Origin of the sequence: Flavobacterium noncentrifugens, from assembly GCF_900100375.1 — a bacterium.
Lineage (GTDB): Bacteria > Bacteroidota > Bacteroidia > Flavobacteriales > Flavobacteriaceae > Flavobacterium > Flavobacterium noncentrifugens.
In genome coordinates this window covers 1-115,343 of sequence record NZ_FNEZ01000002.1, presented here as the reverse complement: position 1 = coordinate 115,343, position 115,343 = coordinate 1, and the positions used below count along the sequence as shown (strand labels likewise).

At 40.5% G+C, this 115,343-nt stretch carries 91 protein-coding genes, 1 tRNA gene and 1 rRNA gene (1 of these 93 running past the window's edge); 60 read left to right on the top strand and 33 right to left on the bottom strand.

Annotated elements, in window-relative coordinates:
- The 4 genes from BLS32_RS05175 to BLS32_RS05160 all read left to right on the top strand — a co-directional run.
- Nucleotides 1-1,219 carry the 3' portion of a M3 family metallopeptidase gene (locus BLS32_RS05175; protein ID WP_091392628.1) on the top strand. 809 nt of this gene lie to the left of the window's left edge, so the window shows 1,219 of its 2,028 coding nt (coding positions 810-2,028); the start codon falls outside the window, past its left edge; it ends in the stop codon at nt 1,217-1,219.
- 385 nt (nt 1,220-1,604) lie between these two features.
- Nucleotides 1,605-2,108 (top strand): GbsR/MarR family transcriptional regulator, encoded by a 504-nt coding sequence (locus tag BLS32_RS05170; protein ID WP_091392626.1) that lies wholly within the window; start codon nt 1,605-1,607, stop codon nt 2,106-2,108.
- 51 nt (nt 2,109-2,159) lie between these two features.
- Nucleotides 2,160-2,489, top strand: a complete 330-nt coding sequence (locus tag BLS32_RS05165) for a hypothetical protein (RefSeq protein WP_091392624.1) — start codon at nt 2,160-2,162, stop codon at nt 2,487-2,489.
- Nucleotides 2,476-3,294, top strand: coding sequence for a thiol-disulfide oxidoreductase DCC family protein (locus tag BLS32_RS05160; protein ID WP_091392622.1), 819 nt, complete (start codon nt 2,476-2,478; stop codon nt 3,292-3,294). Before BLS32_RS05165 ends, BLS32_RS05160 begins: the two co-directional genes overlap by 14 nt.
- Here the strand turns inward: BLS32_RS05160 and BLS32_RS05155 are convergent.
- Entirely contained in the window at nt 3,291-4,118 is an 828-nt protein-coding gene (locus tag BLS32_RS05155; protein WP_091392620.1) for a UbiA prenyltransferase family protein, read from the bottom strand. The two genes, BLS32_RS05160 and BLS32_RS05155, sit on opposite strands and share 4 nt — an antisense overlap.
- A 137-nt stretch (nt 4,119-4,255) precedes the next feature.
- Here BLS32_RS05155 and gcvP point away from each other — a divergent pair, with 137 nt between their 5' ends.
- From gcvP to BLS32_RS05120, 7 genes are all read left to right on the top strand, one after another.
- The gene (gene gcvP, locus BLS32_RS05150; RefSeq protein WP_091392618.1) at nt 4,256-7,105 is read left to right on the top strand and encodes an aminomethyl-transferring glycine dehydrogenase; all 2,850 of its coding nucleotides are present in this window, start codon (nt 4,256-4,258) and stop codon (nt 7,103-7,105) included.
- Between the two features lie 38 nt (nt 7,106-7,143).
- Nucleotides 7,144-7,509 (top strand): group III truncated hemoglobin, encoded by a 366-nt coding sequence (locus BLS32_RS05145; RefSeq protein WP_091392616.1) that lies wholly within the window; start codon nt 7,144-7,146, stop codon nt 7,507-7,509.
- 136 nt (nt 7,510-7,645) lie between these two features.
- Entirely contained in the window at nt 7,646-8,704 is a 1,059-nt protein-coding gene (locus BLS32_RS05140) for a 3-oxoacyl-ACP synthase III family protein (RefSeq protein WP_091392615.1), read from the top strand.
- A 154-nt stretch (nt 8,705-8,858) separates the two neighbouring features.
- Nucleotides 8,859-9,383, top strand: a complete 525-nt coding sequence (locus BLS32_RS05135; RefSeq protein ID WP_091394586.1) for a methyltransferase — start codon at nt 8,859-8,861, stop codon at nt 9,381-9,383.
- Nucleotides 9,383-10,234 carry a glycosyltransferase family 2 protein gene (locus BLS32_RS05130; protein ID WP_091392613.1) on the top strand — a complete coding sequence of 284 codons (852 nt, stop codon included), beginning with the start codon at nt 9,383-9,385 and terminating at the stop codon, nt 10,232-10,234. Before BLS32_RS05135 ends, BLS32_RS05130 begins: the two co-directional genes overlap by 1 nt.
- 226 nt (nt 10,235-10,460) lie before the next feature.
- Complete coding sequence (locus BLS32_RS05125) at nt 10,461-11,210, top strand: MlaE family ABC transporter permease (RefSeq protein ID WP_091392611.1); 750 nt, start codon at nt 10,461-10,463, stop codon at nt 11,208-11,210.
- On the top strand, nt 11,207-11,968 hold the full coding sequence (locus BLS32_RS05120) for an ABC transporter ATP-binding protein (protein ID WP_091392609.1): 762 nt from the start codon (nt 11,207-11,209) through the stop codon (nt 11,966-11,968). The genes BLS32_RS05125 and BLS32_RS05120 overlap by 4 nt, the downstream gene beginning before the upstream one ends.
- Before the next feature lie 67 nt (nt 11,969-12,035).
- Here the strand turns inward: BLS32_RS05120 and BLS32_RS05115 are convergent, their stop codons facing one another.
- The 4 genes from BLS32_RS05115 to BLS32_RS05100 form a co-directional block, all read right to left on the bottom strand.
- Entirely contained in the window at nt 12,036-13,097 is a 1,062-nt protein-coding gene (locus tag BLS32_RS05115) for a mannose-1-phosphate guanylyltransferase (RefSeq protein WP_091392607.1), read from the bottom strand.
- Between the two features lie 8 nt (nt 13,098-13,105).
- Entirely contained in the window at nt 13,106-13,705 is a 600-nt protein-coding gene (locus BLS32_RS05110; RefSeq protein ID WP_091392606.1) for a SprT-like domain-containing protein, read from the bottom strand.
- A 34-nt stretch (nt 13,706-13,739) separates the two neighbouring features.
- Nucleotides 13,740-14,420, bottom strand: coding sequence for an SDR family NAD(P)-dependent oxidoreductase (locus BLS32_RS05105; protein ID WP_091392604.1), 681 nt, complete (start codon nt 14,418-14,420; stop codon nt 13,740-13,742).
- Nucleotides 14,421-14,819: 399 nt separating this feature from the next.
- Nucleotides 14,820-15,467 carry a hypothetical protein gene (locus BLS32_RS05100; protein ID WP_091392602.1) on the bottom strand — a complete coding sequence of 216 codons (648 nt, stop codon included), beginning with the start codon at nt 15,465-15,467 and terminating at the stop codon, nt 14,820-14,822.
- 439 nt (nt 15,468-15,906) lie between these two features.
- Here BLS32_RS05100 and BLS32_RS05095 point away from each other — a divergent pair, with 439 nt between their 5' ends.
- Nucleotides 15,907-17,259, top strand: coding sequence for a sigma-54-dependent transcriptional regulator (locus BLS32_RS05095; RefSeq protein ID WP_091392599.1), 1,353 nt, complete (start codon nt 15,907-15,909; stop codon nt 17,257-17,259).
- A 13-nt stretch (nt 17,260-17,272) separates the two neighbouring features.
- On the opposite strand, the gene BLS32_RS05090 is transcribed toward BLS32_RS05095, so the two are convergent.
- Together BLS32_RS05090 and BLS32_RS05085 are read right to left on the bottom strand one after the other, a co-directional pair.
- Nucleotides 17,273-19,684, bottom strand: coding sequence for an ATP-binding protein (locus BLS32_RS05090; protein ID WP_091392597.1), 2,412 nt, complete (start codon nt 19,682-19,684; stop codon nt 17,273-17,275).
- 118 nt (nt 19,685-19,802) lie between these two features.
- Nucleotides 19,803-20,942: an acyl-CoA dehydrogenase gene (locus BLS32_RS05085; protein ID WP_091392595.1), complete on the bottom strand. Its 1,140-nt coding sequence runs from the start codon at nt 20,940-20,942 to the stop codon at nt 19,803-19,805.
- Between the two features lie 97 nt (nt 20,943-21,039).
- On the opposite strand from BLS32_RS05085, the gene BLS32_RS05080 reads away from it, so the two are divergent.
- From BLS32_RS05080 to BLS32_RS05045, 8 genes are all read left to right on the top strand, one after another.
- Nucleotides 21,040-22,104, top strand: a complete 1,065-nt coding sequence (locus BLS32_RS05080) for an anhydro-N-acetylmuramic acid kinase (protein WP_091392594.1) — start codon at nt 21,040-21,042, stop codon at nt 22,102-22,104.
- Nucleotides 22,105-22,190: 86 nt separating this feature from the next.
- Nucleotides 22,191-23,417: a Glu/Leu/Phe/Val dehydrogenase dimerization domain-containing protein gene (locus tag BLS32_RS05075; RefSeq protein WP_091392592.1), complete on the top strand. Its 1,227-nt coding sequence runs from the start codon at nt 22,191-22,193 to the stop codon at nt 23,415-23,417.
- 48 nt (nt 23,418-23,465) lie between these two features.
- Entirely contained in the window at nt 23,466-24,353 is an 888-nt protein-coding gene (locus BLS32_RS05070) for an energy transducer TonB (protein ID WP_091392591.1), read from the top strand.
- A gap of 10 nt (nt 24,354-24,363) precedes the next feature.
- Entirely contained in the window at nt 24,364-25,584 is a 1,221-nt protein-coding gene (locus tag BLS32_RS05065) for a bifunctional folylpolyglutamate synthase/dihydrofolate synthase (RefSeq protein ID WP_091392589.1), read from the top strand.
- A 56-nt stretch (nt 25,585-25,640) separates the two neighbouring features.
- Nucleotides 25,641-25,715: transfer RNA gene (locus BLS32_RS05060), tRNA-Val, on the top strand.
- A 274-nt stretch (nt 25,716-25,989) separates the two neighbouring features.
- Nucleotides 25,990-27,231, top strand: a complete 1,242-nt coding sequence (locus tag BLS32_RS05055) for a site-specific integrase (protein WP_091392588.1) — start codon at nt 25,990-25,992, stop codon at nt 27,229-27,231.
- 301 nt (nt 27,232-27,532) lie between these two features.
- Entirely contained in the window at nt 27,533-30,706 is a 3,174-nt protein-coding gene (locus BLS32_RS05050) for a chemotaxis protein CheB (RefSeq protein WP_091392586.1), read from the top strand.
- A 52-nt stretch (nt 30,707-30,758) separates the two neighbouring features.
- Entirely contained in the window at nt 30,759-32,789 is a 2,031-nt protein-coding gene (locus BLS32_RS05045) for a PAS domain-containing sensor histidine kinase (RefSeq protein ID WP_245699337.1), read from the top strand.
- A 62-nt stretch (nt 32,790-32,851) separates the two neighbouring features.
- Here the strand turns inward: BLS32_RS05045 and BLS32_RS18840 are convergent, their stop codons facing one another.
- Nucleotides 32,852-32,938, bottom strand: a complete 87-nt coding sequence (locus tag BLS32_RS18840) for a hypothetical protein (RefSeq protein ID WP_091392584.1) — start codon at nt 32,936-32,938, stop codon at nt 32,852-32,854.
- 230 nt (nt 32,939-33,168) lie between these two features.
- Here BLS32_RS18840 and BLS32_RS05035 point away from each other — a divergent pair, with 230 nt between their 5' ends.
- The 9 genes from BLS32_RS05035 to BLS32_RS05000 all read left to right on the top strand — a co-directional run bounded on the left by BLS32_RS05035 (nt 33,169) and on the right by BLS32_RS05000 (nt 46,085).
- Nucleotides 33,169-34,248 carry a site-specific integrase gene (locus tag BLS32_RS05035; RefSeq protein WP_170227623.1) on the top strand — a complete coding sequence of 360 codons (1,080 nt, stop codon included), beginning with the start codon at nt 33,169-33,171 and terminating at the stop codon, nt 34,246-34,248.
- Nucleotides 34,249-34,730: 482 nt separating this feature from the next.
- A complete protein-coding gene (locus tag BLS32_RS05030; RefSeq protein WP_091392582.1) occupies nt 34,731-36,692 on the top strand; it encodes a TonB-dependent receptor plug domain-containing protein in 1,962 nt (653 codons plus the stop codon).
- Nucleotides 36,693-36,718: 26 nt separating this feature from the next.
- A complete protein-coding gene (locus BLS32_RS05025; RefSeq protein ID WP_091392580.1) occupies nt 36,719-38,656 on the top strand; it encodes a heavy metal translocating P-type ATPase in 1,938 nt (645 codons plus the stop codon).
- Between the two features lie 84 nt (nt 38,657-38,740).
- On the top strand, nt 38,741-39,100 hold the full coding sequence (locus BLS32_RS18260; RefSeq protein WP_139171693.1) for a hypothetical protein: 360 nt from the start codon (nt 38,741-38,743) through the stop codon (nt 39,098-39,100).
- A 122-nt stretch (nt 39,101-39,222) separates the two neighbouring features.
- A complete protein-coding gene (locus tag BLS32_RS05020) occupies nt 39,223-39,735 on the top strand; it encodes a DUF3347 domain-containing protein (RefSeq protein WP_091392578.1) in 513 nt (170 codons plus the stop codon).
- 100 nt (nt 39,736-39,835) lie between these two features.
- Entirely contained in the window at nt 39,836-40,063 is a 228-nt protein-coding gene (locus tag BLS32_RS18420; RefSeq protein ID WP_170227622.1) for a heavy metal-binding domain-containing protein, read from the top strand.
- A 6-nt stretch (nt 40,064-40,069) separates the two neighbouring features.
- Entirely contained in the window at nt 40,070-40,630 is a 561-nt protein-coding gene (locus tag BLS32_RS05010; RefSeq protein WP_091392575.1) for a helix-turn-helix domain-containing protein, read from the top strand.
- 86 nt (nt 40,631-40,716) lie between these two features.
- A complete protein-coding gene (locus tag BLS32_RS05005; protein WP_091392573.1) occupies nt 40,717-43,242 on the top strand; it encodes a heavy metal translocating P-type ATPase in 2,526 nt (841 codons plus the stop codon).
- A 2-nt stretch (nt 43,243-43,244) separates the two neighbouring features.
- The gene (locus BLS32_RS05000; protein ID WP_443093390.1) at nt 43,245-46,085 is read left to right on the top strand and encodes a heavy metal-binding domain-containing protein; all 2,841 of its coding nucleotides are present in this window, start codon (nt 43,245-43,247) and stop codon (nt 46,083-46,085) included.
- Between the two features lie 72 nt (nt 46,086-46,157).
- Here BLS32_RS05000 and BLS32_RS04995 read toward each other — a convergent pair whose 3' ends face one another.
- The gene (locus BLS32_RS04995) at nt 46,158-46,991 is read right to left on the bottom strand and encodes an RteC domain-containing protein (protein WP_091392571.1); all 834 of its coding nucleotides are present in this window, start codon (nt 46,989-46,991) and stop codon (nt 46,158-46,160) included.
- Between the two features lie 300 nt (nt 46,992-47,291).
- Here BLS32_RS04995 and BLS32_RS04990 point away from each other — a divergent pair, with 300 nt between their 5' ends.
- The 9 genes from BLS32_RS04990 to BLS32_RS04950 all read left to right on the top strand — a co-directional run bounded on the left by BLS32_RS04990 (nt 47,292) and on the right by BLS32_RS04950 (nt 56,688).
- Nucleotides 47,292-48,989, top strand: coding sequence for an AraC family transcriptional regulator (locus BLS32_RS04990; RefSeq protein WP_091392569.1), 1,698 nt, complete (start codon nt 47,292-47,294; stop codon nt 48,987-48,989).
- Between the two features lie 99 nt (nt 48,990-49,088).
- Nucleotides 49,089-49,382, top strand: coding sequence for a helix-turn-helix domain-containing protein (locus BLS32_RS04985; RefSeq protein WP_091392567.1), 294 nt, complete (start codon nt 49,089-49,091; stop codon nt 49,380-49,382).
- 7 nt (nt 49,383-49,389) lie between these two features.
- On the top strand, nt 49,390-50,328 hold the full coding sequence (locus tag BLS32_RS04980) for a transcriptional regulator (RefSeq protein WP_091392565.1): 939 nt from the start codon (nt 49,390-49,392) through the stop codon (nt 50,326-50,328).
- Nucleotides 50,261-50,923 (top strand): P-loop NTPase family protein, encoded by a 663-nt coding sequence (locus BLS32_RS04975; RefSeq protein ID WP_091392564.1) that lies wholly within the window; start codon nt 50,261-50,263, stop codon nt 50,921-50,923. Before BLS32_RS04980 ends, BLS32_RS04975 begins: the two co-directional genes overlap by 68 nt.
- Before the next feature lie 12 nt (nt 50,924-50,935).
- Nucleotides 50,936-51,577, top strand: coding sequence for a hypothetical protein (locus BLS32_RS04970; protein WP_139171692.1), 642 nt, complete (start codon nt 50,936-50,938; stop codon nt 51,575-51,577).
- Nucleotides 51,578-51,721: 144 nt separating this feature from the next.
- Nucleotides 51,722-53,254 (top strand): SAVED domain-containing protein, encoded by a 1,533-nt coding sequence (locus BLS32_RS04965; RefSeq protein WP_091392561.1) that lies wholly within the window; start codon nt 51,722-51,724, stop codon nt 53,252-53,254.
- 13 nt (nt 53,255-53,267) lie between these two features.
- The gene (locus BLS32_RS04960) at nt 53,268-54,428 is read left to right on the top strand and encodes an SMODS domain-containing nucleotidyltransferase (protein ID WP_091392559.1); all 1,161 of its coding nucleotides are present in this window, start codon (nt 53,268-53,270) and stop codon (nt 54,426-54,428) included.
- A 2-nt stretch (nt 54,429-54,430) separates the two neighbouring features.
- Nucleotides 54,431-56,206, top strand: a complete 1,776-nt coding sequence (locus BLS32_RS04955) for a ThiF family adenylyltransferase (RefSeq protein ID WP_091392558.1) — start codon at nt 54,431-54,433, stop codon at nt 56,204-56,206.
- Nucleotides 56,203-56,688, top strand: coding sequence for a Mov34/MPN/PAD-1 family protein (locus BLS32_RS04950; RefSeq protein ID WP_091392556.1), 486 nt, complete (start codon nt 56,203-56,205; stop codon nt 56,686-56,688). The genes BLS32_RS04955 and BLS32_RS04950 overlap by 4 nt, the downstream gene beginning before the upstream one ends.
- 857 nt (nt 56,689-57,545) lie before the next feature.
- On the opposite strand, the gene BLS32_RS04935 is transcribed toward BLS32_RS04950, so the two are convergent.
- On the bottom strand, nt 57,546-58,790 hold the full coding sequence (locus tag BLS32_RS04935) for a hypothetical protein (protein ID WP_091392552.1): 1,245 nt from the start codon (nt 58,788-58,790) through the stop codon (nt 57,546-57,548).
- A gap of 3 nt (nt 58,791-58,793) precedes the next feature.
- Nucleotides 58,794-60,512, bottom strand: a complete 1,719-nt coding sequence (locus BLS32_RS04930) for a hypothetical protein (RefSeq protein ID WP_091392550.1) — start codon at nt 60,510-60,512, stop codon at nt 58,794-58,796.
- 166 nt (nt 60,513-60,678) lie between these two features.
- Here BLS32_RS04930 and BLS32_RS04925 point away from each other — a divergent pair, with 166 nt between their 5' ends.
- The 4 genes from BLS32_RS04925 to BLS32_RS04910 all read left to right on the top strand — a co-directional run bounded on the left by BLS32_RS04925 (nt 60,679) and on the right by BLS32_RS04910 (nt 66,201).
- The gene (locus BLS32_RS04925; RefSeq protein WP_091392549.1) at nt 60,679-61,056 is read left to right on the top strand and encodes a helix-turn-helix domain-containing protein; all 378 of its coding nucleotides are present in this window, start codon (nt 60,679-60,681) and stop codon (nt 61,054-61,056) included.
- Nucleotides 61,057-61,192: 136 nt separating this feature from the next.
- Nucleotides 61,193-62,551 (top strand): hypothetical protein, encoded by a 1,359-nt coding sequence (locus BLS32_RS04920; RefSeq protein WP_091392547.1) that lies wholly within the window; start codon nt 61,193-61,195, stop codon nt 62,549-62,551.
- 176 nt (nt 62,552-62,727) lie between these two features.
- Complete coding sequence (locus BLS32_RS04915) at nt 62,728-64,296, top strand: hypothetical protein (RefSeq protein WP_091392546.1); 1,569 nt, start codon at nt 62,728-62,730, stop codon at nt 64,294-64,296.
- A 180-nt stretch (nt 64,297-64,476) separates the two neighbouring features.
- Nucleotides 64,477-66,201 carry a DUF262 domain-containing protein gene (locus BLS32_RS04910; RefSeq protein ID WP_091392544.1) on the top strand — a complete coding sequence of 575 codons (1,725 nt, stop codon included), beginning with the start codon at nt 64,477-64,479 and terminating at the stop codon, nt 66,199-66,201.
- A 1,082-nt stretch (nt 66,202-67,283) separates the two neighbouring features.
- Here the strand turns inward: BLS32_RS04910 and BLS32_RS18415 are convergent.
- Genes BLS32_RS18415 through BLS32_RS04880 form a run of 4 tightly spaced genes read right to left on the bottom strand, consistent with a single transcriptional unit; the run spans nt 67,284 to nt 68,867 of the window.
- Nucleotides 67,284-67,460, bottom strand: coding sequence for a hypothetical protein (locus tag BLS32_RS18415; RefSeq protein ID WP_091392538.1), 177 nt, complete (start codon nt 67,458-67,460; stop codon nt 67,284-67,286).
- Nucleotides 67,450-67,701 carry a hypothetical protein gene (locus BLS32_RS04890; RefSeq protein ID WP_091392537.1) on the bottom strand — a complete coding sequence of 84 codons (252 nt, stop codon included), beginning with the start codon at nt 67,699-67,701 and terminating at the stop codon, nt 67,450-67,452. The genes BLS32_RS18415 and BLS32_RS04890 overlap by 11 nt, the downstream gene beginning before the upstream one ends.
- A 10-nt stretch (nt 67,702-67,711) precedes the next feature.
- On the bottom strand, nt 67,712-68,107 hold the full coding sequence (locus tag BLS32_RS04885) for a DUF5675 family protein (RefSeq protein WP_091392534.1): 396 nt from the start codon (nt 68,105-68,107) through the stop codon (nt 67,712-67,714).
- Between the two features lies 1 nt (nt 68,108).
- A complete protein-coding gene (locus tag BLS32_RS04880; protein WP_091392532.1) occupies nt 68,109-68,867 on the bottom strand; it encodes a hypothetical protein in 759 nt (252 codons plus the stop codon).
- 334 nt (nt 68,868-69,201) lie between these two features.
- Here BLS32_RS04880 and BLS32_RS04875 point away from each other — a divergent pair, with 334 nt between their 5' ends.
- Nucleotides 69,202-72,462: a CheR family methyltransferase gene (locus BLS32_RS04875; RefSeq protein ID WP_170227615.1), complete on the top strand. Its 3,261-nt coding sequence runs from the start codon at nt 69,202-69,204 to the stop codon at nt 72,460-72,462.
- 6 nt (nt 72,463-72,468) lie between these two features.
- Here BLS32_RS04875 and BLS32_RS04870 read toward each other — a convergent pair whose 3' ends face one another.
- The gene (locus BLS32_RS04870) at nt 72,469-73,467 is read right to left on the bottom strand and encodes a chemotaxis protein CheB (RefSeq protein WP_091392528.1); all 999 of its coding nucleotides are present in this window, start codon (nt 73,465-73,467) and stop codon (nt 72,469-72,471) included.
- A gap of 286 nt (nt 73,468-73,753) precedes the next feature.
- Between BLS32_RS04870 and BLS32_RS04865 the strand changes: the two genes are divergently transcribed.
- Complete coding sequence (locus tag BLS32_RS04865; RefSeq protein ID WP_091392526.1) at nt 73,754-74,140, top strand: response regulator; 387 nt, start codon at nt 73,754-73,756, stop codon at nt 74,138-74,140.
- A gap of 1,058 nt (nt 74,141-75,198) precedes the next feature.
- Here the strand turns inward: BLS32_RS04865 and BLS32_RS04850 are convergent.
- The 8 genes from BLS32_RS04850 to BLS32_RS04810 form a co-directional block, all read right to left on the bottom strand.
- Nucleotides 75,199-76,752 (bottom strand): MFS transporter, encoded by a 1,554-nt coding sequence (locus BLS32_RS04850; protein WP_091392522.1) that lies wholly within the window; start codon nt 76,750-76,752, stop codon nt 75,199-75,201.
- Nucleotides 76,752-78,317 (bottom strand): ABC transporter permease/substrate-binding protein, encoded by a 1,566-nt coding sequence (locus BLS32_RS04845; RefSeq protein ID WP_091392521.1) that lies wholly within the window; start codon nt 78,315-78,317, stop codon nt 76,752-76,754. Before BLS32_RS04845 ends, BLS32_RS04850 begins: the two co-directional genes overlap by 1 nt.
- A complete protein-coding gene (locus BLS32_RS04840; RefSeq protein WP_091392519.1) occupies nt 78,304-79,278 on the bottom strand; it encodes an ABC transporter ATP-binding protein in 975 nt (324 codons plus the stop codon). The genes BLS32_RS04845 and BLS32_RS04840 overlap by 14 nt, the downstream gene beginning before the upstream one ends.
- Nucleotides 79,275-80,642, bottom strand: coding sequence for a mercuric reductase (locus BLS32_RS04835; RefSeq protein WP_091392517.1), 1,368 nt, complete (start codon nt 80,640-80,642; stop codon nt 79,275-79,277). The genes BLS32_RS04840 and BLS32_RS04835 overlap by 4 nt, the downstream gene beginning before the upstream one ends.
- Before the next feature lie 6 nt (nt 80,643-80,648).
- Nucleotides 80,649-81,797, bottom strand: coding sequence for an ergothioneine biosynthesis protein EgtB (gene egtB / locus BLS32_RS04830; RefSeq protein ID WP_091392516.1), 1,149 nt, complete (start codon nt 81,795-81,797; stop codon nt 80,649-80,651).
- A 21-nt stretch (nt 81,798-81,818) separates the two neighbouring features.
- Nucleotides 81,819-82,202 carry a VOC family protein gene (locus BLS32_RS04825; RefSeq protein ID WP_091392514.1) on the bottom strand — a complete coding sequence of 128 codons (384 nt, stop codon included), beginning with the start codon at nt 82,200-82,202 and terminating at the stop codon, nt 81,819-81,821.
- Between the two features lie 26 nt (nt 82,203-82,228).
- A complete protein-coding gene (locus BLS32_RS04820; RefSeq protein WP_091392513.1) occupies nt 82,229-83,191 on the bottom strand; it encodes an L-histidine N(alpha)-methyltransferase in 963 nt (320 codons plus the stop codon).
- Nucleotides 83,192-83,613: 422 nt separating this feature from the next.
- Nucleotides 83,614-83,973 carry a winged helix-turn-helix transcriptional regulator gene (locus tag BLS32_RS04810; RefSeq protein WP_091392509.1) on the bottom strand — a complete coding sequence of 120 codons (360 nt, stop codon included), beginning with the start codon at nt 83,971-83,973 and terminating at the stop codon, nt 83,614-83,616.
- A 98-nt stretch (nt 83,974-84,071) separates the two neighbouring features.
- Here BLS32_RS04810 and BLS32_RS04805 point away from each other — a divergent pair, with 98 nt between their 5' ends.
- The 5 genes from BLS32_RS04805 to BLS32_RS04775 all read left to right on the top strand — a co-directional run bounded on the left by BLS32_RS04805 (nt 84,072) and on the right by BLS32_RS04775 (nt 91,325).
- Entirely contained in the window at nt 84,072-84,698 is a 627-nt protein-coding gene (locus BLS32_RS04805; RefSeq protein WP_091392507.1) for an NAD(P)H-dependent oxidoreductase, read from the top strand.
- 649 nt (nt 84,699-85,347) lie between these two features.
- Nucleotides 85,348-86,880, top strand: coding sequence for a T9SS type A sorting domain-containing protein (locus tag BLS32_RS04800; RefSeq protein WP_139171691.1), 1,533 nt, complete (start codon nt 85,348-85,350; stop codon nt 86,878-86,880).
- An 807-nt stretch (nt 86,881-87,687) separates the two neighbouring features.
- Complete coding sequence (locus BLS32_RS04785; RefSeq protein WP_091392499.1) at nt 87,688-90,108, top strand: choice-of-anchor tandem repeat GloVer-containing protein; 2,421 nt, start codon at nt 87,688-87,690, stop codon at nt 90,106-90,108.
- On the top strand, nt 90,072-90,794 hold the full coding sequence (locus tag BLS32_RS04780) for a T9SS type A sorting domain-containing protein (RefSeq protein WP_139171690.1): 723 nt from the start codon (nt 90,072-90,074) through the stop codon (nt 90,792-90,794). The genes BLS32_RS04785 and BLS32_RS04780 overlap by 37 nt, the downstream gene beginning before the upstream one ends.
- A 183-nt stretch (nt 90,795-90,977) precedes the next feature.
- Nucleotides 90,978-91,325 (top strand): MmcQ/YjbR family DNA-binding protein, encoded by a 348-nt coding sequence (locus BLS32_RS04775; protein ID WP_091392493.1) that lies wholly within the window; start codon nt 90,978-90,980, stop codon nt 91,323-91,325.
- A gap of 288 nt (nt 91,326-91,613) precedes the next feature.
- On the opposite strand, the gene BLS32_RS04770 is transcribed toward BLS32_RS04775, so the two are convergent.
- Both BLS32_RS04770 and BLS32_RS04765 read right to left on the bottom strand, forming a co-directional pair.
- A complete protein-coding gene (locus BLS32_RS04770; protein WP_091392491.1) occupies nt 91,614-92,705 on the bottom strand; it encodes an SDR family oxidoreductase in 1,092 nt (363 codons plus the stop codon).
- A 95-nt stretch (nt 92,706-92,800) separates the two neighbouring features.
- Nucleotides 92,801-93,373 (bottom strand): Crp/Fnr family transcriptional regulator, encoded by a 573-nt coding sequence (locus BLS32_RS04765; protein ID WP_091392489.1) that lies wholly within the window; start codon nt 93,371-93,373, stop codon nt 92,801-92,803.
- A 225-nt stretch (nt 93,374-93,598) separates the two neighbouring features.
- On the opposite strand from BLS32_RS04765, the gene BLS32_RS04760 reads away from it, so the two are divergent.
- The 4 genes from BLS32_RS04760 to BLS32_RS04745 all read left to right on the top strand — a co-directional run bounded on the left by BLS32_RS04760 (nt 93,599) and on the right by BLS32_RS04745 (nt 96,961).
- The gene (locus tag BLS32_RS04760) at nt 93,599-93,976 is read left to right on the top strand and encodes a hypothetical protein (protein WP_245699334.1); all 378 of its coding nucleotides are present in this window, start codon (nt 93,599-93,601) and stop codon (nt 93,974-93,976) included.
- A gap of 97 nt (nt 93,977-94,073) precedes the next feature.
- Entirely contained in the window at nt 94,074-94,877 is an 804-nt protein-coding gene (locus BLS32_RS04755; protein ID WP_091394575.1) for an MbnP family protein, read from the top strand.
- A 57-nt stretch (nt 94,878-94,934) separates the two neighbouring features.
- On the top strand, nt 94,935-95,987 hold the full coding sequence (locus BLS32_RS04750) for a cytochrome-c peroxidase (protein WP_091392487.1): 1,053 nt from the start codon (nt 94,935-94,937) through the stop codon (nt 95,985-95,987).
- Nucleotides 95,988-95,989: 2 nt separating this feature from the next.
- Complete coding sequence (locus BLS32_RS04745; RefSeq protein WP_091392485.1) at nt 95,990-96,961, top strand: transporter family protein; 972 nt, start codon at nt 95,990-95,992, stop codon at nt 96,959-96,961.
- A 185-nt stretch (nt 96,962-97,146) separates the two neighbouring features.
- Here the strand turns inward: BLS32_RS04745 and BLS32_RS04740 are convergent, their stop codons facing one another.
- Both BLS32_RS04740 and gldJ read right to left on the bottom strand, forming a co-directional pair.
- Nucleotides 97,147-98,430 carry a UDP-N-acetylmuramoyl-tripeptide--D-alanyl-D-alanine ligase gene (locus BLS32_RS04740; RefSeq protein ID WP_091392483.1) on the bottom strand — a complete coding sequence of 428 codons (1,284 nt, stop codon included), beginning with the start codon at nt 98,428-98,430 and terminating at the stop codon, nt 97,147-97,149.
- 63 nt (nt 98,431-98,493) lie between these two features.
- Complete coding sequence (gene gldJ / locus BLS32_RS04735) at nt 98,494-100,203, bottom strand: gliding motility lipoprotein GldJ (RefSeq protein ID WP_091392481.1); 1,710 nt, start codon at nt 100,201-100,203, stop codon at nt 98,494-98,496.
- A gap of 210 nt (nt 100,204-100,413) precedes the next feature.
- Between gldJ and porU the strand changes: the two genes are divergently transcribed.
- The 7 genes from porU (at nt 100,414) to BLS32_RS04700 (ending at nt 111,550) form a co-directional block, all read left to right on the top strand.
- On the top strand, nt 100,414-104,238 hold the full coding sequence (gene porU, locus BLS32_RS04730) for a type IX secretion system sortase PorU (protein WP_091392479.1): 3,825 nt from the start codon (nt 100,414-100,416) through the stop codon (nt 104,236-104,238).
- A 38-nt stretch (nt 104,239-104,276) separates the two neighbouring features.
- Nucleotides 104,277-105,449 (top strand): type IX secretion system outer membrane channel protein PorV, encoded by a 1,173-nt coding sequence (gene porV / locus BLS32_RS04725; protein ID WP_091392477.1) that lies wholly within the window; start codon nt 104,277-104,279, stop codon nt 105,447-105,449.
- A 73-nt stretch (nt 105,450-105,522) separates the two neighbouring features.
- Nucleotides 105,523-106,005, top strand: a complete 483-nt coding sequence (cdd, locus tag BLS32_RS04720) for a cytidine deaminase (protein WP_091392475.1) — start codon at nt 105,523-105,525, stop codon at nt 106,003-106,005.
- A gap of 139 nt (nt 106,006-106,144) precedes the next feature.
- A complete protein-coding gene (gene pdhA / locus BLS32_RS04715) occupies nt 106,145-107,143 on the top strand; it encodes a pyruvate dehydrogenase (acetyl-transferring) E1 component subunit alpha (RefSeq protein WP_091392473.1) in 999 nt (332 codons plus the stop codon).
- Between the two features lie 6 nt (nt 107,144-107,149).
- A complete protein-coding gene (locus tag BLS32_RS04710; protein ID WP_091392472.1) occupies nt 107,150-108,865 on the top strand; it encodes a pyruvate dehydrogenase complex dihydrolipoamide acetyltransferase in 1,716 nt (571 codons plus the stop codon).
- A gap of 420 nt (nt 108,866-109,285) precedes the next feature.
- Nucleotides 109,286-109,489: a hypothetical protein gene (locus BLS32_RS04705; protein WP_091392470.1), complete on the top strand. Its 204-nt coding sequence runs from the start codon at nt 109,286-109,288 to the stop codon at nt 109,487-109,489.
- Between the two features lie 210 nt (nt 109,490-109,699).
- On the top strand, nt 109,700-111,550 hold the full coding sequence (locus tag BLS32_RS04700) for a M1 family aminopeptidase/hydrolase (protein ID WP_091392468.1): 1,851 nt from the start codon (nt 109,700-109,702) through the stop codon (nt 111,548-111,550).
- A gap of 45 nt (nt 111,551-111,595) precedes the next feature.
- On the opposite strand, the gene BLS32_RS04695 is transcribed toward BLS32_RS04700, so the two are convergent.
- The 5 genes from BLS32_RS04695 to rrf all read right to left on the bottom strand — a co-directional run bounded on the left by BLS32_RS04695 (nt 111,596) and on the right by rrf (nt 115,193).
- Complete coding sequence (locus tag BLS32_RS04695; protein ID WP_091392466.1) at nt 111,596-112,159, bottom strand: DUF4256 domain-containing protein; 564 nt, start codon at nt 112,157-112,159, stop codon at nt 111,596-111,598.
- 42 nt (nt 112,160-112,201) lie between these two features.
- Nucleotides 112,202-113,185, bottom strand: a complete 984-nt coding sequence (locus BLS32_RS04690) for a phosphotransferase (RefSeq protein WP_091392464.1) — start codon at nt 113,183-113,185, stop codon at nt 112,202-112,204.
- A gap of 181 nt (nt 113,186-113,366) precedes the next feature.
- Nucleotides 113,367-114,104 carry an SDR family NAD(P)-dependent oxidoreductase gene (locus BLS32_RS04685; RefSeq protein WP_091394572.1) on the bottom strand — a complete coding sequence of 246 codons (738 nt, stop codon included), beginning with the start codon at nt 114,102-114,104 and terminating at the stop codon, nt 113,367-113,369.
- Between the two features lie 77 nt (nt 114,105-114,181).
- Entirely contained in the window at nt 114,182-114,751 is a 570-nt protein-coding gene (locus BLS32_RS04680) for a Crp/Fnr family transcriptional regulator (protein ID WP_091394570.1), read from the bottom strand.
- Between the two features lie 333 nt (nt 114,752-115,084).
- Nucleotides 115,085-115,193: ribosomal RNA gene (gene rrf, locus BLS32_RS04675) — 5S ribosomal RNA — on the bottom strand.
- Nucleotides 115,194-115,343: the final 150 nt, after the last annotated feature.

The following is a 115,343-nucleotide window of genomic DNA, read 5'->3' as shown; positions in this document are numbered from 1 at the left end:
AGTATTGGGTTATGCCACGCATGCGCATTTCGTGCTTGAAGAACGAATGGCCGAAAGCCCGGAGAAAGTCAAAGCTTTTCTTCAGGATTTATTAACGAAAGCAAAACCTGCTGCGGAGAAAGAATTTGCCGAGTTGTCCAAATTTGCAAAGGAATTAGACGGAATTGAAACGCTTGAAAAATGGGATGGTGCTTATTACTCGGAAAAATTAAAACAGCAATTGTTCAATCTCGATGATGAAAAATTAAAACCGTATTTCAAACTCGAAAATGTACTGAAAGGTGCGTTTACAGTAGCAAATAAATTATTCGGGTTGACCTTTGTCGAAATCAACGACATTGATAAATACCACGAAGATGTGATGACTTATGAAGTCAAAGATGTAACCGGCAATTTAGTGTCAATTTTTTACGCCGATTTTTTTCCGAGAAAAGGAAAACGCAACGGCGCATGGATGACTTCTTATAAATCGCAATATATTTTGGGCGGCATCAATGAACGTCCGCATGTTTCGATCGTTTGCAACTTTACAAAGCCAACGGCAACCAAACCTTCGCTATTGACATTTAATGAAGTGACGACATTATTCCATGAATTTGGGCACGCTTTGCACGGCATGTTGGCCAACACGACTTATCCGAATTTATCAGGAACCAGCGTGTATTGGGATTTTGTAGAATTGCCAAGCCAGATCTTTGAAAACTGGTGTTACGAGCCCGAAGCTTTGGCTTTGTTTGCACACCATTACCAAACCGGCGAAGTGATTCCGACCGAATACATCCAAAAGATTAAAGAAAGTGCGAGTTTTCAGGAAGGTATGGCGACTTTGCGACAGTTGAGTTTCGGACTGCTTGATATGGGTTGGCACGGACAGGATCCGAGCGGCATTACGAATTTAAAAGATTTTGAAACCGAGCAGTTCGCTGCCACGAATTTATATCCTGATGTGAAGGAAAACGCGATGAGTACGGCATTTTCACATATTTTCCAGGGCGGTTATTCATCTGGCTATTACAGTTACAAATGGGCAGAAGTTTTAGATGCCGATGCATTTGAATATTTTCAGGAACAGGGTATTTTTAATGCAGAAGTCGCGCAGAAATTTAAAGACAACATTTTATCGAAAGGCGGAACCGAACATCCGATGGTGTTGTACAAACGCTTTCGCGGAAAAGAGCCGAAGCCGGATGCTTTGCTGAAACGTGCGGGATTGTTGTAATTCGTGAATGAGCGCAATTTACAATTTAAAATATTTTTACAAACAGCTGTCTTTTTGATGGCTGTTTTTATTTGAACCATTAAGGGCATTTAGAAAATTAAGGTATTGTGCTTAATGAACTTAATGCCTTAATGGTTTTAAATTTCAAGTTTTCTTTCTTCTTTCTGCGCAGCGGTCTTCCGCGTTAGGGATGGAAGCGGCATCCTTTTGTATTTGAAATTAAAAGGAAAACAGCCAGTGGCTGTTAGGTATTTGCTTTAGCAAAACATCCATTAACAAAACAAAAGATACAGCGGACAGCCCGGAGTGCAAGGCAACAACATAAAAATCTAAAATATCTTTCATTTATTTTTGAAAGTTTAAAAACATGTGTTACATTTGAACTATGGAATTCAACGAGGCAAAAAATAAATTCATACAAACCTGGGGCGCGTTGGGCTCGCAATGGGGCATTAACAAAACGATGGCGCAGATTCACGCGTTGTTGATGGTGTCGCCCGAAGCGGTTTCGATGGAAGATATTATGGAGTCGCTACAGATTTCGAGAGGAAATGCGAGTATGAATTTGCGCGCTTTGATGGATTGGGGCATCGTATATAAAGAATATAAAAGTGGCGAACGCCGCGAATTTTTTACCGCTGAAAAAGATTTGGATGAATTGGCCGTAAAAATTGCCCGCGAACGCAGCAAACGCGAAATTAAACCGGCATTGAAAGTGTTGAAAGAAGTTTCCATGATCGAAGCCGATACATCGTTAGAAGAAAAACATTTTGTAGCACAAACCTCCAAATTGTACGATTTTGTGCTTCGCGCAGATAATATGCTTGACAAAGCCACTGAAATGAATGACAACTGGCTGGGACGTTTGTTCTTAAAAATCATGAAATAAAAAAATTTGAAATAATGTTTCATTTTTTTCTGAAAGTTTAAAAATATAGCTATGAAAGATTTAAAAAAGCTCAATACAATAGCATTGCTCATGCCGGTTTCTACTTTGCTTTTTTATCCATGGATGAAAGACGGCATATTTATTTTTGCCCTGCTTCTTACGATGGTTACCGGATTTTTACAAGCAATTGCCGGCTTAAGCTTTTGGTGGCGCTTCCCTAAAAACAATTATATAAGGGTTTATTTATTGTCTGTAATCATTTTTTTTCCTTTGAAATATTTCACTGATCAAGACTGGCTTTGGGGGATTCCTCTGGTCTTATGCCTTTACCTTTCAATTCTTATTTACAATTCAAAAAATACCGATCATGAAAACACTTGAAAATCAAACGTTGTTGTATGATGACGATTGTCCTTTGTGCCAAGTTTACACGGCTGGATTCATAAATACCGGAATGCTGGATGCAAATGGCAGAAAACCGTTTGCGAAATTGACTGAAATCGAGTACGGCTTCGTTGATATTAAAAGGGCCGCAAACGAAATTGCGCTCGTAGATCGTAAAAATAACACGGTTATTTATGGCATCGACAGTTTGTTAAAAATCATCGGAAATTCTTTTCCGTGGATTGAAAAATTGGGTCATTTAAAAGTTTTTAATTACTTCTTGAGGAAATTATATTCGTTTGTTTCTTACAATCGAAAAGTAATCATTCCTAACAAAACCGATGAAAAAACCCTACAATGCATTCCTGATTTCAGTTATAAATACCGGCTGCTGTATGTGATTTTTGCAGCAAATTTTACAGCAATCATTTTGTTTTATTATTCTGAAATGATCGGCGTTTTGCCAAAAGGAAATTTTATCCGCGAATGGGTTCTCGCATTTGGCCAAATCCTTTTTCAAATTGCATTTCTTGTAAGACATAGCCGAAAAACGGTTCTGAATTATGTCGGACATCTCCTAACCGTTTCCTTGTTGGGTTCTTTATTGCTACTTGCAATTATACTCTGCAATCAACTCGAATCATTGCCACAATTTGTAATTTTGGGTTGGTTTGGATGTTGCATTTTGCTAATGTTTGCCGAACATTACCGACGGATACAATTGCTTAAATTGCCCTTTTATTTGTGTTACACCTGGATTTTATATAGCGTGATTGCTATACTATTTATCTTAACATTTTAATTCAAAGCCTTTCCGAAAGCCAACAGTAAAATCCACCACAGAACAGGAATGCTTTCTGTCCAGAAAGCGGTATAATATTTCGACCTTCTTTCATTCGCAAAAATTAGAAACAAAGAAGTAATTGCAATCAGGCCGCTGTTGATGATAAAACGTGGCCAACTTTCATCCATCTGGAACAATTCCAAAATTAAAAAAACCAGCAAAAGCGCGACACCCAATTGCTTCGTACGCTTTACGCCAATTTGCTGCGGAACGGTTTGCAAATGCGGATCGTCCCAAGCCAGATCAATGATTTCAAATACGAAAAGCAATACCACAATCAATATAAAACGTTTGACACAGATGATAAAAAAATCGGTTTCCATTGGGATGCCGGCATTCAAAACAGGCAAAATGAAAGTCACGCCAACCCAGCACAAGGCGACGATGTAAATTTTGAGTCCGGCCCAACTTCTGGCATTTTTATGGTTCGGAAAAAATGGTAATGTATACAAAGTCGTGATCAAAAGGAAAACAGCAGAAACAATTTGTGTGGTCAGCTGAAGATGAAAAAAGCAAAAAGCCGTTCCGATAAATGCAGCAAAACTCAAAGCAATAAACCATTTTAGCTTCACCAGCAATTCGGGTTTTCCGGATCGCGCAATGGAATCGTATTTTACAAAATTATAGCCGACGATTGTTCCGAAAAAACCAAATCCTGACATGTAATTATCGGGCGTTAAATGCAGCAAAATAAACGTTACATGGATCAAAGCATAAACCGACAATGCCACGTGAATACTGCCTTGCAGGTAAAAGTCGAAAATGCGCTTCAAAAAGTTCATTCCGCAAAATTAATCAAACTGTTAACAAGAAGCCATTTCGGTTGAAAAATTCGTAAAAAAATGCTGTTAAAAAAGGATTTAATTTTGTGATTAATACCTAATTTTACGCCACTTTTAAAAACACAACTACATTTTAAATGAAAACAGACGCTTTTGCTTTAAGACACATTGGCCCAAATGAAAATGACGTGCAGCACATGCTGAAAACGATCGGAACGGAAACAATGGACCAATTGATTTTTGAAACTTTGCCAGATGACATCCGACTCAAATCGCCTTTGGATTTAGAGCCTGCGATGACTGAATATGAATATACGCAGCACATTGCGCAGCTTGGAAACAAGAACAAAGTATTTCAAACCTACATTGGTTTGGGTTACCACGCAGCGATCGTTCCGGCGGTAATTCAGAGAAATGTATTTGAAAATCCGGGTTGGTACACGGCTTATACGCCCTATCAGGCCGAAATCGCTCAAGGCAGATTAGAAGCCATCCTGAATTTCCAGACCACAGTTATCGAACTGACCGGAATGGAAATCGCCAATGCTTCTTTGCTTGACGAAGGAACCGCTGCCGCAGAGGCGATGGCATTGCTTTTTGATGTCAGAAACCGCGACCAGAAGAAAAACAACGTCAATAAATTCTTCGTTTCAGAAGAAATCCTACCACAGACTTTATCGATTTTACAAACACGCTCTACGCCAATCGGTGTGGAACTTGTTGTTGGAAACCACGAAACTTTCGATTTCTCGAATGAATTTTTTGGTTCAATTTTACAATATCCGGGCAAATTCGGGCAGGTTTATGACTATGCCGGATTCATTGCTAAAGCAAAAGCAAACGACATCAAAACGGCTGTTGCTGCAGATATTTTAAGCTTAGCCAAATTGGTTTCTCCTGGGGAAATGGGTGCTGATGTGGTTGTTGGAACAACGCAGCGTTTCGGAATTCCGCTAGGTTATGGCGGCCCACATGCCGCTTACTTTGCGACAAAAGACGAATACAAACGCAGCATGCCGGGAAGAATTATCGGTGTGACTGTCGATACAAACGGAAACCGTGCTTTGCGTATGGCGTTGCAAACACGAGAGCAGCACATCAAACGCGACAAAGCGACTTCAAACATTTGTACGGCCCAGGTTTTACTGGCGGTTATGGCCGGAATGTATGCCGTTTACCACGGACCGAAAGGGTTGCAATACATCGCAGGAAAAGTTCATGCTTCGGCTGCGACATTGACCAATGAATTGGAAAAACTCGGCTTATACCAAACAAATACTGCTTATTTTGACACGATTGCAATCAAAGCCGATGCGCAGAAAGTAAAAGCAATCGCGGAACAAAACGAAGTCAACTTTTATTATATCGACGAACAAACGATCTCGATCGCTTTGAACGAAACGACTTCGATCACCGATTTGAATAAAATCATTTCGATCTTTGCGGAAGCGACCGGAAAACCGGCTTCAAAAATCGAATTTTTATGTGAAAAAAAACATTATCCTGAAAACCTCAACAGGACATCGTCATTTTTAAAACACGACGTTTTCAACAAATACCATTCTGAAACCGCTTTGATGCGTTACATCAAAATGCTCGAAAGAAAAGATCTCGCGCTGAACCATTCGATGATTTCACTGGGTTCCTGTACGATGAAACTCAATGCTGCCGCGGAAATGCTGCCTTTAAGCATGGGCAACTGGAACAACATTCACCCATTTGCACCGTTAAACCAGGCCGAAGGCTACCAAACGATGCTCAAAAAACTAGAGCACCAACTGAATATCATCACCGGTTTTGCAGGAACGACTTTGCAACCCAATTCTGGCGCTCAGGGCGAATATGCCGGATTAATGGTGATTCGCGCATACCATCAATCGCGAGGTGATTTTCACAGGAATATCGCATTGATTCCGGCTTCGGCACACGGTACAAACCCGGCTTCGGCTGCAATGGCCGGAATGCAGGTTGTTGTCACCAAAACATTAGAAAACGGAAATATAGACGTGGAAGATTTGCGCGAAAAAGCAATCCTGCACAAAGACAATTTATCGTGTTTGATGGTCACTTATCCATCGACTCATGGCGTTTACGAAGCATCGATCATTGAAGTCACCAAACTGATCCATGAAAATGGAGGACAGGTTTATATGGACGGTGCGAATATGAACGCCCAGGTTGGCCTGACCAATCCGGCAACCATTGGCGCAGATGTTTGCCATTTAAACCTACACAAAACCTTTGCGATTCCGCATGGCGGCGGCGGTCCTGGTGTTGGCCCGATTTGCGTAGCCCAACATTTGGTTCCGTTCTTGCCTACAAACCCGGTGATTGAAACCGGCGGGGAAACGGCCATAACCGCGATTTCTGCTGCGCCTTGGGGTTCGGCTTTGGTTTGCCTGATTTCTTACGGATACATTACGATGCTTGGCGCTGAAGGTTTGACCAATGCAACCAAAACCGCAATCCTGAATGCAAATTACATCAAAGAAAGACTCAGCGGCCATTACGACACTTTATACACTGGTGAAATGGGACGCGCGGCACATGAAATGATCTTGGAATGTCGTCCGTTTAAGCAAAAAGGAATCGAAGTAACCGACATTGCAAAACGTTTGATGGATTACGGATTCCACGCGCCAACAGTTTCTTTTCCGGTGGCTGGAACTTTAATGATCGAGCCGACGGAAAGCGAAAACCTCGAAGAACTCGATCGTTTTTGCGATGCGATGATCTCGATCAGAAAAGAAATTGAAACGGCAAATGCCGACGATAAAAACAATGTCTTGAAAAATTCTCCACATACTTTAGCGATGCTGACTTCCGATTCCTGGGATTTTCCATACACCCGGGAACAGGCGGCATTTCCTTTGGAATACATTGCTGAAAATAAATTTTGGCCTACGGTCAGGCGTGCCGATGATGCCTACGGCGACAGAAACCTGATCTGTTCCTGCGCACCGATCGAAGCCTACATGGAAAACTAAAAACCAAATGTCCCGCTCAAAACGGGACATTTTTTTATATGAAAGACATTCAGAACCGAAATGACATTGATTTGCTGATGCGTGATTTTTACGGCAGATTGCTAAATGATCCTGCAATCAGTTACGTATTTACTGATGTTGCTAAAATCGATCTTGAACATCATTTACCAACCATCGGCGATTTCTGGGAACAAAATTTACTGCACACCGGAAACTACAAAAACAATGTCCTGCAAATTCACCAACAACTGCATCAGAAAGAAAAATTGTCGCCTGAATTATTCGAGATTTGGCTCGATCATTTCTATATTGCGATTGATGCAAATTTTGGCGGTAAAAATTCCGAAAAAGCCAAAACACGCGCGCTGTCCATAGCTACAATTATGAAAATTAAAATGCAGTAAATTTGAAAAACTGTTGCACAATTATTATTTTTAAATCATATTTACGAGAATTTAATAATTATATGCATGCATAGTAATTTTTAATCTTTTAATCCACATTAAATTTCTACATTAGCCCGATTTTATACTTAATAAGATGACTGTAAAAATAACAGGAATAGGCAGCTATATTCCGGAAGTTAAGGTTTCCAATACCGATTTTTTTAAACACGTTTTTCTGAACGATGACGGAACACCTTTTGAATATTCGAATGACGTGGTGATCGGAAAATTCAAGAATATTACCGGAATCGAAGAAAGACGCTACGTAAACGAAAATCTCGTCACTTCAGACATCGCTTTTCTCGCCGCCGAAAGAGCGATTGCAAATGCCGGAATCGATGCAGAAAAAATCGATTACATCATTTTTGCACACAATTTTGGAGACGTTCCACAAGGCACGAATCAGTCGGATTTTTTACCGAGTCTTGCCACACGCGTTAAAAACAGATTGAGGATCAAAAACCCTAAATGTGTCGCGTATGACCTCATTTTTGGCTGCCCCGGCTGGATTGAAGGCGTGCTTCAGGCCAATGCTTTTATCAAATCCGGCATGGCAAAATGCTGCCTGGTCATTGGCGCAGAAACACTTTCCAGAGTGGTTGACATCCACGACCGTGACAGCATGATTTATTCTGACGGTGCTGGCGCTTCTATTATTGAGGCTTCTGAAGATGGCGACGGAATTCTTTCCCACTCAAGCGCGACTTATTCGTATGACGAAGCGAATTACCTGTTTTTTGGGAAATCATTCAACACTGAAAAAGATCCCGATACACGCTATATCAAAATGCAGGGCCGCAAAATCTATGAATTTGCCCTTGTAAATGTGCCACAGGCGATGAAAGACTGCCTCGATGAAAGCGGTATTGCGATCGACGACGTCAAAAAAATCCTGATCCACCAGGCAAATGAAAAAATGGACGAAGCGATTGTCGCACGTTTCTATAAATTATACGGCAAAACCGCACCCGAAAACATTATGCCAATGAGCATCAATTTCCTCGGAAACAGTAGTGTTGCCACGGTTCCTACATTGTTCGACCTCATTATCAACGGGCAAATTGAAAACCACGAATTGCATAAAGGCGATGTCATCATTTTTGCATCGGTTGGTGCCGGGATGAACGTAAATGCAATCGTTTATAGGTATTAATTATTTTCAGGAGCTTTTCCCGCTGTACGCTACAATCTTTTTCGGTAAAAAACCTCAAAAGGATTTCCGTTTCCATCGGGGCTAGGGCTTTCGTTTTTTATTGAATATCTTGTTATATTTGTGGCTTCGCGCCTATTTGGCAAAAAACAAACACATGTACGAAAAGACATTCCCAAATAAAAGATTCAAGCACACTTTAGAATTTCTCAGAAAACACATTTCCACTTCAGAAACGATACTCGATCTCGGCGTTGAAAACCCGTTTTCAGTCATCATGAAAGAACAAGGTTTTTCGGTTACAAATACCAGCGGCGAAGACCTTGACGAAAATCAGGAAGCGCTTAAAAATGCTACTGCAACTGTTACGACAGCGTTCGAAATCTTCGAACATTTGCTGAATCCATATACGATTTTAAAAGAAATCAAATCGGAGAAATTGTTTATCTCCATTCCGATGCGCCTTTGGTTTACTCCTGCTTACCGCAGCAAAACAGATATGTGGGACAGGCATTACCACGAGTTTGAAGACTGGCAACTCGACTGGCTTTTAGAAAAAACCGGCTGGAAAATCATCGACAGGCAAAAATGGACGAATCCTGTGAAGCAAATCGGCATTCGGCCTTTGCTTCGAAAATTTACCAATCGGTACTACATTGTTTACGCTGAAAAAGTAAAGTAATGGAGTATTACATTGTCATTCCCGCACACAACGAAGAAGCATTCATTCAACTGACTTTGGATTCACTGGCTTCACAGACCATTTTACCAAAAAAAGTGGTGGTTGTCAATGACAATTCTACCGACAGAACCGCTGAAATCGTTACTGAATTTGCAACTAAAAATTCGTGGATTTCGCTAGTTAATAAAACTTCTGAAGCGATTCATTTGCCGGGAAGTAAAGTAATCCAGGCATTCCACAAGGGTTTTGAGACGCTGGATCATAATTACGATATCATTGTTAAGCTTGATGCCGATTTGATCCTGCCCGCCAATTATTTTGAAACCATTTTAAATATTTTTAAAGCAGATCCGAAAGTCGGAATGGCCGGCGGATTTGCCTATATCGAAAAAAACGGCGAATGGATCTTGGAGAACCTGACCGATAAAGACCACATTCGAGGTGCATTTAAAGCCTACAGAAAAGAATGTTTTTTACAAATCGGAAACCTGAAACCGGCGATGGGATGGGATACTGTTGACGAATTGCTGTCGAAATTCTACGGTTGGAAAGTGGTCACTGATGCTTCCTTAAAAGTCAAACACTTGAAGCCAACCGGCGCAAACTACAACAAAGCCGCACGTTACAAACAAGGTGAGGCATTTTATACTTTGGGCTATGGATTTTTAATTACGTCCATTGCCTCAGCTAAACTCGCGATGATGAAGAAAAAACCGTTGCTTTTTGTCGATTACATCCGTGGATTCTGGAAAGCCAGATCGGATAAAAAACAGTTGCTGGTTACGAATGAACAAGCGCGGTTTATTCGGTCGTACCGGCTGCAAAAAATGAAAGCGAAGATTTTCCGTTAGTGCGGGGCGCGTGAGGGATTGCAGCGGCATCCTTTTTTGTGAGGTACGAACAAAAAAGATTACCTCACAAAATAATAATTTTGGTTTTGTGTTCGGTCGATTCGCTTCGCTCGGGTGTAGCGGAAAGCCCGACCCGCAGGGACACGCCCAAAAAACATCATAAATTACGACAACCGATGCCGTCAAAGTCGGAACTTCTTCCTATTTTAGCGTATATTTAAAATGTATGATGCTCGTTCGCTATTTATCGCAAATTGGGAGGTATTTCCTGATGTGGAAAGAAATTTTCAACAAACCCACGAAATGGTCGGTCATGAAAGGCCTGATCTTAAAAGAAATTGACGATTTAATCATCGGATCTCTTGGCATTGTGGCTTTTATAACCTTTTTCGTGGGCGGAGTCGTTGCTATTCAAACTGCATTAAATCTTACCAATCCGTTAATTCCAAAATACCTGATCGGATTTGCAACCAGGCAATCTGTAATTCTTGAGTTTGCACCAACGTTTGTTTCCATTGTAATGGCGGGAAAAATGGGTTCATTTATTACTTCAAGCATAGGAACCATGCGTGTGACCGAGCAAATTGACGCCCTTGAAGTGATGGGTGTTAATTCGTTAAATTATCTCGTTTTTCCAAAATTAATGGCGTTGCTGCTCTACCCTTTCCTTATCGGAATTGGAATGTTTCTTGGAATATTAGGTGGATGGATGGCTGCAGTATATGGCGGATTTGGTACAAGTGACGAATTTATCGGCGGGATACAACAGGATTTTATTCCGTTTCACATTGTTTACGCATTTATAAAAACATTCCTTTTTGGATTGTTGCTGGCTACGATTCCGTCATTTCACGGGTATTACATGAAAGGCGGCGCATTGGAAGTGGGAAAAGCCAGTACGGTTTCTTTCGTATGGACGTCGGTGACGATCATTTTGCTGAATTACATATTAACACAATTGCTCTTAAGCTCATGATAGAAGTAAAAAATTTAGAGAAATCTTTTGGCGACAGCAAAGTCCTTAAAGGCATTTCGACGGTTTTTGAAACCGGGAAAACCAATTTGATCATTGGGCAGAGCGGATCCGGAAAGACGGTTTTGCTAAAGACTTTGCTAGGAATACACAAACCCGATTCAGGAACAATCTCCTATGACGGCCGTTTTTACTGGGAAATGAGCGAAGATGAAAAGCGCGAACTGCGTACGGAAATCGGGATGGTTTTTCAAGGAAGCGCGTTGTTTGATTCGATGACCGTGGCGCAGAATGTGGCGTTTCCATTGAAAATGTTTACCAAGCAGTCGAAATCTGAAAACCAGGACCGTGTTGACTTTGTTCTAAAAAGAGTGAATCTGACTGAAGCGCACAACAAATTGCCCTCTGAAATTTCTGGCGGAATGCAGAAACGTGTCGCCATTGCGCGAGCCATTGTAAACAATCCGAAATATTTGTTTTGTGATGAGCCAAATTCCGGGCTTGACCCGAATACTTCGATCCTGATTGACAACCTTATCAAGGAAATCACTGAAGAATACAACATCACAACGGTAATCAATACGCACGACATGAACTCGGTGATGGAAATTGGCGAGAACATCGTTTTCCTTAAAAACGGGCTCAAAGAATGGCAGGGTTCGAAAGAGGAAATCTTTAAAACCGACAATCAGGCAGTAGTCGATTTTGTATATTCTTCAAATTTATTTAAGAAAGTAAGGGAAGCGTATCTGAAAGGATAAATTCCTATCACATAAAAAAACCTGCAACGAAAATTGCAGGTTTTTTATTTTATAATCTATCTGTGCTTTACAATTCTGCAGCCAATCCGGTAATTCTTTTAATGTCCTGCTCTTTTGACTTGGGATAAATCAATAAGATATTGTCTTTGTCGACGATAATAAAATCATCAAGGCCATCAATGATAATGATTTTTTTAGAATCGGTCCGGATGATATTGTTTGATGCATTTTCAAGAATTACCCTGGCGTTTACAACCGCATTGTTGTTTTCATCCTTACCGAGTTTTTCATGCAGCGAACCCCAGGTTCCAAGGTCGTTCCAGTCAAAAGTTGCAGGGAGGACATACACGTTTTCTGCATTTTCCATGACTGCATAATCAATCGAAATATTTTCTGCCGCTGCATAATTTTCATTGATGAAACGAACTTCATCAGCTGTATTGTAGCTCTCTATCCCTTTCTGGAACAAAGCATTCATCTGCGGCTGAAATTTTTCAAAAGCAGCCGTAATCGTTTTGGCGCTCCAGATAAAAATGCCGCCATTCCATAGAAAATTCCCTTTTTCCAGAAATGATTTTGCCGTTTCATAATCGGGTTTTTCCCTGAAATGACTTACTTTCTTTATTGGTTTTTCATCAGATTTGTCGTATTCGATGTAACCAAAACCTGTATTTGGAAAAGTAGGCTGAATGCCTAAAGTCATCAAGGCGGTTTCTTGTGTACAAAAATCGAAACAGGCCTGAAGATCGGCAACAAAAGCATTTTCATCTTCAATCCAATGGTCGCTTGGCGCAACAACCATGACGGCATCCGGGTTTTGTTTCTGGATTTTTAAAGAAGCATATAAGATACAAGGTGCCGTATTTCGCATGGCAGGTTCCAGCAAAACCTGCTCAGGCTTCACCATTGGAAGTTGCTCTAAAACAATGTCATTGTATCTTTCATTGGTCAGGATCAGGATATTCTCTGCCGGAATGAGTTTTGACAGCCTGCTGAACGTTTTCTGGATCAATGTCGAACCAGAACCAAGCATGTCGTGAAACTGCTTTGGAAATTCGGCAGTACTTACCGGCCAGAACCTCGATCCTACCCCGCCGGCCATCAATATCGCGTAATAATTTTTGTTCATTATTGCTTTTAATTTGGTAATAATTCCACTTCTGCATTGGGGTTGAACAGGTACATGCGACCTGAACTCACTTCAACGCATTCATATCTTTTGGTTCGCAATGCGCCCTTTTTAAAAATTTTCCCGTTGTGGATCCTAAAGTTGCTGCCGTACGGAATTTCAAAGATATAATTTTTATCATTCTCCTTGTCGAACTGTTTGAGTGCCAATGCCAATGTTGCGTCGGTATCGCTGCTTGCCGCCGGATTCTTGAAATGCCTGGCGAGCAACGGCAGCAAATGTGCCGGAAAAATCTCGGGCCTGATAAATGGAACCATTAGCCGCTGAAAGGTATATTTCCATTCGCCTCCATGGGGCTTGATGTTTCTTCCAAACTTTTCAAACGCGACCAAATGCGAAATTTCATGCACCAGCGTGATCAGGAATTTATATTTATTGAGGCTCGAATTGACCGTGATTTCATGCTTTCCACCCAATGCTTTGCGATAATCGCCATGCCGCGTCATGCGTTCATTTACGATCTTCAGGTGCACTTCATTGGCAACGATGAGTTCGAAAACCGGCTTCACGGCATGTTCGGGCAAATATCTGGCTAAAGTCTCGTTCAAAAGTTATACGTTATGGATTTAGATTTGTACCTTTTTAAGGTGTTGTTGCTGAAACCTGGAGCACTTTCCCATTGAAATATTTATTGCCGTTGAGCGTAAAATCAAAAATATAACTGGCCATTTCAGCTGCGGATAACGGCGCCTGATAACCCGGAAAAGCTTCGGCGAGCATTTCTGTTTGCACCGATCCCAATGCGAGAACATTGAAGGCAATGCCGCGTTCCCGATATTCTTCAGCCAGCAATTCAGACAAAGTGATGACAGCACCTTTGCTCGAACTGTATGCCGACAACCCTGCAAATTTCACACTGCCCTGGATGCCGCCCATGCTGCTGATGGAAACCACATGGCTGCCTTTCTGCAAATACGGCAACGCAATCCTTGTTAACGCTGCTACGGCAAAAACATTGACTTTATATATATTTTCAAATTCGGATGTGGTGATTTCTGCGAATGGCTTTAGGATCAAGCTTCCGGCGTTGTGGATGATTGCATCTGCTTTTTTCCACGTCGATGAAAGGAAATCTTCTACTTTTTGCAGGTCGCTTTCTTCAGATAAATCTACTGAAAGGCAGCTGATGTTTTGGTGTGCCAGCAAATCCTGCGGTATTTTGCGGGAAAGCGCAAGCACCTGATGACCGGCATTAGCAAACTGCAAAGCGAGCTGGTGACCGATGCCACGGCTGGTGCCGGTGATGATGATGTTTTTACTCATTGGATTGTATTCAAGCGTAAAAATAATAATAAATGTGTGTAGTGTTGGAATCAGAATAGACAATTTATCGTTTGTTTTTAAACCATTAAGAAAATAAGGTCAATTAAGCTGAACGATCGCGTAGGATTGTACCGTGCCAACAAAGAAAAGCAGCAAGTTAAATATGATATTGTAGGCACGGATTGGGAATTCGCACCATCTTGATAAAAACCATAAGAGCATTAAGAAAACAAGAAATTACACTTAATGTACTTAATGGTTTTTTATTTAGGATACTTTTTTGCGTGAAGGATGGAAGTGGAAATCCTTTTTAAATCGCAGCAAAGCGGAGATTAAAAAGATTGCAGCGGACAGCCTGACAGCGGCGCAGCGCAGCGGAGCCGGTGGCACGCCCAAAAATCACTTCTTCTTTGCAATGTGTTTGGTGTAAAAACGATAGGCCTGGAAAACGGCCAGCGTGACAAACAATAGCGGAATGATATGCGACATCAGGTATTTTGAAAAAAAACTGCTGGCGTTGCTGACATAATTGAGGAACAATGAAATGGTCATGATGCCGAAAAATGATCCGGCGAGGGTTCCGCTAACGTACCAGAACCTGAATTTTAAATCGGCTGAAATGAACTTGTTGCTGAGTAAATATAAATTCCAAGCTACCCAGAACGGCACTTGCACAAAATTAATAGCGCTTAATATCACGCCAATGATGTAAGGCGAAAAAGACGCATATTCCTGCCAGTAACTGCCTTCGGCGGCAGTTGTTTTAGAATGGGAATAAAAAATATAAGCCAATAGGAGCAGGAAAAAAATGTATAGAAAATCAATGATCCTAATGAGTTTTTTATTTCTCGCAAGCTTATCTGCGAAAATCAGCGTGAAATAAATCACGAATACTTCAATACTAATGACACCAAAAAGATACGAAACCAGCGCAGGCATCCCTAATTTATCATACAATTCGAAGCCAACGATGGTGAGGTAACCCATGGGAAGCGAACCCATAAAACTGATCAGGAAACCAATAACTACATTTTTGAGAACCTTCATTAAAATTTATTTTGCGCCAGTAAGTTACATTTTTGTGTGGCATTTTCCACACTTCCAAATTATTTTCTACACATTTCCACGAAACGTTTTTTAGCTTGAGTGAGATTCCCACCTGTGTGAAGTAGCGTTATCAAAGATATTTAAGCGAATTTAATTGAGCTTATACGATTTGGCATCATTCTTTCAATAACCCTATCAAATCGAAACGACGATCAACACAAAATATAAAGGTTTCGGTTCCGAAACCAACAAAGTCGCTCATCAAAGCAGCTTTCTACAAGAAGCATAGTTAAGTTAAATTGGGTAATGGAGAGCAATCTTCGCACAAAAGGAGTCAGCAATGACTCCTTTTGTGTTTTTGGATTATAACAGATATTAACACGCAGAAATGATTATAAAATTTTAAATTTGTAAACCAACGCCCAATTCTAAGCAACTCATGAGTTCAAAAATCCTGGTCATTGATGACGACACTGCCTTCTGCATGATGCTGAAAACTTTTTTACAAAAAAAAGGCTATGAAGTGATGAATGCATTTAACGCGAACGAAGCCGAAGCATGCATCAAAAGCCAGAAATTTGATGTGGTTTTAACCGATATCAGGTTGCCGGACAGTGATGGATTAGCGATCTTAAAACTTGCCAAGGAAATTTCATTTGAAACCCAGGTCATTTTAATGACGGGTTATACCGATATTAAAACGGCGGTCAATGCGATGAAAATTGGCGCATACGATTATGTCGGAAAGCCGATCAATCCTGATGAGATCCTGCATACGATAGAACAGGCGCTTAAAAAGAAAAACGAAAAATCCGAACCAGTTTCCCTTCAGAAAGAAAAAACTTCCCCGAAAAAATCCAACAATAATACGCCTTCATTTGTAACAGGGATCAGCTCGCATTCTGATCAGTTGCACGAATACATTTCCCTGGTGGCACCAACAAACATGTCGGTTTTGATCATCGGCGACAGCGGAACAGGAAAAGAATACATCGCGCATTCGATTCACATGCAAAGCAAACGCGCCAACAAGCCTTTTATCGCAGTCGATTGTGGCGCGATCCCAAAAGAGCTGGCATCGAGCGAATTTTTCGGCCATCTTAAAGGTTCGTTTACCGGCGCAGTAACTGATAAAACCGGGCATTTTGAGGCGGCAAACGGCGGAACGATCTTCCTGGATGAAGTTGGCAATTTGTCATATGAAGTCCAAATCCAGTTGCTTCGCGCACTTCAGGAACGCAAAGTCAAACCGATTGGAAGCAACAATGAGATCAAAGTCGACATTCGCGTGATTGCAGCGACCAACGAAGATTTGTCTGAGGCCGTAAAAAAAAGCGATTTCCGTGAAGATTTATACCACAGGCTCAATGAATTCAGCATTCAGGCACCCAAATTGTCCGAGCGAAAACACGACATCATGATTTTCGCAAACCATTTTCTGGCTGCAGCCAATGAAGATCTGGAGAAAGATATTTTGGGGTTTGACAAAGAAGTTTCCGATTTATTTATGAACTATGACTGGCCGGGAAATTTGCGTGAAATGAAAAACACGATCAAGCGTTCGGTACTTTTGACAAAATCGGATGTCATTTCAATTGCGGTTTTACCGCAGGAAATGTTAAACGCAAATACAACGGAAGAAGTTCCGGCTTATTCAAAACTCAATGAAGAATCGGCAATTCGATCGGCTTTGGAACGCGCAAATTTCAATAAATCAAAAGCGGCAAAATTGCTGGATATCGACCGAAAAACGTTGTATAATAAACTGAAGCTGTACAATATTGATTTGTAAATTGTCATTCAACCTAAAGCACCTCGATCTTCAACCGGATTACCAGTTCCTCTATTTTCTGACAGCTATTTGCAACATAATCTTTCATTCCATTTACTTCCAGATTTAATTTCTGATCTTCCAGTGGTTCGAGTAAAACAACAACCGAATGTACTTCCATTTGCCTGAACATCGGAATCATTTTATGAGCAGTTTCAGATAGTTTTTCCAAATCATTTTCGGCTGCAGCCCATTTTAAAACGCTGCAATTTTCCTGCGTACTTTCAATAAAATTTTCAACAATCATTTTGAGCGCGTGCGGATCATTTTGTGTAAACTGGTTTAAAGTTTTAAGGTCGAACAACTTTCCGGTATTTTCGCTTTTGCGGATTTTTGTATTGGTAAACTTTTCGTTTTTAAAAATTGCTTTGATCAGCAGCAGTAATTCGTCAAGCTGCAATGGTTTTGGATGAAAAGCCGTAAATCCTTTGCTCGTAAAATCTTCGGGATTCAGATCCCTTTTTCCCGAAAGTGCGACTACCGGAATGGTGGCAATTTCAGGATTGTTGTTGTTTCTGATGATTCGAACCAATTCAAATCCGTCGATCTGCGGCATTTGGATGTCGCTTAAAATCAAGTCGAACTTTTCGTTTTCGAGCATTGCTTTGACATTCGAAGCATCGGTGATCGTTGTAATTTGAACCGGATAATTGCTGAAAATTTCTTTCATCAGCGACAACTGCATCGCATCATCATCGACAATTAAAATTTTTCTGTTCTCCAAAAAGTCAAATGCCCCTGAAGGCTGCAATTTATTGGATTCATACTTTTTAATTTCTGATGCAATGGCCGGAATTTCGATCGTGAAAATCGAGCCTTGTCCTTCGATACTTTCGAGTTCTATCGTTCCGTCGAGCATTTCAAGCAATCTTTTGGCAATCGTCAAACCCAAACCGGTGCCGCCAAATTTCTTTTCGATCCCGGCATGCGCTTGGGTAAATTCTTTAAAAACAGCTTCTTGTTCGTCTTTCGCAATCCCGATTCCGGTGTCGATCACGGCGACGATTATTTTGTGGTTTTCGAGTTTGGCGCTAACTTCAACCGAACCGCGCTGCGTAAATTTAATCGCATTCGAAATTAAATTCGTCAAAATCTGCTTTAAGCGATACGGATCGGAAATGAAATTCTGGTCAAGCGCATCGTCAACATCAAAACGCAATTCGATGTTTTTGTTCGTCGCATTTGGTTCTAATGGTTTGCACGTACTTTCGATCAGTTCCTTGAAATTGAAACTGACTTTTTCAATGTTGATCTTATTGTTTTCAAGCTTCGAAAAATCGAGCAAATCATTCACCAACTTAATAATGTATTGCGCCGAATGTTTGATATTGTCGAGATATTGCTTTTGTTTCGGCGTGGTTTCGGTATTTTTCAGCAAATCAGAAAACCCAATTACGCTTCCAAGCGGCGTTTGAATGTCGTGCGTGACCGTTGCCATTAACATTGTTTTACTTCGCAGCAGGTTTTCCTTGTCGTCGTTGAGTTCCTCAAGCTGTTTCCTGTAATTCTGGCTGATGGTTAAATCCCGGATGATGATTCCGGCAAACAGAATCAACAGGCAAAAAGTGATCGCGCCAATCCAGGCGATGGTTTCGATCGTGTTGTTGATCGCCGATTTGGATTTGTTGATCTTCAGATACGATTTTTGTAAAATTTCTTTTTCCAACGACGAAAGTACAATCCGAAGCTGATCCGAAATGATGCGGTTTTCGTCCTGCAGACTTTGCTCTTTCCGAAACAACTGGTATTTCATCTTGTTATCTTTGATCACAACCTGTGTCAGCATTTTCTCGATTTCGGAAGTCAACTTTTCATTCGAAACCGGCAATTTACTCAGCGAATCCATTTGCTTTTTCGTCAGTACATTGTTCAGGAATTCGCGCATTTGCGAGTTGTCCCGAAACTGGATTGGTTTTACGCTTCGGTTTAAAGAATCCTTGACTTTGTAAATTTTGCCGACGGCGCGGTCGAAAGTGTTTTGCTGGTTGTAGAAATTCCGGAACTGGATAATGCCGTTGATGCTGTTTTTTTTCTTTTTGAGCAGGTTTTGAATCGTGTCGAGTTTGCCGAGTTGCGCCGGATCGCTGTCGGTTTTGATTTGTTCGATCTGGTTGTTGACGCTGTCGAGCAGTTTTTGATATTCTTTAAAATCTTTGGAAGAACCCGTTAGAATGGAATTACGCCCCGCAGCTTCAGACGCATATAAGTTGGCAATCGCATTGCTGATCTGGATGATTTTTTTGTTTTCCGAATTGACGTCTTTGTCGGGAATCGCGATTTTAAGGATTTCGTTGTAGATGAACCAGACCGAAACCACGGCAATGGCGAATATCAGTAAATATCCGAGGATGACTTTGCCTTTAGTTGACGATTGTTTTTGGCTCATGTCATAAAGGTAGGTTTAATTTTGATTTTTTGAAAATGCAGGATTTTAAAAAATGAAGATTTTAAAATAAAAACAGCCATCAAAATGACAGCTGTTCGTAAATCTTATCTCTAAAATCTTAACTTAAAATACTCCGCGAAATCACGATTTTCTGAATCTCAGAAGTGCCTTCGTAAATTTGTGTGATTTTCGCATCGCGCATCATTCTTTCGACATGATATTCAGACACATAACCGTTTCCTCCGTGAATTTGAACGGCTTCTATCGTCGTGTCCATTGCAACTTGCGACGCGTATAATTTGGCCATGGCACCCGATTCTGAAATGTCTTTTCCGGCATCTTTTTCGGTTGCGGCTTTAAAGCACAGCAATCTGGCAGCGGTAATCTGTACCGCCATATCTGCCAATTTAAAAGCGATCGCCTGGTGTTTTGAAATCTCTTTTCCGAAAGCTTTGCGTTGTTTTGAATAATTTAATGCCAGCTCATAAGCGCCTGTTGCGATTCCCAAAGCCTGTGAAGCAATCCCGATGCGTCCGCCATTCAAGACGCTCATCGCGAAATTAAATCCGAAACCATCTTCACCAATGCGGTTTTCTTTCGGAACTTTGACATCGTTAAACATCAACGAATGTGTATCAGATCCACGGATTCCCATCTTTTTTTCTTTCGGGCCAATGTCGAAACCAGCCCAGCTTTTTTCCACAATAAAAGCGTTAATTCCTTTGTGGCCTTTATCGAGATGCGTTTGCGCAATGACAATATAAGTCGATGCCGAAGCGCCATTTGTAATCCAGTTTTTTGTACCGTTCAATAAATAATGATCGCCTTTATCGATCGCGGTGGTTTTTTGCGAAGTCGCGTCAGATCCTGCTTCAGGTTCAGAAAGACAAAATGCCCCAATGACTTCACCTTTGGCAAGCGGCACCAAATATTTCATTTTTTGTTCTTCGTTGCAGTATTTTTCCAGACCGGCACAAACCAGCGAATTGTTGACCGACATGACGACCGCAGCCGAAGCATCTACTTTTGCAATTTCGGTCATCGCTAAAACGTAGGCAACGCTATCGAGTCCGGAACCGCCGTATTTCGGGTCAACCATCATTCCGAGGAAACCCAGATCGGCCATCATTTTCACTTGCTCTGTAGGAAATTTCGAAAATTCGTCACGCTCAATAACGCCTGGAAGCAGTTCTGCCTGGGCAAAATCGCGCGCGGCTTGTTGGATCATTAAGTGTTCTTCGGTCAGATTAAAATCCATAATAATATAGAATAAATAATGTTGTTTGCTTGAAAAATGTTGCCAAAGATAAATTTTTAATTGCGAATTTTTGACATTTGATTCGTAATTTTGGCCGATGATCAAAGAAAACTATAACGTTGTAGGAATCATGTCTGGAACTTCGCTCGACGGCGTCGATTTTGCACATGTGAAATTTACGATTTTTGATGGACGATGGACGTTTGAGATCGGCGAAAGCGAGACAATTCCGTATAGTAAAAACTGGGTTTCAACTTTAAAAAAAGCGGTTGATTTTTCAGAAAGCGAACTGCAAAAACTGAACGCTGATTACACGAAATTGCTTGGCGGAACCATTTCCGATTTCATCCAAAAAAACAATCTCAAAAATCTCGATGCGGTTTGCTCCCACGGCCATACGATTTTGCACCAGCCGCAAAACGGATTGACGCTGCAAATTGGCAATCTTCCAGAAATTGCTGAAATCACTAAACAAAAAGTCGTTTGTGATTTTCGCGTGGCTGATGTAGCATTGGGCGGACAAGGCGCGCCTTTAGTCCCCATTGGCGACCGGATTTTATTTTCAGATTACGAGTATTGCCTAAACCTTGGAGGATTTTCGAATGTGTCGTTTGAAGCAAATGGAAAACGGATTGCCTTTGACATTTCTGCAGTGAATACGGTTTTGAATTTTTATGCCAATCGGTTGGGATTTGACTATGATGATAAAGGAAAAATCTCCAGATCGGGAAATATAAATAAGGAATTGCTCGATCAATTGACTGCGCTTGATTTCTATAAAAAATCATTTCCGAAATCCCTTGGATTTGAATATGTAAAAGAAATTTTGCTTCCCATGATTGAAAGTTTTGATATTGCTGTAGCAGATAAAATGCGCACCTTTTCCGAACATATTGCGTTTCAGATCGCCGAAGCTTTGCCCATTAAAAACGGCAAATTACTCCTTACCGGCGGCGGCGCTTACAATGATTTCCTGATCGAAAAAATACAATTACATCTTCCCGAAATGCAAATCATCATTCCCGATGCTAAAATCCTGGAATTTAAGGAAGCGCTGATCTTTGCATTGCTCGGCGTGTTAAAACTGCGAAATGAAATCAATGCCTTATCATCGGTTACAGGTGCAAAATACGACCACAGTTCGGGTGTTATTTTCGGATAATTCATTTTTAGGATTATTATGAAAAAATACGGAATTCCCATTATTTGATTTTTTATATTTGCCCAACTTAAACATATCACAACAAAATGAAAGAATTACTGCAGCAATTTGAAAATAAATCGCCTGAAATTATTTTTAACTGGAAGGATTCCGAAACTGAAGCTGAAGGCTGGACAGTCATCAATTCACTTCGCGGCGGCGCTGCTGGAGGTGGAACCCGAATGAGGAAAGGCTTAGATATGAACGAAGTGCTTTCATTGGCAAAAACCATGGAAGTCAAGTTTTCAGTTTCCGGACCGGCGATTGGCGGCGCAAAATCGGGGATCAATTTCGACCCGAACGACTCAAGAAAAGAAGGCGTTCTGAAACGTTGGTACAAAGCCGTTTCCCCGCTCTTGAAAAGTTATTACGGAACCGGCGGCGATTTAAACGTTGATGAAATCCACGAAGTCATTCCAATGACCGAAGAATGTGGCGTCTGGCATCCGCAGGAAGGCGTTTTCAACGGGCATTTTAAACCAACGGAAGCCGATAAGATCAACCGCATCGGGCAATTGCGCCAGGGCGTTGTCAAAGTGATCGAAAATCCTTCATTTTCACCCGATGTTTCCAGAAAATATACCGTTGCCGATATGATCACCGGTTATGGCGTGGCTGAAGCAGTGCGTCATTTTTACAACATATATGGCGGCGATGTTAAAGGCAAAAAAGCGATTGTGCAGGGATTTGGAAATGTGGGTTCGGCTGCTGCTTTTTACCTGGCAGAAATGGGCGCAAAAGTCGTTGGAATTATTGATCGCGATGGCGGACTCATCAACGAAAGCGGATTCACATTTGAAGAAATCAAAAATTTATTCCTGAATAAAGACGGCAACAAACTGGTGGCCGAAAACATGATTCCTTTTGCGGAAATTAATGAGAAAATTTGGACCATTGGCGCAGAAATTTTTACGCCTTGCGCAGCTTCGCGTTTGGTGCAGCAAAACCAGGTCGAGAATATGATTGCGTCTGGACTCGAAGTGATTTCATGTGGTGCGAATGTGCCGTTTGCGGATAAGGAAATTTTCTTTGGCCCGATCATGGAAAACATCGACCAGAAAGTCAGCCTGATCCCGGATTTTATTTCAAACTGCGGGATGGCGCGTGTATTTGCCTACTTTATGGAGAAAAAAGTACAAATGACCGACGAGGCTATTTTTGCCGATACGTCTGAAACCATCCGCAAAGCGATTTCGAAAGCACATTCAATCAGCCAATCCAAAACAAATATCAGCGCAACTGCCTTTGAGATCGCGCTGAAACAATTGGTATAAAACAATTTATTTTACTTACTTTCGTTATATCACAAATGAATTTTGGACATGACCGCAGCACAGGAAACCGAAAATAAAAAGAAATCGCTTGCCATTACTACGGCGTTGTTTGCGATCTTGTTTATGCTTTTTTTCTTTCTGAAATATTCCGACATCACGATGCTCGAGCAGCTTGACGGCGGCGGCGGTGGTGGCGAAGTGGCCGTAAATTTCGGCGACAGCGAATTTGGATCGGGCGATAATTTTGAATCGATGGAAAAAGTCGTTGCTGCGCCAAAGCAAACCCAGCAGCCGAAAGCAGTCGAAAAAGAAATCATCGTCAGCGAAAATGACGACGCTCCGGTAATCGCAAATGTCAAAAAAAATACTGAAAAACCGAAGAAAGAAGTCGTTGAAAAACCGGTAGAAAAAGTCGTTCCAAAACCTTCAAAATCGACCTCCGATGCTTTATCAAACTTATTAAACGGTTCAAACAAATCGGGTGATGGCGATGACGACCAACCCGGAAATAAAGGAAAAGCAAACGGTGATCCGAATGCGCGCGGCTATAATGGCGGCGGTGGAACAGGCACAGGAAGTGGCGGCGGAAATGGTTCAGGGCAAGGACTTGGAACCGGAAGCGGTTATGGAAACGGCAATGGCGGCGGATCCGGGAACGGCACCGGAAATTACCAACTCGGAAACAGAAAAGCACTTTCTAAGCCAAAACCGGATTATACCTGTCAGGAAGAAGGCGTTGTTGTGGTTCAGATTTCTGTCGATAAAACCGGCCGTGTTGTGACTGCAAATCCGGGAATCCGCGGAACAACCAATGCTGCAAAATGTTTGTTGGATCAGGCAAAAATTGCAGCCATGAACACCAAATGGCAATCGGACAACGAGGCACCGGACAAACAAATCGGGAAGATTATTTACAACTTCAAACTGACCGATTAATACTTTACAGATGACTTATCAGGAAACGGTACAATGGATGTTTGCACAGCTTCCGATGTACCAGCAACAAGGCGCGTCGGCTTATAAAACCGATTTGACCAATACGATTTTGCTTGCGGATCATCTTGGAAATCCCGAACGGAAAATCAAATGCATACACGTTGCAGGAACAAACGGAAAAGGCTCGACTTCGCACATGCTGGCTTCGATTTTGCAGGAAGCCGGATATAAAACCGGATTGTATACTTCGCCGCATTTGAAAGATTTTCGGGAACGCATTAAAATCGGCGGAAGCGAAATTTCAGAAGATTTTATCGTCGATTTTATAGCAAAGCACCAATCGTTTTTTGAAGCAAACCAGTTGAGTTTTTTTGAAATGACGGTCGGATTGGCTTTCGATTATTTCGACAAGGAAAACGTTGACATTACGATCATTGAAACCGGATTGGGTGGAAGGCTGGATTCTACGAATATCATTCTGCCGCTAATTTCGGTGATTACGAATATTGGCATCGACCATGTGCAATTTCTCGGAAATACTTTGGAACTGATCGCCGGTGAAAAAGCCGGAATCATTAAGCCCGAAATTCCAGTAGTTATTGGCGAATATACATCAGAAACCAAAGCTGTTTTTGAGGCTAAAGCCAATGAAACGAAGTCTAAAATTTACTTTGCGTCGGATTTGATTTCAGATAATTATCCTTCCGATTTAATCGGGGATTACCAAATTCACAATAAAAAAACAGTATTGCAGGCGATTCGTATCTTGCAAAACCAGAATCAGTTTTCAATATCCGAAGACAACATTAAAAACGGATTTCTGAACGTGGTTAAAAATACCGGGCTTCAGGGCAGATGGCAGCAATTGCGATCAAATCCGAAAGTCATTTGCGATACAGCACACAACAAACAGGGGCTTGAAGTGGTTTTAAATCAAATCCAAAAAGACGATTTTAAGCAATTGCACCTGGTTTTAGGTGTTGTGAATGACAAAGATCTTGGTGAAATCCTGCCTTTACTTCCAAAAAATGCGAAATATTATTTCTGCAGGCCTAATATTCCACGCGGATTGGATGCATCGCTCTTGCAAGAAACAGCCTTAAAATTCGGCCTCATCGGAAATACATACAATTCTGTTTCAGAAGCTTATGTTGCCGCTCTGAAATCAGCAACTGAAAACGATTTTATTTACATTGGCGGAAGCACCTTTGTCGTTGCAGAAATTTTATAATAATTGTATTTTTTATTTGCAGATATCAAAAACAGCCTTATATTTGCAGCGGATTGGGGCGATTAGCTCAGTTGGTTCAGAGCATCTGGTTTACACCCAGAGGGTCGGGGGTTCGAATCCCTCATCGCCCACAAGTTTAAATACAATTAGTTTCAAAACCCCACAAATCTTACGATTTGTGGGGTTTTTGCTTTTGTGCAAGTAGCAAATTATTCATTCAATCTTAAATCTTACGAAACAAACGCGATGCCCTTTTAAAAATCGTCACAAAGGGCATCGCTAAATTTCATAAGACCTTGCAAACAGCCGTACTAACAACCTGTTCACTCACCTGTTCAAAATTTGTACATCTTGTTTGTTATTACTCAGAAAGATAAATTGAATAATAATTGAAAGGTTACCACCATGAAAGAAAAAATCACTTTGCATTTTTACTTAAGAAGTAAAAAAGCTGTTGCCACAGGACTTTTACCTCTTTATGTCCGACTTACTGTAGATGGCGAACGTTTGGAATTCAGTTCCAAAAAATTCATTGAAAAATCCAAATGGTCCGAAGACTTGTCGAAAATGAAAGGCAACTCTGAAGAAGCCCGTTCAATAAATAGCTATCTCGATTCGATGAAAGCACACGTCACAAACATCGAGATCATGTTAACGCATAAAAGGGAGACTGTAAATATTGACAACTTTAGGAAGCACCTCTTTGGTCAAACCGATCGCGACAGAATGCTTATCCCAATTTACCAGGCGCATAATGATAAAATAAAAGGGCTGCTTGGAAACGGATACGCACCGGGAACACTTGAACGTTTCAAAATTTCCCTGAAACATCTTGAAGAATTCCTAATTTGGAAATACGATATTAAGGATATTGCCATTTCTAAAATCGACTTTGCGATGATTACCGATTTTGATTTTTACTTGAGAAGCGAAAAGAATTGTAATAATAACACTGCTGTTAAGTACGTCAGAAACTTTAGGAAAATCATCAAAATTTGTCTCAATAACGACTGGCTTGAAAAAGACCCATTTGTTAAATACGATGGAAAAATGAAAGAAGTTGAAACCGAATTTTTGACCGAAGAAGAAATCAAAGATATCTACTCAAAGAAATTCCGTACACCAAGGTTGGAACTTGTTCGCGACATTTTTATTTTCTGTTGCTTTACTGGCCTTGCGTACGTTGATGTGAAAGGACTTAATCGCGATCATATAGGAATTGGTATTGATGGACAAAAATGGATATTTAAGAACCGCCAAAAGACGGACACAAAATCTAAAATTCCCTTGTTGCCTATTCCTGAGGAACTAATTGATAAATATTCTAGTCATCCAAAGTGTTTAAATGAAGATAGAATTTTGCCAGTTTTAAGTAATCAGAAAATGAACGGGTATCTAAAAGAAATTGGTGACTTATGCCAAATTACAAAAGATATTACCTTTCACATGGCAAGACACACTTTCGCAACTTCTGTAACATTGACAAATGGTGTTCCGATCGAAAGCGTAAGTAAAATGCTGGGGCATAAAAACATTCAGACTACGCAGCATTATGCCAGAGTCTTAGATAAAAAAGTCAGCGAGGATATGCAGAATCTGAGAATAAAATTTAGTAATAACCTTTCCAGCATTCAGCACATTAGCTGATTAAGGCGTAACACTTATTAAAAGGCTGCGATGGCAGCCTTTTTCTTACATATATAGTTTTTGTATTTAAGACCTGATTTATCACATAAAAAAACACTTACTTCATCATTCAATTAAAATCATTTAGCATTAGCTATTCTCCTTAAATAGCGATAACTTTCAACAATTCTGGCCATTCGGAAATTGCTGTAATAGCATTTTTCAATCCTATCTCCTTCTCGACAATTATTAACATTGTATTTGAGCGTTTATGCCCCGGGTGTGTCCAATACTAAATTTACAAATAGATTAATAGTTCGATATGGAAGAGCCAAGTTATATTATAGCTATCGGAGCATCGGCTGGCGGAATTGAGGAAATCAATACGTTTTTTGAGCATACTCCACTTGACAGTGTCGCATATGTAATCGTACAGCATCTGTCTGCGGATTTCAAAAGCCGGATGGTTGAGTTGTTGTCAAAGCATAGTAAGCTTATTGTCAAGGAAGCCGCACAAGGCATGGCGGTTTGTACCAATATGGTATATCTGATTCCCAACAATAAATTTATGACCATTAATAATAATAAGTTGTATCTGACCGATAAAAGCAAACTGAAGGGTCCGCACCTTACTATTAATACTTTCTTTAATTCGCTGGCAGCATATAATGGAAAAAAGGCAATTGGAGTTATCCTTTCGGGCCTCGGGTCAGATGGAACCGAAGGTATAAGGGCCATCAAGGAAGCTGGCGGAATGATCATCGCCCGCAATCCCGAAACTACAGAGTTCAGCAGTATGCCGGCACATGCAATTGCAACTGATATGGTTGATTTTATTCTGGAGCCGGAATTCATGCCTAAGACAATTGAGTCCTACGTTAAGCATAATACTGCCATCCAGGACGACAAGAAGAACGATGACAAAAGCATCGCTCTTATAGTCGACCACATCCGTGAAAAATTGCCCTTCGACTTTTCAGACTATAAAAAGTCCACTATAATCAGGAGGACAAAAAGGAGGGCGGCATCTTTAAATATATACAGTCTTGATGAATACTTGGTGTTATTAAAGGACGCGCCTGACGAAGTGGAGGCGCTTGCCAAAGACTTCCTGATTAGCGTAACAGCTTTTTTCAGGGATGCGGATGCTTTTGAAGCAGTTAAAAAAAACGTGTTTCCTAAAATATTGGAAAGCCTGCTTCCCCAAGAAGAAATTAAAATTTGGGTAGCTGGTTGTGCTACTGGTGAAGAAGCGTATTCTTTGGCCATTATGCTTAAGGAAATGCTGACTGGAAATCATAAGGAGACTATTGTGAAAATTTTCGCTACCGATATTGATTCCGAGGCTTTAATTTATGCGGGTAAGGGTATTTATGGTTCAGAAAGGATGAAAAATGTTAATGAAGCCTATCTTAATAAATATTTTGATAAAAAAGAAAACAACTACATTGTCAGGCCTGAAATACGCAAGATGCTTATTTTTGCGCAGCACGACCTTGTAAAAAATCCTCCCTATTGCAACATGCACCTGATCAGTTGCCGCAACCTTCTGATCTACATGGCACCGGTGTTGCAAAAGAAAGTATATACTATGTTATTGTTTGGTCTTAGGACAAACGGTTATCTGTTTTTGGGTTCAAGTGAAAATCCCCTGACTATACTTGACAACTTAGAAGTTGTCGACAAAAAATGGCGCATATACAAGAACCTGAAAAATAAGCGCTCAGTAACCTTTGAAACATTTGCACTTCCGGAAATGCTTCATGTAGGGAGGACAGGATCCGTTACAAAGGAAGATAGTTCAAAATATTTAAACAGTTCCTTAACGGAAAATATCAATAATGCGCTAGCCAATTCAATGAATTTTCTGGCCGTTTGCGTTGACCATGAAAATACGGTTATAAAGTCCTACGGAAATACCTCAAAGTACCTCCTTCAGCAAAACTTCAATACCAACCTGGTCGAGCTGCTTCCTAAGTCATTGGCAGTGGCATTCAACACGCTAAGTAAAGAGGTATTGAAAACTAATGAAGCATCAAACGTAAAAGGAATAAGGGTCAAACAAAGCGGCTCCATGATGGAAATAAGCCTCACTGTAAGTCCGGTCTTACTCGAAAACGACCATAAAGGACTCATTGTGGTTTTTCAGGATGATATCTCACTGCGAACTGGCATGGAGCAATATCCTGCCTTCGATGAAACAGAATACAACCGCAGGTATACTGATATTATGGCAGAAGAATTAAAGCAGGTAAAAAAGGAATTGACGGCATCATATCATAAACTCGATGCTTCTAATGAAAATATGCAGTCTTTTAATGAGGAGTTGATATCTGCAAACGAAGAAATGCAAAGTACTAATGAAGAAATGCAGTCTGTAAACGAAGAATTGCACACCATCAATGCCGATTACCAGTTAAAGAATAAGGAGTTGCTTGAAATCAATGACGATCTTAATAATTACTTTAGGAGCAATATCAACGGGCAGCTTTTTATAGACAACGAGATGAGGCTTATGAAGTTTTCTCCGGGCGCGGTCAAGCATATCAACTTGGTTGAAACAGACATAGGAAGACCCATCAGCCACATTTCAACAAACATCAAATTTGAAACCATAATCGCCGATACTAAATTGGTACTCGAAAAAGGTATCGTGATCACCAAGGAAATTGAAGCCGCTAATGGCAAATGGTATCAAATTATGATTATGCCATACATAGAGGCTAGCCACAGGAATAAGGGTGCGATAATCACATTCAACGACATCTCTGAACTTAAAGAAACGCAATCGGAATTAAAAAACAAAAACCGGAGCCTGATGCGAATTAATGCAGACCTTGACCATTTCATACACGCCACTTCGCACGACCTTCTCGCGCCGTTGGGAAATATTGAAGCCAGCATAGCCTTAATGAACGAATTAAATATTGAGGATTCAAATCTTTCAGAATTTTTATTGATAATCAACAGCTCAATCCAGACTTTCCGATCCCTCATTACCGACATTGCCACCATCGCTAAAGTTGAAAGCGACCTGGTTCCAACCGAAGCGATCGACGTAAGCGAAATAATAAATAACATCGAGTGGAGCCTAAAAGATAAGATTGCTTCTTCCGGAGCAGAGATTGTCAGGAAATTTGATATCCCGGAGATTCAATTTTCAAAGAAAAATTTAAGAAGCATCTTATACAATCTGATTGCCAATGCCATAAAATTTCGTAGTGATAAATCGCCCAAAATTATTGTGAGCACATTCAGTAAAGAAGAGTCCTGCATTATTACGATAGAAGATAACGGCAAAGGCATACCGCCAAAAGAAATTGATAAAATTTTTGAAATGTACGGCAGGCTGCATCAGGACATTGAGGGCAGCGGCATCGGCCTTTACTTGGCAAAAAAAATAATAAACGCTGCAGGTGGAAGCATTTTGGTGGAAAGCACTCATGGCAAAGGCACAAAGTTTATTATAGATCTCGGAAGTAAATGCGCAATCTGAATGTGTATAATAGTGCAATCCTGCTATACCCTACTCATGAAAAATACATATAATGTTTATTAAAAAACAGGGTTCTTTTTCAAAAGGCGGTGCCATGTCCGTAATTATAAGCGATAAGGATTGGAGCACCACGCCTGTGGGCACAATCGATTCGTGGCCGGTAGGTTTGCGCACGGCATTAGGTATATTGCTTAATTCCAAATTTCCTATGTTCCTTTTTTGGGGATCCGATATGACCTGCTTTTACAATGATGCTTGTCATGAAAGTATGGGTATTGACGGGAAACATTCCGATATTCTTGGAAAATGCGGAGCTATGGTTCTATCTGAAACTTGGCGAATAATGCTTCCCATCATCGATGAATTGATGATAAGCGGTGAAGCATCTTGGCATGAAGACCAATGGCTTCCGGTGTTGAGGAAGGGTAAAATGGAAGATACCTATTGGACGTCAAGCTACAGCCCTGTTAATGATGAATCCGGTAAATTAGATGGCATCATTGTCACTTTAAATGATGTAACGGAAAAAGTTGAAGTACGCAAAAAAATGAATGAAGCCGAAGAAAGATTGAGGTTGGCTACCGAAATTGCGGGTATTGCAAACTGGGACCTGGATCTGCAAACACATGAAATGATACATTCAGAAAGTCTTGCTAATATCTTAGGATATAAAACTAATGCAAAGCTTACGAATGCCGATCTTATGGGCCAACTGCATCCTGATGATCTTTCTAACATTGTTGAGAAAGCATTCGAGGTAGCGATGCAGACAAGTATTTTCAAATATGAGGCGCGGTTTATTAAGAAAAATGGTGAATCCAGATGGATAAGGTCACACGGAAAAATATTCTTCGACTCAAATAATGAACCCCTTAAGATAATAGGCACACTTATCGACATTACGGAAGAACGCCTTCGTCGCGAGATCCTGATGGAAAGCGAATCGAAATTCAGGTTACTTGCAGATTCGATGCCTCAATTGATATGGACGGCTGATCCATTTGGAAATTTGAACTATTACAACCGTTCCGTTTTTACTTATATGGGACTAACCAAATTTCCCGCAGAAAGCGAAGGTTGGCTTAGTCTAGTTCATCCTGACGAAAGCGAAGAATACGCTGACAAGTGGCGGATTGCTATGGCTACCGGTACAGACTTTACATTTGAACACCGTTTATTAAAATATGACCACCAGTATCATTGGCATTTGAGTCGCGCGATTGCGCAGAAGGATGCAGTTGGAAATATCCAGATGTGGGTCGGTACAAGCACCGACATTCAGCAGCAGAAAATCTTCACAACCGAATTAGAAAGGCAGGTAACCGAGCGCACTGAAGAGTTGGTAAGCAATAATATAAATCTGGTGAAAATTAATATCGAATTGCAGTCTTTTGTTTATGTCTCAAGTCATGACCTTCAGGAGCCTTTACGTAAAATACAAATGTTTATCAGCAGGCTGTATGATACCGAAGAACTGGCCTTCACAGCAAACGCCAAAAATTATTTAAGCAAGATCAATGAAGCTTCTAAGAGAATGCGCGAACTTATACAGGACTTGCTCTCTTACTCCCATACAAATTTATCCGACAATCTGTTTGTACTTACCGATTTGCAGGATCTGGCCGAAGATGTGAAGAAAGATTACGCCGAAATCATACTTGAAACCAATGGCATTATCGAAATACGCGATTTATGTGAAGCAAAAATAATCCCATTTCAGTTCAGGCAGCTTTTAAGTAACCTGATAGGAAATGCGCTTAAATTCACAAAACCTGGAACACCGCCGCATGTGGTGGTAAAAGGCAATCGTGTTAAAGGTCTCGATATAAAAAATTTGGATATCGACCCGATGCTGATGTATTGTCACATTAACATTGCCGACAATGGCATTGGTTTCGACATGGAATATAAGGACAAAATTTTCGAAGTATTTCAACGGTTGCACGCCAATAAAGAATATCCCGGCACGGGTATCGGCCTTGCGATAGTAAAAAAAATTGTAGAAAACCATGATGGCATAATTTCAGTATCGTCCGTTATAAATGGTGGCGCTAACTTTGACATTTATATACCGGAGCGATAGGTTTCATTTTTCAATCTGTTAACAAAAATGATTTTATCTTACGTTATATGGGCAAATCTTTGTTACTCATCAACCTCATCCATTCTCCTAACCAAAGTATCCCTCAAACTGTTCAAGAACTTAGTCCGCTCACTCTTCCGCGCCCTCATTTCAAAAAAGTCCTACGAAACTGCCCCAAATCAATATCAAAAGTTTCCTCAAAGAACTATGTTGTTTCTTTCAAATCAGTTGTTACTTTATTAAAAACATCTTCAGCATGCAGCGCGTAAATTAATTAAGCGATCTTGGAGCCGATTATTTCACTGAAAATAGAGAAAGGTTTGGATTCAGTTCCAAAAAATTCATTGAAAAATCCAAATGGTCCGAAGACCTGTCGAAAATGAAAGGCAACTCCGAAGAAGCCCGTTCAATAAATAGCTATCTCGATTCCGTAAAATCGCAGATTATTGATATTCAAATGACGCTTACCCATAAAAGAGAAGCTTTAAATATTGAGAACTTCAGGAAGCGCCTGTTTGACGAAACTGATTCGCAACGAATGCTTTTGCCTATCTACAGAGACCACAACAACCGAATCGAAAGTCTTTTAGGAAACGGCTATGCACCCGGCACATTAGAGCGCTTTAAAATATCATTAAAGCATGTTGAAGAGTTTCTAATTTGGAAATTTAATATTAAGGATATCGCTATCGATAAAATCGACTTTGCGCTTATTACCGATTTTGAATTCTATCTAAGAAGCGAAAAGAAGTGCAGCAATAATACAGCAGTGAAATATGTCCGCAATTTCAGAAAGATTATTAAAATTTGTCTCAGCAATGATTGGCTTGAGAAAGACCCATTCGTTAAATACGATGGTAAAATGAAGGAAGTCGAAACTGAGTTTTTGACGGAAGAAGAAATTCAAACTATTTACTCCAAGAAATTCCGAACCCCAAGACTTGAACTAGTTCGTGATATTTTCATTTTCTGCTGCTTCACCGGCTTAGCATACGTTGATGTAAAAGGACTTAAACAAGATCATATCGGGATTGGTATCGATGGCCAAAAATGGATATTTAAAAACCGTCAAAAAACCGACACTAAATCTAAGATTCCGTTGCTTCCAATTCCTGAAGAATTAATTAAAAAATATGCGGCACATCCTAAGTGTTTAAATGAGGAAAGCGTTTTGCCTGTCTTAAGCAACCAAAAAATGAATGGCTATCTAAAAGAGATTGGTGATTTATGTGAAATCACTAAAGAGATCACTTTCCATATGGCCAGACATACTTTTGCAACCTCAGTAACTTTATCTAACGGCGTACCTATTGAAAGCGTCAGTAAAATGCTAGGTCACAAAAACATTCAGACAACACAGCATTACGCGCGGGTTCTCGACAAGAAAGTAAGCGACGATATGCTAATTTTGAAAGATAAATTTAGAACCATTAAAATTGTTAAAAGCACCGGTTCATAGGTGCGATGCATTAAGAGGTTTAAGGATTGGTAATTAGTTTGCTGTTTCACAGCTTTGCTTTCTCGAATTTCTTAAATTTGCAACGTGAAATATATTTGGTTCATATTTACAATTTACTTATTCCTACTATCCGTTTATCCATGCATAGATGATGTAGACTGTAATTCTGTTGATATTACCGAAGTAAAAACGACCAAGCATAGTAATAGAGATTCAGCAATTGAACATTGCACGCCTTTTTGCAGTTGCTCTCGCTGCCCCGCCTCAGCATATTTTGTTTTTCCTGCGGTACCAACTTTCGAAGGGAAAGTCAACACCAATCACGACCATGTGATCATCGATAATTACACTTCTATTTACGCCCAAAATTTCGCATTAGAAATTTGGCAGCCTCCCAGGGTTTAGCATTCCACTCAATTTTACCCTTACCGAATGTTTAAAAGCATTTCGGAAAGTCATTTTATTAATGCTAAATCAACAATATGAAAAAATACCTATTGTTTTTATTTTTCATGCTCAACGTTTCCGCTTTTGCTCAAGTTGAGAATGATACGATAAATGAAAAAACAGAAGAATTAGAAGAAATCACAATACAGTCAACAAGAACGAGCAGAACAATTAGAAATACACCCACACGAGTTGAAACCATCGACGCGGAAGAATTGGAAGAGAAAGCCAATATGAAACCTTCAAATGTATCGATGGTATTGCATGAAAGTACAGGTATTTCAGTACAACAGACTTCGGCTACAAGCGGAAATGCAAGTATTCGCGTACAAGGATTAGACGGTCGCTACACGCAGCTTTTAAAAGACGGCTATCCTAATTTTGGAAATTTCGCCAGCGGACTGAGCATTCTCGAAATTCCACCGTTAGACTTAAAGCAGGTCGAGATTGTGAAAGGCCCGGCATCCACATTATTCGGTGGTGGAGCAATTGCAGGTGTTGTTAATTTCGTGTCCAAGACACCAACAGAAAAAGGCGAATATAATTTTATCATTAACCAATCGAATATCGGACTTACCAATCTTGGGGGTTATATCTCGCGTAAACATGGAAAATTCGGATATGCTTTCCTTGCATTGCTAAACCTTCAGCAGGCTTATGATGTTGACGACGACGATTTTTCCGAAGCGCCTAAGTCGAATAATTTTACGCTAAATCCACGATTATATTTTTACCCAAATGAGAAGACTACTTTTATGTTCGGTAACAGTTTTACAATGGGAAATATGAAAGGCGGTGATATGCACGTAATCGATGGCAATGCTGACGCATTCCACACCTACTTTGAAAAGAATGAAACTTTGAGAAATACCACCACTTTCGAATTTGACCACAAAGCAGAAAACAGAAACAGTTTCAAATTCAAACAAAGTTTAAGTTTTTTCGACCGGAAAATTAGTATACCCGCCTATGATTTTTCGGGATTGAATACTAATACTTACACTGACGCTTCCTATCTTATTAACCGCGATAAGTACACTATTATAGGCGGTGTTAATTTGGTTTATGACAATTTCAAGCAGCGCACCGTTTCCAATCTTGATGCTAAGTCTTTTACAGCCGGTGCATATGTACAACACACTTGGGATGTTACGGAAAATATCAAATTGGAAAGCGGTCTGCGTTTCGATAATGTACGTTATTCAAATATCAATTTTTCCAAAGATCAATTTTTTGTCTTGCCTCGTGTATCAGCTCTGTTTAAATTTAGTAACGCATGGAGTTCAAGAATTGGTGGCGGTTTGGGATATAAAGTTCCCACGATATTTACCGAGCAGACAGAAACCATACAATACCAAAATGTCCAAGCCTTAAGTGGTGTAGTAGCTGAAGAAAGTGTCGGCGGTACAGCAGACGTAAACTTCAGGACAAACATCGCCGAGAATCTTACTATGAGTGTTAATCAAATGTTTTTCCTGACAAGCATTAGCAAACCTTTGGTATTGCAAAGTGACGGTGATGATTTATTTTTCATAAATGCATCCGATCCAATCATTACATCTGGATTTGAAACCAACTTTAAATTTATTTACGAAGAAGATTTTAAGTTGTTCATTGGCTATACGTTCACCGATGCAAGGGCTAAATATTTAACAGAAAACCAATTTCTACCTTTCGTGCCAAAAAACAAATTGAATCTTGCTTTGATCTATGAAAAGGAAAACAATTTTAAGTTTGGTCTGGAGGGTTATTATACAGACCGACAATTTGTGTATGACGGAGACGAAAAGCCTGACTTTTGGGAGTTCGGATTTATGGCCGAGAAAACGTTATTCAAGAAATTTTCTGTATTCATTAACTTCGAAAACTTTACAGATACGAGACAAAGCAGATATGAGCCGGTAGTTCAAGGTTCGCACAATGCTCCAACCTTTGAAGATATTTGGACCCATACCGAAGGTTTTACTATTAATGGCGGTGTTAAACTCAAACTTTAAAATTTTACATGAAACTTTAATAAACCATGGAAAAAGAACACAACAAAAATGAAGATATTGAGAGAGCGATTATAGCTGCTGGCAACAATGCCAACCACCCTGTTGAAGAAAGCAGCTGGAAAAGCCACTGGCAGCTACTGCTTTCGATTCAGATCTTATTTGTAATGCTGACATTGGAATTTGGTTTCGACTATGTTCCGCCGTTTCCCGGCAACCTCATCATATTTTTCATCGCCTATTTGCTTTCGGGCTACAATGTTCTTTATCTCGCGTGGCGTAAAGCAATACGCTTCGATTTCTTTAACGAGTTTTTTCTAATGAGCATCGCGACCCTAGGAGCGTTTGCCATTGGTGAATATAGCGAGGGCGTAGCAGTTATGGCCTTCTACTCTATCGGCGAGTGGTTTCAAGATGCTGCGGTTAACCGTGCTAAACGAAGCATTAAAGCCTTATTGGATATAAGGCCTGATGAAGTATCCGTAGTAAGAAACGGCACTACCGTAGTGGTCAACCCAAAAGAGGTACAGATTGGAGAGGTTATTCGTGTGAAGCCAGGAGAAAAAGTTGCACTTGATGGCAAACTGATTTCAGAAAAAGCGGCGTTTAATACGGCGGCGCTGACCGGTGAAAGCAAGCCGGACAGTAAAGCTAAAGGTGAAGTCGTTTACGCAGGGATGATAAACTTAAACACGGTTTCTGAAATCAAGGTAAACTCATTATTTACGGATAGTAAGCTAAGCAGAATCTTAGAAATGGTTCAGGATGCTACGGCACGCAAATCGCAAACACAATTATTTATCAGCAGATTCGCGAAGATTTATACGCCGATTGTATTTGCTTTGGCGGTCGCGGTTTGTTTTGTACCGTATTTTTTTGTCGATCCCTATATCTTTAATGTTTGGTTTTACCGTGCGTTGGTATTTTTAGTAATAAGCTGTCCGTGCGCTCTGGTAGTGTCAATTCCATTGGGTTACTTCGGCGGAATAGGATTGGCATCGCGAAACGGTATTCTATTTAAAGGCTCCAATTTCCTTGATGTAATGACGAAGATCGACACTGTTGTTATGGATAAAACCGGAACGCTTACCGAAGGCGTTTTCAAAGTACAGGAAATCGTGACTAAAGATATCGAAGAATCCTATCTGATTAAACTAGCGGCTGCAATAGAGAGCCAATCAACACACCCTATTGGTTTGGCAGTAGTTGAACATGCCGGAAAAGAAACGGCAGAATTGAGTGTTGCCGAGGTAGAAGAAATATCAGGGCATGGCCTAAAAGGTAAGATTGATGGCAAAGAAGTCTTAGCGGGAAATACAAAGCTGATGAAGAAATTCAATATTGATTATCCGGCTGAAGTGGATGCGATTGTTTACACTATCGTAGTCGTTGCAGTCGATAAAAAATATAAGGGCTACATCACCATCGCTGACAAAATTAAGGAAGATGCGAAGCAGGCTATAAAAGAATTGCATAAGCTGAATATTAAAACAGTAATGCTTTCCGGTGATAAGCAGTCGGTGGTTGATGAAGTTGCAAAACAATTGGCTATTGACAGTGCATATGGCGATTTGTTACCTGAAGGAAAAGTCGAAAAAGTGCAGGCATTAAAAAATGAAGGTCGTAGAATAGCATTCGTCGGCGATGGAGTGAATGACGCGCCAGTTGTTGCTCTAGCCGATGCAGGCATTGCAATGGGAGGTTTGGGCAGTGATGCAACCATCGAGACTGCTGATATCGTTATCCAAAATGATCAGCCTTCAAAAATAGTGACAGCAATTAAGGCAGGAAAAATAACTCGGAACATCGTTTGGCAAAATATTATCCTTGCAATGGTTGTCAAAATAATCGTTTTGGCTCTCGGCGCTGGCGGTGTGGCAACATTATGGGAAGCCGTGATTGCAGACGTCGGCGTGGCATTGCTGGCAATTTTAAACGCGGTTCGTATTCAAAAAATGAAATTGTAGCCTTCGTTTTGCAACGCTTTTAACAAAAATTTGCTTCCCTGGTGTGTAAATTTTAACTAAATTTGAATTCGTCTATTCTATTACATGAAAAAAATCCACATCATATTTTTTGTTATGCTCGGCTTCCTGCTGATGCCTTCAATATCATATGCGTGTGGAGGAACCAAGAAACATTCATGCAAGAAAGAAATATCGAGTAATGCACAAAAGGGATGCTGTGCTAATCACGACCACTCCAAAAACTCAAAAGGTTGTGGCGGGAAATGCGGCCACAAATCTTGTGGTTGTGCCAACGGATGCATCTCCGGAGCAACACTTATAGAAACCGCAAGATTTATCGGATTTGCAAATCCAACTTACTTCTTTAAAGCGAACTTTTATGCCCCGAAAAACTTCGTTTCTTCAGGGTTTCACTCGCTTTGGCTTATTCCAAAAATAAGCTAAAACCAAACTGCTGACAGCCATACTTGCGTCAACTTCGGAGCCATCACTGCTCCAAAACTCTATTATTTTTTAATCTCGATAGTGCGTAATACGCGCTCTCAAAACATACACACCTAAAAAAAATGAAATCAATTCTAAAAGGATTGATGGCAATCATTGCATTGCTGTCAGTTACTGTATCAACTGCACAGGATAAAAATCAGTTGGGAGAACTTAAAGCAGTTTTCGACAATTATTTCCAGGTCAAAGATGCCCTGGTAAAATCCAATGGCAAAACAGCCGCGACCGAATCTGCAGAATTTCTTGCGGCAATCAAAGCAGTAAAAATGGAATCCTTGAGTGAAGCCGAACATACCGTCTGGATGAAAGTACTGCCGGAACTTAAAGAAGACGCAGAACATATTTCAGAAACAAACGATGCCGCACACCAGCGTGACCACTTTATAACCTTATCCAACAATGTTTATGATTTGCTTAAAGTGTCAGGCTTTGGCGTTCCTGTATATTACCAGCGTTGCCCAATGGCAAACAAAGGAAAAGGTGCAAACTGGCTTAGCAAAGAAAAGACAGTCAAGAACCCATACTACGGTGCTCAAATGCTCACTTGTGGAAAAGTAGTAGAAACCATCAACTGAATTCTGAACTGATGAAAATGGGAATACCAATATTGAAATGGATCTTTAAAAAAATCTTTATTAAAAAATGCTGCCACTAGCAGCCTAAAACTTATTAATTATGAAAAATATAATCTTGTCCGCAGTCATGATTTTGTTACTGACTGCATGTAAAAAAAATGAAGAAGCCTCAACCGTGAAAACTGAAACAGATGCAGTGTCTGAAAGCGCTAATAAAGATTCTGCCGAACAATTATACTCTTGTCCGATGCATCCGGAAGTTACCGGAAAAAAAGGCGAAAAGTGTCCTAAATGCGAAATGGATTTGACTGAACCGGTCGATCAATAAAACTGCATGAAGCTATACATTAAAAATATGGTATGCCGCCGTTGCAAAATGGCGGTATTATCCGAATTGGAAAAACTCGGCATCAAACCTCTGTTAGTGGAATTAGGAGAAATAGAACTCGCAGATCAAATTAGTGATAATGAGAAAAGCATGTTGTCAACCAGATTGCAGCTTTTGGGATTCGAATTGATCGATGATAAAAAAAGTCAGATTATCGAGCGCATTAAAACCCTGATTATCGATTTGGTACACAATCGTGACAACGATTTGAAGACTAACCTTTCTGTTTTCATTGCAGCTGATTTAGGACAGGACTACAGCGCCTTAAGCAATCTTTTTTCCGAAGTCGAGGGAACAACCATAGAGCAATATTTTATATCCCAGAAAATAGAGAGAGTAAAAGAATTGCTGATGTATAACGAGCTTTCATTAAGTGAAATTGCTTGGCAGCTAAATTATAGCAGCGTCGCGCACCTCAGCAAACAGTTTAAAAAGATTACCGGTTTAACACCCACCTTTTATAAACAACTAAAGGACAGAAAGAGGAGGCAGATTGATGATCTATAAAATTATACAAATGGCTTCCATAATTGTACAAACAACTTTTTGCAAAGCGTCAGAATTTTGTCAAGTAAAACCTAAAAAAACAAATTATGACACATACTTATAAGATTACCGGAATGACCTGTAATGGTTGTCGTACAAAGGTGGAGAAAACCTTAAACGCCATTGAAGGTATTGAGGCTCAGGTGACACTTGATCCGCCTATGGCGGTAATCACTATGGACAAGCATGTCCCGACAGCACAGCTTCAGGATTCACTTAGTAAAGCGGGTAAATACACCATTGAACCGTCGACGGGAAATCATGATCCGAAGAAAAAAGAAGATTCGTGCTGCAGTATGTCGATGGGAGATCGTCAGCACGACCACCACCAACCAAAAAACAGCACACCGGGAAAGTACTATTGTCCGATGCATTGCGAAGGAGAAAAGATTTATGACAAACCCGGCAATTGTCCAGTCTGCGGAATGAACCTCGAAAAGATTCCTGAACTGACTACTGCCCGATCCTCATACACTTGCCCCATGCATCCAGAAATTGTGAAGGATGGTCCTGGGTCATGCCCGATTTGTGGAATGGATTTGGTTCCAATGGAACCGACTGACAGCGAAGAAAATAAGGTTTACAAAGACCTATTATTTAAAATGAAAATTGCAGTCGCTTTTACTGTTCCTGTATTTGCAATTGCCATGATCGAAATGGCACACGACAATCCGCTGGAGAGAATTATGCCGATGGCGAATTGGAGTTGGGTGCAGCTCATCCTGACTTTACCTGTTGTATTCTATGCAGGCAGCATATTTTTCGTTCGTGCATGGAAATCGATAATCACATGGAATCTCAATATGTTCACCCTTATCGGTATTGGAACAGGTGTGGCATTCATATTCAGTCTCGCCGGAATGTTTTTTCCTGAAATATTTCCTCCGGAATTTAAGACAGACCACGGCACCGTGCATCTTTATTTCGAGGCCACAACCGTAATATTGACACTGGTACTTTTAGGACAATTACTTGAAGCCCGAGCGCACAGCCAAACCAGCGGTGCAATCAAGGAATTGTTGAAACTCGCACCCACCGAGGCAGTGCTTATAATCGACGGAAAAGACCAGGTCGTTTCAATCCACGATATTAAAAAAGGTGATCTGTTACGGGTAAAGCCCGGAGATAAAATACCTGTCGATGGTAAGATAACCGATGGTGAAAGTACGATCGATGAATCTATGATTACTGGCGAACCGATTCCTGTAGATAAAAAAACCGGCGATGCAGTTACATCAGGGACAATAAACGGCAACAAATCTTTTGTGATGGTTGCTGAAAAAGTTGGCTCCGAAACTTTGTTGTCGCAGATAGTACAGATGGTAAACACAGCAAGCCGCTCAAAGGCACCAATACAAAAGCTGGCAGACAGCATTGCAAAATACTTTGTTCCTATAGTGGTCATGATTTCAATAGCTACCTTTTTTATATGGGCGCAATTCGGTCCGCAACCTGCGATAGTTTACGGATTTGTAAATGCAGTTGCGGTTTTAATCATTGCCTGCCCGTGTGCGCTTGGCCTTGCCACGCCTATGTCGGTCATGGTTGGAGTTGGAAAAGGTGCACAGTCCGGCATACTGATTAAAAATGCGGAAGCATTAGAGAAAATGAATAAGATGAACGTCCTGATTACTGATAAAACAGGCACGATTACGCAAGGAAAACCATCAGTTGAAAAGGTATTCTCCCTTCAAGATGACGAAGGGAACCTTATAATGAATATCGCTTCCTTAAATCAATACAGCGAGCATCCACTTGCACTTGCTGTTACCAATTATGCAAAGGAAAAAAATGTCTCCTGGACAGAGGTCAAAGATTTTGAAGCAGTATCAGGAAAAGGTGTTATCGGAACAGTTTCAGGCAAAAAAGTGGCGCTTGGAAACAAAAAATTAATGGAACAAGTTGGTTCGCAGATTTCGGAAGATATCGATGCCAAAATTACTGTAGAACAGAAATTAGGGAAAACGGTTTCTTACATATCCATTGACAATTCAGTGGTGGGCTATGTGACCATTACCGACGCGATCAAGCCAACAAGTAAGGAAGCAATCGCCGAATTGATCAGGCAGGGCATCGAAGTAATTATGATTACTGGCGATAATGAGAATACCGCCAAAGCAGTTGCAGCTGAGTTAGGTTTGACATCCTTCAAGGCGGGAAGTTTACCAGAAGATAAACTCAATGAAATAAAACGTTTACAGTCAGAAGGAAAAATTGTTGCAATGGCCGGTGACGGTATAAATGATGCGCCTGCACTGGCGCAAGCCGACATTGGAATTGCAATGGGAACCGGAACCGATGTTGCAATTGAAAGTGCTAAAGTCACGCTCGTAAAAGGCGACATGATGGGAATCGTAAAAGCGAAAAACCTCAGCCACGCGGTAATGAAAAATATCAAACAGAACTTGTTTTTTGCATTTATCTATAATGTGTTGGGCGTTCCAATTGCCGCCGGTGCACTCTATCCCGTATTCGGGATCTTATTATCTCCAATGATAGCCGCCGTGGCAATGAGCTTCAGTAGTGTATCTGTAATTGTGAACGCACTTAGACTGCGAACTATAAAAATTTAAAAATGGCTAACATTAAAAAAACACATAAAATGTTTCTTGGCACTATTCGAATATTATCACTGATGCTAATAATTTTAATAGCTACCCCAAACACATATGCTCATATACATGATGGCGAAGCCCATGCCAATCAGCAAGCTTCTTACACCTGTCCGATGCATCCTGAAATCCATTCTGACAAACCGGGCAATTGCCCTAAATGCGGAATGAAATTAGTGCCCGAAAAGAAAAAGGCATCCGCCAAAAAACCTGCGGTCACACAAAAGGCACCGGTAAAACAAACACCGAAAAAAGTAATTAAAAAGACAGAGACTCAGACTCAAAGTCCGTCTAATGCTCAGGCGAAAGATTTATATACCTGTCCGATGCATCCTGACGTACATTCTGACAAACCTGGCAATTGTCCCAAGTGCGGAATGAAATTAGTCGAAGAGTCACCCAAAAAGAGCATTGACTATAAAGAAAATGCGTCTGCAACATACACTTGTCCAATGCATCCCGAAGTCATATCCGATAAGCCCGGCAATTGTCCAAAATGTGGAATGAAATTAGAAAAAAAAGAATCCACTCCAATAGACCATTCTGAGCACGGCGAGCATTCAAACATGGATATGGGTGATAATTCCGATCTAATGGCCAACTTCAAAACTGCAAAGAAAAATCTGGGTACGATAAAAACAATTACTTCAAAAGAACCACCGCGAACAGTGCGATACGACTTGCACATACGCGATACGGTTGTCATGTATGGTAACAAGAAAAAAAGGGCTATCGCAGTTAATGGTCAAATCCCGATGCCCACTCTAACCTTTACCGAAGGAGACACTGCTGAGATTCACGTCTATAACCACCTTAACGAACAAACATCGTTGCATTGGCATGGGCTCTTTCTGCCTAACAGTGAAGACGGCGTTCCATTCCTTACGCAAATGCCAATCGAACCAGGTGCAGAATATTTGTATAAGTTTCCAATAGTACAGCACGGTACGCATTGGTATCATAGCCACAGCGGACTTCAGGAACAAATCGGAATGTATGGCATGTTTGTTATGAACAAACGCACAGAATGGGATATTCCGACCGTTCCTATACTCCTGAGTGAATGGACAGATATGAAACCCGAGGAAGTCCATCGCAGGTTAAAAAATGCAAACGATTGGTTTGCCATAAAGAAAGGCACTACACAGAGTTATAGTGAAGCAATAGCATCGGGACATTTTGGTACGAAACTTACCAATGAATGGAAACGAATGACCGCGATGGACGTTAGCGATGTCTACTACGAAAAGTTTTTAGTCAACGGCAAAAATCAAGATGAGCATCCACAATTCAAGGCGGGTGACAAGGTACGTCTTCGCATTGCCAACGGTGGTGCATCTACTAATTTTTGGCTCAATTATGCAGGCGGCAAAATTACCGTAGTAGCAACTGATGGAAACGATGTAGAACCAGTTGAAGTTGATCGTTTATTAATAGCAGTTTCAGAAACTTATGATGTCGTAGTCACATTACCAGATAACAAAAGTTATGAGTTTTTAGTAACTCCGGAGGATCGGACAAAATCGGCCTCGTTATGGCTGGGAACCGGCGAAAAGGTGTCTGCAAATAAATTGCCGCGTTTAAAATATTTCGAAGGCATGAAGATGATGAACGAAATGATGGACATGCAAGGCAATATGATCGAAATGGACGGAATGAAAATGCAAAATCAAATTATGGACATGAACACTGTAATGTACCCTGAAATTACTGGCTATGATAAAAAACCGCAGAACGCGGAAAAGAAAAATGAAGACATGCACACCGGGCACGATATGTCAGCAGCCGATATTGTAACACTCAACTACGAAATGTTGCGCGCGCCGAAAAAAACAAATCTTCCGGATGGGCCTTGGCGAGAGCTTCGCTTCGAGCTTACAGGAAATATGAACCGCTACGTTTGGAGCCTCGATAATAAAGTTGTGTCGGAAACAGATAAGATAATGATTAAGAAAGGTGAAAACCTGCGCATTATAATGTATAACAACAGCATGATGCGACACCCAATGCACCTGCACGGCCACGACTTTCGTGTTGTGAACTCTCAGGGCGACTATTCACCGATGAAGAACATTATCGACATTATGCCGATGGAGCGCGACACCATAGAGTTTGCAGCGACTGAACCCGGTGGAGACTGGTTTTTTCACTGTCATATTCTTTATCATATGATGAGCGGTATGGGTCGAGTATTCAGCTATGAAGATTCTCCTGCTAATCCTGAAATTACCGATGTCAAAGTCGCACGTCGCGGTTTAAATTCAGATGATCGGGAATTTCACTTGATGGCCGAAAATGATTTTGCTACGAATGGGAACGATGGGATGGCTATGTTGGCAAATACACGTTGGAACATCACATCTGAATGGCGGTTAGGCTACAACGATATGCACGGTTATGAATCCGAAACCCATATTGGGCGTTATATTGGGCGAATGCAATGGTTTATGCCATTTGTCGGGTTTGATTACCGATATCGAAAGATGGGGCACGAAGAATCTGAGAAGAATCTTTTTGGTCAGGTCAATACCAAAGATAAGAGAGCTCAATTCAGCATCGGTGCTGCTTATACCCTACCTATGCTTGTGACTTTTCAAGGAGAGGTTTACCATGACGGAAATGTGCGATTTCAATTGATGCGCGAAGACATTCCGATTTCATCACGAATCCGCGCAGGTTTCATGATCAATACCGACAGAGAGTACATGGCTGACTTGCGATATATACTTGCAAAAAACTTCAGTACGCGCGTCCATTACGACAGCGACATGGGATTTGGTGTTGGTCTTATGCTAAATTATTAATTTTAAGAAGGGATTAGACATAGCACGAAAAGATATTATGAGACGCCCACTAAATTGGGCGTTTCTTTTTTATCACTCATCAACCTCATCCATTCTCCTAACCAAAGTTTCCTTCAAAGAATTTAAAAATTTCGTTCGCTCCGACTTCCGCGCCCTTATTTCAAAAAAAGTCCTGTGGAATTGTCCCAAATCTATATCAAACGTTTCCTCAAAAAATTTCGCCGTTTCTTTCAAATCCGTCGTGCCGTTATTAAACACACCTTCGGCGTGTAGCGCATAAATCAATTCAATCAATGCAACTTTTGACCCGGTCCATTTCTGAACCTGTTTTTCAGTAATGGAATACGGCACCGCCTTATTATCCAGTTTCAATAATTCCCTTTCAAGGTAAACCTGGAGTAAATCGTTGGCTAAGATCTTGGCCACTTTAAAATCGTGCGATGTTGTAAAACGATTGTCGGCCTGAAAATAAGAACTGTCCAAAGTCAGTTTAATATCATAGCGGCCACGCACAAAATATTTCTTATCAAGATACACGCTGCCAGTTCTGTAGTACTTATAAAACTCCATGTTTTCGTTGAAATAGCATTTCAATTTAGAAAGTTCAGAACTGAAATATTTCCTTAGATACTTCGTACCGCCAAATGGCCTGTTCGATTCAATGTTGTAAACCTCGTTGTGATAAATCAACTTCGAAACAAATTGTGGCTTCACGAATTTGAAGAAAGTAATTTCATCAACTTTGTTTTCAAACTCATATCTCACAAAGTGAGTTTTGAGTTTTTCCAAAGTAATAATTGTTGCCTTAATGGAACTTTCAGCTGCTTTAATTAAATCATTTTCAACTCCTATTTCATTTAACTGTGCCTCTAAATTTTCCAACAACTGTGTTGCAAAATCTGTCATAGGGAAAACTGGTAATGTTTGTTCGAGCCAAATCTAAAATCAGAACTTCTGATTTCCAACTGATACATCCAACCATTCAGAAATTTACAGCAAACAAAAAAGAAAGCATTAATTAATCGTTCGATATTAATTTATGCGCAATCCCTTATTTTACACTATCTTATAACAGCTTGATCCATAATTGCGGTTGTGAGTAACTGCCAACTATTGTCGATGCAATTTTTAAGTATTAATTTCAAACCCGATTTATAAGCCAATAGACTTTTACACGCCTACAATCCTAACCAAACAAAAACTGACGTGGTAAAAGCTCTATATCCTACTTTAGCGCTGCTGACCTTTTTAACCCAAAGTGTTTTCGCGCAACAAAAGAATTTTAAACTTCCTGACAGCCTAAGAAGTAAAACAATTGACTACGTGATCGACAGGCTTGATGAAAACGAAGGTGATGAATTACTTGATTCGATCTACGCAAACAGCTATCTCTTTAAATCTAAAAGGGCTAACGACCCAGAGAACCTTATTAAGGCTTATAACGTCGTGATGCACAAGTCTCCGCGCGAAACATGGCTGCAATATTGTGACAGTATGCTTACCGTAGCGGCACAGTCCAAACAAAATAATCTTATTGGCGGCGCTTACCTTACACGAGGATTGGTCTACAACGCTTTTAAACAACAAACTAAAGCCCTCGACGACTATTTGTTGGCCGACAATTTTATCTCTCGGAGTGATGATCAATATTTAAGACATAAAGCAAAATTTTCTATCGCTGTCATAAAATATAATTTAGGCTACTACCACGAAGCCATTTCACTATTACGGGAATGCGAAGTGTACTTTAAAATCAACGAACCTGGCCTACCACATTTACGAACGTTGCACGCGCTTTGCTTATGCTACATTAAGACAAAACAATACGCGCAGGTAACTTCCCTTATCGACATCGGATATCGCGAATCAATCGACATGGAAGAACTTAAAACGATTCCATACTTTAAAAATGCAGAAGGTCGTAACGAGTTTTTTAAAGAGAATTATCCGGTAGCAATCGAAAAGCTTCAACAATCACTTCCCCAAATTATAAAGTTCGAAGATTTTATTACTGTCTCATCAACATATTATTTTATTGGTCGTAGCTACTGGGCGTTAGGCGAAAAAGAAAAAGCGATTCCCTACTTAAAGAAAGTTGATGAATTATTCCGGCAAGATAAATTCATCAAAGACGAAGTGCTTGAAGCATATGACCTACTTGCTCAATATTATGAGGACAAAGGCAACACCGCAGAACAATTAAAATACCTGACCGGCTTATTAAAAGCTGAAACATTTGTGAGCAAGAATTTCCGCTACCTGTCCGAGAATATGCACCGCGAATACGATCTTAAAAAAATTAAAGATTCAACTGAAGAATTAAAAAGGCAATTGTTTTTCAGGGATAAGTTAGACTTGATATTTGGAATTATCTTTTTATTGGTATGTATCATACTAGGATTTATAATTTGCAAGCAGTACCAGCGCCGCAAATTAAGGAAGCAAAAGTTTAAAGGTGTCATTTCACATAAAGACCGTACCGCCTCGCCTGTATTGAGTACAGAAAAAATAATAGATGGCGACCAAATCATTAAGCCCGAAATAGTTGAAGCAGTTTCAAAAAAACTTGAAAAATTCGAAGACAGTGACGCTTTCCTGGACAAAGATTTCAATCTCAATAAAATGGCAGCTATTGTAGACTGCAACACGCGCTACACTTCACGAATAATCTGCGAAACACGGAAGAAGAAATACATTGAGTACATCGATGATCTACGCATTGATTATATCGTAAGCCGACTAAAAACAGACAGCAAATACCGAAACTACACCATCAAAGCGCTTACCGAAGAAGCCGGTTTCAAATCACCACAAAAGTTTAAAGAAGCATTCAAAAAAAGTACTGAACTCAATCCGGTCTATTTCATCAAGGAACTCAAAAAGCAAAGTCAGCCTGAGAATTGAAATATTTTGCGATAAATCATTCAGAACTTCGGTTTTGCTTCTGAAATAAAACAAATCAATCGCAACAATTTTGTGCCATAACAAATTAAAACTTACGTTATGGCTGTCGAAATTATTACCCGTGAGGACTTAAATGAATTCCGCACATTACTTCTAAAAGACTTCAGGGAAATCCTGCAATCAAAACCACAGCAGGCTAAACAGTGGCTTAAATCTACCGAGGTTAGGAAGCTGTTGAACATTTCTCCCGGAACACTTCAAACACTTCGCATCAACAAAACACTGTCCTACACGAAAATCGGCGGAATAATTTATTACGCGCACCAGGATATTGAAAAGCTGCTCGAACTTAATAAAGTCAGTTCCGAGCGCACATTGTTTAATTCAAAGTAATTCAGCCATGAATTACATTAAACATCTTACTGGTTTTTTCGACAAGGTCGCAAAAGACAAACTGCTCAACCCAACACACGTTAGCTTATACATTGCATTGTTCCAATTTTGGAACATAAACCGCTTCCGCAACCCGATCAGCATTTCGAGACACGAGATTATGCGCATTAGCAAAATCAGTTCTTTGGCCACTTATCACCGTTGCCTGAAACTTTTGGATTCGCATGGCTATATCAAATACGAGCCGTCATTCAATCCATATAAAGGCAGCCATGTGTATCTATTCAATTTTTCGGACGAACTCAAGCCCACACCGCGAAATGAGCGTACAGCTACTTCAAATTTTGAACCTCTCAATGAACAGGTAGTAAACAAGCTTGAAACTGGTGATGAAACAGCTAGCGAACAGGTTACTGAACAAGCATTAGTACCTTCAATAAACAATACAAACAATACAAACTTTTTAAACGATTCAAACGGCTTAAACTTGGGCGAGCACGCAAAAAAAATTGAAGATGAAATTCCCGATTTTAAAAATGGCGTAATCGAAAAAGAAGAAAAAAGTTCCGCTAAAAAAGAAGAAAATACAAATGTTCCAATTTCATCAAATGAACAGGAAAGCGTTGAACACGTCCGAAATTTATTTCTAGATCGGATTGCAAAGCCGCCTGAATCAATCCACGAAAAACAACAGCAAATACCCACTATCGAAGAAGTGCTTACCTACTTCCGTGAGCAAAGCTTTCCCGAACTCGAAGCCAGTAAGTTCTTCAATTACTTCGCGAGCATCGGTTGGCTAGTAGGTGGAAAAACTCCTATGGCCGATTGGCACGCCGCAGCGCGGAACTGGATAATAAACGCTCCAAAATTTACTACCAATGAACGAACAGACAGGACAAAATCTCTCGACACATCAGCAGACAAGGACTATTCAGAGCCATTATAACTATGAGGAAGTTTGTTCCTGGATTGAAAGAAAGGGAACTGAATTATACGGCAAGCGATTCCGGATTATTGAGAATGATCTTCCCGTAATCTATAAACTCATTTCTTATTTTCTGAAGGACGAACAGGCGGCATTTCAGTATAATATCGACTTTGATAAAGGCATTTTACTAACCGGTCCGGTCGGCTGCGGTAAAACATCATTGCTCAACATCATGAAATTTCTTGCGCCAGTCGAACATAAGTTTTCCGTAAAGCCATGCCGCGATATCAGCTTCGAATTTATAAATGATGGCTATGAAATAATCCATCGATACAGCAAAGGAAAGTTGTACCAATCGGAGCCGAAAATTTATTGCTTCGACGATTTGGGCGCTGAGAATAATCTAAAGTATTTCGGAAATGAATGCAACGTAATGGCAGAGATTATCCTAAGCCGATATGACATTTTCATAAGTAAAAGAATCCCAACACACATTACATCAAACCTCTCCGCTTCTGAAATCGAAACGCACTACGGCCTGCGCGTCCGAAGCCGTCTGCGCGAAATGGTAAACCTAATTTCCTACAATAAAACCACAAAAGACAAACGATAAAAAAATAAACTCATGAAATCAATAATATTATTTTGGGACTGGATCCGCTACAATGAGCAGACACTTCGAAATCTTAGAAACGAAAAGCCGGCTGTGCAAAAAATGTTTATATACTGGCTTGATAAGCATTTACACAATTACTGCGAGCAACTTGAAAGTATATTGATGTTTCCGGCCAATGAAAATGAACCAACGCAACTTGTAATTTCGGCTAGTGGGAATCCGGAATATTTTAGTCAGGTAACAACGTTAATTGACAATGCGCCAAAATTGAAGAATTGGAAATTTGTAGCCTTCATTCAACCATCACACAACATTGATGAAATGGAAGCTGGATTGGATAAACCTTACGTTTTTAAGGACATTGAGTTGAAAGCGAGCGAACTTAAATTCATGCCTTTTCAATACGAAGATGTTAAGAAAATTGACATGATTGTTTACTTAAAAAACTTCACTGTTCATTGTAGTAATAAAAATCTTTTGCATGTTGTATTTATTATACTTCAGGACATAATTGGAGAAAAATCATTATTTGAAAATATAAATTTTGTTGAGTTAGCACAGCTGCCAGCAGAAGAACAAAATGAGGTAATTTATTTATATGAGCTACAATCATATTTGGACATGATTAACCGAACTACACTTTCCAAATGAAGTATAACTCGAAAAGTAAGTAGCAGTTAATTCAACGATTCATTAAATACTTGCAAATTGTTTGAAAGTATTCTTGAATATCAAAAAGTTAATTGAAATTAACTGTTAAAATGTTGTAAATTGCAACCCCTACAATAACAACACATGGCAGATTCAGTTTTAGCAATTCAAAAAGGTTTTGAATTTCAGGCAAAGTATTTTTGGTACAAAGCCTGTTCTCTATATCGTCCGGGTTCAACCGCAGTGGAAATCACATATGAAGCAGATGGCATACCAGGATTTGATGATATCACATTAGCTTTTGATCCGCCGAGGCTAAGTGCCTACGGGTATCCGGTCAGTAGGGAATGTTATCAAGTCAAATTTCATGTAGACCATTCACGTGCATTCGATGTCACGGCATTAACTGACCCCTCATTCATTGGGGCGACTTCCGAATCTTTATTGCAGAAGTTGCACAAGAATTTCAAATTGTCACCCGAAGATTATTCAAAGACTAATTACTACATTATAAATACTTGGGGAATAGATCGAAGCGACTTATTGAACGGATTGATCGACAACCAAGGTGCGATAATTTTCAAGCGCCTTTTCGATGGAACAACAGATAAATCCAAGATGGGCCGAGTACGAAAATCTTGGCGCGATCACCTGGGACTATCAGTTGACAACGAGTTAAAGGCTGTTTTAAGACAATTACGAATACGCGCAAATGCCAGCTCGGGTGAAATGTTTGACGAACCTTTGAGCTACGCACTCGCAGCTATAAATCTCAAACCTCTAAGCGATGATAGGCGAACAAACCCGTACACTTCGTTAATCGTAAGGTTACACGAAGAAAAGACAAATAAATTGGACAAGCATAACTTGCACACAATATTGCAACAAGAAGATTTATGGGTAACTACGACCACTAGCGAAAATCTTTCGAGGTCAATTGGAGTTAGGACATTCAGAAAAGGAGCCGAAAATCTTGAGGCTGAAACTGATCATCTTTTATGTTTGCTAAGACATTTTGAGTCCCGTCATATTCTGGATGATAGTCTTTGGCAAAACGAAGTGCTTCCGGCAATGTTTACATTTGCTGAGGAAGTTATAGGATTAGGTAAACCATTAACAATCCATTTGGATACTCATACATCAACTGCATTTGCCCTTGGGTATTTTATTGGGAATAAATCCGGCGCGGATATCGGCATTATTCAGAAATCACCAAAAGGTGGTCGGTCGCTTTGGCGACCAGATGAGGCAAAGGTTAACACTGGAGATCAATGGCTGTTTTCAGAAGACATGATGGATTCCAATGGTACTGATCTGGCAATTGCAGTAAGCTTGTCAAATGATGTTTCTGAAGCGACAATGCAATACCTCTCGATTCAGCCTACAGGAGTATACAAAATACTTCATGCTAAACCTAAAAGCGGGAGCGGATTCAATGCAATAACAGATGCAAATCATATTTTAGAATACATTTTGCAATTAAACAATAAAATACGCTCATGGAAAACAGTAAGCTCGCCTACAGCGAAGTTACATCTTTTCATTTCGGCACCGAACGCCTTTACGTTCTTTTTAGGAGAACATGCATCGGGCTACGGCAGGATTGTATTATATGAATATGATTTTGAAGGATTGCGCTCCGGAACTTATGTACCTTCTCTAAATTTACCTTTATAATAAACAAACAAACATGGGAAATATTAATACTTACTTTTCTGATTTTCTCACTGGGATCAGATTGACAACGACACAAAAAGATGACGCAAAACGAGGACATACGACTTTGAGAAACCGTTTGTTAGCAGATGAAGATTTGAAAGACATAATTGTCACTACATTTCTTCAGGGAAGTTATAGGCGATCCACAGCTGTTCGACCGCTTGGTGAAAAACGTGCAGATGTTGATGTAATAGTTGTGACTACGCTCGACCGGAATAAGGTAAATCCGAAGGACGCTTTGGAGAAATTTGAGCCTTTTGTCGAAAAATACTATAAAGACAAATGGGAGCGCCAAGGAAGGTCCATCGGAATATCGCTATCCTACGTAGACCTTGATATCGTTGTAACCTCTGCCCCTTCTGAAGCAGATAAGACTAGTTTACGATCTAAAAGTGTGACAACTGATATGTCTTTAGAAGATTTAATGACACCTTCCTATGATTGGAGATTGTCAAAGAGTTGGTCGGAGCCAGATATAATGAAAGCTTATAGTCAGTTGTCAGAATCAGTCAGAGCTGAAGCAGAATGGAAATTAGAACCACTGTGGATTCCTGATCGAGACGCTGATATTTGGGAGGAGACACATCCGCTCGAACAAATAAGGTGGACACGAGATAAAAATAAAATGACAAATGGGAATTATGTAAATGTGGTAAAGGCATTGAAATGGTGGAGAACTCTTAAAGTAACTGATCTCAAATACCCAAAAGGTTATCCTATTGAACACATGATAGGTGACTGCTGCCCAGACGATGCAAAAAGTATAGCTGACGGGGTTGTTCGTACTTTCGAAAATTTTGTTTCAAATTATTCAACAAATCGAGCATGGGGAACAGTTCCAAAATTCCCTGACAGAGGTGTCCCTTCCCACGACGTTTGGCATCGGATTACTTCTGATGATTTCATTACGTTTTACGATCACATGAAAGATTATGCCACTAAAGCCAGAGACGCCTACGACGAAACATCATTACGTAAAGCAACCGAAAAATGGCAAGACATATTTGGAACAAAATTCCCTTTAGCTCCAGAGGACGACGACGAAGATGGTGGGTCTAACAAAGGTTCGGGCCCTAGCGGCTTTACGCCTAGAACCGAGGTTACAGAGCCGGGATCATCAAGATTTGCATAGATATGGAACCATCCGAAATTGTTTTGCAAGGCCGACGGTATTGCGAGAGTATTTCGGGATATACGTTATCAGAAGATTTGACTTGGCTGGCCGAAGAAAATAAATGGGTTATTAAATTTGCTCTTAAAGGCGATTATGAACCTACAATCTTCGTACCCATTGAGACAAATTGGTACGCCTTTCTTTCGGCTGAGTATCCTTTTGGATCATTAAGCATACTTCCTGCAATGAACGAAAGTATTGAAGCCACGTTCCCTCACATGAATTACAACTCCGATATTGGAAAGCCTTGGCGCAGTGGAGATATTTGTGTCAAGACTAATTATGGCTCGTGGAAAAGTGCTTATTTTAATCGGGAGCCTTTTGATGTATCTCGATTACAGTGGAGCATTAAAAGAGCAAAGGCTTGGATATACGCGGCTGCTAATGACACCCTTTTTTCCGACGGTGATCCATTCGAATTTCCTCATTTTACATCCGGCATCAAGACACGGGTAGCTTTTTCAGAAACATTAGAATCATTCTCGATCTGGAGCAGCCTAACTGACAACGGAGGGATTGTGGACATCTTTCGTTTACCACTCAACAATAACATTACTGTGGTAAATAATTTTTATGGCGATACCGGATCAATACTATCTTATGAATGGGGAATCGGTATATCCGAGAATCAGCCTGAACTAGAGCGGGCGTTATGGTACAGATTTCCGGAGATACCCGTTCTTCAACCATGGAAAATGGCAATGAATTGGGGCGAATTATTTAATTTATGCAAAAACAATGGTTGGGATTTAAAATCCTTTTTGGAGAACAAACTTATTAAATCGAAGTATTTAGATAAGACGAAACTTTTGGTGTTAGGTTTTCCTGTTAGTGCGTATATAGGAAAGCCGAATGAGAGAATGCATTGGTTTGCTGTACGACTACCTGGACTTATTAAAACAGTGAGAGGCTTTCGGCCGAATACGCCTGAATGGCGTCAAGCCAATTTTTCCAGTATGTTTGCAGGTCACCAATCAATAAAGTGGTTAAATGCTGAAAATTGGGCAAAAGATCAGATTACAACTCGGGGAGCTCTTAGCGACCAACTCAACGAACTTAATATTTGTGTAATTGGGGTTGGTGCTGTCGGCTCTTATTTAAGTGAATTGTTAGCTCGATTGGGTTGTAAAAGATTTGCCTTAGTAGATGACGATGGTGTTTCAATCGGAAATTTTTCACGTCATACTTTAACGATGGAGTCACTCGTAAGATATAAGGCCGAAAAAGTAGCCGAAAGATTGAATAACACCTTTCCGCATATTTCCGCAAGTTCACGCATCATAGCTATCCAAAAATTGATTTCTGAAGAACCTGAATTCTTAAATAAATTCGATTTAATAATAGATTGCACAGCTGAAGACAATGTATTACAAACATTGGAATTAAATTGTATCTCCCAATCTCAGGTCGTTCTTTCGGTTTCGGTGGGTCAGGAAGCACAAAGTTTATTAGCCTTTATGATTCGTTATCCATTTGTAGATATGTTTCAAGAGTTCAAGAAAAAAAGCAAGGATTGGTCGGAAAAACAAAAACAATTGTTTCCAAACCCGCAGTTTCCGCTCGAAGGTATCGGCTGCTGGCATCCGATTTTTCCGGCAAGAATTGACGACTTACATAGTTTAATCGCGCCTGTGGTACGACAACTTGAAACATTCTTGTCCGAGAATGAACATTTGAAGATGGCGATTATTGAAAGAGAAGCAAATGGTAATATAGTAATTGAAAACAAAATATGATTTTTAGATACAAAGATTTTGACGTTAGGGTTATACTTGAACAGCGGCATATCGATTCAATGGTGTCATATATTCGTACTGCCGGCATCAATGAAACTGGTGGAATCCTTTTAGGCCAATATTTCGACACTACGACGGCTACTATATCGAATATTGTCGGCCCAACTTCAGACAGCAAATCGGGAAGATATTGGTTTGTTCGAGGTGTCAAAGGATTATCAACATTATTATCAAAATCATGGAAGAAGAACGAATATTATTTAGGTGAATGGCATTACCATCCCAATGGTACTATTACACCAAGTTCTCAAGACCTTTCACAAATGAAGAAAATTGCAAAATCTAATGATTACAAATGTCCTGAACCAATTATGGTTATTATTGCAGGAAATTATCAATCCTATAATGTGGGCGTGTTCGTCACTGATAAAAAATTTGAAAAAACTTTTGCTTTGGGTCGAATTGAAATGGAAGATTCCTAAAAAACCATTTTCATTTTATACGGGCAATCAAGCGGTCTCTCTCCTTCTTCGCCTTAGTTCCGCCACGCTGCTCCAGTCAGTCGTGCCTCCTTCCGTTCTGCAGTACACTCAAAAAAGCAAATGCAAAAAGCTTTAAAAAGAAGCACTTTGCATTTGCCTTTTTTCGTCGTGGTCTTCACACGGCTCAGTGCGTCGTTCGTCGCGGCTTTGCATCCACAACACCACAACTTCCGCAAGCTACAGTTGCCGTGTTTGCGTCTGCCGCCGCTTGTTAATTTGGCGGTTGCCGCCTTGCCCGCGCCATCAGGGTGGCACCGCTGCGCTTTGCCCTAAATCAAGGTAAGGTCACTGCGTGGCCAGGCCTTAATTTTTTCCCTGCCGTTTCACGCTCGCAGTACTGCTCTCCACTCCGCAAGCTTCGTTGCGTTCCCGTCCTGCGGTGGCGGGTCAATTGCCGCAACACCGCCACGTCGCTCCTCAAAAAATAAATTCCGCAGGCTACATTTATTTTTCTGCGGTGCTCGGGGGTGTTAGATTGCCCCAGAAAAATCGCGGCAACCGGAAGAGCAGAATCCCAACAAAAAACAAATAAAAGAAAGGGAAGATAACCGGTCATTTCAAAACGCCAGGTTCAAGCCCTGCGGGTTTAAAATAAAATCTCCACCCTGCGGGTAGTATTTGATTTTAAAAACCTGGCTTATTTGAAATTCCCGATTCAATAAACGACTTTCTTTTTTTTCTTTTTTTCTTTTGAAAAATTGTAGTAAAACAGCAATTGCCAAAACTATGCAGATTAGAGTCTGACAAGTAACAACCGACCCTAACGTCAAGATTCAGGACTCCGACAATACTGATTCCTAGTCACTATGTGATTCATTAGCCTTGGCCTGTGCCTCAAGCTTCAAATACAATTCATGGCAGCCATCGAGCATTTCAAATTCACTCAAAGGCAACAACTGGTCAATAACTTCCAACAAGCTTGCAACGTGGCTGCTCGGGTCTATCACTTCACCTGAATTCTGTGAGCCATCATTATAAATCGTATGCAGTGCAATTTTCATTAGGTCACTGATTACAAAACCCAAATTAGAATAGCTGTAAAATTCCAGCCTCGCCTGAAAAATTCCTGGCTTCCAATTGTGTGGCATTAGTGTCCGGAAATAGGCAATCTTCGTTAACTTATCAGCGAATTTTTGAACGTCGGGATTAAATTCAATATGATCGGGCTCCTCTATTGTCGTCTCCGCATTGCTGTCCGGCGCATCTACTATTACTGTAGCTTCGGTATTGCCTCTCGCCTTACACTTCGCAATAATTTCTTTAAATAATTTATAAGCCTCCTTTCTCATCAGTTCGGTTTTTTCAGTCGCAAGGGCAATTGCCTCGGCCGTGAATTCATGCGTCTGGTCATAACGAACCACTTTACACGAATTGTCAAGCTGTATCAACGCATCCCATTCTTCCGCATTTTCAGGATCAAAAAGTTTTCCAAAATAAGGTGCAAAATCCGCAACATGCTGCTGTTGTTCGGCTACACTTTCATTCGTAAAAGTATCACCGGTAGTCAGCCACGACACAATAAAATAAGTGGACTGCAATGTCTGGTGCAGATGGAACGCCGCTTCGGCAAGCTTTCCGTAACGGCTGTAAAAGGTGACATGCCGTAAAAACCCTGAGGCTTCCACATGTTGGTTGTCGTAAAATACGGTCGCTTTCCTAAGCCGCTTTTTGATGTCGGAATCTTTAGTACTAAAAATCCTGTTATCAGGATCCGAACAATACACAAGTTCGTCCGCAGTAGCGTGGCGCATAAAAAACGGACTGCCTTCTTTCCAAAGACATTCTGCCCACCAATATTCAAAAAGCGTAAACGAAAAGTTTGGCAGGGGTTCGAACACTCTCGCAACCAAAGGAGAAATGGTATCGGACTCCTCTTCACAGTATTCCGAAAGAAACAGGGTAACAATAGTTTTATCTGTCAAATTGCTGTTCGTTGAAATGTAAACCGAATGCAGCGGAAGAAATTCCAGTAAGGTTGTTACTGTTTTTAATAAAAGTTCGCGTTCCGGATGATTTTCAGGTATTTTAATTGTATGTTCCATGGCTTATGATAATTGAGTAAGTTGAATGTTTGTTGATTCTAAATGTTTGATTACTGTACTGCCAATTCGTTTGGCGTCTTCAAGAAATGCCTGGCATTGGCCAAAAAGCACATTACTGTCGGCGATATCGTAAAGCTTCAGGTCTTGGTGGCGCAATGCGCCAATATGCGCGGTAAGCAATTTGTAAAGACGTTGCTCCTGCTCAGTAGTATTACCAAACGGAATTTCAATTTCCTGCGTAAATGCAACAAGCGACAACAAACAAGCAAGGGAATGTGTTGCGGGATGGTAACCCAAAAACAATTCAATAATTCCCAACGCAATCTGCTCCGTGGCTTGGTGCAATAAAGTGTTCTTTAAAAGTGCCTGGTCATTTGTGGTGAGTTCAGTCGCGGAATCCATTAGTTGCGTAGCCGCCATGATACGGTTCATCCAAAATGTTTTGGAATGGTCATGATCCTTAGTCGATCCTTCAGGTATGAAATTTACCGGTAGCTGAGGGTCATTGTAAACAAGCAAGCCCCTGTTCACTACGCTTTCGAAGAAATACATTTGGTTATGGCTTTGCTTCCGCAGATTCTTTAACCTGTGGATAAGGATCGTTACGCGATGCTTGCCTTCAAACCGGTCCCGCACCGCAGCCTGGATTAAAGCCGTTATATCTTCCCGGTTTTCCCTGCTGTGTACCAATACATAAAAATGATAGCCCGGAAAGTCCTTGGTGAATCCGCTTCTTTTGGCCTCTTCATTTATAGGGCAAGTAGTATAGCCAAAACAATAAATAGCCCGTGTTGGCAGCAATCCGGCAATGATGCCGCTGATTTCTGCCAACACCTGCGCCATGATATAATTGAACTGCAGGTTTCCTGATGCAAATGCTTTGCCCAGGAACAACTGGTTGTTCATGTCGTCAGCTTTCGCCTTGATCGTCTTTGAATAATTTTTGATGATCTTGCCTGCTTCCCAGTTAATGGATCGAATTTTGCTTTTCGCTCTTTCAAGCAGGGAGACCGGAATAGCGGCCATGCTGTAATTTCCCCGGGAGCAGCTGTCAGCAGTAACTAACATGGTAAAGATTTCATTATCCTCGGGATTTTGTATGTCAAGGATTGCCTTGAGTGATGGAGCGACACCGACTGCCCGTCCATATTGTTTCATTAAACTTTTTGAACCTTCCCCTTCAGGCAATGTCATTTCGCAGACACAGGAATACAAATACCATAGCGCACTATGGAGGTGATTGGCGGCGGCAAGATGATCGTCCATATTGATATAGACATCCGCTTTTATGACATAGTCTTTGGCAATGCTTTTATCTCCGGTATATTCAAAAGCCTTCCTTATTACCTTTTTTGCATTGAAAAAAGCAGGATAATACACTTTATTGCCCGGCTCATGGTAAACCAACTCTAACGAAGTACAATGGCGGTAAAAGTACGGCCTGCCCTCGTTAAATTCCTGCGAAGCCACCGTAGCGTTAAAGAAATGAAAGGCAAATTCAGAATAATCCCGCGTAACTTTCTGTGACATTCGCGCTACCGCATCGCCGCTTTGTCCGCAATTCTTTTTCAGTATAAAGGTGACCATGACAGGTGGGCCGTTCTCATGGCCACGGGAAACGTAAACCGATCCTGCATCAACATAAGTTAGTAGGCGCGAAATGGCCTGCTCCAACGCCTGCCGCTGCGGCAAGTCATTTGGAATTCTCAAAGTAAAATCCATAATTTGTAATTTTAAAGTAAAACATATTCGAAAAATTGTATTTTTGTTAATAGCTGCAAGTAAAAAAGACCGGTTCATGTACCGAATCATTTTTCCCTGTATCCTACATTTTCATTTATGTTTTTTACATTTACTGCGTTTCAATCACAATTAATACTTTTGAATTATGAACACTCCATCCAAAAACCATATAGGCCGAAAAATCAGTCGCATCCGCGAATTAAAAGACATGAAACAGGAAGCGCTTGCCGCAGCGCTTGGCACAAATCAACAAGCAATTTCTATAATGGAAAATAGCGAGACTATTGAAGATGATAAATTACAAGATGTTGCAAAAGCACTTGGGGTAAGCGTTGAGGCAATTATAAACTTTTCTGAAGAAGGAGTAATAAATTATTTTAATAGCTTTAATAGTTTTAACGACAGTGAGGCTACGTTTAATAATCACTGTACATTCAATCCATTAGATAAGCTAATAGAAGCTTATGAGGAAAACAGAAAACTTTATGAGAGATTGATATCCGAAATTAAGGGTAAAATTTAAACTCAAATGTCAAATATCACATTTGAATTTTGAAGGCCGCCTTGCGGTCTTTTTTTTTGTAAAAATAAATAATAGTATATTTATTCGCTTACATTACGTTAGTGGTAATGTTTTCTACACAAAATAATCATCCAACATGAAATCAAAAGAAGAGTACAAAAAAAAGTTGAAAGAGATTTGTGATTTAGCATTTAGCAATGGCATTAAAGCAATTGAATCAAAAGTTAAAATGTTCTCATTACCTAACACCTGGAGTAAGGATATAGTAAAATTGTTTACTGAAAAAACTCATGAAGGCTTCAAGTTAGCACAAAACTTAATAATTGAGGAAGTTCTTTACTATCAAGCACTTTTACGAGAAAAAAAAATTGAACTAAAAGAAAATCGCAGACAAAGAAACAAAGAAGCTGCAGAAAAATCGCAACACATTATAGATGTTATTGAACATCGGCTAAATACATATTTTCATATTGCAGATGGAATAGCATGGCAATTAATTGGCGGGGAAATCCATGTGTCAAGACGACTATATATTGGTGAATCTACAAAAACTTTAGATTCTTCAAACCTCGATCACGCAATTAAAGTAGCTAATGAAATAAATAAGTCACCTGAAAACTTTGCTCTTCTATCTGATCTAACTCATTTTGTGCAAATAGGAGATTTACTGGTTAGAACCGATAAAAACGTTGGTATAATGGAACTCAAAGAAGGTGCGGTAAATGAAAAAATTGCTGATCTAATTAAAAAAATGCACGATCCTGAATTTCCAATTGAAGAATTGAAAAGTGAAATTTCAAGTTATGATAAAAACACTACAAAGCAATTAGATAGAGTACTGCGCCAACAAGAAAGAGCATTTCGCGCAATTGAAGTTATAAATAAAGACGAAGGTGATGATCCAAAAACAGGGGAAAAAATAACCGTTTCTACACCTAAGAATCCTACAATAACTTATTCTTCTGAATTTCAAAATCTTCATGAGAAGTTAGAGTCATCTGTTTGGGCATATAATGTAATTGATAGAGGATGCTTACATATTGGCCTTTATCGTGATGAAGGGAGAATTATGGCGGGCTTTACTATAAAGGGAATCCTTGAAAACGAAACAGAAAATCATATAATTATAGATTTTATATCCATAGCTGGGAATGTGTCAGAACCACTTTTTGCAAAACCGCTACCTCCAGATTTTATGATTGACATACTTACTGGAGACTTAAAGTTAATAATCGGTTTAAATATAGATGCCTTAATACAAATTTTTAAAGACACAGGTTTCGAAGTCAAACTATTGACTGAAAAAGAAACAATGAAATTAAAGCAAAAAGAAAAGATGAAAGTTATATTTACAGTCAATAAAAGAGCTATCCAAATAACTAATCCCGAAAACGATAAATCTATGCTTGTCGGTGGAGGTATAATTTCAAAAATACTATACGATTCGATTTATCCAAGTAATATAGCAACGACCTTATTGGAAACCTTATCTTAAATAAACACTACCACTAACCGCCGCTAACTGAAATTGCTGATTTTCGGGTTACAGAAAGTTTTGTTTTCACGAAGAAAGTTTTATCTTGGCAGAGAACACTCGGCTCGCTTTCATCAGCAACTGACAGTTAGCGGCCAAACGTTAGCAGAAAGACTTAAACGACGAGTATCAAAACAATGGACATAGACTATTTTTTACTTAAGGATAAAATTCAAGATATTCAAACAAAATTTCTTTTGAAAAATGGTTGGCTGAAAATTTATGAATCGTCTCATGAAGATCACAACGATTCTGCTGGTATTTATTGTTGCTTGGTTTCAAATGATTATTTGTCGAATTTCACTGAAAATTACCATTGGCCAATTCATATTGGTAGTGAAGGAAAACCTTCGGTATTTGGAGATAATTCTTATAAAACTTATGCAGAGGAAGGTCTAGAGCCTTTTATATTTTCCAGGTCGTTTTCATTGCAGCAAAATCCAGTTAGATATATTGATATTTCCGAAGAATTTGTTTTGTATTTTAATCTTTACGAAACTGGTAGTGATAAACAGAATCGAAAGTTCCTTTACATTGATGATTATGGTGAACAAGATGAAGTCATGATTATTGAACCAAACTTAATAAAAATTAAAATTAAATATTTAAAGGAGTATATCACAATTCGAGATATGCACTTTGTTATTTGCTTTGATTACATGAGACTTGTCAAGAAAGTTCCAAGTGATTGGGAACTCAATTTTGGAGAAAGTAACATTAGCGAGGCTGGTATAAACTATAATCACCTAATCCGGAATCTTGGAGGAACAACTCAAAGTTGGATTCTCGGAAAAGTCTTGATTGAACCAAATTCAATCAAAAAAACACATTTTGATTTAGATAAATCAAAATGCGAAGAATTTATAATTGGATATGATGAAAACGGTGAACTAATATTTGAAAAATGTGATGCAGAAGAGAATCATTTCACTCTAACCTTCTTTAAAAAAGAAGTTTTAGATAAATATTACAATAATCCCGAAAGTTATGACGTAGAATCGATGAGTGTGAATTCCAAATTCTTTCATTTAAAAATTGATAATAACGTTCGAACTTATGTTCCAGTATTTCTGAGAGATTTACGTATTCTTCCGCATAAAGAACAACTTCATTGGAAGCAATATAACATCGCTCCTGAAGAAGGAATGGGAATTAGCAGAACTTATTACACAACAATGATCGAAGGTAATTGGGCTGAAAACTCTGAGGCAGTAGATTTATTTTTTAAAGAAAAGTTTACTGAGTTCAATGAGAAATGGAAAGCAAAATTTGGTTACTATTTTTATAAACCTCTTTCGAAAAAGGATGAATACATTTTTAAATCTTTACATTCTATTTCATCTAATAATATCAAGTCCTTTTGTGAACAAACATTAACGATAGTGAAGCTTACAATTGATCGCATTAACGAAAATGAAATTTCAAAGGGTTTAGAATTCCCTCCAAATACAAAAGGGATAACAAAACTTGAAAAGTTTATAGAATCCAATGAAATGAAAATTCCACAAATGTTTGAATTTCTAAGGCACTTACAAAACTTACGATCCGGATTAATTGCTCATAGTTTCAGTGAAACTAATAAAGAATGTAAAAAAGCACTTGAATATTTCGAGGTGGACAAAAAGGAATATACAGAAATTCTAGATGATATTTTAGAAAAGTCCATTTTTACATTAAACACTTTGTCTAAGAAATTTGAACTATAGTACTTCTGCTAAACCTGTAAGCTAATTGCCCTTGTTTTGAGTTGCCGGAAGTTATAGTTTCAGGAAGAATGTTTATATTCGGCAGACAATTCTCAGTCCGCTGGCATCGCGAATTGGCTTACCGGCGGCACGTTAGGCGCAAGCAGAAAGAACCAAACTAATATCAAACACTTTAAATCAATGGAAGCAGGAAAAAGAACAATTAGAGACATATTTAACAGAGGTAGAAATTTGGAAATACCTTTTTTTCAAAGAGCATATGTCTGGGACGCTGACCAATGGCAAAGATTTTTAGAAGACATGATTATGGTTTCGACAACGAAAAGACCATATTTTTTAGGTTCTGTAATTTTAAAACAGCAAGAAACTTCATCGAACAAAGATTCTATTTTAACTGTAATTGATGGGCAGCAACGACTAACAACTTTAAATATTTTTTTAAAGGTTTTGTGTTTGAAAAATAATGCAGATTACGATTTTACGGAGACTTTCAAAAAACAACGAGACAAATCAATTATTTTACTCCATAATCATAACGACAAAGAATCGTTCGATAAAGTCGTAAATCTTGAAACTTCAATTGTTTTTAATGACGTTTCAGAAAATGATAATATACTTTTATGCTATAATTTTTTTAATGAAAACATAATAGTAGATGATTCAGAAACAACATTAGACTTTTTTAATATACTCGACAATATACTATTTGTAGGCATTGATCTTAGCTACGAAGAAGATGAACAACAAATATTCGATACAATAAACTCACTTGGTGTAAGATTAACGACAGCAGAGTTACTAAAAAACTACTTTTTCAAAAGAGACGAAATTGAAAGTTATGACAAGTACTGGAAACAAATATTCGAAAAAAATGAGGAAGTAAAGACTTATTGGGATAGAGAAATCACGACAGGGCGTTTAAAGCGTACTTTCATAGACCTTTTCTTCTATTCATACCTTCAAATTAAAATTCAAGATCCAAATCTTAAAGTAAAGACAGACGACAAAATTGATTTTTCAAGGGTTGAGCATTTATTCGAGTCATTCAAAAGATTTATAAAAGATTATAAGTTAGATAAAACTGAAATGCTTGAAGAAATTAAAAGCTATGCGATTTTATTTAAAAACAATTTTAATTTTGATATTATTGACAATGAACTCACATCTGAAAGTGGAATTGAACGAATAAACGCAATTATCTTTGGTCTTGAAACTTCTACTTTAATTCCTTATACACTTTATGTTCTTAAAAATGTCTCTGACAAAAATCAACAGAATGAACTCTTTTCATTTTTAGAAAGTTATATAATGAGAAGAATGGTTGTAAAAGCGACAACCAAAAATTACAATCAACTCTTTACAGATAGATTAATTTCAAATAACATTCTTTCAAGAAGTGAGTTTGTTCAATATTTGGAGAAAAGAAATGATATGGTAAATTATCTACCAAATGATACTGAGCTAAAACATGGCTTTGAAAACTCTATTTTAATCAATAAGCAAACTGCAGGAATAATTTACTTAATCGAATCAAAAATTAGGAATCGTCACAAACAAGCCACAAGTTTATTAGGAATAAGCAAGTACAGTTTGGAACACTTGATGCCTAAAAAGTGGGAAAATAAATGGAGTAGCGTTTCAACGAAAGAAGCTAAAGATTATAGAAATTATAAATTAAAAACACTAGGTAATTTAGCTATTATAACACAATCACTAAACGCTTCAATCAGAGATTCTAACTGGCCTACAAAAAAGAAAGGTAGTGGAAATAATGAAGGATTGCGCCACTATTCTGGTGGAATTGAAACATTAGCACCTTACTTAGAATTAAGTGACTGGAACGAAATTGAAATTGAAAAAAGAGCAGAGTTTTTGTTAAATAAAGCTAAGGAAATTTGGATGTAAATGATTGCCAGCGACTAACCGCGCATTTAAAAAATTGCTGGTTTTTCGTAAGTTGAACTTCCAGTTTCACAAAGAAAGTTTATCTTCGAAAGAGAGAACTCAGTTCGCTTTAATTCGCAACTGCATGAGCGCCGCGAACGTTAGCAGCAATTTGAAAGTTCCGGAACGATGCAACAACTTACAAGATGAGACAAATAACAATTTCAATCCTATCTATTGCCTTTGTCATTTTCAGTTTTTCCGTGATTTTTATTCAGTTTATGGCTGAAGGAAATACCATTGTAATTATTGAGGAATTGTTGCTTATTTTATTTCTGATATTAATATTACCAATAAATCGACCCCTATTACCTTCGAAAATATCAAAACAATCTGTCAATTTTTCATATAAAACATGACATGAAAATAAGCATTATTATAAATTCGATAATATTTGGATCTATTTATTTCCTGATTATTTTAAGTAGGAATTATACAGATCAATATAGACATATGTATGTTCTGATGATGATGATATTGCCAGGATTGACATTTCCACTTTCAACTACGAAATACGGAAATGTAGGAACGAATATGGGAAAGATTTTTTTACATGTACTATGTTCAACGTTAACATACTACGCCTGTGTATTAATCTATGTTTCCGGAAGTAAATTTATCGGGATAGCAGTCGCGAGCAGTGTTGGTTCTTTTGCTTATCTAATACTTACGAAGTACCTTTTAAAATTGGACATACACTATAAAAATGTTTTCTTGATAAGTTTAATCAGTGGATTCAGTTTTTTGCCAATGTTGGTTTTACATGGAAGTGGATTTGAATTAGCTTTTTCTGTACTTCTATGGACGTTAGTTAATGGAATTTTTATGGATAGAGTTCAAAAGTCTGTTAGTATATAGCAAATATTTTCCAAATAAAAACTTGATTGTTTTTAAAAATCTATAGGCTATCGATATGCTTAAAATCTATTTAATATTTTATCGGATTAGTAAGTATATTTTTGGAGACGACCTAAAATAAGAAAGCCTGCTATAAAAGCGGGCTTTCTTTGCTTAATCCGGTAAGGTTACCGATCAAAACCGGATTATTTCTTTTTAACTTTCGTAAGCATTTTCAAAAACAATGTTGCCGTAAAACTTACAATTGCTCCTAAGACTGCCAATATAGTTGTCTTTGCAATATCCTCCGAATGCAAATTCGGCAAAATGCTCAACAAAGTTCCGGCAGCGGTTCCCGTTTTCAGGGAAATATTAGTTTCCATCGCGCGCGTTATTTTCAGATTCCTGAAACAATTTGGCAGCATCTTCCACAGTAACCTGGCTTACTGCCGATAGAACGCCTCCGGCGACTGCAACATATCCGGCTACACTAATTACAGCTGCAGGCAATGCCACTGGTGCCGTAAGCACACTGCCGCTAATGGCCAGCATCACAATTCCGATGGTCCGCAGTACTTTAAAAAATTTTGGTGTTGGCGCTTGCGCCCTGTTTATGATATTCATAACGATAAATTTAAGATTGGATAATTAAAACTACTTTTTGATTTTGTGCCAAAGCTTTATAAACCAAAGTTTTCAAAGCCGCACAAGCCTTTCTCGACATAAGCCCCAAACCCGCGCCTGAAATCTTTGTTACTGGCGCAATGCAGCCATTCAATTCCGCCAGCGCGTTGTTCGCCGGATGAAATAAAATGCCGCTTCGACTTTTCACATTCAAAATTTCAATATGCCATTGGTACTTTTTCGTATACCGTTTCCGCAAAAAATATCTCCCTTCAGGAACACAGGAAACCCTTCTCTCATTATTTTTCCATGGCAGTTCAATTGTATGACAAATGACCTTGCCTCCGCATTCGAGTGTTCCGTTAGTTCCGTCAGGGAAATAATTCCTTTTCAGGACAAGCTCCATGTTACAGGCCGCTTACTTTTACAAGTGACAACGGGTTAAACGCGCCGTTTTTAAGCGAATACATCGAGCCGTTTACTTCCTGGAAAAACTCAATCCCCAAAGCCAAAAACAAAGGCTTGGTACTCGCAGCCGTAACCTGATTGGTTTGCGCAACTGCTACGGTCAAAGCCGCATCCCAAGGCAGGATAGCAGTTTCCGAAGTAGCCACCGTAAAAACTTCGTTCTCAAAATCAATCTCGGCACCGCTGGAGATAATTTTGTAATGTGTCGTTCCCGAAGGTGCCGTGATCATATTCGTCGGGATAAACGGCGCAATGTCCACGGTGATTTCACCGGTTACCCTGTCGATCGCAGCCACATAAGGCGCAAACAAAGTAGTCCCCAGTTTCCCTTTAATGTTGAACTCAAAGCCAAGCAAAAGCTCAGCCTCGCCGTCAATCACATTACGCAAACCACGCTCATTGGTCACATCCGCCTGGATCACTTTCACCATAGCCTTGTGCAGGCGGCTGGTCATCCTGCCGTCAGCAGAATTCAAAAGCAATGCCCTCAAAGTTGTGCGCAGCATCTTTCCGGCCTTCCCTGCCCGGCCAAATTCCGAACCATTCTCACGCGTTCTCTGGAACGCCGGATCACTAAGGATCCTGTTTTTGTCAATGCCTCCCTTTTCCCGGACAAGGTGTCCGTCAGTAGAGGTCTTATAGAAGGTCATACCGCCAATGGTACCCTTCAGCTTAATCAAGCCCATCTGTCTGGCCATAATTTCTACATTTTACGATTAATACTCATTTTCATTCTCAATCCTCATTTCGATTATCGTTGCAACATAACTTCGACTGATTCTGAAACAAAATTTATATTAATCCACCACATAAAAAAGCACGACCTATACAGGAAATACCAAACCGACAAAATTGTCACCAATCGACAAAATTGGCACTAATTTCCTTGTGAATTTCAGCGCCGTTAGCTCCCGTTTTTTTAAATAATGATCAACTATCGCTCAATTATTTGTGCTATTACGTTGCACTTATATGGATTAGATGCAAAACATTATTTACAAAAAACTATCTTTACGTATCAATACACAACACATGCTCACACAACAAAATTCCGTCCGCCAGTTATCTCATTTTCCTATTGTAGGCATCGGTGCTTCTGCGGGAGGATTAAAACCACTTAAAGAAATTATCGCAGAAATTCCGGCCGGGTCAGGCCTTGCTTATGTAATTGTGCAACATCTTGCCGCAGACCATCAAAGCAAACTTCCCGAATTGCTGGCTCCCCATTCGAAAATACCGGTACACGAAATTGTAAATAAAATCCATCTCGAACCCGATAATATCTATATCATTCCGGAAAACAACAATGTGATTGTAGTTGACGGCATTTTAAAATTAGAACAAAGGCATCGCGGCACAACGGCAAACCGCACAATAGATCTTTTCTTTGAGTCACTCGCCGAAGTGCACCAGAGCCATGCAATCGGTGTTTTACTCTCCGGCGCAAGCTTTGACGGCACTATGGGCTTGAAAAAAATCCGGGAGTATGGCGGGGCAACAATTGCACAGGATCCCGCTTCGGCAGAATTTACTGCAATGCCGCAAAGCGCGATTGAAGCCGATGCTATTGACTATATCCTTTACCCAAGGGCAATTCCAGATAAACTGATAGAAATTCATGGGAAGTATGAGATAAATTATGCGTACTCAGAGGAGGAGCAGATTCCTGAGGAAGATCTGGTAAACAAAATAACAAATTTAATTTTCCTTAAAACAGAAAATGATTTTCGGCATTACAAACAGCCCACGATCCGGCGAAGGATTGCGCGCCGCATGGTGGTCACAAAAATGGGAAATCTTGCGGGCTACTATAATTTCATGCGTACAAATGCCGCGGAACAACAAGCGCTTTTCAATGATTTTCTAATCCCGGTAACTTATTTTTTCAGGGATGAAAAGCCATTCCAACAGCTCGCCGAAGAAGTACTTCCTAAAATGGTCAGGAATGCGTCGGGCAATACCTTACGCATTTGGGTCGCAGGCTGCTCAACTGGGGAAGAAGCATATTCTGTCGCTATGGTTGTACATGAGTACCTGATTGCAAATAATCACAGCGACATGCGCATCCAGATATTCGCGTCCGATGTTTCAGAAAAAAGTATTGCCAAGGCGCGCAATGGGATTTACAATCCGCAGGATGTCCAGCAAGTTAGCGAAGCACGGCTGGGTGCCTATTTTAGCAAACGCGACGGACGGTTCCATGTCAATAAGATAATCCGCGACATGTGCGTTTTTGCGGTGCATAATTTTATAAAAGACCCGCCCTTTGCGAGGATTGACCTGGTCACCTGCAGGAACGTGATGATTTACCTCGATAGTTACCTGCAAGGCAAGGTCTTGGGGGCATTTCATTACTCCCTTAAGGAGAATGCGTACCTTTTGCTTGGCAAATCAGAATCGGCTTCTGCGGTGCCACATCTTTTCGAGGCATTCGGCAAGGCAGAAAAAATATACGTGAGAAAATTTGCTGCAAACAGGTACATCCCGGAATCTTTCAAACCGCAGCATATACTGCCAAAAGATAAGCCTGAATTGAAAGACCTTGAAAAAGAGGTACTTCCTGTAGTCGATTTTGCCAAGTCGTTTGCAGAGGTGCTGTACAACAAATATACGCCCGCCGGCGTGGTAATTAATCGGCATTATGATATTGTCCACTTCCATGGGGCTACAAGCATATACTTGGAGCCATCACCGGGGAAACCCAATTTTAATGTACTGAAGATGGCCCGTGAGGGACTGAGTTTTGAACTTAGGAACGCATTGTCAATCATCGGGAAAAGTGGAGAAAGCATCGTGAAGCAAAACATACGGATACATGGTCAGCCTTATCTCGCTTCGTTTGAGATTGCGCCGCTAAAGCATGCCGAAGGCTATTTTATGATCGTTTTTAATCAAATGCCTATTGCTGTAGTCGCGGGAAATGGCTTGAATGATGACCAGGGAAGGCGTATTTCGGAACTGGAAAATATGCTCGAACAGATGTCCGGTGATATTAAGCGTGTTACCGAGGAACAACAAACTGCCTACGAGGAACTTCAAACGACGAATGAAGAATTATTGAGCAGCACTGAAGAATTGCAGGCTTTAAATGAAGAACTGGAAACATCAACCGAAGAGTTGCAATCCAACAATGAGGAACTGCTCTGCGTCAATGATGAATTGCAGGACAGGCAGGTACAATTGCTGGCGATGCGCAATTACGCTGAATCCATCATCCGCACATTGCGGGAACCCATACTAATCTTAAATAAAGATTTTATGGTTCAGGGTTGCAATCCGGCATATTACAAATACTTTAGCGGAAACGAACAGGAAACTGAAAACCGGTCGATTTTCGAAATCGGGAACCACCTGTGGGACATCCCAGTCCTGAAAGAAAATCTTAAAAAACTAACTCGTGAGAATATCGACATCGAAAATCTGAAGTTAGAGCTTGTAATTCCCTTCGGTAACAAAAAGACAGTTATGGCAAACGTCACGCGAATTCAGGATGCTAAGCCTGAAGGCTTGATGCTGCTTGCGTTGGAAGATGTCACAAACGAAATCGAAAGCACACGGCAGATTGAATCAAAAAATGCCCAATTGGAGCAATACAATAAGCATCTTCAATTATTTACAGTTTCAACAAAGCAAAATTTCGAAGATCCGCTCAACAAACTCAAGATGATTATCAGCCGCCTCTCTGAGGACAAGGATGAGGATGAAAAAAACAGATATTTGGCCAGGATGTATTCCACGGTTGACGACATGCAAAAAATGCTTGTCAGCATCGCCAATTATAGTGAAGCCACATTGCGTGAGGAGCATTCAAAAAAGACCAATCTCAATGCAATGCTTAAAAAAATATTGGGTGAGTTAAAAGATAAGGTTATTCAAAATAATGCCGTGGTTTCTGTTGTCGCCATTCCTGAAGCTTATGTTATTCCAAACCAGATAAAGCAGCTTTTCCAGAACCTGATATTAAATGCAATCGAAAACAGTCGCGATGGCATAGCACCCGAAATCGAAATTTCTGGAAAGATTGAAGAACCTGAAGACATGGAAATTGATGGCGCAGATCGCAGTACGAAGTATTTAATGATAAAAGTCGAGGATAATGGCAATGGCATTCAGGAAAGTGTCCTCGATAAAATATCTGAGCCATTTTATAGCGGTCCGCAAAGATATTTTGCAATGGGCCTCAGATTGGCATTGGTTAAAAAAGTCGTAGATAACCATAACGGATTCTTATCCATTGAGAATAAACCAGATCATGGCTCTGCGCTCCGCATGTGGATTCCAGTCGCACCCTAAGTGGCATTAAATTTTATCGGCGCCATTATCAACAAGATTATTCAATAGTTTTTTTAACCTGTTGATATGGCCTTCCACTTCCTCAATCCTGCGGGGATATTGGGGTTTTGCTGAGCCGTTTTCCGCATCCGTATTTCGGGATGCCATAACCTTCAGTAAATTTGCCTTTTCTTCAAGCATCCGGATAGAAACCCATACCGATTCCTCAATCCGCTCGTCTTGCAAGTCGTGCAAAAGTTTTTCGGTATAAACGTGCCCCGTGTGGCAGCGATAACGATTAGGCTGTTCGCCACGAATCTGCCACAGTCCACCTCCACAATCCGGACACACAAAATCGCTGTGGTCGGCAATAGTTTTTAAAGCATCTATATCACTCATCATTCTTTTCGTTATGTTAACTTCGGTCTCTATTTCTTTTGGTATTGCCACTGAAGGAGGGAGCGGTTGGCTTAGCACTTCGTGGATTATCAATGGAATATTTTCTAAATAAGAGCGGTAGTCAACCTGCATGTTGTTCATCACACTTATGGGCATACTCGGGAATTGCGCGTCGTCGGGATCCTGAACAATAGTCACACCACCGCAACGTTTAACCGCTGACATTCCTGAAGTTCCGTCTTCAAGCATCCCGGTTAAAATTATTGCAATGACCCTGTTGCCAAAAGCTGCTGCCGCCGATCGGAACAACACATCAATAGACGGACGGTAACGGTTTTCCTGTGTACCCTGTGTAATAATCATATGCTCATTTTCAACCATCAGGTGATGGTCTACCGGTGCAAGATACAAATGTCCGGCTTCGATCTCCATACCATTTTCTGCGACTTTACAATGAAGCGACGTAGTTCTCTGAAAGATTGAGATTATAGCGTTTACATCCGAATTCCGCGATAGGTGCTGAACCATTAAAACAGACGCGTTGATAGTATTACCTAAAGAAGGCAAAATTTTCTTTACAGCCGAAATACCACCGGCCGAGGTACCAATAACGATTAAATTTCTCATGAACAAATTTTAAAATTTGAATATCACATTTTCCGGTGCACGAAATTTATATAATTTAAAATTTTGTTAGACTATTAAACGACATCGCAATTTGATCTGTATTGAAATTATATAAACAAAAGCTGAAATTTTACAAAATTCGCATATTGCGCACAGATACTTTTCTAAAAAATAGTTTCCAGAAAAATTCCAGAAAAAGATTATCGTATATCATCAGTATTATAATCGCAGCAGCAAAATATGAGCTGAATCCTGAAAGCAAAACTAAATTAAATGCTTTTTCAATATGTACTACAACCTACTTCAAATTGACGACGATCCGGATGACTGCGAACTGTTTTCTGATGCACTAAAACAGGTTTCGGAAATAAACTACACCTGCATGCATAATCCCGTCGAGGCTGTAAAACAACTCGTCGAACAAAAGATTACGCCTGATATTATTATTCTCGATATGAATATGCCTGTAATGGACGGCATGTTAGTGTTACAAAAGATAAAAAATAAAAAGAAATTAGCGTCAATACCAGTAATAATATTCTCAACAAGCGAACTGGCACCATACAAAGAAAATGCAATGCAGCTTGGTGCATTAGCTTATTTTGCCAAGCCAACATGTTTCTCAGCGTTAGTTGCATTGATTAAAACAATTTTGAACAAAAACAATTGCTAAAATTCCATTCATGAAAAATCTAAATTCAGATATGGTTTTCAACCATAAGGTTGCCGGTAATATTACCTCTTACGAAGCTTGGGAAATTCGGCCATCACAAATTGAAAACATCGAATGCGAAAATTTCATACTTCTTATATGCTACGTCACATTACCCAAAAAATATCATCACTTCTATTGTAAATTTCATCACTATTCAGACCAAATTTCTAAACTATGCACAAACAGAATTATTTACAGCTACCTCTTAATTCCAACTGAACAAGTCCTTGCACAAGCTATAATCGACGATATAATACTTTGCAATTGACCAATATAGAGCTTGATGATATTATTTTTATTATTTTTACCTAGTTCTTAGAAATAGATACTAGCACTTTGAAACTACTCAAAGCCTAGTCAAAGGTATGGTTAGAGTATGAAAACTATGGGAAGGCGCATTTGCATCACCACGAACGACGTAGAGCTCGTTACAGGTCAAAGCTATCGCCAAAGTCTTAGAGTATTGCATGAGATCGCGAACGCCCTAAATAAAGCCGTAAAGTTTGTCACTATAGAAGAATTCTGCAATCACACAGGATTAAATATTGAACAGGTTGAAAAGACGATTTTTGGGTAGTGCGAGTATATGCGAAAGGCGGAGAAATAAGCGTCTCCCGCATTGGTAACTACTTCAATAACCTGTTCATTTTTTAGCGTAGTTCCTTGATATTTATTTGGTTAATATCATAATAAGCCGTAAATTTACGCTGTAAGACTTGATGATAATTGCTCGACTTCGACGCAATATCGAGGAACTAAAAATTTACGCTTTTCAAATGCTATATATTACGCGGCATTAGCGTTGAGGTTCGAATCCCTCATCGCCCACAAAAGCAGAAACGAAAGTTTCTGCTTTTTTTGTTTTCATAAGTGTCAAAGCTCTGTTTTTGTAAGCTTGTGAAAAAAACCTGACGCAAGGTTTGCTTTTGTGAAGTCTTCCCAAAAAGGATCAACGAAAGTAATCCTAAAAGTTGGCGTTCCTAAGTTTGCGAAAATAAAAAGGAATATAAATGTTTTTATTCTTGTGTTCCTTTTGATTGGTCTAAATCCTTTTTGCGTACAAAAATCACCGAAACCAAACTTCCAGCAAAGCACAACCCCGACGCTAGCATCATAATATTTTGATACGATGCGATAAACGACGCATGAAAATCCTGACTGACTTGGGAACGTTTTTTCGCTTCAATTGCCATTGGAACTTTCGCATTTCCTAAATTGCCGGCCTGTGCCAGAATTTCTGATTTTTCCTGTTGACTGAACTGGGAATCGATAAGTCGGCTTTGCAGCGCACTCGTAAATAAAACCAACGCCAACGATCCGAAAATCGCATTTGCCAAAACGTTTGAAACACGGCTGATCGCATTGTTGACGCCCGAAGCCCTTCCTGAATATCGCGATTTGACCGAAGTCATCACGGCCGTCGTTAGCGGTGCGACCGTAAAAGCCATTCCCATACTGAAAATCAGGATGCCCGGGAAAAAAGTAACCCAATATGATTTTGGCCCCTGTGTTTGCCCGATGAAGGACAAAACGAGCATTCCGATTCCGACCGTGAAAGGTCCTAAAATCAGCAGCCATCGTGGCCCGTGTTTATCGGCAAGGCTTCCTGCAAACCGCGATATCAGGACCATAATTATTGTGAAAGGAACGAACGTCAAACCTGACTCCATTTGGGAATATCCCTGAACCTGCACCAGATTAAGGCTCATGAACAGCATTGCTGCATTCAATCCAGCGTAGAGGAACAATGTCAGCAGATTTACTCCTGAAAATGTCGGATTCCGGAACAATTCCAGTGGCATCATGGGATGGGATGATTTCCACTCGACGATAATGAATATGAGGAGAAAAACAGACCCGAGCGATAAGGCACCAAACGATTGCCAATGTCCGAAACCTACTTCCGGTGCCCTCAAAAACCCGAAGGTCAGCAATGCCAGGCCTGCGGCCAATAAAAATCCTCCCACAAAATCAATCGACCGTTGCTCTGCGAGTTCTGTTTCGCTTACTTTTTTCCATAAAATCAATAGTGCGGCAATACCAATCGGGACATTGATAAAAAAAATGTAGCGCCACAAGCCGTGATCGCCCAGAAATCCACCCAGAATCGGGCCGCTGACGCTCACCATCGTAGTAATTGAAGACCAGGTGCCGATGGCTTTCCCACGTTCATCCTCGTTTATGGAAGACGAAATAAGCGAAAGACTTCCCGGAATCATAAGCGCGCCGCCGATGCCCTGGATCGCCCTGAAGATAATGAGAAAACTTACGTTGGGCGACAATCCGCATAAAACCGATCCGATGATGAAAATCAAGATCCCGTACATGAATATTTTTTTTCGTCCGTGCGAATCGCCCAAAGTACCTCCTACGAGAACAAGAGATGCCAAGATCAAAAGATAAGAATTGAGTACCCAGAAGAGCTCGGCACTTGTGGCATGCAATTTTTCCTGCAAAGACGGCAATACGACATTGAGCGCGCTTCCGTCTATAAACGCCATGCCCGAGGCCATGATCGTCGAAACCATCAGCCATTTCCCATCGGTACTTTTTAAGGAAATCGTCGCCATCAGTTATGGTTGAGTTGAAGTAAGTCCGAAATTGTCGAAACGCGAAGCTCCTCTGCATGCTTTTTTCGCATCATCAGCACATAGGCGTTGTTGAAGCCAATGGGTTTTAACCACTTTAACCCATAACGCGAACGGAATTCCTTACTCACGAAATCATACACCGCATTTTTGTCTTTGATCAATCCGTTTACGGTTTTTTCGTCTGGTTGCAGCAATACCAAAAAACCCGTTCCGGTATATTCGGGATACAGGTCGATTTGTTTATTGGTCAAGGCATCGAAACAAATTTTCGTTCCGCCAAGCCCTGTTTTAGTGGCGACATCAAGATTGGTATAGCCTTTTATGAGCATCGCATACATCGCACTCAAAATATATTGCTCCCCAAAAATCTTGGAACCGATGACGATTTTTCCTTTCGGGTTTTGACGCGGCGCTTTCCACAACTTTTGCGATTGCAGGAATTCCTTTGCGATCGCTTCGGGATTCTGGTGCAGATAATCGGCTTTGTAATTCAGCTCGGTCATGATGGAATCGTTGATACGGCCTGACAACAGATTGAGGGCATCCTCGACTTCTGGATATTTTTGAAGGATTTTCTCACGCACGACGGGCGCGGCATAATAGGGTGGAAAAATATGTTTGTCATCTGTAAGCGCAACCAGGTCGAATGCCTTGATTCGGCCGTCGGTACTGTAACCGCTGATCACATCGAGTTTTTTCTCATACAACGCTTTGTACATCATCGCATCGTCAATCACAACGGTACGCATATCGAAGCCATATTTTTGCTGCAACCCTAAAAAACCATCCTGCCGCCCCATGAATTCAGGCGTGAATCCGGCGAGTAATCGTTTGTCTTCAGCGGTTCGAAACGCATAAATCAGTGAAAAAACTAGCAAAGCGACAGGAAAAGCAAACAGCATTTTCCTGACTTTAGCCAGATTGACTTTTTGCAGCTGCGCCAGTAAAAAATCGAGCAGAACCGCCAACAATGCGGCCGGTATTGCGCCCGCCAGGATCATGTTTGTATTATTCAGCGAAATGCCACCAAATATAAATTCCCCCAAACCACCCGCTGCGATATAGGCCGCAAGTGTCGCCACACCAACGTTTATGGTCGTTGCCGTTCTGATTCCGCCCATTATTACCGGAAAAGCCAGCGGAATTTCCACCTTAAAAAGCGATTGGGCGGGCGTCATTCCCATTCCGGATGCCGCTTCTTTGATATCAGCATCAACACCGGTTATCCCGATATATGTATTGCGCACTATGGGCAGTAATGCATATAAAAACAACGCAAAAATGGCAGGTTTCGGCCCGATTCCGAGCAACGGAATCATGAAACCCAAAAGCGCCATACTCGGAATGGTCTGTAAAATCCCGGTGATGTTCAATACAGAAGGTGCAATTTTTCTGTTGCGTGCGATGAAAATCCCAAGTGGAACGCCCACGATTACCGCTATGGTCAACGAAAACAACGTGAGCCCGAGATGTTGCAACGTCTGCTCACCCAATTTGGCCCATTGGCCTGAGACGAATTCCCAGAAAGTATCAGGTTCTTGCATCGGTTTTGGCTTTATAGTTAGCGAATCCCTGGAGCAAATCTGAAACGGAAAGCATCTTTACGGAATCCAGGCAGCGCATCCTGATTTTCTGATCCGTATCATTTTTATCCTTGAATCGTTCGAGTGCGGCCGCTACCGAAATTTCTGCCGAAAATGCTTTGTCGTTTTCATTTGCGGCTTGCTGATTATCATCCAAAAACTTCCAGATGTCGCAGCAACGCGTCACGGTCAGCAACAATTGCAGGTATGAATTCGAAAGGAAATCCCTCACGAAATCGTTGATTGGTGCAAATAACAATTGCTTCGGTGTCCCGATCTGGATGATTTTCCCCCCATCCATCAGGCAAATTCTGTCGCCGATTTCGAAGGCTTCCTGGACATCGTGCGTGACCATTACGATCGTTTTTTCTTTGAATTCGCCAAGTTCCACAAATTCATTGCGCATGGCTTTTCGCGTGATCGTATCCAAAGCGCTGAACGGTTCGTCCATGAGTAAAATAGGCGGATCTGCGGCCAAAGCGCGGGCAAGATTAACGCGTTGCGCCTCTCCTCCACTCAGTTCCTTTGGATAAGCCAACAATCGTTCTTGTGGAAGATGGAATTTTTCAAGCAGGACTTTCGCGCGTTCATCGATCCTGCTTTTTTCCCAATAAAGCAAATTAGGGACAACTGCAATATTTTCAAGCACCGTAAAATGCGGGAACAAGCTATTGCGTTGCAGCACATAACCCATATTCCGCCTGAGCTTTTCAGCCGGTTGGTCTTGGATATCGGTGCCGTCAATCGAAATGGTTCCGCTGGAAACGTCAATCAGCTTATTGAGCATTTTTAGTGTCGTGGTTTTTCCACAGCCGCTTACGCCAAGCAAAATCAATTTCTCGCCTTTTTTTACGGTGAACGAAATGTTGTCGACCGCGGCGTTCTTGCCAAAAGACTTACTCACATTACTGACTTCAATCATACTTTTTTTGGCGTTTCCAAAAGCGTTGGGATTAGTTCTGAAACCGTGGGATGCAACACCATCGTATCGCGGATTAAAGTGTACGGCATATCGGCGGCCATCACGTTCAGGATGCTGGTGATGATTTCGTCGCCACCCACTCCAAGAACGGCCGCGCCCAAAATCTTGTCGGTTTTTTCATCAATAAGCACTTGCATAAAGCCGTTTGCTTCACCTTTTTCGACGGCGCGGCTCACTTCTGACATCAGACGTTTGCCTTCAAGCACCGAGAAGCCTTGTTCTACCGCCTGTTTTTTGGTCAATCCAGCGCGTCCTAACGGTGGATCAGTAAACAGTCCGTAAGTCATGATGCGGTCTGAGATTTTGCGCGATTTTTTTTCGAAAAGATATTCAAAGACAATTTGGTGGTCATTGTAAGCCGTATGCGTGAACGCGCCTTTGCCGTTGCAATCGCCCATCGCGAAGATATTCGGGACGATGGTCTGGCAAAAATCATCGACGTCGATATAGCCTTTTTCATTTGATTTTATTTCGGTCGCCAACAGATTCAAAGTGTCTGAATTCGGCGTCCGCCCAATCGCTAAAAGCAAATGTGAACCGTGGATTTTATGCTTTTTTGCATCCGATTCATAGATCACTTCGATCACGCCACTTTGTTGTGATGTTTCGATATGCTGCGCTTCCATCACGAATTTTACACCGTCGGCTTCCATAAATTCCCGAATCGCATCGCTGGTTTCTTTGTCTTCGCGACTGATGATTTGGGCCGATTTTTCGATGATTGTGACCTTACTGCCAAACCGCGCGAACATCTGCCCGAATTCCAATCCAATGTAACTGGCACCGATAATAATGAGATGCGACGGCAATTCCGTTAAGTCAAGAATGCTTTCATTCGTGAGGAAATCAACGTTTTGGAACTGTTTAGGAACAGTTGCCCTCGCGCCAACGTTGATAAAAATATGTTCAGCCGAAAATAGCTCCTCATTAATTTCTACTTCAAAATTGGAGACGAATTTCGCCTCACCGGCAAGGAAAGTTACGTTTTTTGCATGTTCAAAACTCTCTCGGATATTTTTCACCGACGCCTTTACAATATCGTCCTTTCGGGTCTTTATTTTTTTTAGGTTTGCCTGGGCACTCGCGGAAATATCTACACCCAAATTTTGCGCATTTGCAATGTCCCACATGCGCCTGGCACTGGCAAGGTACGTCTTTGTGGGAGTGCAACCTGAATTTACGCAGGTGCCGCCAACCGTACCTTTTTCAACGATCAGAACTGTTTTCCCCTGTTCCGAAAGTTTCTTTACCAAAGGCGTTCCGGCCTGTCCTGTACCAATGACTATTGCGTCGAATTTTTTCATATCTCCTTATTTTACAAGTCGGATTCCGTTGTATTGCCAGCGCATGTCGGGGTGGAAAAAGTTGCGGTAGGTTTTACGGCTATGTTCTTTCGGGGTCGCTACCGATGCGCCACGCAACACCATCTGGTTGATCATGAACTTCCCGTTGTATTCCCCTATCGCGCCGGGTTGCTTTACATATCCGGGATAGGCAAGGTAAGCGCTGTTTGTCCACTCCCAAAGTAGTCCCCAATCAAATTTTGATGCCGCGACTTCCCATTCCTGTTCCGTTGGCAAACGCATGCCTTTCCATTGTGCGAACGCAAACGCTTCATAGAAACTGATGTGCCTTACAGGTTCCTCGAGCGCGATTTGCTGTAATCCGCCGAGTTCGTAATACTGCCAGCTTCCTTCGATCTCGTGCCAATATAATGGCGCATTGACCTGATTCGATGTCACCCATTGCCAGCCTTCGTCGTGCCAGAAATTAAAATCTGAATAGCCGCCGGCCTGCATAAATTCGAGATATTCGGCATTGGTAACCAAACGGTCGGCAATTTCAAAATCTTGTATATAGGTTTTGTGTCTTCCGAATTCGTTGTCGAACGCGAAGCCATTTCCATCGTGTCCGATTTCGTAGACTCCGGCGCTGATCTTATGGAATATATTAGCCGATGGGACTTTTTTAAATGTAAAAACATTCTTTGCATAAGCCGGAAATGTGGGTTGGTTGCCCAAAATGTATTTGATGTCATAGACCAACAATTCCTGGTGCTGCTGCTCATGGTTGAACCCAATTTCTATAGTTGCTATCAGTTCGGCTGACAACTCTTTTTCGAACAATTTATTCATGTTCTCGTTCACATAGGCGCGATAGCGATACACGTCTTCGACACTTGGGCGTGTCATTAAACCGCGCACCGGTCGTAAAACGCGTTTGCCTACATTGTTGTAATAACTGTTGAACAGAAATGAAAAATCATCATCGAAAACTTCATAACCCGATAAATATTGGGTCAGTACGAACTGTTCCCAAAACCAGGTGACGTGCGCCAGATGCCATTTTGGAGGCGACGCGAATAAACTGGGCTGCACCGAATAATCTTCGGTGATTAATGGCCTGCACAGATTTTCACACGCTGCCCTTACGAAATTAAATTTTTCTTGTAATGTCATATCCCAGTCCGATTGCCCTGTTTATTTTCCTTGTATCGCCAAAATATTTCCCGCCGGATCTTTGAACCATGCCATTTCCGGGCCTTGTTCACCTCGCGCGATTCCTTTTTCGTCGGTTTTGATATATTCCATGTCGTATTGTTCGAACGTGATTCCTCTTGAAATAAGCCAATCGACTGTCGTCTCAATATCATCAACAGGAAAATTGAGAACGGTAAAAGTTGCCGGTTCGTGATTTGGTTTCGGATAAATGATCGCGCCGTTTGCGTTTCCTGACAAATGGAGTTCGAGGATTCCCATATCGCCTTTGGAAATGTCCAATCCCAGCGTTTCTTTATAGAATGCGAATGCCTTGTCGGTGTCATTCACCGAAAAACTGCTGTAGGCTTTTTTGTCTTTAAGCATGATCGTATAAACTTATGTTATTTGCATCAAACAGCTTCCCAAACCGAATCTACATACCATTTTTTGCTGTCGAAAAAATTGCGATCCACTACAAAGCCCGTTTTATGCGCCATGTCGCTGATTTGGGAAAGCGTGTATTTTTGGGAGATTTCCATGTGGATGTATTCGTCCTTTTTAAACGGGATAACGGCTTCCGGAAAATGCACCTCAAGATCTTGAAGACAAACCAGGTAACTTTTGCATGAGCCAGTTTCAGGATCGTAACTGCAGTAATGTTCGAATTTTTTTACATCGAAATCGCTGCACAACTCACGGTTCATGCGTTCGAGAAGATTTAAATTGAAACGTTTTGTGATGCCTTCACTGTCGTCATACGCCCTTCTGATGATTTTGGGGTTCTTGACCAAATCGAATCCGAAAATAATTTTGTCGCCTTTGGAAAGCGACTGGCGCAACTTCCCGCAAAATGCATGGCTTTCGCCGACGGTCATGTTCCCGATATTTCCGCCAAGACACAGAACGACACGCCTTGCCCCGTTTGAATTTCGGAGCTGATTGAGCATATCGAAAAAATCGCCATTCATCCCTGAAGTTTTTACCTCCGGAAGCGTATCGGCAACCAATGCTTCGAGGTTATCGATAACACTGTGGGAAATGTCGATTGGAATGTAAGTGAAATCTGCTTTTTTATGGGTGAGTTCCTTTAGCAGTTTTATTGATTTGGTACCGTCTCCCGGTCCCAATTCGACGAGCTCGAAGTAATCATCGGCCGAAATGGAGTCAATAATGGCTTCCGTCTGCAATTCGAGAATCTCCATCTCACATTTCGTCAGGTAATAATCGTCGCAATTCATGATTTGCTGAAAAAGCTTATCGCCTATCGCATCATAGAAATATTTTGAAAAAAGCTGTTTGGGAAATCCGGAAAGGCCCGAAATCACATCATTATAAAATCTTGTCTCCTTAACTCCCGTAGTAAAATTACCCATCTTTGGCTTCGGTATTTTTATGTTTCCAAATAAAGGTACAAAATTAACGATGTCAAACCGATGAATGCCTTCGTAATTTTTCCGTTAATTTTTTGCCTACGCGATTGCGAGTGTATGTAAATCCAAGTGTATATATTTGCTTGAAAACATGTTTTAATAGCTAATGCGACTGATGATTTTGTTGCTGTAACGGCTTTACTTCTGCTGGTTAAAAGGAATCAACCGCGATTGTATCGCAATTGGCATCGATGGTCGCAAATGATATTTAAAACCGCCAAAGGACTTACATTTAATCAGATTACTATGGGTTAATTGACACTCTTTTGCAAACTCAGTCTGTTGCAATGGGTTACCTCGCCATTCCAGGCGTTGTGCAACCAACAAGCATACCGATTTAAAGAAACCTGTGTAAAAACCACCCATCACTTTTTCATTCCTGCAATAATGCGCTGCCTGTGGGTAAATCCCCAATCCGCTATGGTTTGGGTAAGCTCTTTCAGCGAATTGCCATAAGTTGTGATCCGATATTCTACGGCAACAGGCGCAGTGTTCAACACGATACGTTCAATTAATTCGTTCATTTCCAAATCCTTTAATTCACGGCTCAGTACTTTGCCCGAAATACCCTTTACTTCCTTCAGCAATTCAGAATAACGCATCGGCTTGTAACACAAGCATGCAACAATAGACATTTTCCATTTCCCGTTTAAAATATCCATCGTATCGCTAATCGCCAATATTTTATGGCTGCATTCTTTTACAGGATCGAACTTTTGTTCCATATCATTCACTGGTTACTTATTTGTCACTATAACTTTTTGTCACCTGGTTACAAATATACACCTCACTGTTATAGCTTTGCAAATAAAAATAATCAAAAATGGAATTAATTAAAAATTTACAATGGCGCTATGCCGTCAAGAAATATTCAGATGCGCCGGTCAGTGAAGATAAGGTTGGCCAAATTATCGAAGCCGTCAATCTCACCGCTTCTTCCTGCGGCATACAACCTTATCGCATGATTGTGGTAACCGATCCTGAAATAAGACAAAAGCTGGCTGAAGGGTCATTCAATATTCAAATCAAGGATTCTTCCCATTTGTTGGTTTTTGCTGCTTGTAACACGATCACCAACGAGTACATTGCCGATTACGTTGCGATGATGGAAGAACAGCGCCGTTTGGAGACCGGGGCGCTTAACGATTACAGGGATACCCTAGCCGCTCATTTTTCTACCCAAACTCCTGAACAACATGCGATTTGGTCTGGCAAACAGACCTATATCGGGTTAGGGACTGCTTTAATAGCGGCTGCCGAACTCAAAGTAGACACTACTCCCATGGAAGGTTTTAATCCGCAAGCATTTAATGAAATTTTGGGGTTAACAGCAAAAAACCTTCACGCTTCAGTAACCCTTTCCCTGGGATACCGTGATGCTGCAAACGATTATCTGGCTTCGATGCCAAAAGTCCGCCTGCCTATCCGCGAATTTTCAACCAGGGTATAATGATTACAGATCTATTTATCAGCGGGCATATATCTTAAGTTGGTATACTGCCCGTTTCCTGTTTGCCCGCACTTAAAATTTAAAAGTGATACAATGGGTATTGTATTAAATTCCAAGGTTTGTTTGTTCTTGCAGATACAATATCCCAACATGGCCAACTTCCTATGGCGACGCAAGCGACAGAAAAATGATTGTTTTGTGTTTTTTGTTCACTTATGATTGCTCCCAATGAATTGGCAATTTCCGAGGGTAATTCGGTTATTGAAGATCCAGATGACAGATTGGTGTTTATCGCTCAATATTATTCTAATGATGAAGATTTACCAGACATTATGGGTTTTAAGTCGTGCACGTGAAACTTGCTCCTTACGCTCTTGGCATTTCAGAACATGCCAGTGCCGTTATTTGGTATATCCAAATCCAACAAAATCCATCCTTCTCCTATCCCAACCCTCAAAAAATAATTCCCTCCGTAACCTTTTGGGACAAAGGGTAATGGAAAATGCAAGCGGCGATCAATAACCTTGAAAGACTTTCGCAAGGTACTAATATGCCTGAGGCGGAAGGCGCGGACGGAAAACCGTTCAGCAAAAGATTATTAAAGAATAATTTATCATATCTTTAAATTATTTTCTAATTTTAAAACTATATGAAAATACATTTACAAATAATGCTGTTTTGCCTGATAAGCACCGCGGCTGTAGCGCAGGTTGCACCGGCAATCGAATGGCAGAAATCCCTGGGCGGAACAGCCGATGACCAAGCCCATTTTGCTCAACAAACTGCCGACGGCGGTTATATAATGGCAGGAAATACGACTTCTAACGACGGGGACGTATCAGGAAACCATGGAAATGGCGATGCATGGGTAGTAAAACTTAACGCGTCAAACGAAATTGAGTGGCAAAAAACGCTGGGCGGATCGTTGTATGATTATGCCCAATCCATGCAACAAACCGCAGACGGTGGATATATTGTGGCCGGATATACAGAATCTCACGACGGAGACGCAACCGGAAACCATGGAGGCGATGATGCCTGGATAGTGAAACTGGATGCTACCGGTACGACCCAGTGGCTGAAACTTCTCGGCGGATTGGATTCTGATCGCGCCTTTGCTATCCAGCAAACCACCGACGGCGGGTATGTCGTGGCCGGATACACGTATTCTAATGAAGGGGATGTCTCCGGAAACCATGGCAGTAGTGATTCTTGGGTGGTTAAACTGACTGCTTCAGGCACTATCGAATGGCAGAAAACCTTAGGTGGAACCGGTCCTGATGCGGCCTTTGCCATTAAACAAACTACTGACGGCGGGTACATCATGGCCGGAGTTAACAATTCCAACAACGGGAACGTCTCCGGAAACCAGGGTTTTATTGATTTCTGGGTGGTAAAACTCAACGCTACCGGTGCGATCCAATGGCAAAAATCCACGGGTGGAACTGATAGTGACCAGGCATATTCCATCCAACAGACTACAGATGGCGGATATATCGCGGCGGGATCTACGTATTCTAATAACGGGGATGTCTCCGGAAATCATGGAAACCTTGATTTGTGGGTGGTAAAGTTCGACGCTTCCGGCACTGTCGAATGGAAGAAAACTTTAGGTGGAAGCGCTACCGAGCAGGCCTATTCCATCCTGCAAAGTGCCGACGGCGGTTACATTGTGGCGGGATATACGAATTCCAGTGACGGGGATGTATCCGGAAACGATGCTACTTTTGCTTTTGATGTATGGGTCGTGAAGCTCAATGCTACCGGTACTATGGAATGGCAAAAGGTTTTAGGCGGAACTAATGGCGATTTGGCTAACTTCATTGAACACACCGCAGACGGAGGGTATGTTCTTGGAGGATATTCAGCCTCAAATGATGGGGATGCCTCTGGAAACCATGGTGATAATGATTTCTGGATTGTAAAACTCGGTCCGGAAAACCTGGAAACGCAAAACCCAAACCGCGTTACGAATATCCTTTACCCAAACCCAACCCAATCCATCCTTCACTTTACCCGGCCGTTAAAAAAAATTTCCCTCAATAACCTTTTGGGTCAAAAAGTATTGGAAAACGCTGGTGGCGAATTTATAAATGTCGAAGGGCTTTCGCGAGGTGTTTATGTGCTTGAAGCGGAAGGGTTTGATGGCAAACCTTTAAGTACAAAAATCATCAAAGAATGATTCAAGTATCATTTCTAAATTCCTTCTCTAAATCTTAAAAACCTGATATATTTTTTTACAGTCATCTTCTTAGATTTCTTTACTGCTTTTGGGCTGTATTCTTTGCTATATCTTTTGCTATCTATCTTTATTAAAAAATCTTTTATTAAAAAAGTGGACGAACAAGCTAGCAAACTTATTAGTCTTATTGGAATTCTTTATTTTCTTACATGGATTATTGGAACCTTCATAGAGTTTCAAAACTCTTCAGCGGCGGAAAATAGTCAAACTTTAGATCGAATGTTTGGCAAATATTGGTTTGGTTATTGGCTACAACCTTTAATCTGGATGTAATAATGCAGTTGTTACAAGTAAAAAAAATTAGAAAAAATGTTTTGCTTAGAATCTTGTTCTCTTTGTTATTAATTATCTCAATTGAGCGCTTTATAATTATTGTAACTTCATTTCACAGGAATTATCTTCCAAGTTCTTGGACAATGTATTCTTCTTTAGAAATTTTTCCTTCAAATTTTATTTTAGATTTAATTGCGAAAATCATTTATTTTCTTGTATTCGTTGGGATATTTACTTTAGCCGAATTGAATGTCAAAAAACTAATAAATATTAAAACTACCGCCAACAACGGTTAAGCAAATCGGCTGATTTTTAGTAAATTGAAACCCTTTTTTCCATACCTTCGTTTCCATTTGGCAGAGAATACTCTGTTAATAATTTCGCTGAATTTGCTTAGCCGGAAATGTTATACGCCAGCTTGATAATCCACAAATCGACAGTATTTAACAAAAAAGCAAACGGCTAAAAAATAACATGAAAAAAACAATTCTAACTTTAATACTTGTTAGTGGCTTATTTGTTGCAAACGCACAATCGCCGCACGCTGCACGCTTGTATGGCATGACACAATATGGCGGACCCGACCACAAAGGTTCTATTTTTTATTTTACACCCGAAACCCAAATTATTACGGTGGCGTATGATTTTAAAATAAAAGTAAAAGGCAAAGCACCCAAATCTGATATTGTAGCACCCGGCAATGGAAAATATTTTGGCACCACCACCGCAGGAGGAACTTTTAATGCGGGCGTCATTTTTGAGTGGGATGCTACAACCAGCGCATACAATGAAATATACAATTTTACAGGAGAAAGCGGTAGCGATGCCCGGGGTGCCATGCAGCTGTACGACGGCAAATTATATGGCATGACCAACGCTGGCGGTACAAACGGGCTTGGCGTGATCTACGAATGGGATTTGGCTACCAGCACCTACACCAAAAAATACGATATGGAAAACCCGGCTGGTGGCAATCCGCATGGCTCGCTTACGCTGGTCGGAAATCTGTTTTATGGCGTTACGTTTGCTGGCGGATCATCAGATTCAGGGGTTATTTTTGAATACAATCCTGTCACTAACATCTGCACCAAAAAATTTGATTTTGATAATCTTAAAGGGGCTAATCCAGTTGGCAAATTAAGTGTGTATAATGGCAAATTGTATGGTATGACCAACGCTGGCGGCATAAACAATAAGGGAGTAATCTACGAATATGAACCCAGTACCAACACAGTTACAAAAAAAATAGATTTTAGTGGCACTGCCAACGGCGAACGGCCTTTAGCTTCGCTTACACTGTACAACAACAAATTTTATGGAATGACTTATGGCGGAGGCATATACGAATCGGTCAATACGCCGGACCAAGGTGTTATTTTTGAATGGAATCCTGCAAATAACGCACTTGTTAAAAAAATAGACCTGGGTTCTGCCGCATTGAGTAATCTGGGTGGACCGCTGGGTGGTTTTACAGTAGTAGGAGACAAATTATGGGCAACAGCCACCAAAAGCAATGGAGCAGGGTATATCTTCGAATGGAATCCTGCAAACAACGCTTTAACGTTCAAGCATCAAAATAATCAAAGACCATTTGCTATAAATGGATCATTTTGCGAAGAATATAACTACGAGCCCGGTGTAAATCCTGATAATACGTTGCTGCTTAGCGGAAACAAACTGTTGGGTACCACTTCAGGCAATGGTGGATTTTATCAGGGCGCTATTTTTGAATTGGATATCGATTCACTCCAGGTTACGCGCAAAGTATACATGCAGGCTGCCGACGGATCGCTACCCAAAGGAAACCTTACACGCGTAGGCAACAAACTTTTTGGCTGTACCTATTTGGGCGGCAACAGCCATGCAGGCAATATTTTTGAGTGGGACATGGATAATTTGCAATACCAGGAACGATTTGAGTTTGACGGATATAATACGAGCGCGCGTCCGTTAGGCGACCTTACGCCTTACAACGGCAAATTATACGGAATAAACTTTAAGCAAAAAATAAAAAACAGTGGTTGGAGGGGAAATAGCGTGAATTACAACATAGGTGGTGAGATTTTTTCCTGGGATATGAACACAGGATTGTACGAAAGCGAAGCCCCGGATCTGAGCTATTCCTCGCTCAAATTGTATAACAACCAACTTTATTTTACACAGCAAATTTACGAATCCTATCCTGCTGTAACAGGCGGCATCACCTATGGTGGTATATTTCGTTTTGATCCTGCCAGCCATTTACTCGATAGGGTTGCGGTGATGGATCAAGGCTCATTGAATAACTTTCAAGATACACAAAGCGCCAATAACATTACTTTCTTCAATGGCAAATACTATGGTATGACACCTTGGAAAGGCAGTTCTGGCGGAACGTATAATGGAACGATTTACGAATGGGATCCAGCTTCAAACATTACAACACACAAATACGATTTTGATCCGCTTACTGTAGGCACCTATCCGCTCTCAAGTTTCAAAATCATTGACGGCGAATTGTATGCTTTTACTTCCAACAAGGGTAACAATGTTCCTGGAGCCAGCCCCGGAGGTTTATTCAAATATACCCCAAGCACCAATACTACTGAGTTGGTTGCCAGCGGATTTGGAAGTGCGGGCCTGCCTACCAAATCAGGCAATAAAACATACTCCTTACAAGATGGAGGGCCAATAGCACAACTGGCAGAATACGATCCCGCTACACATAGCGCTGCGCTGTATTCATTGCCCTTTTATCCTGGCAGTCCATCTTTTGGCTGGTACAGTGGAACATGCTATCAAAATAGTTTCCCTGAGCTTTTGGAGGTTATCCCTAATAAAGTTCCTGTGCTGTCAAATATTCCAACAGCACAAACGGTTTGCAGTATGCAACTGACACTGCTACATTTACGATAAGTGATGAAGATTTAGATGTAATGAATTTTGAAATTGCCTGCAGCAATCCACAGTTAATACCGGTTTCAAATGTTTCAATTACAAATTCCGGCAGCACCTATACATTAAATTACACAAGTAATAACAATCAAACAGGAGCTGCAACTATAACTGTTACAGCTAATGATGGGTATGGAGGCACCGTTAATTTTTCTTTATTGGTCAATGTAATTGCTTCACCAAATACTGATGTAACGCTGAATTTTGCAACGCTTACTTCACAAGAAAATGCTGCTTTAAGTTACCAATGGATGGATTGTAGTAGTAATTCCCCCATTGCAGGAGCAACCAACCAAAGTTATACCGCTACATCCAACGGCAGTTATGCTGTGATTGTAACAACTGCGGCTTGTCGTGATACTTCAGCGTGTATTGTTGTGGCAACTCTGGGGTTAAACGAGCCTACTTCGCAAAGCAATATCAGTATTGCTCCTAACCCTACAAGTGATTATATAACAATATTACAAAACAATTCGACCATCACCGAAATTGAAATCTACAATGTTCTTGGAAAACTTATATATAAAACCAACATTCATCAACGACAAACAATTATAGATTTAAGCAACGAAGCGAAAGGATTTTACTTTATCAGGGCAACAGCAGAAAACCGAAAAGTAACCCACTTAAAAATAATTTTGCAGTAGCGAATCCTTGAAAAAGAAAGACGAACGTATAACAGCGGCTATGACGAGATTGCTAATTTTCGGTTACCGGAAATTTCGTTTTTGCGAAGAAAGTTTTATCTTGGCAGAGCGAAATGAGTTTGCCTGAATCGCTCTCTCTTAGCAGGCTCATGTTGGCGGTAATTCCGAAAAATTCGTATTGGTATGGATATCGAAAAAATAGACAAAATTTGCAAAGACCTGCCACATGTCGAAGTGGAAATCAAATGGAAAAGCGATTTGGTTTATATGGTTGCGCGGAAAATGTTTTGTGTTATCGATCTGGAAGCCATCCCAACGTCTGTCGCATTTAAAGTATCAAATGAAGATTTTGATGAAATCAGTACACAAATAAATTTTAAGCCTGCTCCTTATTTTGCGCAGCATAAATGGGTAACAGTCATTAACATCAGTGAAATTTCGACTATAGAATTAAAAAAACACATAGTTAAATCCTACGAACTTGTAAAAGCAAAACTCAGTAAAAAGGTTTTACGTGATTTTGATCAGTAGATACTGCCACCAACCGAGAACTGAGCTTGAGTTAGCAATTTGAAACCGCCAAAAAAAAAAAAACGCACCAAATTCGAAGTTTCTTAAGAGCTGTGAAGAAAAACTTCGGCTGGAATGCTAAAGTAATTTTTTAGTTTTTGCGCCATTTTTAAAATGATTTCTCTTTTTCCTGAAAGAATTGCTGAAACGTGTAGATTATTTAAAGTCACTTCAAAAAATCTATTTAGAAACAAAAAAAACCCACGAAATCATCTTCGCGGGTTTTATTTTATAATAATCACAGATTCTTTAAGGAATCAAACGCTCCTCCCTCAACTTATCAAACAAATCATAAAACGATTCCACCGTCGATTGATATCCCGTAAACCCCAACTTCCTGCTCCGCGCCATATCCGTCATTACTTCAATCGGGCGTCCCAAATCGAGATCAGTATGCCAGGCGGAAGCGATTCGGTTAAGATCAGATTCTACTAAGTTGTGTTGTGCTGCCATTTTTTTCCAGGTTTCGGTTTGTACCGACAGCCGTTCATCAAGCGGGCGCATCGATCCGTTGAAACCGTCAACTTCAATTTCAAAATAATCTGCAATCTTCTGCCACAACCATTTCCAGCGGAACGTATCGCCATTAACGATATTAAACGCTTCATTTTGTGCTTTGGGTGTTGTTGCTGCCCAAAGCAGTTGTTCCGCGAGAATCTGCGCATCGGTCACATCGGATAGGCCACTCCACTGTGCTTCAGATCCCGGCCATACCAATGGCACACCTTTTTCTTTACAAATACTGGCATAAATGGCGAGGGTTGTTCCCAGGTTCATTAGGTTTCCAACAGCATATCCAATCAACGTGTGCGGACGGTGGATGCTCCACGTAAACCCGTCGCGAGCTGCAGCATCATAAACTTCATCTTCCTGCGCATAATAAAAATTATCGAGTTCCAAGCGGGGCTGTTCTTCGCGTAACGGCGTTTCAGGAAAGTTCCCTTCTTTGGCGTAGGCTTCAAACGGTCCGAGATAATGTTTTAATCCGGTGACCAAAGCGACATGTTGCACCGATTTTTTTGCTGACAATGCATTTAATAAATTCCGCACCAGCGCACTATTTACCCTGATATTTTCCTGTTCCGTGTCCGTGCGCATCCAGGTCGTGAAAAATACATGGGTCGGTGAAATATTTTTTAAGGCTTCAGTTAATTGTTCCGGATCCAGCAAATCGGCAGCAATCGACGTAACGCCTTTGCTGTCATTCTTTGCTGAACGCGACAAGCCATACACTTCCCAACCTGTTTGTATTAATTTTGCAGCAAGATTGCTGCCAGCCATTCCTGTAGATCCTACAACAAGCGCAATGTGTTTTGTATTTTGGGTTTCCTGGGTTTTCATATTCAATGTTTTTCCAAAATTACTTCCGAAATACGAGATGCCAAATGACGTAGGACATAAAATGAAGTTGATTCAGGTCAACGCTTTTATCCCAACTAAACGTTTTTTTTCAGCCGGCTTACGGTAGCAGCGGTAAGTCCGAGGTAAGATGCCAGCAAGTTTTGCGGTACCCGATTGACCAATCCGGGATTGTTTTCAACGAGCTGCCGGTACTTTTCTTCTGCTGTCAGCGTATGGGCAGTGACCAACCGGCGTTCTTTCACTACAAGGCTGTTTTGAAAAAGCAAGCGAAAATACCGGTCCATCACAGGAACCTGCAATGTCATATTTTCGAAATCTTCGGCGGTGATCATGAGCAATTCCGAATCTTCCAAAGCATCTATAGTATATTGTGAAGGCACGCTGTGAAAAAAACTATGCATATCAGAAGTCCACCAGCCTTCGGGCGTAAACTGGCTGATATGTTCCTTCCCTTTTTCATCGATATGGTATGTTTTTAAGAGTCCGCTTGCAACAAAAGTCAGGTATTTGCAAACATAGCCTTCCTGTAAAAGCAGCTTTCTTTTCTTTAGCGTTTTCGGAATGAAATACGATTTTACAATTTCCTTTTCAACTTCGGAAAGCTGGATTTTTTGTTCGAGGTGTTTGAAGAGTATATCGTATATCATAAATGTTGTTGTGTTATTTCCAATGCAGTGATTTTCCTTAAAGTTATCATATTAATTTCCTAATTTCTATAATGGCAGTCGAAAAAATTCATTTCTATTTTCGCAATAAATTCAGTACAATACACCAAATTTAAAAATTGTACCGCTTGAAAAAATACCTCAATCATACAAGTAAAAGATCAAAATAATACAAAATTATCATTTTTTGTTCCTTAGCTTTGCATTGTGAAAAACTGGATCTTCATCATCTGCCTGACTATTTTACTCAAACCCGTGATTCCGGTGTTTGATTATATCGTCAATTATGATTACATCCGCACCGAACTTTGCGAGAACAAAGAAACCCCAATCATGGGCTGCAATGGAAAATGCTACCTGATGAAAAACCTCGCAGCGGCTTCAGATGCTGAAAAACCGGCTTCCTCTGATAAAAAGCATGCACCCGTTATTGAAACCTCCGATTTATTTATATCCGCTATTGCAGATTTTGAATATTTATTTGCATTCAGCGACAGCAATCCTTCATTCAATTCGGCTTACAGCAATCTTTACTGCAATGCACATAATGGATCTTACTTTCATCCGCCGATAAGCCTTTCTTAAAATTTTATAGCCATTCATTGCGCTTTACCTTCATCTGATTGTAATCATTTGATGGTGATTTATGCATACCATTTTTAAATTTAAGAATCTTATTGAAATGAAAAATATATTAAAATACAATTTTGCTTTTGTGGCGCTCGCCCTTTTTTTAACATCATGCAACAGCGATGATGCCGTGATTACAAACGTTTCCGGAACAGGAAACCTGGTATTGGAATTTGACCAATCTTACGGCGATAATGATTTGATTTTAAGTCAGGCCAATGCCACTTCGCAGGGTGAAACCTTAAAAATCAGCACCATCAAATACATCGTCAGCAATATCGTCCTGACCAAAGCCGACGGTACTATTTTTACGTATCCCAAAAACCAGAGTTACTTTATAGTCGATGAATCGAAACCCAGCAGTCATGTGATTGATCTTACAGATATACCTTCCGGGGATTATGTGAAAGTAAAATTTGGCATCGGCGTAGACCAGCAACAATTCAATTTAGGTGCCGACGGACAGGGGAATTTTCTTGCCGAAGCGCAAGCTGCAGATTTGCTCTGGAGCTGGTCGGCCGGATATAAATTCCTTGCTTTTGAAGGCACATTCACTTCTCCAATAGTAACTTCTGACACTTCATTTATGGTGCATACGGGACAAACCGGCACCGATTACAACTATACAGAAGTCACACTTGATTTGCCAACAAAAGCATTGGTACGCCCAACGATCACTCCTGATGTTCATTTAATTGCAGATGTTTCAAAAATCATCGACGGCACCAATAAAATTAAACTGACCGATTACAACGGCATGGGAATGGGCGCAATGATCATGAGCGGTGCGGCGCTTCCATTGGTGACTGCAAACCTGAACGGGATGTTTCATGTAGACCACGTGCACAACGACTAAACAATCCGGGGGAGCTGTTTTGTCAATTCAAAACAGCTTCTTTTTAAAACAACAACCATGAAAATAAGAATTTTTCTTTGGGTTTTGATTGTGATGGCGTTCGGATGTTCGGGTGATGAAACTGCTGGAGAAGATGCAGCTTACATCAATATTCCGCTTCCCGTGGAAAGACCGTCGAATTTCCCCGAAATGGCTTACGACCTTTCTTCAAACCCGCCGACTGAAAAAGGTTTTGAGCTTGGAAAAAAGCTGTTTTATGACGGAAGGCTTTCTTCAGACGGATTGATTTCCTGCGGTTTTTGCCACCTTCAGGAATATGCGTTCACCCATCACGGCCATACGGTCAGCCACGGTGTCAATGACCAATCGGGAACGAGAAATGCACAACCCATCCAGAATTTGGCCTATCAAACTATATTTATGTGGGACGGCGCAGCAAATCATTTAGACTTACAGCCGGTGATTCCGCTGACAAGCGCGATTGAAATGAACGGAAATCTTACGTCAATTATCGAAATGATGAAAGGCGATGCGGTTTATACGAAACTCTACAAGCAGGCTTTCGCAGATGGAACTGTAAATACGGAAAATATGCTGAAAGCGTTGTCGCAATTTATGGTGATGATGGTTTCATCCAATTCAAAATTCGATAAATTCAGGCGCAATGAAACCGGTGGAGCCTTTACATTGGATGAAACGGCCGGATATGCGCTGTTCAATTCCAAATGTTCAACTTGCCATGCGACCGATCTGATGACAGATAATTCCTTCCGAAATAATGGGCTTGCGATCAATCCTTTGGTCAATGATGTGGGAAGATTTCGCGTTACCGAATTGGCTTCAGATCATTACAAATTCAAAGTGCCAAGTTTAAGAAATGTAGAAAAGACAGCGCCATACATGCATGACGGACGTTTTGGAACATTGGAAGCTGTGCTGAATCATTATAGTTCCGGAGTCGTAAATACTGCAACGCTTGATCCCATTTTAAATCAAAACGGCAGGCTCGGAATTCTGCTGACAGATACCGAAAAAACACAAATCATCGCCTTTCTCAAAACGCTGACCGACAACCAATATTTAACCGACAAACGATTCTCTGAATTTTAACAATGAAAAATAAATCCTCCATTTTACTCTTGTTGCTTTTTGTATGCCAACTTGCATCGGCAACAGAAAAAGATACGATCACACGTTTTACATACCAAAAAATGCACCTTAAAAGTTTGTCGCTTGAAGACGACTGTGATGCCTGCGGCTGTTCTGCAAGCGGCGGAAGCATGGGTTTTAGCTCCATGCTGAACAGTAATTTTGTTGGCATTAGGTATTTTTACCAAAGTTATACCAGCCGCGACGGCATATTTGCCAATTCGCCTTGGGTTGATGAAAATTTCAATACGGCGCAGGTTTGGGCGAGGATTCCGGTTGCCAATAAAATACAGATCTCTGCTTTGGTGCCATATCATTTTCACAACCGAATGTTGTCGACAGGTGAAGAAAACATAGACGGATTGGGCGACATCACTGTTTTAGCTATGTACACCGCAATTCAAACGATGAAAGACAGCGCGGTATATTCGCATAAACTGCAATTGGGCGGCGGCGTAAAAGCACCAACCGGAAAATACAAAAGTTCAAACAATCTTGGAACGGTCAATCCGGGTTTTCAGCTCGGGACTGGCAGTTGGGATTATCTTCTCGCGGCAGAATATGTAGTTCAGCGAAAAAAACTGGGTTTGAATACGATGGCCAATTACACTTTTAAAACCGAAAATAAAAAGCTGTACCAGTTTGGAAACCAGTTCAATTATGGAAGTACGCTTTTTTATTTATTTGATGTAGATCAGATCAAACTCGTTCCGCAAGTTGGTTTTGCAGGTGAAGTTTACGAAACAAACCGGCAATACAAGCAAGACGTTCCCGATACTTCTGGGGATATTTTGTTTGGGAAATTTGGGGTTGAGGCCGGAATCAATAAATTTTCCGTTGGTGTGAATGCAATGGCTCCGATCAATCAAAATCTAACCGGCGGCAAAGTGGAAGCTAATTACAGGTGGAGCGTGAATCTCAATTATTCGCTTTAAAATGAAGCGTTGTCTTAAAATTTTGTGATAAGGTTTTGCCACGAATTACACAAATTAACAAGACGTAATTTGTGTAATTTGTGGCTAATATTAACCTTTATTATTCGATCGTTTGAAATTTAAAATTATATCTTCTAAACAATATTAAAGCCTGCAAAAAAAATGCAGCCATTTTATACAAACTTTCAAATTGACTCTAAAGCCCTTTCGAGTGCCATGCCACGCGAACCTTTGATTAAGATTATTTTGTTCCTGAAACCCTGCCTCTTTAATTCGGATGCGAGTTCGTCAAACGTTTTATAAAAAGTAAAATTGTCCTTTTCAATTTTATTGGCATAAAAATCTTTTCCGATAAAATAACAGCTGACGTCATCTGTTTGTCTCACGCTGTCGACAATGTTGTGATGCTCCTGAAGGCTCTCATTTCCAAGTTCAAACATGTCGCCTAAGATCATTACTTTTTCCGGTTTGTCAAGTTGAAGGAAATTTTCGATTGCAACTGCCATACTACTCGGATTGGCATTGTAAGCATCGAGAATGATTTCATTTCCGTTTTTAACCATCAGCTGTGAGCGGTTGTTTGCCGGAATGTAGCTTTCAAGCGCCTGTTTGATTGATTCATCGACCACTTCAAAGTATTTCCCAATGGCGATCGCAGCATTGATGTTATTGGCATTGTAAAGCCCGATAAGCTGCGACTGAATTGAAACATCCTCAAAGGATACCGATACAAATGGATTGGCTGTAACTGAAGTAATATTCAAATTGGCATCCGATCGGTTTAAGCCGAAAGTAAATGATTTTAACTGCTTTGATTTTTCTGCCTGGATTGGATCTTCAAAATTTACAAAAGCCATTTTATCATTTGCAGCCAGATATTGGTACATTTCGCTTTTGCCTTTGATCACACCTTCTACACCGCCAAAACCTTCGAGATGCGCTTTTCCGAAATTGGTAATGTAACCAAAATCAGGTTGTGCCAATTCGCATAAAAATTCAATTTCTTTCTGGTGGTTCGCGCCCATTTCAACAATCCCGATCTCAGTTTCCGGATTGAATGACAATAAAGTCAGCGGAACGCCAATATGATTGTTTAAATTTCCAACCGTTGCTTTGGTATTGTATTTTTGCGAAAGCACGGCATTGATGAGTTCTTTCGTAGTTGTTTTTCCGTTGCTTCCAGTTAAGGCGACAATGGGAACTTTCAGGTATTGTCGGTGAAATTTAGCGAGTTCCTGCAATGCGGAAAGGCTTTCATCCACCAGAATGGTCCTGCTGTCAATGAAATAATCGGAATTATCGATCATGACATACGAAGCTCCTTTTTCCAAAGCTTCTTTAGCAAAAGTATTGGCGTCAAAATTCTCGCCTTTGATGGCAACGAAAAAGGATTTGGGTTCAATCTTGCGCGTGTCGATCGAAACCGAAGGGCAGGCTAAAAACAAACGATGAATGTTTTGAATATCCATTTGAAATTGGTTTAAAAACAAAAAGCCCTAATGAAAGGGCTTTTGTAAAATATATTTCGAAAATTAATTCGTTCTTCTTTTCTTTTTGTCGGCTTTAGGACCCACTCTTGACATCGCACATCTAAATCCGATGTAATCTGTTGCCATATCCTGTGGGAAGTATCTTCTTTGTGCAGGATCCAACCAATATGCCCTGTCTCTCCAAGAACCACCTTTGTAAACCCTGACATTGTCATTGATCAAAGTTGTTCTTTTGTTAGACTTGTCATATTTTCTAACCATGTTACCCAAACTATCTGTGGTAACATTGTGCTCCGGAGAATCGTACATTCTGTGTTTCTCTTTTGTAGCAGCATCTTCTTCTGTTTCGGCAGTTCCAAAGTCAAAATACCTTGTCGACTGTTTGTCACCATCTCTGTAGTTCCTGTTGTCGCTCTTATCGAAGTTGGTTCTCAAATAAGTTTCTTTTTCGTCAACCGGAACCTGGGCAATTTCGCCAGGATAGTTTCTTGCTACGATTTTACCGTTAGATAAAGTATCGAAAACCTGAGTTTCTCCAGTTACGATTTCTGCTTTTCCATCTTCACCAATTTTGTTTTTGGTATAGACGTTACCTCTATAGTAGTTGAAATCACTTGCTTCATCATCAACAATTGGTCTGTAAACATCGGCAACCCATTCTGCAACGTTTCCTGCCATATCATACAATCCGAAGTCATTTGGCGGGTACGATTTTACAACATTTGTAATATCGGCACCATCATCAGACCATCCTGCAATTCCGCCGTAATCTCCTTTACCTTGTTTAAAGTTGGCCAACTGGTCGCCTTTTACTTGTCTTTTTCCAGAACGCGTGTAGCTTCCAGACCAAGGGTATTTCTTTTGTCCTTTATAGATGTTGTATTCTCTCTGGCCTACATCTGCAGCAGCAGCATATTCCCATTCTGCTTCAGTCGGAAGTCTGTATTCAGGTAAAATCAAACCTGAAGATCTTTGTGCGTAGACATTTTTAGCTTCTTTAACGTTTCCGTCTTTATCTGCTTTTCCTGGTTTTGCTTTTGAATTTCTTCTTCCTTTCAAAACGATTTCTTCATCACCACCCAAAGTTTTGGTTGGCGAGTTCAAATAGGTTTCAGTACTGAACGTTTTTTCTGCACTTACGGCAGTCACTTTTGAATCTTTTTTAAGGAAACCTTCTTTTTCAAGGGTATTTTCGTTTACACGGTCGGTTCTCCATTTAGAGAATTCCACAGCCTGGATCCAGTTTACACCAACTACAGGATAGTTTGCATATGCAGGGTGTCTCAGGTAGTTGTTGGTCATTGTTTCGTTATAACCCAATCGGTTTCTCCATACCAAAGTATCAGGAGAAGCACCTTCGTAAATGTTTTTGTAATTTTCCTGTTCTGGCGGAAATACTCTTTTCAACCAGTCAAGATACTCCATGTACATCAGGTTTGTCACCTCAGTCTCATCCATATAGAATGATTGTACGTGTTGTTGGTTTGGCGAGTTGTTCCAATCATGCATGACATCATCCTGAACTTTACCCATTGTAAAAGTTCCGCCTTCTACCATTACCAATCCTGGGCCGGTAGCTTGCTTTTTGAAGTTGGAAGCATATTGAAAGCCTCCTTTTTTGTCGTTGATCTTCCACCCCGTCGCAGTTGACGAGTTCTTGGAGCTGGAGCTTTTACTACAACTAGTAGTTAAACCAAACATTATTACAAGGGACAGTAATAATCTAACAGCCATAAATTTGTTTACTTTCATACGTTAGTAGGTGATAATTTCGAGGCGCAATATAATAATTAACATTTACATTGCAACATCTTTTTTTAAATAATATAAACCCGTTTATTTTCGAATCCCGGCATTTTCATTTCAGAACGCAAAATTAAAATAAATATTATAACCAATTGCACGAAATAAATTATTTTTACCGGCCGTAATAATTGCCCGCAAACCGCGTTACTTATTCTAATGAAAAAAACATTATCCCTATTCTTATTGCTGTTTTCCTATGTCGCTTTCAGCCAGCAAAGCGGAAATATCAGCATCAACTGGACTCCGGCCCATGTTTATTCTTTTGGGGATTACAATGTCAACATCCCACAGTTTGACAGTCCTAATTTTTATTTTGACAGTTATCGCAAAGAGGTTTTGTTCCGATTTTCATCAGACCAGCCGACAGACATCAACGAAAAATCGTTACAGATTACCAACATTACTTACGAAGCCATTAGTGCTGCCGAATTGGGCGAATTGTCTATCAAAGCCATTCCGGAAAAAATCAACGCTACCTTAAAAAGCATTCATTCAAGGGATGAATTTGCCGCAAACATCATACTCTCTCCTATTATAAAAGACGCCTCGGGATTTAAAAAAGTCAAGTCTTTTTCTTATTCCTTCTCCGCAGGAAGCAGCTCCAAATTGCTTGCTCCGGGTGACGAGTTTGGTTCCAGGCGCAATTCTGTGCTTACTGCAGGAGACTGGTATCGGTTTTATGTTACCAAATCGGGCGCTTACAGAATAGACAAGGCTTTTTTAAAAGCAATAGGCGTGAATGTTGACGGCCTCGATCCGAGAAAAATTAAAATATACGGCAATGGCGGACGAATGATTCCGCTAAAAAACAGCGATTACTATCCGGCCGACCTCACAGAAAATGCGATTATTGTTGCAGGTGAAAACGACGGCGTCTTTAACGATACTGATTTTGCCGTTTTTTACGCAGAAGGCATCGATGTTTTTAATGCCGACAGCGACACCAACAACAACCTGTATGCTGACAAGTCCTATTATTATGTAAATGTTCAGGGTGCCGACGGCAAACGGATCGCAGCCATGACACAACCCTCATTCCCTGCTACGGTAAACATCACAGCATTCGACAATTACCAGTACCATGAAATAGATGCCGTTAATGTGGTGCGTCTTGGGCGAAGATGGTTTGGGGAAGTTTTTGACATTGATGCCGAACAGGAATTTACTTTCAATATTCCCAATATTGTTACGACCGAACCTGTAAAAATCACCGCTTATGCCGGAGCTTCTGCATTGGTTCCAACGAGTTTCAAGTTTAACGTTAACGGACAGGATCTTGGTACAATCAACCTTTCGATAACAGACGACCACACGCTTTTACGTGCCGGATCTGTACAAATGTCTGCTCCCGCATCAGAAAACATGACCGTTAAAGTCAGCTACCTTAATAATAATGTGCCGGGATCAAAAGGATATCTGGATTACATTCGGGTAAAATCAAAAAGAAGCCTGCGCGGCACCGGTCAGCAATTTCCTTTTCAGTACGATGCTGCTGCGTCAACCTCGGGTTTTGGCGAATACCAATTTTCAAATGCAGGCGGAATCAACCAAATCTGGGATGTCACCGATATTTTCAACGTCAGCAACATCGAAAATAATGGGCAAAATGCTTTTTCGTTTAAAGCTTCTCTTGGGGAAGTCCGAAAATACGTAGCCGTAGATTTTAATAATTTATATTCTCCCGACAGGGATTCCAACACAAGGGTAAGCAACCAGAACCTGAAGGGAAACATCTTTAACAATTCCCAGGGCCAACCGGGAGATATTGATTACATTATTGTAGCGCCGCCTCAATTTATGGCTCAGGCCGAGCGACTTGCTAATTTTCACCGCAATTATTCGCTACTTACGGTTAAGGTCATTTCGCTTGACGATATATATCAGGAATTTTCTTCAGGAAAGCAGGATATCGGAGCCATCCGTAATTTTATGAAGTATGTCTATAAAAATCCTTTAGACCCTAACAGAAAAGTCAAATACCTGAATCTTTTTGGCGATGCTTCTTTTGACTTTAAAAACCGCGTTTCCGCATTTTCAAACTTCGTTCCTATCTATCATGCGCTTGACGGATTCAGCGATGGGGAAGATTCGTTTTGTTCTGATGATTTTTTCGGGCTTTATGATGACAATGAAGGAAACATCACCCCAACCACTTCATCAGGCCTTGATATTGCCGTGGGACGAATGATTGCCGGGTCTGCAAGCCAGGGCGATGCGCTTGTTGATAAGGTAATCGACTATCATGATATTAAATCTTACGGCAATTGGCGTAACAATTTCGTTGCCGTAGCCGATGATGCCGACAAGGATGGCGATGCTTCACTGCAAAGCAACATGAACAATCTTGCAGACAAAATCGTATTGGAAAAACCGTTCATCAATGCCACAAAAATCCTGATGGATGCTTACGTACAGGAAAGTTCCTCAGGTGGCGGGCGTTATCCAAAAGCAAAGGCCGATTTGTTTAATGCATTTGAAAAAGGCGCATTGGTTTTTGATTATCTCGGACACGGTGGCGAAGACGGATTGTCACAGGAACGGATTTTCCAGACTGCCGACGGCCAAAATCTTAACAACAAATACAAATACCCTTTATTCATCACGATTACCTGCGAATTTACCCGGTTTGACAATCCTTTCAGGCCAACCGCAGGTGAATATACCTACTGGAATTCACATGGAGGCGCCATTTCATTAATCACAACCGTGCGCTCAATTGGCCAGTCGACGGGTGAATCCTTTAATATTCTTTTGTCAAAATACCTGTTTTCATACGGTTCGAATGAATATGTATCGATTGCCGAAGCCTTGCGTCGGGCAAAAAGAGATCCGGGCGCACCAACCGTAAATGTGGTATTTTATATCGGAGATCCAGCGCTGATGCTGGCCATCCCAAAACCAAACATCAGGCTCACCAAAATCAATGATATTCCAATTGCTGACGTAACCGAGCCTCTAAAAGCATTGGCATACGCAAAACTCACAGGCGAAGTTGTCGATGAAAATAACAACCCGCTCCCATCTTACAACGGCGATCTTGCGATACAAATCTTCGACAAGATGCTCACCAAGCAAACCCGCAACAACGACGGCCAAAGTCCGCCCATCAATTTCACAACATTAGGGGAAACGATTTTCAGGGGAAATGCAAGTGTAGCCAATGGGAAATTTGAATTTGGCTTTGTCGTCCCAAGAGATATTGCGATCGGTGTGGGCGACGGACGCGCCAGTTTTTATGCTAAAAGAGGGCAAATCCTTTTAGACAAATCGGGTTATAATAATTCCGTGAAAATTGGCGGCATCAACGAAAGCGCAGAATTGGACACTACCGGCCCAACGGTAAAATTATACATGAACGACCAGACATTTGTTTCTGGCGGAATCACCAATGAATCCCCGATATTCCTCGCTTTTCTGGAAGATGAACACGGAATTAACACCGCCAGCGGAATCGGGCACGACATTGTTGCGATACTTGACGGAGATGAAAACAATCCGTACAAACTCAACGATTATTACGAAACCGAACTAGACGATTACAAAAAAGGAAAGTTAAAATTTCCATTTAGAGACCTTGCTGTCGGTTTGCATACAATCACTTTTAAGGCTTTTGACGTATATAACAATCTGGTGACTGCCGAGATTCAGTTTTTGGTGGTAAATGACGATTCGGTAACGATTACAAATGTGCTCAATTACCCGAATCCATTTGTGAACTACACCCAGTTTTGGTTTACGCACAACAAGCCTTTCGAGCCTTTAGAAGTTCAGGTCCAGGTGCTCACGATCACGGGAAAAGTCGTTTGGACGAAAAACCAGACGATCACCACCGACGGTTTTTTATCACGCGAAATTACCTGGGATGGCAAGGATGATTTTGGGGATAAGATTGGAAAAGGCGTTTACGTGTACAAGCTCACAGTGAAATCATTGCTCACAAATACCAAAACGCATAAGTACGAAAAACTTGTAATACTTTAATAAAATAGTATATTTGTTCAATTATATAAAAATTCAGAATGAGAAAAATTGCAGTAATATTAATTTGTTTGATATCGATACAATTCGCAAAAGCACAAGACAGGGTTATCACTACCGGAGTTCCTTTTTTACTGATTGCAGCCGATGCACGCTCAGCGGGTATGGCAGATCAGGGTGTTGCCACATCACCTGACGCTTTTTCACAACAATACAATCCCGCCAAATATGCATTCGCTACAGACAAAATTGGCGCTTCGGCAAGTTACACGCCTTACCTGACCGATTTGGTGAACGACATTTCACTCGGACAAATCACTTTCTACAATCGTTTTAACGACAGGATGGCATTTGCTGCCAGCTTGAGGTATTTCGGTTTGGGGGAAATTGAACTGAGGGAAAGGGCTGAAGACGAACCAAGAATTGTAAAACCTAATGAATTGGCTTTCGACGCATCTTACTCTTTACACCTGAGCGACCAGTTTGCCATGGCCGTTGCCGGACGTTACATCAGGTCGAACCTGAGAATTGCCGATGCCAATACCGATGCTTCGGCCGCAAGTTCGTTTGCTGTTGATATTGCGGGTTATTTCCAATCTGAAGAAATTGCATTCAGTGACTTCAATGGAAGATACCGTTTGGGTTTCAACTTCCAGAATCTTGGGCCAAAAATCAGCTACGATAAAGACCAGAACGATTTAAATTCAAACTTCCTACCGGCAAACATGAAACTGGGCGGTGGATTTGATTTTATCCTTGACGAATACAATAAAGTAGGTGTAAGTGCCGAATTCAACAAATTATTGGTTCCAACCCCACAGGAAGTTACCGATAAAAACGGCGATGGTGTTGTTGATGCTGCCGACCGTGTGATTGTAAACGACGAATACAGCGGCATTGGCTGGACATCCGGAATCTTCAAATCTTTCGGCGATGCGCCTGACGGATTCAGCGAAGAACTCAAAGAATTCACTTATTCTGTCGCAGCTGAATATTCTTACCAGGAATCCTTCGCGTTCCGATTGGGTTACTTCAATGAAAGCGTGGAAAAAGGAGCCAGAAAATTCCTGTCGCTCGGAGCCGGATTCAAATACAACGTAGTCAAAATCGACGTGTCTTACCTGTTCTCTGCATCTAAAGTGAAAAACCCGCTTGAAAATACGCTTCGCTTCTCTTTAAGCTTTGCATTCGGAGACAAATATGACGAATATTAGTATATTTAACCAATAAATTAAAAAATCCAAATTTCAACTTCCTGAAATTTGGATTTTTTTTCCCCTGTAAAGAATGAAAGACATTACTATTACAACCAAATTCTTGTCGTTTGACGACGTAACAGAATTACCTTCAGATGTTCAGGATTTAATGGCAAAAGCCGTTGCGATTAGAAAGAATGCTTATGCTCCATATTCGAATTTCCGCGTCGGCGCTGCCATTCTTTTAGACAATGAAGAAATCGTACTGGGATCGAACCAGGAAAATGCCGCGTATCCATCAGGGCTTTGCGCCGAAAGGACTGCAATCTTCTACACCGGCGCGAATTATCCCGATGCAAAAATCCTCAAAATGGCGATCAGCGCAGCTTCGGATACCAATCCGACATTAAGCCCGATTCCGCCTTGCGGCGCCTGCCGCCAATCAATCGCCGAATATGAATTCAAGCAAAACCAGCCGATCGAAATTTATTTCATGGGAGAATCAGGAGCGATTTTCAAGTCGGATTCGCTTAAAAATTTACTCCCGCTCACGTTTGATAAAAACTTCCTGTAAAATAACTAAAATTTAAGATTTTAATTTTAGTTCTAGGATGGAATGTCTTATTTTTGCGTTTCGCAAATTGTGTGAGATTTGAGATTAAGAGGAGAACAGCCGGTGGCTGTTCGGTTTAACTATACATCAGAAAACAATAATGAAAGAAGTTACAAAAGAAGTTTATTTAAAGTGGTATGAAGACATGCTGCTTTGGAGAAAGTTTGAAGACAAATTAGCTGCCCTTTACATACAACAAAAAGTACGAGGATTTCTTCACCTATACAACGGACAGGAAGCGGTTTTAGCCGGAGCCTTGCACGCAATGGATTTAGGTAAAGACAAAATGATTACTGCTTACAGAAACCACGTACAACCAATCGGAATGGGCGTTGACCCGAAAGCCGTTATGGCAGAATTGCTCGGAAAAGTAACCGGTACTTCTAAAGGTATGGGTGGCTCGATGCACATTTTCTCAAAAGAAAAAGGATTTTATGGCGGTCACGGAATCGTTGGGGCGCAAATCCCTGTTGGTGCCGGAATCGCTTTCGCAGATAAATATTTCAATACAGGTGGCGTGACTTTGACGTACTTCGGAGACGGAGCAGCAAGACAAGGTTCGCTTCATGAAGCTTTCAACATGGCGATGTTATGGAAATTACCAGTGGTTTTTATCGTTGAAAACAATGGTTATGCAATGGGAACTTCTGTAGAAAGAACAGCTAATCACACCGACATCTGGAAACTAGGTCTGGGCTATGAAATGCCTTGCGGACCAGTCGACGGAATGAATCCCGTAAAGGTAGCGGAAGCGATGGATGAAGCCATCGACCGTGCACGTCGTGGCGACGGACCAACATTCCTTGAAATGAAAACATATCGTTACAGAGGACATTCTATGTCAGATGCGCAATTGTACCGTTCGAAAGATGAAGTGGAAGAATACAAAAAAATTGATCCAATCACCCAGGTTTTGGATGTGATCAAAGACCAGAAATATGCTACCGATGCAGAAATTGAAGCAATCGACGAACGCGTAAAAGCTTTGGTTGAAGAATGTGCCAAATTTGCAGAAGATTCTCCATTCCCTGAAGTACAGCAATTGTATGACGTGGTTTACGAACAAGAAAACTATCCATTCATTCCTCACAAACTATAATCAATTATGGCAATTAAAATCACAATGCCGCGCTTGAGCGATACGATGACGGAAGGAACAGTTGCAACGTGGCTTAAAAAAGTAGGCGACAAGATCAGCGAAGGCGATATTTTAGCCGAGATTGAAACCGACAAAGCAACAATGGAATTTGAGTCATTCAATTCAGGAACTTTATTGCACATCGGAATTCAGGAAGGCGAATCGGCTCCGGTTGATTCTCTTTTAGCGATTATCGGAAACGAAGGCGAAGACATTTCCGCGCTTTTGGCTGGTGGCGATGCTCCGGCTGCAGAAGCGCCTAAAGCTGAGGCTCCAAAAACAGAAGATAAAAAAGAAGAGGCAACTCCTGCAAAGGAAGAAGCTAAATCTGAAGATAAAAAAGAAGCCGCTCCAACTGCAGCTGCAGAACTTCCAAAAGGAGTTGTAGTCGTAACAATGCCGCGTTTGAGCGATACCATGACCGACGGAACTGTGGCAACATGGTTAAAGAAAGTCGGAGATAAAGTTGCCGAAGGCGATATTCTTGCTGAAATCGAAACCGATAAAGCAACAATGGAATTCGAATCGTTCAATGCCGGTACTTTATTGTTCATCGGAATCAACGAGGGCGAAACTGCTCCGGTAGACAGCGTTCTCGCGATCATCGGACCAGATGGAACCGACATTTCAGGTATTGCTGCAAACTACAAAAAAGGCGGCGCTGCTCCTGCTCCAACATCAGATGCCAAATCCGATGCTCCAAAAGCGGAATCGAACGAAGCAAAATCTGATGAAAAGTCAGATGCTAAAGAAGAAGAAACTGTAAATGTAGTTTCTGACGGAAAAAGAATTTTCATTTCTCCATTGGCTAAAAAAATCGCCGAAGAGAAAAAAATCAATATTGCACAGGTAAAAGGTTCAGGTGAAAACGGAAGAATTGTTAAATCTGACATAGAAAACTTTAAACCGCAAGCTGCAGCTGCTCCTGCTGAACAAGCTACTGCTCCAGCGAAAACAGAACAGGCTGCGACTCCGGTAAAAGCATTTGTTCCGGCTGGCGAAGTTTCTTCAGAAGAAGTCAAAAATTCGCAAATGCGCAAAACGATTGCACGCCGTTTGGCCGAATCTAAATTCACTGCTCCACATTATTACTTAACTATTGAAGTAGCGATGGACGATGCGATGAAATCAAGAGCCGTGATCAATACGATTCCCGATACAAAAGTTTCATTTAACGATATGGTCATCAAAGCGTGTGCAATGGCGCTCAGAAAACACCCACAAGTAAATTCACAATGGAAAGACGATGTAACGGTAATCCACCACAACATCAGCATTGGCGTGGCCGTAGCTGTTGAAGACGGATTATTGGTTCCGGTATTGCCATTTACAGACCAGATGAGCCTGACACAAATCGGCACGAAAGTCAAAGACCTTGCAGGAAAAGCGAGAACCAAAAAATTACAACCGGCAGAAATGGACGGAAGTACGTTTACGGTTTCAAACCTTGGAATGTTCGGGATTACCGAATTTACTTCGATCATTAACCAACCGAATTCAGCGATTTTATCAGTTGGAGCGATTGTTGAAAAACCGGTTGTTAGAAACGGACAAATTGTTGTTGGCAACACCATGAAAGTAACATTGGCATGCGACCACAGAACCGTTGACGGCGCTACAGGAGCTCAATTCCTGCAAACACTCAGAACGTATCTGGAAAATCCGGTAACGATGCTGGCATAAGCCAATTGAAATAAATACGATTTCAAATGTGTGATTTACGTGATCCATCCAACGTATCTCTTGAAATTCTGATCATCATTAAATAGCTAAAGATCCCGCATTGAAATTCAGTGCGGGATTTTTGTTTTTTAGCTGATTTTCATAACTTTAAGTAATCGTAAACTTTATTAGATATAGAAAATTTTACCATTAAGAAATGAAGTTCCATTAAGATGATACCTTTATAAGTCTTAAGTCGTTAATGGTTATTTTTTTTGTCCGTTCTGAAATCTTAAAATAAAGACAGCATTTATTATGGCAACTAAAATTTTAACTACTATACTTTTAGAAGAATTGCAAATGGAAACTGCTTCGACCCGCAAATGCCTTGAGAGAATTGCCCTTCCGGAATTGTTCACGTTCAAAGCGCACTAAACCTCGATGGAAATGCGCTATCTGACTTTGCTTGTTGCAGAAATCCCGATGTGGATCGCAACAATGGTTACTGATTCAGAAATTGACATGGGCACTTATCCACATCAAAAAATTGAAACTTCGGAACAACTGATGAAAAGAAGCGAGCATCAAAAAAGCGGAAGAAGCGCTTCAAAATTCCGGCGACGGCATGCTCGAAGAAAACTTTAGTCTCAAGGCAAATAGCAAAATTATGTATCCATCGCCAAAGAAAACCGACATTCGGACGACTTTAAATCATTGGGTACACCATCGTGGGAAACTGACTGTCTATATGTGAATGGACGGCATCAAAATTCCTTCGATTTATGGTCCGTCGGCAGATGATAAAAGTTTTTAGCATTCGTTAAAAAGCAGTACTTTTCGGAAAATTATATTCCGATGAAAAAAACCCTGCTTTGCGTCATTCTAATCGTTGCTTTTGCGTGTAACAAACAAAAAAATACCGAAGGCGTAATCGACCTGATCAATGACGAACATTCGTTTTCGGTTGCTGAAAAAGCCGTCGTCAAACATTTGGATCTTGACATTAAAGTCGATTTTGAAACCCAGACCATTTCTGGAAAAGCGTCATGGAAAATCGACAATGTTTCGAAAGGAAAAGAAATCATTTTTGATGAAAATACGCTCGAAATTGAAAAAGTGACTTTGGATGATGATGAAAAACCGGCAAAATTCAAACTCGGCACCGAAGTCGAATTCCACGGAAAACCTTTGATTGTAACCATTGAACCCACCACAACGAAAGTTAACATTTACTATAAAACTACCAAAGACGCAGTGGCGCTACAATGGCTGACACCGCTGCAAACCGCAGATAAAACCAAACCTTTTTTATTTTCACAAGGTGAAAGCATTTGGACAAGAACCTGGATTCCATGCCAGGATTCGCCGTCAATACGCTTCACATACAATGCAAAAGTGACCGTTCCGAAAGACCTGATCGCCTTAATGAGTGCGGTCAATCCACAAAAGAAAAATACCACTGGCATTTATACATTCGTCCAAAATAAAAAAATACCCTCCTATTTAATGGCTATTGCCGTGGGCGACCTTGCGTTTAAATCAATCGACAACAGAACAGGTGTGTATGCCGAGCCTTCTGTCTTAGACAAAGCAGCCTGGGAATTTGCCGAACTTGGAAAAATGGTTTATGCTGCCGAAAAATTATACGGGCCATACCGCTGGGGCAGATACGACGTTTTGGTGTTGCCACCGAGTTTTCCTTATGGCGGAATGGAAAATCCAAACCTAACATTCCTGACTCCAGGCGTCATCGCAGGCGACAGGTCATTAACGAGTTTATTGGCGCATGAACTGGGCCACAGCTGGAGCGGAAATCTAGTAACAAATGCAACCTGGGACGATGTTTGGCTTAACGAAGGTTTTACGACTTATGTGGAACACCGCATTGGTGAGGAAATCTTCGGGAAAGACGAAGCGAAGATGCAGGATGTTCTAAGCCGAAAAGGATTGCAGGACAATATTGCAGAAATGGGTGCTAAAAATCCGGACACACGCTTAAAAGTGGATACTCAGGGCAGAAATCCGGACGAATCACTGAGCGACATTCCGTACGAAAAAGGTTATGCTTTTTTACAGACTATTGAAGATGCGGTTGGCAGGCAAAAATTTGATGCATTCATCAAAGCCTATTTCAACGCACATGCTTTCCAGTCGATCACGACCGAAGATTTTGTAGCTTACATCAACAAAAACCTTATTAAAGGTAATGCCGACCTCGAGGAAAAAATCAAGCTTGACGAGTGGATATACAATCCTGGAATTCCGTCAAATATTATTGTGCCAGTTTCGGAAGATTTTATCAAGATTGACAGCATTCAGTCAAATTGGAGAAAGACCGGTGTTAAAGGATTGGCCCAGCAAATCAAATCCACTACTGAAAAACAGCATTTTATAGATTACCTTCCTGAAGATTTAACCGAAAAAGAAATGGCGGCAATCGACGCAGAATTTCATTTTACAGACAAAGGAAATTTTGTCATCAAACGTCAATGGTTTGTACAGGCGATAAAGCACAGTTACAAACCGGCGCGAAATGCCATCGAAAATTTTATAATCGCTACAAGCAGAACCGGATCTTTGGAAACTTTGTACAAAGAAATGATCAAAACGCCCGAAGGCAAAGATTGGGCAAAACAGCTATTTGAAAGAGCAAAACCCGGTTATCATTTAACGACCGTTCAGGATTTACAACGAACATTAAACTAAAAAAATCCCGTCTTAAGGCGGGATTTTTCATTAAAATATATTTATCTAAACCTTTAACGAACCCCGGAAAGCCCGCGCGGCATAATACGACTGCGCACCATTGTGGTAAATGAAAACCCTGTCATAACGGCGGTCGCCAAAAATACTTCCTCCAAGTTTTCTAACCTTTTCAGGTGTTTGCAGCCAACTCGAAGTCTTTAAATCAAATTTTCCAAGCTGCTGCAATTCTCGATATTGCTGTTCGGTCAAAATTTCGACACCCATGGTTGCTGCCATATCAATAGCATTATTTTGAGACTGGTGTTCTTTTCTTGACAGTTGGCCTTCGCGGTCGTAGCACAAACTTCTCCGGCCTTTCGGGCTTTCTTGTGAACAATCAAAGAAAATGAATTCATTTGTAGTTTTATCGCAACCAACTACATCCGGTTCGCCATCGGTTGCTTCCATTTCATGCAATATGAATAATTTTTCAGGATTGGCTTCAAGCTTTGCTTTTACTTTCGACCATTCGATATCTTTATGCCGATCGCTGTGTTTTTCAAAACGGACTTGTAAAACTTTGATCAATTCTTCGTGCTGAGCCGTTGACAACTGTTTCCTATCTTCCATTGCTATAAAGTTTGGTATATCTGAATAATTTTCAATATTAATTTATGATAATTTGTTACTGTAATAATCCATCCATGATTTCATTTTCCCGACATATATTTTAAGGTAATTTTCTGTCAGGAATATATTCGACCAGTCAAACCGCTGCGATTGTACCCCAAGATAAAAAATCCAGATTGAAGTTGCGGCATCGGGAATAAATTTTATTTCTGCATCAGATAATTTCCGGATACTTTGATAACCTTTTAAAAAACTTTGCGCTTTCAATTCGTACCTGTCCTTATCCGTTTCAATATGAAAAAGCTGTTTGCAGAAGTAAGCCACATCAAAAACCAACAATCCATTTCCACAAAAATCAAAATCGAAAATGGTGATTTCATTGGCATCGGCAACATTCATATTGTCATACCAGATATCCAAGTGAACAACGCCTTTTGCAAGATGAATTAAATCCATTTTTTTGAAATTTTCACCGATGATTTGACCCTGTTTTTGTACAAACTGCATTTCAGGAAGCGATTCAGAAAAATGAGCTTTGGCATATTCATATGGCTGCTGAAGCAACGTTTCCGGATTGTAGTGAATCCGCCCGATCGTTTTATCCTGTGTTTCTTTATGGATTTTTGCCATCAACGTGCCAATAGCAAAACACGTTTCTTCGTTCATGAACCGAATCTTTTTCCCATTGGCAAATGAAAAAAGCACGGCGTGACGCATGCCTTCCGGCGCATGAATGTTCTGAATGTATGATCCGTTCTGATCTGCAATTGGATGCGAAATGTTGATCTGCACTTGTTTTAATTCATTCAAAAGTAAAATTTCCTCCATGATCTCTGATTCAGAGCGCCAATTGTAAAAATAAATCCTCAGGACGTATCTTTCCATATCAGCCGAAATGAAATAAGTATGATTGATTCCCGTTCGAAACAATTCACAGGTGCAATCTTTAAAATTATACTTTTCTTTCAGAAATTCCCCTAATGCGTTTGCAGAAAGTGTCGATGTGGCAACCGGAAAAACGTCCATAAAATCCTTTTAAAAGTAAACGAAACTGCAATGAAAATCAGTTTTCAAAATAGGTTTCGTTCCCGCGAATATAAATATTTAGAAGAAAGCCTGCAATGGCATTCTCAATTTTCCGGATTAACATTTATCAAATTAATTTAATGATCCGAAAAAAGAGCCTCAAATTGAAGCGCTATTTAAATTACCAGGGACTTACCCCGGTTTCATCGTCAATGTCATTGCTGAAAAATTGCCCGGTCGGCGCATCGTCATCGGTCAGTGTGTGCCTGATAATAAAATTGACGGCACTATCAATCGTTCCCGGTCCGTTGTGGTGGTTGAAATCTGTTGCCGTGTAGCCTGGATCAATCGCGTTCACTTTGAACGGAAGGTCTTTGAGGTCATAAGCCAACACGATCGTATAAGCATTTAATGCGGCTTTTGAAGTACCATAGCCAACCGATTTAACATTGTAATATTTCCAATTTGGGTCGCTGTGCAATGTTAAAGATCCAAGTCCAGAGGTAATGTTGCTGATCCTTGGGCTCTGTGCTTTTTTGAGTAATTCTAGAAATGCCTGCGTCACGCTGATCACCCCAAAGAAATTTGTATCAAAAACTTCCTGGATATCGGCAATTGAAGTATGCAAAGCATTTTGCGGCATCGCTCCGCTAATTCCGGCATTGTTAATTAAAATATCAAGTTTTCCCTGTTCACTTTCAATGATCTTTTTCGCAGCCAAAATAGAATCAGGCTTCGTCACATCGATTTCAATGGCTGTGATATTTTCAAATCCTTTTTCATTTAACGCTGCAACCACCGCTTTCCCTTTTTGAAGGTTGCGGCTTCCAAGGTAAACGAATAAACCTTTATTAGAAAGCTGTTTTGCTGTTTCTAAACCAATGCTTCTATTGGCTCCTGTAATCAATACTGATTTCATTTTTTGTTCATTTAAATTAATCAAACAAAGGTGCGCCATTTGCGGATGACATCATTTGCCATTTGGCAAAAAGCGCCTTAGGAAATGTTTTTTCTGATCCTGCTCAGTGAAGATTGGGTCACGCCCAAATAAGATGCAATGTAGGAAAGCGGAATCCGGTTCACGACATTAGGATAAATTTCTAAGAACATCAAATAGCGCGTAGTCGCATCTTCTGAGACCAATGGACTTCGGCGCTCTACTTTCTGCCGCAAGGCTTTTGAAATGATCTTATGCACAATTGCATCCCAGCCGATAATGGTATGCAGAAGTTCATTCCAGTCCTTTTTGGAAAAAATGAGCAGCTTGCAATCTGTAATCGCATGCACATAGGCAGAAGATGGGATCTCATTGTCAAAGCTCTCGAGATCTACGACCAGATTGTTTTCTTCAATAAAATATTTGGTGATTTCCTCGCCTTTATTATTGTAATAACAAACACGGACGATGCCGTCTAACACAAACCCAACCTGTTGTGCAATCTTTCCAGCTTCCGAAAAATAAGCGTCCTTTTGAAGATTTACTTCAGTCGCCTTATTCGAAATCAACTCCAGTTGTTGCTGGTTCAGGTTTCCAAACTGCAATATATATGTTATAAATTCTTTCATACCGCAAGTTAGTAAAACGTTTTTTTTTGCGATTTGCCATTTGACAAAAAAATACAGGCAATAGCTTATCAATGGATATGTGAGGTTTCTACAGTCTGTTTTTCAAAACTGATCGCTTGGATTTCCAATCCGTGCGCCATCAACTGAAAAGCAAAAATATCCGTATCAAAAAGACAGGGAATATATAAAAACAAACGTTCGTTAGAACAGGGTTTTCAAAAGACCTGATGGCTTTAGCCCGAATTGAGCGAAGCTAAATGGGACGAACCGAAGGGCGAACACGTGGTTCCAATAAAAACAAAAAGCCTGTCTTTTCAGACAGGCTTCTCTAAAGAAAGGCGACGACATACTCTCCCACAAATTGCAGTACCATCTGCGCAGGCGGGCTTAACTTCTCTGTTCGGGATGGGAAGAGGTGAGCCCCGCCGCAATAACCACCTTAAGTCGTTAGTTGCTTTGGGCAACTTGTTTGCAGTTTTGCTTTTAAAAAAGCCAAATACAAACTAATATTATCAACACACTGGGATAAAGAAATTTTTTAATAAAGAAAGAAAGTTTATTCCTGCCCTTTCGGGCAGGAAAATTGTACATA

Bases quoted from the DNA above. Each gene is read 5' to 3' on its own strand.
- BLS32_RS05070 (WP_091392591.1), top strand. From the start codon at position 23,466: ATGACCGCAGCACAGGAAACCGAAAATAAAAAGAAATCGCTTGCCATT.
- BLS32_RS18420 (WP_170227622.1), top strand. From the start codon at position 39,836: ATGAAAAATATAATCTTGTCCGCAGTCATGATTTTGTTACTGACTGCA.
- BLS32_RS05035 (WP_170227623.1), top strand. From the start codon at position 33,169: ATGAAAGGCAACTCCGAAGAAGCCCGTTCAATAAATAGCTATCTCGAT.
- BLS32_RS04995 (WP_091392571.1), bottom strand. From the start codon at position 46,991: ATGACAGATTTTGCAACACAGTTGTTGGAAAATTTAGAGGCACAGTTA.
- BLS32_RS04850 (WP_091392522.1), bottom strand. From the start codon at position 76,752: ATGGCGACGATTTCCTTAAAAAGTACCGATGGGAAATGGCTGATGGTT.
- BLS32_RS04745 (WP_091392485.1), top strand. From the start codon at position 95,990: ATGAAAAATAAATCCTCCATTTTACTCTTGTTGCTTTTTGTATGCCAA.
- BLS32_RS05095 (WP_091392599.1), top strand. From the start codon at position 15,907: ATGAGTTCAAAAATCCTGGTCATTGATGACGACACTGCCTTCTGCATG.
- BLS32_RS04835 (WP_091392517.1), bottom strand. From the start codon at position 80,642: ATGAAAAAATTCGACGCAATAGTCATTGGTACAGGACAGGCCGGAACG.
- BLS32_RS04950 (WP_091392556.1), top strand. From the start codon at position 56,203: ATGATTTTTAGATACAAAGATTTTGACGTTAGGGTTATACTTGAACAG.
- BLS32_RS04685 (WP_091394572.1), bottom strand. From the start codon at position 114,104: ATGAAATCAGTATTGATTACAGGAGCCAATAGAAGCATTGGTTTAGAA.
- BLS32_RS04695 (WP_091392466.1), bottom strand. From the start codon at position 112,159: ATGGAAGATAGGAAACAGTTGTCAACGGCTCAGCACGAAGAATTGATC.
- BLS32_RS05165 (WP_091392624.1), top strand. From the start codon at position 2,160: ATGAAAGATTTAAAAAAGCTCAATACAATAGCATTGCTCATGCCGGTT.
- BLS32_RS04805 (WP_091392507.1), top strand. From the start codon at position 84,072: ATGGAATTAATTAAAAATTTACAATGGCGCTATGCCGTCAAGAAATAT.
- gldJ (WP_091392481.1), bottom strand. From the start codon at position 100,203: ATGAAAGTAAACAAATTTATGGCTGTTAGATTATTACTGTCCCTTGTA.
- BLS32_RS05160 (WP_091392622.1), top strand. From the start codon at position 2,476: ATGAAAACACTTGAAAATCAAACGTTGTTGTATGATGACGATTGTCCT.
- BLS32_RS04865 (WP_091392526.1), top strand. From the start codon at position 73,754: ATGTACTACAACCTACTTCAAATTGACGACGATCCGGATGACTGCGAA.
- BLS32_RS04890 (WP_091392537.1), bottom strand. From the start codon at position 67,701: ATGAATATCATAAACAGGGCGCAAGCGCCAACACCAAAATTTTTTAAA.
- BLS32_RS05065 (WP_091392589.1), top strand. From the start codon at position 24,364: ATGACTTATCAGGAAACGGTACAATGGATGTTTGCACAGCTTCCGATG.
- BLS32_RS04880 (WP_091392532.1), bottom strand. From the start codon at position 68,867: ATGGCCAGACAGATGGGCTTGATTAAGCTGAAGGGTACCATTGGCGGT.
- BLS32_RS04840 (WP_091392519.1), bottom strand. From the start codon at position 79,278: ATGATTGAAGTCAGTAATGTGAGTAAGTCTTTTGGCAAGAACGCCGCG.
- BLS32_RS04910 (WP_091392544.1), top strand. From the start codon at position 64,477: ATGGAAGCAGGAAAAAGAACAATTAGAGACATATTTAACAGAGGTAGA.
- BLS32_RS05080 (WP_091392594.1), top strand. From the start codon at position 21,040: ATGATCAAAGAAAACTATAACGTTGTAGGAATCATGTCTGGAACTTCG.
- BLS32_RS05050 (WP_091392586.1), top strand. From the start codon at position 27,533: ATGGAAGAGCCAAGTTATATTATAGCTATCGGAGCATCGGCTGGCGGA.
- BLS32_RS05020 (WP_091392578.1), top strand. From the start codon at position 39,223: ATGAAATCAATTCTAAAAGGATTGATGGCAATCATTGCATTGCTGTCA.
- BLS32_RS05125 (WP_091392611.1), top strand. From the start codon at position 10,461: ATGATGCTCGTTCGCTATTTATCGCAAATTGGGAGGTATTTCCTGATG.
- BLS32_RS04985 (WP_091392567.1), top strand. From the start codon at position 49,089: ATGGCTGTCGAAATTATTACCCGTGAGGACTTAAATGAATTCCGCACA.
- BLS32_RS04930 (WP_091392550.1), bottom strand. From the start codon at position 60,512: ATGGATTTTACTTTGAGAATTCCAAATGACTTGCCGCAGCGGCAGGCG.
- BLS32_RS04705 (WP_091392470.1), top strand. From the start codon at position 109,286: ATGGAAATGCGCTATCTGACTTTGCTTGTTGCAGAAATCCCGATGTGG.
- BLS32_RS04960 (WP_091392559.1), top strand. From the start codon at position 53,268: ATGGGAAATATTAATACTTACTTTTCTGATTTTCTCACTGGGATCAGA.
- BLS32_RS04800 (WP_139171691.1), top strand. From the start codon at position 85,348: ATGAAAATACATTTACAAATAATGCTGTTTTGCCTGATAAGCACCGCG.
- BLS32_RS04970 (WP_139171692.1), top strand. From the start codon at position 50,936: ATGAAATCAATAATATTATTTTGGGACTGGATCCGCTACAATGAGCAG.
- BLS32_RS05075 (WP_091392592.1), top strand. From the start codon at position 22,191: ATGAAAGAATTACTGCAGCAATTTGAAAATAAATCGCCTGAAATTATT.
- BLS32_RS05130 (WP_091392613.1), top strand. From the start codon at position 9,383: ATGGAGTATTACATTGTCATTCCCGCACACAACGAAGAAGCATTCATT.
- pdhA (WP_091392473.1), top strand. From the start codon at position 106,145: ATGAAAGAAGTTACAAAAGAAGTTTATTTAAAGTGGTATGAAGACATG.
- BLS32_RS04755 (WP_091394575.1), top strand. From the start codon at position 94,074: ATGAAAAATATATTAAAATACAATTTTGCTTTTGTGGCGCTCGCCCTT.
- BLS32_RS04885 (WP_091392534.1), bottom strand. From the start codon at position 68,107: ATGGAGCTTGTCCTGAAAAGGAATTATTTCCCTGACGGAACTAACGGA.
- BLS32_RS05105 (WP_091392604.1), bottom strand. From the start codon at position 14,420: ATGAGTAAAAACATCATCATCACCGGCACCAGCCGTGGCATCGGTCAC.
- BLS32_RS04775 (WP_091392493.1), top strand. From the start codon at position 90,978: ATGGATATCGAAAAAATAGACAAAATTTGCAAAGACCTGCCACATGTC.
- BLS32_RS04975 (WP_091392564.1), top strand. From the start codon at position 50,261: ATGAACGAACAGACAGGACAAAATCTCTCGACACATCAGCAGACAAGG.
- BLS32_RS04710 (WP_091392472.1), top strand. From the start codon at position 107,150: ATGGCAATTAAAATCACAATGCCGCGCTTGAGCGATACGATGACGGAA.
- BLS32_RS04750 (WP_091392487.1), top strand. From the start codon at position 94,935: ATGAAAATAAGAATTTTTCTTTGGGTTTTGATTGTGATGGCGTTCGGA.
- BLS32_RS05000 (WP_443093390.1), top strand. From the start codon at position 43,245: ATGGCTAACATTAAAAAAACACATAAAATGTTTCTTGGCACTATTCGA.
- BLS32_RS04785 (WP_091392499.1), top strand. From the start codon at position 87,688: ATGAAAAAAACAATTCTAACTTTAATACTTGTTAGTGGCTTATTTGTT.
- BLS32_RS04820 (WP_091392513.1), bottom strand. From the start codon at position 83,191: ATGGGTAATTTTACTACGGGAGTTAAGGAGACAAGATTTTATAATGAT.
- porV (WP_091392477.1), top strand. From the start codon at position 104,277: ATGAGAAAAATTGCAGTAATATTAATTTGTTTGATATCGATACAATTC.
- BLS32_RS05090 (WP_091392597.1), bottom strand. From the start codon at position 19,684: ATGAGCCAAAAACAATCGTCAACTAAAGGCAAAGTCATCCTCGGATAT.
- BLS32_RS05085 (WP_091392595.1), bottom strand. From the start codon at position 20,942: ATGGATTTTAATCTGACCGAAGAACACTTAATGATCCAACAAGCCGCG.
- BLS32_RS04920 (WP_091392547.1), top strand. From the start codon at position 61,193: ATGAAATCAAAAGAAGAGTACAAAAAAAAGTTGAAAGAGATTTGTGAT.
- BLS32_RS05170 (WP_091392626.1), top strand. From the start codon at position 1,605: ATGGAATTCAACGAGGCAAAAAATAAATTCATACAAACCTGGGGCGCG.
- BLS32_RS05140 (WP_091392615.1), top strand. From the start codon at position 7,646: ATGACTGTAAAAATAACAGGAATAGGCAGCTATATTCCGGAAGTTAAG.
- BLS32_RS04740 (WP_091392483.1), bottom strand. From the start codon at position 98,430: ATGGATATTCAAAACATTCATCGTTTGTTTTTAGCCTGCCCTTCGGTT.
- BLS32_RS04680 (WP_091394570.1), bottom strand. From the start codon at position 114,751: ATGAAAGAATTTATAACATATATATTGCAGTTTGGAAACCTGAACCAG.
- BLS32_RS04765 (WP_091392489.1), bottom strand. From the start codon at position 93,373: ATGATATACGATATACTCTTCAAACACCTCGAACAAAAAATCCAGCTT.
- BLS32_RS04925 (WP_091392549.1), top strand. From the start codon at position 60,679: ATGAACACTCCATCCAAAAACCATATAGGCCGAAAAATCAGTCGCATC.
- BLS32_RS04845 (WP_091392521.1), bottom strand. From the start codon at position 78,317: ATGCAAGAACCTGATACTTTCTGGGAATTCGTCTCAGGCCAATGGGCC.
- BLS32_RS04690 (WP_091392464.1), bottom strand. From the start codon at position 113,185: ATGGACGTTTTTCCGGTTGCCACATCGACACTTTCTGCAAACGCATTA.
- BLS32_RS04870 (WP_091392528.1), bottom strand. From the start codon at position 73,467: ATGAGAAATTTAATCGTTATTGGTACCTCGGCCGGTGGTATTTCGGCT.
- BLS32_RS05115 (WP_091392607.1), bottom strand. From the start codon at position 13,097: ATGAACAAAAATTATTACGCGATATTGATGGCCGGCGGGGTAGGATCG.
- BLS32_RS05055 (WP_091392588.1), top strand. From the start codon at position 25,990: ATGAAAGAAAAAATCACTTTGCATTTTTACTTAAGAAGTAAAAAAGCT.
- BLS32_RS05135 (WP_091394586.1), top strand. From the start codon at position 8,859: ATGTACGAAAAGACATTCCCAAATAAAAGATTCAAGCACACTTTAGAA.
- BLS32_RS05005 (WP_091392573.1), top strand. From the start codon at position 40,717: ATGACACATACTTATAAGATTACCGGAATGACCTGTAATGGTTGTCGT.
- BLS32_RS04810 (WP_091392509.1), bottom strand. From the start codon at position 83,973: ATGGAACAAAAGTTCGATCCTGTAAAAGAATGCAGCCATAAAATATTG.
- BLS32_RS18415 (WP_091392538.1), bottom strand. From the start codon at position 67,460: ATGGAAACTAATATTTCCCTGAAAACGGGAACCGCTGCCGGAACTTTG.
- BLS32_RS05030 (WP_091392582.1), top strand. From the start codon at position 34,731: ATGAAAAAATACCTATTGTTTTTATTTTTCATGCTCAACGTTTCCGCT.
- BLS32_RS05025 (WP_091392580.1), top strand. From the start codon at position 36,719: ATGGAAAAAGAACACAACAAAAATGAAGATATTGAGAGAGCGATTATA.
- BLS32_RS05100 (WP_091392602.1), bottom strand. From the start codon at position 15,467: ATGAAGGTTCTCAAAAATGTAGTTATTGGTTTCCTGATCAGTTTTATG.
- BLS32_RS04875 (WP_170227615.1), top strand. From the start codon at position 69,202: ATGCTCACACAACAAAATTCCGTCCGCCAGTTATCTCATTTTCCTATT.
- BLS32_RS04980 (WP_091392565.1), top strand. From the start codon at position 49,390: ATGAATTACATTAAACATCTTACTGGTTTTTTCGACAAGGTCGCAAAA.
- BLS32_RS18260 (WP_139171693.1), top strand. From the start codon at position 38,741: ATGAAAAAAATCCACATCATATTTTTTGTTATGCTCGGCTTCCTGCTG.
- BLS32_RS05155 (WP_091392620.1), bottom strand. From the start codon at position 4,118: ATGAACTTTTTGAAGCGCATTTTCGACTTTTACCTGCAAGGCAGTATT.
- BLS32_RS04770 (WP_091392491.1), bottom strand. From the start codon at position 92,705: ATGAAAACCCAGGAAACCCAAAATACAAAACACATTGCGCTTGTTGTA.
- BLS32_RS04915 (WP_091392546.1), top strand. From the start codon at position 62,728: ATGGACATAGACTATTTTTTACTTAAGGATAAAATTCAAGATATTCAA.
- BLS32_RS05010 (WP_091392575.1), top strand. From the start codon at position 40,070: ATGAAGCTATACATTAAAAATATGGTATGCCGCCGTTGCAAAATGGCG.
- BLS32_RS18840 (WP_091392584.1), bottom strand. From the start codon at position 32,938: ATGAGGGCGCGGAAGAGTGAGCGGACTAAGTTCTTGAACAGTTTGAGG.
- BLS32_RS04955 (WP_091392558.1), top strand. From the start codon at position 54,431: ATGGAACCATCCGAAATTGTTTTGCAAGGCCGACGGTATTGCGAGAGT.
- BLS32_RS04700 (WP_091392468.1), top strand. From the start codon at position 109,700: ATGAAAAAAACCCTGCTTTGCGTCATTCTAATCGTTGCTTTTGCGTGT.
- BLS32_RS04965 (WP_091392561.1), top strand. From the start codon at position 51,722: ATGGCAGATTCAGTTTTAGCAATTCAAAAAGGTTTTGAATTTCAGGCA.
- BLS32_RS05120 (WP_091392609.1), top strand. From the start codon at position 11,207: ATGATAGAAGTAAAAAATTTAGAGAAATCTTTTGGCGACAGCAAAGTC.
- gcvP (WP_091392618.1), top strand. From the start codon at position 4,256: ATGAAAACAGACGCTTTTGCTTTAAGACACATTGGCCCAAATGAAAAT.
- BLS32_RS05145 (WP_091392616.1), top strand. From the start codon at position 7,144: ATGAAAGACATTCAGAACCGAAATGACATTGATTTGCTGATGCGTGAT.
- cdd (WP_091392475.1), top strand. From the start codon at position 105,523: ATGAAAGACATTACTATTACAACCAAATTCTTGTCGTTTGACGACGTA.
- BLS32_RS05045 (WP_245699337.1), top strand. From the start codon at position 30,759: ATGTTTATTAAAAAACAGGGTTCTTTTTCAAAAGGCGGTGCCATGTCC.
- porU (WP_091392479.1), top strand. From the start codon at position 100,414: ATGAAAAAAACATTATCCCTATTCTTATTGCTGTTTTCCTATGTCGCT.
- BLS32_RS04825 (WP_091392514.1), bottom strand. From the start codon at position 82,202: ATGCTTAAAGACAAAAAAGCCTACAGCAGTTTTTCGGTGAATGACACC.
- BLS32_RS04935 (WP_091392552.1), bottom strand. From the start codon at position 58,790: ATGGAACATACAATTAAAATACCTGAAAATCATCCGGAACGCGAACTT.
- egtB (WP_091392516.1), bottom strand. From the start codon at position 81,797: ATGACATTACAAGAAAAATTTAATTTCGTAAGGGCAGCGTGTGAAAAT.